This is a genomic window from Gordonia spumicola, assembly GCF_009932475.1.
In the GTDB taxonomy this organism is placed as follows: Bacteria; Actinomycetota; Actinomycetes; order Mycobacteriales; family Mycobacteriaceae; genus Gordonia; species Gordonia spumicola.
On the sequence record NZ_BJOV01000002.1, the window covers coordinates 334,508 to 449,367 of the forward strand.

Here is a 114,860-nt window from a genome sequence, read left to right on the forward strand (position 1 = left end):
GCTCTACTGCCCCAAGGGATCCACCCCCTAGTGTCCTGAACCGTTAGTCCGTTGCATAAATGACTGCATCAGCATGCTGGTTGAACCGGACCGGAGCGATAGCGAAGGGCCGTGTCGAAACCTGGTGAGGTCAGTTGGAAGTCGGCGGCAGCGTCTTGATGAAGTCGCTGTTCATGCCTGTGTCGTGGTGACGATTCGACAGTAGTCGGACTGCAGTACCAGCAAATGTCACCCGGTTTCGACACGGCCCTTCGCTATCGCTCCGACCCGGCTCAACCACCATTGGGATGCGAATACTTATGCAACGGATTGGCGGGCTCGGGCGACGAAGGCGTCGAACGCCGTCCACGTCGGAGCGTCGAGCTCGAAGCGGAGGACCTGGAAGTCGACGTGGGCTCCGCGTGCCGCGAGGATCACCTTGACCCCGGTCGACGACGGTTTCGTGGTGACGACGAGGTAGTCGAGGTCGTAGAGGAAGGTTCCCGGCGTCCACCGCGTCGACGCCACGGTGAGGAAGTCGTCGTGCCGTGTGACGTGGAGATCGGGTGCGAGCTGCAGTCGTTCGTATCGATCGGCCATGCGTCCTCACTGGAATTGGAAAAGGCCCCCGACCTGCATTGCAGATCGGGGGCCTCGAGCGGTGGCGGAGGGATTTGAACCCCCGGTGCAGGGTTACTACACACGACATTTCGAGTGTCGCACCTTCGGCCGCTCGGACACGCCACCGGGAAGAACTATACGGCAGACCTCCCGGAGCACGAAATCAGCAGGTCAGAACCTATTTCCGTGCCGTTTCCCTACGAGTCGGTCGGAGTTCCCGCCGCGCTGCCCGGCCCGCCGGACCCACCGCCTGTCAGCTTGTCCGCCAACTCTCCGACCTTGGTGACCGCGGTGTTGACGGCGCCCTGAACCTGCTCGTTGGCCGCCACTTCGTTCACCTTCTCGACCGCCGTGTTGACCGCGTTCTGCACATGCTCGTTGGCCGCGATCTCACTGACCTTGCCCATCGCGGTGTTCACCGCGTTCTGCACGTGCTCATTGGCCGCGATCTCGTCGATCTTGGTGCGGGCGGTCTCGACAGCGGCCTTGACCTGCTCGTTCTCGGCGAGATCGGCGATCTTGCCGAGGACCGACTCGACGACCTCGTTCACCTTGTCCTTCGGTGCAGACATGACGTTCCTTTCGGTGTGCTCCCGGGCCCGGTCGCCCGCACCGTCCAGTGTGCCGCAGTTTCAGCGTCGCGCCGCGAAGAAATCGGTGACGAGAGCGGCGCACTCGCGCTCGAGCACTCCCCCGAGCACTTCGGGTCGGTGGACGAGCCGCGGGTCGCGCAGCACGTCCCACAACGAACCGACGGCTCCGGTCTTCGGCTCCCACGCCCCGAACACGACGCGGGAGACGCGGGCCAGACCGATCGCGCCCGCGCACATCGTGCAGGGCTCGACGGTGACGATCAGGGTGCATCCCTCCAGTCGCCAACCGTCACCGTGGCTCCGCGCGGCCTCTCGCAGGGCGAGGACTTCGGCGTGCGCGGTCGGGTCGCCGTCGGCCTCACGACGATTGGCCGCCGAGGCGAGGACCTGTCCGTCCGGTCCGACGACCACCGCCCCGATAGGGACGTCGTCGGGCCCCGTGGCGGCGGCCACAGCCAACGCCGCGCGCATCAGCGTCTCCGCGTCGCGCTGGACTGCGCCGCGGTCCACGATCAGTGGCCGAGGTCGTCGAGGACTGCCGCGAGTTGGTCGGCGCAGCCGAGGCGAGCGGCGATCATGCCGAGTTGCTCGTCGGCGTACAGGTCGGTGTCGCCGACGATCACGCTCATCACGGCGTCGGGCAGGCCGAGGTCCGCGAGGATGGCGAGGTCGCCCTCCTCCCACGGGTCGACGTCGTCGATCTCGTCGGGATCCAGGTCGGGCACGTCGACGTTCAGCGCGTCGAGGACGTCGACGGCGATGTCGTAGTCGACGGAGGCCGTGGCGTCCGAGATCAGCAGTCGAGCGCCGGACGGCGACGGCCGGACGATGATGAAGAACTCGTCGTCCACGTCGAGGAGTCCGAACACGGCGCCGGCGGCGCGGAGCTCGCGGAGTTGCAGTTCGGCGTCGTCGAGACTGTCCAGGGCCGACGGCTTGAGCGCCGTGACCTTCCATCCGGACTCACTGAGGACGACGGCCACCGCGAAGCCGTCGACATCGGTGTAATCGCTTTCCGCGACGGGCTTCGCCATGCTCGCCACGGTAGCCGTTTTTCGGCACGCTCCCAAGTCTGATCGGTGCTGCGTATGCCACGCTTGAGGGCGTGTCTACCGCAACGTCGCGTCCCGTCTGCATTCTCGGCCTCGGACTGATCGGCGGTTCCCTGCTCCGCAGGCTCGCGTCCACCCGCGGCGACGTGTTCGGCTACAACCGGTCGCCGGTGACTGTCGACGCCGCTACGGCCGACGGGTACGACGCGTCGACGGACCTGGCCGCCACCCTGCTCCGCGCCGCCGAAGCCGATGCGGTGATCGTGCTCGCGACCCCCGTCACCGCTCTCGGCCCGATCGTCGACGCCGTCGCCCGGCACGCCCCCGACGCCCTGATGACCGACGTGGTGAGCGTCAAGGAAGAAGTGGCCCGGATCGTCGCACAGCGCCATCCGGGAGCCCGCTACGTCGGCGGGCATCCGATGGCCGGAACCGCGTACTCGGGGTGGGACGCCACCGATCCCTCGCTCTTCGAGAACGCCATGTGGATGGTGACGACGCACGACGACACGGACGCCGACGACTGGCGGGCCGTGTCGGCGATCGCCCGGGAGGCCGGGGCGTTCGTGGTCCCCGCGGCGAACGACGCGCACGACCGCGCCGCCGCGGCGATCTCGCACAACCCGCACCTGACCGCGGCGGTGACGGCCGCCGTCGGCGCCGGGGAGAGCGCGCTGTCGTTGCGTCTGGCCGCGGGGAGCTTCCGCGACGGCACCCGCGTCGCCGGCACCGCACCCGACCTGCAACGCGCGATGCTCGAGTCGAACTCCGTCGCCCTGCTCGGCACCCTCAGCGAGACGATCGACAGGCTCGTGCAAGCGCGCGACCGCCTCCGCGACCACGGCGACGTGGCGCCCCTCGTCGAGGCGGGCCACCGTGCACGACTGCGGTATCAGGAGATCGCCGGGACCGACCCGCAGCCGATCACCGACGTGCGGATCGGCGACGACGGCTGGCAGGCCGAACTCCGCAGGCAGGCGCACCAGGCCCGCGTCTGGATCTAGTGTCGTGTTTCGGAAATTCCTAGACGGTTGGTGGTGCTCCGCTGTGCGGCTGGCAAGGCGGAGGAGGGAGGGATACCCGCAGGTATCACGACCGACGACAACGCAGCCAGGCGTGCAGCGGGGCGCCGCCAACCATTAAGGAATTTTCGGAACGCGACACTAGATTCGGGTGGCGTAGCCGGGGTATTCGACGACAAGACCGTCGTCGTCGAGGGTCAGCTCGTGTGTGACGCCGCCCGTCACGACGGTGAGGCGGTCGCCGTCGACCGTGTAGTCGGCGGTCACCGGCTCGATCGTCGACGTGGGGAAGGTGAGCCGCACGACGGGAACATCCGCCGCGGTGCCGCCGCCGAGGAGCTTGAACCGGTTGACGGCGAGCGTCGTGAAGAACGGCGAGTCGAGCACGTCGAGCGTCTCGGCCCCGCCGAACTCGCTGTGGACGATGGTGTCCGGGGTCTGGACCATCCACTTGCCGTCGAGGTCGCGGCTCACTTCGAGTTGGCCGTCGCCGTCACCGCGTCGGACCCGCACCGAGAATCGGCGTGTGACGCCGATGTCGTTGGTGACGAGTTCGTACGACACCGAGTACGCCTCGACGTCGTCTGTCGCGGCCGCGATGATCCGTCCGTTGGCGCGGAGTCGGCCGCCGCTGGTTTTCAGTCGCACCTGTTCGAGTCGTCCCCCGTCGGGGCTGCGCCAGGTGAACATCGTCTTGGAGCCGGTCCCGGCCGCCGCGTCGGAGGAAGTCACGCCTACTACGTTAGCTTTCAGCCGGTCACTCGGCAGATGGCAACGCCAGACGTGTCGCCTTCGGCAGCCTCGTCGTGCGCGACGGTCCTCCCGTCGACGGAGATCGTGCACGACGCCCCCGAGTGATCGGTGGGGACCACGTTGACGCTGATCACGCCGGTCGACGCTCCGACCGTCTTCTCCCAGCGGTCGGACGTCATCCGTTCGATGCGGGCGCGCCCGTTGTCCGTGTACAGGATCATCGTCCCGGGAGAGCCTTCGACGACGAGCTGCGCCTGCAGGCCGCTGCTCGGCGCGGAGCGCGTCGACTCACCGGGCACCGTCTCGGTCGGCGTTATCGATTTCGGGAGGTACGGGTCGTCGATGTTCTGACTGGCGGGCGGATCGGCGCGGGTCGGGAGGTCGTCGTTCGTGTCATCGCCGGACATCAGCTTCAGGCCGCCGACCACGGCCAGTACCAGCACGACGACGGCGATGACGCCCATCGCGGTCCGCTGCGGCGAGTTCGACGGCGGTGGCGGTGGCGGAGCGGCGACCGGCGCGGCCTGCTGCTCCTGCGGGAACTCCGCCCCGGCCGCGGGCCGGTACCCGAACTGCGCCGCGCCGTCGGAGGCGTACCCGAGCGGCGGGTACTGCTGCCCCGCCGCCATCGGCGGCCGGTACCCGGGCCGCCCGTTCCACTGTCCCGCCTCCACGTCGCTCACCCTACTCACGGCTTCCGTACAAAGCACGACACCCTCTCCGATGTCGGAGAGGGTGTCGTGAACTTGTGCGCCCGAAGGGATTCGAACCCCTAACCTTCTGATCCGTAGTCAGATGCTCTATCCGTTGAGCTACGGGCGCGTGCCTGATCGAGCGTACTCGATCGTCTTCTTCAATTTTACCGAGGGCGTGACCTCGGTCGGCGGAGGCGAGAGGATTTGAACCTCCGGTTCCGTTTTACGCGGAACAACTCATTAGCAGTGAGTCCCATTCGGCCGCTCTGGCACGCCTCCAGCGGAGTCCGTGTCCGAACTTCCGAGGCTGAACACTACACACGCCCGTCCAGCTGTGGCAAATCGGCAGGTCGACGAGGCGCACGGACCCGCGACGGCATACATTCGACGGGTGGCACCACGCATGAGACCAGACCTGGATTCCCTGCCCGTCTACCTCCCCGGCAAGACGTTCCCCGGCGCGATCAAGCTCGCCAGCAACGAGATCACGCATCCACCGCTGCCGAGCGTCCAGGCTGCGATCGCCGACGCGGCGTCCAGCCTCAACCGCTACCCCGACAACGGGATGGTGGAGCTGACCGACGAGCTCGCGAAGTCGCTCGGCGTCACTCCCGCCGAGGTCCAGGTGGGCTGCGGGTCGGTGATCCTCTGCCAGAACCTGATCACCGCGACATCCGGCCCCGGCGACGAGGTGCTGTTCGGCTGGCGCTCGTTCGAGACGTATCCCCTGGCGACTCGCGTGGCGGGCGCCACGCCGGTGCAGGTTCCGCTGACGGGTGACGGCGTCCACGACCTCGAGGCCATGGCCGCCGCGATCACGCCGCGCACCCGCCTGATCTTCGTGTGCAACCCGAACAACCCCACCGGCACCGTCGTCGAGGCCGCCGCCCTGCGGGCGTTCTTGGAGGCCGTGCCGAGCGATGTGGTGGTCGCCCTCGACGAGGCCTACTTCGAGTACATGCGCCTGGCGGGCCCGTACGTGTACGACGCCCTGGAACTGCGGCGCGAGTTCGCGAACCTCGTCGTCCTGCGCACGTTCTCGAAGGCCTACGGCCTGGCCGGGCTGCGCATCGGCTACGCGGTGGCCGACCCGAGCGTCATCACGGCCCTCGGCAAGATCCACGTGCCGTTCAGCGTGGGGACCCTGTCGCAGGTCGCGGCCGTCGCGTCGCTGCGCGCACAGCCGGAACTGCTCGCCCGCACCAACGCCGTCGTCGCCGAACGCACACGCGTGACGACCGCCCTGCGCGACCTCGGATTCCGGGTCCCCGACTCGCAGGCCAACTTCGTGTGGCTCGACGTCCGCGACGACGCGACGGCCCTCGCCGCCGCGAGCACCGAAGCCGGCGTGATCGTCCGTCCCTTCGCGGGTGACGGCGTCCGCGTCACCGTCACCGATCGCGCCGAGGACGACGCGTTCCTCGCCTTCGCCTCGGCGTACGTCGGACGATAGGCAACGCAGAACCACCGTCCATACGGGTCGATGACACTCGTGAGAACGTCATCGACTCGTATGGACGGTGGTTTTGCGTCGCGCGGCGTCTACAGGCCGGGAGCGAGGGTCGCCCAGGCGTTGGGGAGATCCTGCTTCCAGTAGTTCCAGCTGTGCGTGCCGATCAGGCGGAAGCCCTGCGTGAACGCGACGCCGGCCGACTGCATCTGGGCCGCGAACTCCAGCGAGCAGCGGTAGGCGCCGACCTCGAGGGCGGAGCCCGCGGCCATCTGAGCGTCCTTCGGGCCGTCCGACGGGTCGTAGGTCGCGGTCAGGTCCATCGGTCCGATCGCGCCGGAGCCTGCCGAGATGTAGACCTGCTTGCCGCGCAGCGCGTCGAGGCGCAGGGACGGGTCGTGCGCCCGCCAGTAGTCGCCTCCGGGCTTGCCCCACATCTTGACCGCGTCGACGCCGCTCTTCGCCAAGGTCGACCGCACGTAGGCCTCATTCGCCGCGCCGGTGACCGGCGGGCAGCCGCTCAACGACGCGACGCCTCGATACAACTCGGGGTGCCGGACGGCCAACGCGAACGCCGACTGCCCGCCCATCGACAGCCCCATGACGGCGTTGCGGCCCGAACCGTGGAACTTCGAGTCGATCAGCGGAGGGAGTTCCTTGGTCAGGAAGGTCTCCCACTGCGGCTTGCCGAGCTTGGCGTCCGAGTACTTCCAGTTCGTGTAGAACGACGCTTCGCCGCCCGCCGGGAGCACCACGTTCACGTTGCGGCCCGCGAAGTACTGCTGCGCGCCGCCCTTGGTGATCCAGTCGCTGACGTCCTTGCCTGCGTCGGCGCCGTCGAGCATGTAGAGCGCGGGGCGCGGTGCGTCGCCGCCCGGCGTCAGGACGGTCACCTTCATCTTGCGGCCCATGGACGGCGAGTCGACGGTCAGGTCCACCCGGTTCAGAGCGACGTTCTTGGCGGCGACGATCTTCGCCGTGCGGTGTCGGTCCGGCGCTGCGTCAGCGACCGCCGCAGGTGCCAAAACTGCGACAGCTGTTGCCGCAGTGACAACAGAGGCGATTTTCGTAAACCGTGTGGACCACATGGACGCCGAGAGTACCGGACCTACCTGAGGGAATGGGTTGCGTGTGAGTAACGACGGGAAGAAGGTTCCGACGCCCGTCGTCTGTGGATCACAGCCCCGATTCGATGGCCTTCCACATGCGCGGGAGCCCCTGCTTCCAGTACTCCCACCGGTGGGTGCCGACCGACCGCAGATCGAGGGTGAAGCCGATCTGCTTCTGCCGCAGACTCGTGGCGAACTCGCGCGTGCACCGGTCGGCCCCGATCTCCACACCGGACCCGATCGCGAGCACCAGATCGCGCGGGACCTTCGGGTCGTAGTCGACCACACGGTCCGGCTCACCGCGCCGACCCGACCCGGACTCCAGGTAGATCGTCTTGCCGCGCAGCGCGTCGAGGCGGAACTGCGGATCGTGCGACCGCCAGTAGGCTCCGCCCGCCTGGCCCCACATGTTCGACGCGTCGCCGCCGTTGAGCTTGACGGTCGTGGTCACGTACGCCTCATTGGCCGAGCCGGTGATCGTCGGGCAACCGCTCAGTGATGCGACGGCGCGGTACAGATCCGGGTGCCGGGTGATGAGCGTGAACGCGGACTGACCGCCCATCGACAGGCCCATCACACCGTTGCCTCCGGTGCCGTGGAACCGCGCGTCGATCAGCGGCGGCAGTTCCTCGGTGAGGAATGTCTCCCACTGCGGGCGTCCGATCTTCTTATCCTTGTGCAGCCAGTTCGTGTAGAACGACGCCGCACCGCCCGCCGGGAGCACTGCGTTCACATTCTTGTCGGCGAAGAACTCTTCGGCTCCGCCCTTGGTGATCCAGTCGCTGACGTCCACGCCCGCGCCCGCGCCGTCGAGCATGTACAGGCTGGGACGGGGCGCGTCGCCCGACGGGGACAGGACCGTCACCTTGACGTCGCCGCCCATCGACGGCGAGCTGATCGTCAGGTCGTAGCGGCGATCGTTCACCTGCTTCTCGGCGACGATCGCCGAACCGGGGACGTCGGCCGACGAGACGCCGACCTGGGCGGGAACTGCGACGAGGGACACTGCGGCCGCTGCGGCCACCGATGCGAGGCGGACCAGCCGCGAGGAGAACATGCCTGCAGAGGGTAAAGGCGAGTCGCAGGTCACACTTCACAGAAATGGACAGTTCCGTCACAAGTCGACGAGATCGGCACGGAAGCGCTCCGCGTTGGCATGCAGTCATCTATGCAGAGGACATATCGGTGTCAGGGTTCGTAGCGCTCCGGAAGCTCCCGGATGAGACCGGGCCCGAGTTGGGAGATGTTGCCCTGCAGCACGTCGCGGTACACGCGCAGCTGCTCCTCGCCGCTGCGGACCTGCTGGGACAGTCGTCGGGTGTGGTCGGCGCCGATCTCGCGGTCGCCCGACCGCGCCAGCAGGTGATCGATCCGGGCGTCGATCGTCGACGCCCTGTCGAACTCGTTGAGCAGCCGGAGCTCGACCGCGGCCGACTCGACGGTCACGGCGATCTCACTGAACGCGTGGACGCGGTCGATCAGTTCGGACCACACCGGCCGCAGCGCGTTCTCGCGCGCCGCGATGTGCTCGGCGAACCCCGCGTCGAACCCTCCGTTGCGCTTGGCCTGGTCCAGGTCGACGCGCAGGGCCCGGAGCGCGACCACGTCCGACGCGATCTCGGCGATCTCCGCGTGCAGGTTCACCTGAACGCGCTGCATCTCGAAATGGTCCGACAGCCATGCCGGGTTGGTGCGGATGCGGTCGTAGAAGTGGCCCGCGACGAACAGGAGGGTCTCGTAGCCGTCCGCGAACGCCGCACCGCGCGCGAGTGTCCCGGTCGCGACGGCGTCGGGCCCGAACACCTTGGCGGCCATCTCCTCCATCTGGCGGCGCGGCCCGCGGCCACCGACCTGACCGACGGCCCCGACGACCTTGTCGAACATGTCCGATCCGGCCTTGCGGGCCCCGACCGGGCGGTTCGGGACGGGCGTGCACAACAGTCCGGAGAACAACTGCTCGCGCTCGTCGACCTCGAGGAAGGTGTTCTCCCGACGTTCGCGGCGGATGGCGCGCGTCCCGCTCGGGAACACGCCCTTCGCGTTGACGACGGCGCGATGAGCGTCTTCCCTGCGACGGTTGAGGCCGGACAGGCGGGAGCGGACGATCGGCACGACGAGGCCGGGGAGGACCGTGGTCCCCAGGTATCCCTCGGCGTGCAGGATGCTCCGCTGCACGCGGCGCAGTTCGCTGAATCCGTTGGCTGCGGCGGGCAGCGGAAGTCCCGCTGACGCGCGTCGGACGACGGTCGCCCGCGCGGTCGGCGTCAGGTATGCGGAGGCGATGAGCAGGCAGGCGAGGTCGGACAGCTCCGGCGGCTGACCCGGCACACGGGCGTCATTCGTCCACTGCCGCAGATCGGCGACGGTGGTTGAACGGCTCTTCTCTGACATGTGCCCATGCTACCGGCGACCGCCGACACGACGCGCGTGTGAACGGCGACACCAGCCCTCAGATCCAGCCCCGCTCACGTGCGATGTGGGCCGCCTCGGCACGGGTGGACGTCCCGGTCTTCCCGATGGCCGACGACAAGTGATTGCGGACGGTCCCCTGCGACAGGTGGACCCGCGCGGCGATCGCGGCGACAGTGGCGCCCGACAGCGCGGCGCTCAGCACCTCCGATTCGCGGGGCGTCAGCGGATTCTCACCGCTGGTCAACGATTCCGTGGCGAGCGTCGGGTCGATCACGCGGAGCCCGGCGTTGACCCGTCGGACGGCGTCCGCCAACTGTGCGGACGGAGTGTCCTTGACGACGAACCCGGACGCGCCCGCGTCGATCGCGCGTCGCAGGTATCCGGGCCTGCCGAACGTCGTGACGATAAGCGACCGCACCCCCGGCAGTTCCGCGCTGACCCGCGCGGCGGCGTCGATGCCGTCCATGCCCGGCATCTCGATGTCGAGCAGGCACACCTGCGCCCGCGACGCCCTGGCCGCGTCCACCACCTCGTCCCCTCTGCCCACCTGCGCGACTACCGTCAGATCGGGTTCCAGGTCGAGCAGTGCGGCCAGCGCTCCGCGGACGAGGGCCTGGTCGTCGGCGAGCAGCAGTCGGATCTCGGTCACCGGTTCATCCCACCACGCGGGCGCTGATCGTGGTTCCGGTGACGTCGGAGTCGACGGTCAGAGTGCCGCCCGCACCGGCCACGCGTTCGGACAGCCCGCGCAGCCCGTTCCCGTACGCGAGCAGTGGCGAACCGTCGCCGTCGTCGGCGATCGTGATGGCGTCCGGCACGACGACGACGCGGCACGTCGACGCCCCCGAGTGTCGGACGACGTTGGTGACCGCCTCCCGCAGCACCCACGCGAACAACGTCGAGTTCGGAGTCTGCACATCCGCGTCCGGCAGCTCGGCCGCGATGCCCGCGGCGGCGAGCGCACTCCCCGCCGACGCGATGACCGTCGGCAGTTCGGGTGTCCGCAGTCGCCCGACGGTCGACCGCACCTCGGCGAGCGCTTCCCTCGCCAGGGCGTTCACCTCGTCGATCTCGGCTTTGGCGCGTTCGGGATCGAGGTCGACGAGGCGTCCGGCGAGTTCGGTCTTCACCGAGATCACGGTCAGCGAATGCCCGAGGATGTCGTGGACGTCGCGTGCCACCCTCTCCCGTTCGGCGACCACCGCGAGTTCGGCGTTCAGTTCGCGCTGACGTTCCTCCGCCGACTCCCGTTCGGACTCGCGTTCGCTGATCGCGCGGATCGCGATCATCGTCGTGCCGATCGCGGCCATGATCGCGACGACGCCGAAGTCGATCGTCCACCCGAACAGCCGCGGCACCAGCCAGGCGGCCGCCACCAACGACACGATCACGACGATCTGCAGCCGACGCGGTGCGATGAACGAGATGATCGCCATCAGGAAGCCCGCGAGACCGAACGCCTGTTCGTGGATGATCGGGAACAGCGCGAGTGTCAGCGCTCCGAGGACGACAGAGAAGCCGAGTCGCACCCGGTTCGGAACCTGCCGTTGCCCCGGCCTGCCGTTCATGAAGACGACGCACGCGGCGATGTAGACGACGGCGAACGCGACGATCACCGCCACCCCGACGACGCGCAGGGCCATCGGGCGGTCGACCGTCGCGACCGCGGTGAGCGGGTACACCAGGAAGATCAGCCAGACCGCACCGAACACCCAACGCCATTGGCGGGGTGTTCGGGCGGACGACGTGTCGCCGATGCTCATGCGAGTCCTTACTGGCGGTTGCTACTGCGAGAGTAGAAGAAGGCCGCGGCGGTGGCGAAGGTCCCGGCCCAGAACACGGTGTTGATCACCATCACCCACACGCTGATCTGCGTGCCGTCGACGGTGACCCCGTTGTCGAGCGGGTACCGGGCCAGGGAGACGACGCCGAACATCGGCGTGAACTCGGCGATCCGCAGCATCGTCCCCGACAGCGGGACGAACACGTTGCCCGCGAACGCGAGGAGCGCGAGGACGCCGCCGAGAGCCTGCATGGCGCCGTCCGCCTTGAGCACGCTGCCGAGCGCCAGACCGAGTGCCGCGAACACCGACGAACCGAGCCAGCCGATCAGCAGGCAGCCGATCCACACCCCGATCGGCGCGTGCGCGCCGCTCGCCGCTCCGACCACCGTCAGCACGACGACGGGGAGGGCGCTCATCGTCAACGCGAGCGCGATCTTGGTCGCGACGTAGCCGGACGGCTTCAGCGGTGTCATCATCAGCGTCCGGGTCCACCCGGCCTGCTGTTCGATGGCGACCGACGCCGCGTTCGACGACGCGGCGAGGATCGCGCCGTACACGGCCATGCCGATGAGGACGTAGAACGCGACGTTGCCGCTCCCGACCGTCTCGGTGTGCTTCTGCGTCGCACCGAACACGAGGTACAGCAGGGCGGGCATGGCGATGGTGAAGATCATCGCGCGACGGTTGCGGAGCACGCGGCGGACGTCGTACTTGAGGTATGTGGGCGCGATTCCGGCGCCGGTCAATGCGGTCATGATCGGGTCTCTACTTTCCTGCTGCGGTGAGGGAGATGAAGGCGTCTTCGAGGTTGTGGGCGGCGATCTCCACATCGCGGGCCCTGGTGCTGGTCAACAGGTGCCGGGCGAGGGCGTCGGAGTCGGCGAGCGACAGGTAGATCCGGCCGCCGCGGCGTTCGACGATCTGCAGTCCGGGGAACACGCGCAGCAGTCCGGGGACGGCCGCCTCCTCGAGTTCCGCGGAGACGACGCGCCCGCTCGCCCTGGTCCGGATCTCGGCCGTCGAGCCGTCGGCGACCACCCTGCCGCCCGCGATCATGACGATGCGGTCGGCGAACGCGTCCGCCTCCTCCAGGTAGTGCGTCGCGAACAGGACGGTCCGACCGTGGAGGGCGTCGGCGCGCATCGCAGCCCAGAACGCGCGGCGCGACTCGACGTCCATGCCCGCGGTCGGCTCGTCGAGCACGATCAGGTCCGGATCGGGCAGGAGCGCGAGCGCGAACTTGAGACGCTGTTGTTCGCCGCCCGAGCAGCGCGACACCTTGCGCCCGGCGATGTCCGCGATATCGGCGCGCGCCATGACGGCGTCGACGTCCTTGGTCCGACCGTGCAGGGATGCGACGATCGCGACGGTCTCGGCGACGGTGAAGTCGTCCATGAGGCCGCCCGTCTGCGTGATCGCGGCGATCCGGCCGTCGCGCGCGGCCTGCCGCGGCTCCCGCCCGTAGACGCGGACCTCTCCCGAGTCCGGGGACGACAGTCCGAGGATCATGTCGAGGGTGGTCGTCTTGCCCGCGCCGTTGGGTCCGAGGAAGGCGACGACCTCCCCCGGCCGCACGGCGAGCTCGACGCCCTTCACGGCTTCCACGACGGCGCCCTTGGGGCCGGCGAAGCTCTTGGTCAACTGCGTGGCCGAGATGGCGAGTGTGGTGTTCATGCGACTAACGATTCCGCTTTCGCGTCGCCGGAACCCAGCGCAGATGTCACGTCCTTCCCATGACAGCTGTCACGGGTGGGGGTTTGGCACAATGAGCAGTGACAGAGAGCACACCGGAGGACACGATGTCGGACACGACGAGGACCACAACCAGGGTCCGTCGCGCCTACGAACAGTTCCTGTCCGGTGTGACGCCGCCCGACGGCGCGGTACGGGCCCTCGTCCGCGAGTCGTGGGCGCGCTCGATGCACAAGGGAGTCGACGCCGCCCCCGAGGCGTCCCCGGACGGGATGTCCGACTCCGAGTTCTCGGTCTACCGCGCCGAACATCGGCTGACATCGGTGCGACCGCTGATCCGGTCCCTGCTCTTGGACGACATCGTCGACGCGGGCGTCGTCGTGGCCGTCACCGATCGCGACGGGCGGCTCATGTGGGTGGACGGCGACCGGTCGACCCGAAACGCCGCAGCAGCCATCAACTTCGTCGAGGGCACCGTGTGGAGCGAGGACTCGGTCGGCACCAACGCGCCCGGCCTCGCGCTGAGCCTGGACCGCGGCGTCCAGATCATCGGACCCGAGCACTACGCGGGTCCCGTCCAGAAGTGGAACTGCACCGCCGCGCCGGTCCACGATCCGGCGACCGGCGAGGTGATCGGCGCGATCGACGTGACCGGCGGCCAGGCGGCCGCGGCTCCGTTCGCGCTGGCCGCGGTCCGATCGGTGGTCGCGGCGGTGGAACGCGAACTGCGCTCGACCGCCGTCGACCTGTCCGTCGACCGGCCGCTCACCTCACGGCTCACAGTGCTCGGCTCCGACCCCGAATGGCGTTCACCCGGACGGCAGTCGAAGGTCCTGTCCCGACGCCACGCCGAGATCCTGCTGCTGTTGCACCTGAACCCGGACGGGCTCAGCACGGACCGGCTGGCGAGCCTGCTGTCGGACGACGAACTGGGGTCGGTCACCGTGCGCGCGGAGATCTCTCGCCTGCGCCGCGACATCGGCGACGTCGTCTCATCGCGGCCGTACCGCCTCGTCGGCGACCTCTCGTCCGACGTGTCCGACCTGCGGGAGGCGATCCTGGCCGGACGTCTCACCCGTGCCGTCACGATCCTCGGACGCGGCGGGCTGCTCGCGGACTCCATCGCGCCGGGTGTCGCCGACCTGTTCGACGAGTTCCGCGAGGACCTCCGCTCGGCCGTCTTCGCGTCCGGCGACGTCCTGGCCCTGCACGCCTGGGCGTCGTCCCCGCACGGGCACGACGACGTCTTCGCGTGGACCACCCTCCGTGATCATCTTCCGTCCGGCCACCCCGACGCGGCCATCGCCGCCGGACGCGTCCGGCTGCTCAACCGCCGCTTCGGCGTCTGAGCGTTCCTGCCGGAAAGGCCCGTCAGTTCTTGTACGGCCGCATCGGACCTGGCGTCCAGAGGCCGTTGTGATCGGTCGTCGTGACGTCCAGTCGGGCGGTGACCTGGGGAACGAGCGGCTCGAAGCGTCGCAGCGTGCCCCAGTCCTTGGCCCACGCGTTCCGGAGATAGGCGGGCTTGGTCACCGACCTCAGCAGGTTCTCGGTGATGCCGAGCGGACCACCGTAGTCGCCCGCCATCCAGCGCTGAGAGTTGACGCGTTCGCCTTCGGCGTCGGGCGTGATCCGCCACTCCGGCACCTCGAGGACGCCGTTGACGGCCGCCGCGGGACGCTGGCACGGGAACGCGAGCGCCACCTCCCAGTCGAGGAGGACCGGAGCCTGCGATCCGACGAGGTCGTTCAACGTGACCAGCTTGTTGACGCGCGGCGGTGTCACCGCAAGCCACTGCGCTGGTGCACCCGACACGTCGTCCGCGACGATCCGGACGACGCTCGCGCGCGGCGGAGCCGAGGCGAGCGGGAACCGCAGGTTGCGCCACTTGGGGGTGCCGCCCGCGTCCAGCGGGACCATCGACGCGACGGTCGTCACCCGGCCGTCGTTCTCGACGCGACCGAACTCCAGGCGCACCGACTGCCCGCTGTTGAGCACCGACAGGTCGTCGAGGTACTCGATGGAACCGGCGACCGACATGGTGACGAGCGGCGCGTCGGCACTGCGCGCGGGGAGCCCGTACCACGCCGAGGTCAGGTGTCCGCGGCCGGTCGCCGACCCGTACGAGCCGAGAACCGGCACCTTTCGCTGGTCCAGGCCGAACGGGAGCTTCACCGACGAACCGTTCACGCCGAGCGTTCCGACGGTTCCGCCCTCCGTGTCGGCCGAACCCGCCTGCGAGTCCGTCGCGTCGGACGACTGCTGGGCCGCGGCGCTGGTGTCGCTGTCGGACGACTCGTCGTCGTCGCTCTCCAGATGGTTCGGGATGCCGTCGGGGCTGAAGCCGTCGGCCCTGCCCTTTCCGCCGGACAGCGCATCGGCGACGCCGAGACCCTTCTGACCTGGGATGTCGGCGGGTGCGAGGAGTCCGGCGTTCGGATCGGATTCGACGAGCACGTCCTCGGCGAGCGCGCACGACTGTCCGCGCAGCGAGTCGACGTTCGACCGCGCCCACGTCCAGGAGTCGCCGAGTGCGGCCTTACCGACGGACGCGAACGTGAACAGCAGCACGATCGCGCACACGATCGACAGCGAATACCTCGGGATCCGGCCGATCAGTCCGAGCGGAGCCTGCTCCTGCGTCTGCTCCAGCTGGTCGGAGCGGTCGTCGCGGTAGTACTGCCACAGACCGAGGCCGGTGAGCGCGACGGCGACGGCGAAGATCGGCATGTACAGCGCGAGCGGGCCGAAGTGCGGGGTGTCGTCGGCCCACGGGATGCCGTAACTTCCGACGTACCACCACTGGTTGCGGCCGGCGAACGCGACGGCCAGCGCATAGGTGGCGGCCGCGGCGAAGAACGTCCGGTTGCACCGCCGATGCAGCACTTCCGGGCGGATCATCGTCGTCGCCGCGGCGGCCAGCACACCGGTGAGACAGGCGATGGCGCCCATCTGGTGCGTGGCCTTGGTCGGCACGAACGCGAGGACGACGACGGCGCCGGCCGTGACCGCGACCAGCCGCCACAGCGGGCCGGTCGGCATCCCCGCGATCCGTCGCCTGCTCAGCAGCAACAGCACCACGAGCAGCACCGACAGGATGGTGACGAAGATGCCGATGCGGCGGGCGATGGAGCCGTCTGGCGTCGGGTTGAGGAGCACGTAGTAGCGCATGCCCTCGTTCCACCACTTGTTGGTCGGCCCGACGACGCCCTGGACGCGGACGCCCTCCATGATCGACGCGAGTGTCTGGTCGGCGAAGATCTCGTACAGGACGGCGACGCCGGACGCGAGGAGCGGCACCAGCATCGGCAGCCAGCCGTCCCTGGCGCGGCGAGCGCGCAGGCGAGTGACCAGCGGCTTCAGTCCGGCGACGAGGGCGACGGCGGCGATCGCTCCGACCGGGTGGATCGTCAGGGTGAACGCCGCGGTGATGATGGCGAGCGCCCACGGCACCAGTCGCCCGGATGCGATGGCGCGTTCGACGAGCACCCAGGTGGCGAGGACGCCGACGGTGATCGCCGGTTCCACGCGCAGGCCGTTGTTGAACGGGAGCCAGACGGCGATGAAGCCGAGGGCTGCGGCCCAGTACGCCGACGTCGACGTCCGAACGGCCCGACCCAGGCGCGGCAGCGCGAAACGGCTGATCAGGAACCATCCGGCGAGGCCGAAGAGCAGTGGCAGCAGACGCAGCCACGGCACCGACGTGCTGACCTGCATCCACAGGGACAGGTACTGGTAGTGCCAGCCGAACGGGTCCTGCGGGACGCCGAAGTAGCGGTAGTAGTTGTCCAGGTATCCGGCGCCGGGCGCGACGCGACCGACGGTCACCTGGTAGCCGTCGTCCGCGGTGTTGCCGCCGATGAACAGCCAGACGGCGAGCACGCCGGTCACGACGACGTCGGGCAGGGTCGGCCGCCACCAGAGCTTCGGCAGCATCCGGCGGAGCTTCTTGCCGTCGCGCGCGTCGAGGACGGCGAGCGCGGCGATCGACACGATGGTCGCGAGGACGCCGATGATCAGCAGTGCGCGCTTGAGCGCGGTCGGGCTGGAGATGAAGCGGGTGTCGACGGTCGAGCGGAAGCTCAGGCCCTCGGGGACCGTCGATTTCGGCAGGTCGGTGAAGACGCCGAGGACCTGCGGGCGCGAGTTGGGGTCGGGGACGTCGAACGTCGTGGTGCCGTCGCCGGTGAAACCCTGCACCGCGCCGCGTGTTCCGTCCTTGTCGGCGTGGACGACGATCGAGCAGTCCGGCGTGTGCTGGGCCGCGGCGCGCGGCACGTTGAGGACGACGGAACTGCGCTGGGTGACGAGCAGTCGGTCGGTTGTGGCGCGGATGAACAGGCCGACCTTGCCTGCCTCGGTCCCGGCGGCGGGGACCGTCGAGACGAGGACGCCGCCGTTCGCCGGGAGGTCGGCGGCCAGGCGACACGGCACCGTGATGTCCATCGACACCGGCACGTACGACACGTTGGGCGCCGCCACGTTCTGCACGACGGGCGTGGCGTCCTGGGCGATCGCCTGCGGCCAGTTCAGCTCGGTCTTGGTGTACGAGACCGGCAGGAGCGGCGAGAGCGCCGCGAGCAGCACACCGAGCAGGCCCGCGACGACGGCGACGATCTTCGCGATCCGCACGGTCCGGGCGCTCGGCCCGGTGGAGCGTTCCGATTCCACGTTGTTCACTTCACTCACTGCTCACTGGGCGAGACCGCCCGGATCGGACCCGACCGCTTCCAGCCCCAGACAGTCGTGTCGGAGGCGCTCACCCGGGCGGGCGTCGCGGCGGGAACCAGCGGCGTCAACGCCACGAGGGCGCCCCAGTCGCGGTACCAGTCGTTGTTCAGATAGGTCGAGACCGTCGACTCGGAGGCGATGCCGCCGGTGACGCCGAGGATTCCGCCGCCGGATCGGTCCTGCCACGACTTCGACTTCGAGCCCGCCGTCACCTGGTCGGGCAGGATCCGCCACTTCGGCTGGTCGAAGACGCCGTCGCGGGCGGTCATCGGCCGCTGGCAGGGGAACTGCGCGCCGACCGACAGGTCGAGCAGCACAGGCGTGTCGTGGCCGACGACGGCGTCGAGCGTCTTGAGGACGGGCGCGCGAGGCGGGGTGAACGCCAGCCACTCGTCGGGGTTGACGTTGGAGTCGTCGGCGACGATCCGCATCGCGGTGGCGCCCGCGGGCACCGCGGCCATCGGGATGCGGAGGTTGCGCCACGGCCGGTTGGAGCCCCAGTCGGGGTCGATCGGCACGTACTGTCCGACCTTCGTGAACTCCGGGCCCGTGCCGAACTCGACGATCAGCGACCGGCCGGGTCGGGCCGCCTGATCCTGGTCGACGGAGAAGATCGAGCCCGCCGCGGAGATCACCAGGAGCGGCGACGCGTCCCGCGCGGGGAGCCGGTACCAGGACGACACCAGGTGGGCGGTGCCGTCGTCGTAGCCGTAGCTGCCGAGGACAGGTGTGGTGGCCGGGTCCAGGCCGAACGGCAGCGCGGCCGTCGAACCGTTGACCGTGGTCGCACCGCGTCCGCCGAGGGTGCCCGGAGTTCCCGGAGTCACGACGAACGGCGCGGACACCTTGCGACCGGTGTGGATCGTTCCGGCTCCGAGGACGATGTTCTCGGGCGTCAGGTCGGCGGCGACACCGTCCGGCGTGAACCCGACGGACTCCCCGGCGAGCGCCTTGCTGACGTCGCGGGTGCCGATCGGAGCGAGCATGCCCGCGTTGGAGTCGGGTTCGACGAGGACGTCGTCGGCCATGCCGCACGTGTCGCCGCGCAGGGCGTGCAGGTTGGAGCTCAGCGTCGAGTAGCTGTCGGAGCGGTTCACCGCCGCGCGGGCGAACAAGGCGCCCTCGGCGAGCAGGACGGCGACGACCAGGACCAGCAGCGGCGTCGACCGCGCGATCGTCCGCCGGCGCGTGTCGTGGTCGATCTCCTCAGCCGACGGCGGACGCACATGGCACCAGATCGCCGCGAGGAACGCGACGGCGGTCAGGCCGAGGAACAGGGTCGGGACCGGGATGCCCTTGAGCGCGGGGATCTTGTCCGACCAGGAGATCCCGAAGTCGTAGCCCCAGCCCCACGCATTCGATCCGGCGGTCGCCCCGGCGCACGCGAGCATCAGCGCGGCGAGGTAGATCCACAGGTCGCGGGCCGATCGGTGGGCCTGCTGGGCCATCACCACGGTGACGACGGCGGCCAGCGCGGCTCCGAGTCCCGCGTACACGCCGAACTGGACGGTCCACTTGGTCGGTGTGAACGACAGCAGCAGAATCGTCAGCAGGGTGGACGCGACGAGACGCCACACGGGCCCGCGGGCGATGCCGGGGATGTGCTTGCGGCGCAGCAGCACGGCGAGGGTCGCGAGCAGCGACAGCACGAGCACCAGGACGGGCAGTCGGCGGGCGAGGGCCCCGTCGTCGTGCGACAGGGTGAGGAAGTAGAAGCGAAGCAGTTCCTGGTACCAGGCCGCGGTGGGTCCGAGTTCGTAGCGGACGCGGATCGACTCGGCGACGGTCGCGATCGTCTGCTGGCGGAACACCACCATCACGACCAGGGCGAACGCCGCGCCGACCGGTGCGACCAGCGGCAGCAGTCCGACGTCGCGGTGACGGGTGCGGATCACGCGGAGCATGGGTCGCGAACCCGCGATCAGGACGGCGATCGCGATGATGCCGTGCGGCGCGGTCGCGAGGGTGAGTCCGGCGAACAGTGCGGCGAGGGCGGCGGGCAGGATCCGCCGGGTGGCGACGGCGCGTTCGACCATCCACCAGGTCAGCAGGGTGCCGAGGACGATGATCGCCTCGCTGCGCATACCCGACGCGAACGGCATCCAGTAGGCGACGAACACCGCGGCCGCGGTGACGACGGCCCAGCCGGACGCACGGACCGCGACGCCGAGTCGCGGGAGCAGCACCCGGCTGAGGATGAACCACGACGCCAGGCCGGCGATCAGGGCGGGAAGTCGCATCCAGATCGCGGCGGTCGAGATCTCGGCCCAGTGGCCGAGGAAGGAGTAGTACCAGTCGAACGGGGCCTCGGGGACGTTGAACCAGCGGTAGTAGTCGCCGAGATAGCCTGCGTCGGCCGCGTTGGCACCCATCGTGAGGATGTAGCCGTCGTCCGACGACCCGGCGCCGAGGAAATGCCAGATCACCAGGGCAGCGGTCACCAGCAGGTCGACGGCGCTCGGGATCAGGATCTTCCAGCGTCCGACGGGCGAGAAGCGGTGACGATGGCCCGACTGCGCGTCGAGCTTCCACACCGCGAACAGGGCGAGCACCGCCGCGATCGCACCCGCGATCAGGACCAGCCACTTGATGATCGTCGGCGTCACGTCGAACCTGTTGTCGACGTCGATGCGCACCGCGAGCCCCGCCGTCTGCGCGGTGGCGACCTGCGCCGCGTCGAGATCCGTGAAGACGCCCGTCACCTGCGGCTTCTGTGCGTCAGGATCGGTGGCGGACGGTCCGACGCCCACGAACTGCGCGCGCATCGTCGGGCCGTCGGACCACACGTGCAGGCTGCGGCACTTCGCGAGGTCGGCCTGCGTCGCGGTCACGAGGTCGACGCCGCGGACCGTCGCCGTCACCCCGGAGTGCGACGCCGTGATCGACAGCGCGTTGTCGCGGAATCCCTCAGCTTTCGGGGGCATCGACGCGACGACGGTGACCGGCTTGTCGCCCGCCGCATCGCGGAGCACACCGCACGGGACGTTCACGTCCAGCCCGGCAGGCGTCTGTGTCACCAGCGGCGCGACGACCGATCCGTTCGCCGGATCCAGCGTCTGGCCCTGCGGCCAATTCACCGTCGCGGACCGCTCCTGAACAGGCAGGAAAGGCGTCAGCACCGCTGCCGCGATCGCGATCGATCCGGCGACGGCCGCGATGATCGCGTACGTCCGGGAGCTGGGTTCTCGGCGAGTAGACATCGAGGTGATGCTAAGGCGTCGCGCTTAGGAAAACCTGAAGGGCTCCACATGTCGCAACGTGTCTGCAATGAAACTCACGAAGATCGTCGATCGTTCCACGATCTCTGCACTGACCAATACTGTCGGAATCGCGAAGTAATCTGTATCCGTCGGAGTCGTCGAAGGAGGATCGTTGGAGCCTACCCGCAGTGCAGTCTCACGGATATCGTGCTTCCTTCACCACCGGCCGCTTCTTCGTTCGCGAAGCCGTACGGCCCGCCCGGCGATGTTCGCTTCTTTCCGACCACCACACCGCTGTCCACTCTGGCGAGGATCAATGGCTGACCTGAGCGTAGTCCCGGCATGAACACGGTGGAACGACTTGATGGTTCGGCCCATTTGTTCGATCGGATCTCTGAGCTGATCGACCAGACGCGCACAACCGTCGCGGTGCAAACGAACGCCGCACTGACCCTGACGAACTGGCAGATCGGGTACCTCATCAACACAGAGGTGCTCGCGGAGCAGCGTGCTGAGTACGCGCACGAGATCGTCGTGACGCTGTCACGACAATTGACGACTCGCTACGGCCGCGGCTTCGACCGCGCCAACCTGTATCGGATGCGACAGTTCGTCCAAGTCTTCCCCGACCGCGACCGTGTCGCGACGCTGTCGCGACACGTGAGTTGGAGTCATTTCATCACACTCATCGCAGTGGGCAGTGACACAGCACGCGACTTCTACATCCAGCAGACCCTCGATGCGCGACTCAGTGTCCGCGCCCTCCGCGAGCTGATCGGCCGACAGGGATTCGAACGACGCGAGATCGCCAACGCCCAGACGCCTGGCGGCTCCGCCGTACCCCTGGACACGTTCAGCGATCCGTACTTCCTGGACTTCCTCGGGCTTGAGGACGCTTATGCGGAACGCGACCTCGAGGACGCGCTCGTCCGCGACATGGAGGCATTCCTCTTGGAGGTCGGCAACGGCTGGACGTTCGTCGCGCGACAGAAGCGGATGACCGTCGGCAACGACGATTTCGCTCTCGACCTGCTGTTCTACTCACGCCCCCTGCACCGACTGATCGCGGTGGAACTGAAGGTCGGCAAGTTCAAGCCCGCGCACGAGGGGCAGATGAAGCTGTACCTCAAGTGGCTCGACCGCTACGAACGACGCAGTGATGAAGAGCCGCCACTCGGGCTGATTCTGTGCACCGAGACATCTCGCGAACAGATCGAATTGCTGGAGATGCACAAAGACGGCATCGTCGTGGCCGAGTACTGGACTGCCTTGCCGCCGCGTGAAGAATTGCAGCAACGAATCGCCCAGATCTACCGAGATGCGCGGGAACGGATCGCCCGACGCGCACTCAATCCTGCCGACATCGACCTCTGAAGGTCTCGCGGCAACAGATGCCGTCGTCTGCAACCCAGTTGCAACCATCACACTCCTAACGTGTGCTCCACATCACTTCACTGCTGCTCGAACGATGAAGGAGTCACACCGATGACCGTCTATGCAAAGCCCGGAACCGAAGGTTCCGTCATGAGCTTCCAGTCGCGCTACGACAACTGGATCGGGGGCCGTTGGGTGCCGCCGGTGAAGGGCCAGTACTTCGAGAACCCCTCACCGGTCGACGGTCAGACGTTCTGTGAGATCGCTCGTTCGACGGCCGAGGACATCGACCTGGCGTTGGACGCCGCGCACGCCGCCGCACCGGCCTGGGGCAAGACGTCGGTCGCCGAGCGCGCGCTGATCCTGCACCGGATCGCGGATCGCATGGAGGAGAACCTCGAGAAGATCGCCGTCGCCGAGTGCTGGGAGAACGGCAAGGCGGTCCGCGAGACGCTCGCCGCCGACATCCCCCTCGCGATCGACCACTTCCGCTACTTCGCGGGCGCGATCCGCGCCCAGGAGGGCGGCATCTCGGAGATCGACAAGGACACCGTCGCCTACCACTTCCACGAGCCGCTCGGCGTCGTCGGCCAGATCATCCCATGGAACTTCCCGATCCTGATGGCGACGTGGAAGCTGGCCCCGGCGCTCGCCGCGGGCAACGCCGTCGTCATCAAGCCCGCCGAGCAGACGCCGTCGTCGATCCTGTACCTGATGAGTCTCATCGGCGATCTCCTGCCCGACGGCGTCGTCAACATCGTCAACGGCTTCGGTGTGGAGGCGGGCAAGCCGCTCGCGTCGAGCAACCGCATCCGCAAGATCGCGTTCACCGGCGAGACCACCACCGGCCGCCTGATCATGCAGTACGCGACCGAGAACCTGATCCCGGTGACGCTGGAACTCGGCGGCAAGAGCCCCAACCTGTTCTTCGACGACGTCATGGCGGCCGACGACGGCTTCCTCGACCGTTCCCTCGAAGGCTTCTCGATGTTCGCGCTCAACCAGGGCGAGGTCTGCACCTGCCCGAGTCGCGCCCTCATCCAGGGCGGCATCTACGACGACTTCCTGGAGAAGGCCGTCGCCCGCGTCAAGGCCATCAAGCAGGGCAATCCCCTGGATACCGACACCATGATGGGCGCGCAGGCGTCGAGCGATCAGTGGGAGAAGATCAAGTCGTACCTGGCTATCGGCAAGGACGAGGGCGCGAAGGTCCTGACCGGCGGTGAGCCCGCCGACCTCGGCGGCGATCTGTCCGGCGGCTTCTACATCCAGCCGACGGTCTTCGCGGGCGACAACAAGATGCGGATCTTCCAGGAGGAGATCTTCGGCCCGGTCCTCGCGGTCGCGCCGTTCGCCGACTACGACGAGGCCATCTCCATCGCCAACGACACCCTGTACGGCCTCGGCGCGGGCGTGTGGAGCCGCAACGGAGCCGTCGCCTACCGCGCGGGCCGCGACATCCAGGCAGGTCGCGTGTGGACCAACACCTACCACGACTACCCGGCGCACGCGGCGTTCGGCGGGTACAAGCAGTCGGGTGTCGGACGCGAGAATCACCTGATGATGCTCGGCCACTACCAGCAGACGAAGAACCTTCTCGTCGGCTATGCACAGGAGGCCAAGGGCTTCTTCTGATCCCCCGCTTCTGATCCCCGCGCTCGGCCGTTCGAGCGCAGCGCTCAGCCGTTCGAGCGCAGCGCTCAGCCGTTCGAGCGCAGTCGAGAACCCTCGCCCGGGCCGGCGACCCCGGTCCGGGCGAGTCCCAACCGCCGTGTGAGAGGACGCGCTCATGACACCCGACCGAGTGATCGCAACGCAGGCAGGCGTCGACCTGCTGACCAAACTGTCCGAACTCCACGGCGGGCTCATGATCCACCAGTCGGGCGGATGCTGCGACGGATCGGCACCCATGTGCTACCCGGTCGGCGAGTTCCGAGTGGGTCAGCGGGACGTCCTCGTCGGCGAAGTGGCACTGCCCGAACCCCTTCCGAGCGTGCGGATCTGGATCGGCGGCGACCAGTTCGAAGTGTGGAAGCACACCCAGCTGATCATCGACGTGGTTCCCGGCCGGGGAGCGGGCTTCTCGCTCGAGGCGCCGGAAGGAGTCCGTTTCCTCTCCCGTGCCCGCGCCTTCAGCGATGAGGAGAACGCCCTTCTCGAGGCGTCGCCCCCGAAGGTCGGAGCGGATTTCGAGTGACGTCTCCCCGCTCGACGAGCGGGGAGCGTCAGTGCCCGGACCGGCGGGCGATCGCCGCCGGGATGAACGCGCGGAGGCGGTCCGCGGACACCCCCGTCGGATCGAGCACGTGGCGATGCAGCAGTTCGCTGCCCGCGGCGTGCAGGGCGATCGCGGTCAGTTCGGGATCGGCCAGGTCTGGGTTGGCACGGACGAGCTCATCCTGCAGGAACTTCCGGACCAGGGCCGACGAGTCGGCGAGCCGCGCGTGCAGTTCCGGCGGTGCGCCCTGCGGCGGCGACAGGAACAGCCTCCACGCCGACGGGTCGGCGTCGATCGACGCCAGCACGCCGTCGAAGACGGTGTCGAACGCGGAACGCTCGGGATGGTGCGCCACGGCGGCGACGGCGGCAGCGAATCCGGCGCCCGCGATGGCGATCTCCCGGTCGATCAGTGCGACGAACAGCCCCGCGAGGTCGCCGAACTGCTGGTAGACGAGTGATCTGTCGACACCGGCCTGCGAGGCGATGCGGCCGGGCGTCACCTCGTGGAATCCCTCGTCCAGGACGATCGCACGCGTCACGTCGAGGATCTGCTCGCGGCGCTGCGCAGCGCTCATCCGTCGTCGTCCGCTGGTCACCCTTGACATGCTAACTCACAGAGTGTGAGCATGTACTCACACTCTGTGAGAAAGGATGCGGCGTGACCACGTACTTCCCGCACCTCGCCGAGACGGTCCACAGCCAGCGCGACCGCCTCCCCGCCGTGTACGGCGATTTCGACTTCGACGCCGTCCCCGAACGCTTCACCACCGATCCCGCGGTCGAGTCCGCACTGCCCCGCCGGGTCGCGGCCCGCGAACCGTTCCTCGACGATCCCGAACTCGTCGAGTTGATGAAGACCGCGACCTTCCTCGGCGACGTCCCCGCCGACGCGTACGCGGCACTGTCGGCGTCGCACAGCATGAAACAGCTGATCGGCATGCTCACACGAGCCTGTCGGCACGGCGTCGACGCGGTCGCCGACGCCCCGGCCGAACTGACCGCGTTCATCGACGACCTCGAGGCGACGCCCGACTGGATCGACATGTCGCTGGTGGCCGACGGCGCCCGCCGGGCCCGCGTGGAGGCGGCCCTGCTGTCGCCGTTCATCACCCGCGGCGCATTCATCGCCACGTTCACCAACACCTATGCGGCGCTGCCGATGGCGCTGACCGGCGCACTGTCGGGCGCGCGTGCCGCGCACCGGGTGAACGAGACGACGAGCTTCTTCGCGCTCACCGCGATGCCCGGCGCACTCGACCGGTTCGGGCCCGGTTTCGAGGCCGCCGCGATGGTCCGCCTCATGCACTCGATGGTGCGCTTCCACGCGTTGACCAAGTCGGACAAGTGGGATGCGGCCGTGTACGGTCTCCCCGTCCCCCAGGTCGATCAGATGCCCGCCGGCCTCATCGGCATGTACCTGCAGGCCCAGCGGGTGATCCGCGACGGCCGGACGACGTTCACCAGCGGCGAGCGGGCACTCGTCGAGTTCGCCCGCTACCGTTGCTTCCTCCTCGGACTGCCCGAGGAGTTGGTCCCGTCGGAGCCGCACGACATCGTGCGCGCCTTCCACGGTCGCGCCGCCGTCCTGCGCCACGGATTCGACGACGAGACGTGTGGCCGCCTCGTGCGGTCGACGATGGCGGCATACCTGCGCCCCTCCGACTCCCGCTTCGATCGGATGGCCGACGCCGTGGAGCGCAGCTTCAGCGCACTGGCGTTCACGATCGCATTCTGCGGCGGCAATCGGACGGCGGCGGCCGGGATGGGCGTCGAACTCGGACTCTCCGACGTCGCCCGGATCGCCGCGACCGGGCCGTTCATCGTCGGCCGCTATCTCGCCGTCCGCGCGGGAAACCGCATCCCGATGCTCCGCGACCCGATCGACCGCTACCTGGTCCGACTCCTCGCCAAACGCCTCGTGACATACGGCAAGCCGGAGTTCACGAGCGACGCCGCGACCTACACTCCCTCGGTCTGACCTTCGTGCGAACCCCGGCCTCGGCCGATTCTCACGACGCGGCGACGACGCCGACCAGCGCGACCGTCGCGACCAGAACGGTGCCCGCCGCAGCGAGGATCAGGGGGCGGGGTCCCACCCGACGCATCACGTCCATCCGGATCCCCGTGCCGAGCGCGAACATCGCCGTGGTCAGGGCGATCTTCTGCAGCTCGCCCCCGACGGTGAGCGCGAGATCGGGAATCAGGCCGGACGATCGCAGGGCCACGAAGCCGAGGAAACCGAGGACGAACATCGGCACCAGCGGCGGACGCCTGCCGCCGTCGCCGACCAGCGCACGCTGCCGGTGACTGATGACGGCGAGCACCGGGGCGAGCATCATCACCCTGGCGAGCTTCACGACCACCGCCACCGCGAGCGCACCGCTGCCGATCATGCCGCCCGCGGCGACGACCTGCGCCACCTCGTGGATCGAGCCGCCCGCCCACATGCCCGCCTCGACGTCGGACAGCCCGAATGCGTCCGCCAGAAGCGGGACCGTCGGGATCATCAGCGTGCCGAACACGACGACGCAGCCGACGGCCGCGGCGACGTCCTCGTCCTTCGCGTCGATCACCCCGTCGACGGCGGCGACGGCCGCGGCGCCGCAGATCGACATGCCGCAGGCGATGAGGAGTCGTTGTGCGAACGGGACGTCGAGCAGCTTCCCGATGTAGAGGGTGCCCAGGACGCCGACTGCGACGACAACGACCACGGCGGCGATCACGCCCGCTCCGAGGCCGAGGATGTCGCCGACGACGAGTTGCAGACCGAGGAGCGCTACACCGATGCGCAGCAGGCTCTTCGAGGCGAACGCCAGGCCGGGATTCACCGACGCGGGGAGACCGAGAGTGTTGGCGCACAGCGCACCGAGCAAGATGGCGACCAGCAGGGGGCTCACCGCGGGCAGTGCGGTGTTCAGGCCGACCGCCACGGCGGCGCCGATCACGGCGACACCGAGTCCGGGGAGGACGCCTGTGGTCTGCGGCTTGTGGATCGTCATGCTTCTACGATCGGACCTCCGACCGTCCTCGGGTACCCCGCATTCGAGCATGGATTCATATCGAACTGATATGCCTCTCTCATATCAGTGGGGCATATTCGCAGGTTATGGTCGTGGAATGGATCTCCGATCACTCGACATCGGTGCACTGGAACTGCTGGTGGGCGTCGACGACCACGGCAGCCTGAGCGCCGCGGCACGCCGAGCAGGCGTCGCTCAGCCCAACGCGAGCCGGTCGATAGCCCGGCTGGAACGCCGGCTCGGCGTGCCGCTCGTCAAACGCGCGACCGCGGGATCCACCCTCACGCCGCAAGGCACTGTGCTCGTGCACTGGGCCCGGCGGATCGTCGACGGCGCGACGGAGTTGCTCGGCGTCGCCGACGGGTTGAAGACCGACCACACGGCCGAACTCACGGTCGGCGCCTCGATGACGGTCGCCGAGCACCTCCTGCCGCGGTGGCTCGGGACGTTCCGCGCCGAGTTTCCGGACGTGAACGTGCACCTGCGCGTGCAGAACTCGTCGACGGTCTTCGTCTCCCTCGCCAACGACGCCTGCGACGTCGGCTTCGTCGAATCGCCGACAGTGCCGACCACGCTGTGCGGCACGGTCGTGGCACGCGACCGACTGGTCCTCGTGGTCCCGCCCGACCATCCGTGGGCGCGGCGCCGCCGCAAGATCACGGCCGAGGAACTCGCGGCGACACCACTGCTCGTCCGCGAGCCGGGGTCGGGCACCCGCACCACACTCGACGACGCGCTCGCCGCCTTCCCCCGCGCCGAACCCCTCCTCGAGCTGGGCAGCAGCGCCGCGATCCGCACGTCCGTGGCGGCCGGTGTCGGCCCCGCCGTGCTGAGCAGCCTGGCGATCGCCGACGACGCCCGGTCGGGCGCCGTTCTCCCCGTCGACGTCGACGGCCTCGACCTCGTCCGATCGCTGCGCGCGGTGTGGCGTCCCCCGCGCGAGCTGCGAGGACCCGCCGCCGACCTCGTCCGCATCGCGCGCGGGAGCGCGTCGTGACAGGCTACGACGCGATGGCGCAGACGTACGCCGACCTGTTCGTGGACGCCTTCTCGTCGCCGCTGGAGCAGGCCGCCGTCGACGCCTTCGCCTGCCATGTCCGCGCGGGCGCCCTCGGAGGTCGGGTGGTCGACGTCGGGTGCGGCGTCGGGCACGTCGCGGCCCATCTGGTCGCGACGGGTCTCGCGGTGACGGCCGTCGACCCGAGCGACGGGATGCTCGCGCAGGCCAGGCGCGCACATCCGGAACTGAGCTTCACCAGCGACGACGCGTCGCTGCGCACCGTCGACCTCGCATCCGCGGCGGGTGTGCTGGCGCGGTTCAGTCTGATCCACGTGCCGCCCGATCGGGTGCGGGCCGTGCTCTCCGACTGGGCGTCGCGACTTCGTCCGTCGAGCGTCGTCCTGCTCGCCGGACAATCGACGGACGAGCCGGGCGTCGCGGCGTTCGACCACGCCGTCGCACCCGCCTGGCGGTGGCACCCCGACACGATCGCCGACGCACTCGCCGACGCCGGGTTCACCGAGTTGTGGCGGACCGTCAGTCGCCCGGCCGAGGGCTTCCACCGGTTCCCCGAGTTCCACGTGTGCGCCGAGCGACGCGCCTGACACAGATCAGTCGGGGCCACCGTCCCGCACCCAGCCGGTGTACTGCGGATGTCTAGTCAGCGAGATCGTCGCCGAGCCGACCCTTTGCCCGTGCCTGGAACCTTGCCCGCGGCCTGTCTGCGCGCCTGCTTCGCCGCGGCCTTCTCCTTCGCCGACCGCTTCGGTGCGGGTTCGGACCGTCCGCGCGACGATGTGGCCTTGCGACCTCGGACGATGCCGATGAACTCGGCGCACAGCTCCGACGTCGGGTCGGGCCACAGGAGTCCGACGGTGCTCGTCTGCGCGTCGACCAGCGGCCGGTAGACGAGGTCTTTGCGGTGATGCAGCCGCGCCAACGACTGCGGTACCACCAGCTGCCCGACTCCGGCGGCGACGAGTTCGATCGCGTCGGCGACGGTCTCCGGTCGGTGATCCACCGCGACGCCGGGCCGCGCGGGCAGCGCCAGCGACTCCTCGAGGGGCCACAGGAACGACTCGTCGGCGACGTCGTCGAACGTCAACTCGTCGCCCGCGGTGAGCCCGTGGTCCTTCGGCAGGACGACGACGGTCGTCTCCTCGTACAGCGAGATCGTGTGGTGCGGACCGGCGTCGCCGTGGTTCAACGCGTCGGGGAGACGAGTGATCGCGATGTCGACGACGCCCCCGGCTACGGCGGACGCGGTGGCCGCCACATCGAGCGCGACCAGGTCGATCGCGATGTCGGGAAACCGTTCCCGCCAGATCCGCACCCACTTGGCCGGCGTGGCGCCGGGGACGTACGCGAGCGTGAGGCTGCGCGGCGTTTCGGGCGAGGTCACCCGTCGAGGCTACCGCCCGATACCCTTGTTCCATGAGCTCGCAGTCGATGAAGCCCGCAACCGCCGCCAAGAAATTGGACGTCTACCTCCCGGCGACTCCGGCCGACTTCCGCGAAGGACCCATCACGCGGAGCGAGCTCGCCGCCCTGCAGGCCGATCCGCCGCAGTGGCTCCGGGACCTGCGCGCCGACGGTCCGCACCCGAAGAACCTGGTGGCGGGCAAGCTCGGCATCTCCAACTCGGGCCTGATCCGCGGCGAGATCACCGAGGCGCTGACCACCGCGCAGATCGATGCCCTCCTGGAGGAGATGCCCGAGTGGCTGGCCGCCGAGCGGAAGCTGCACGTCGAGGTCCTCCGCGAGGAGCGCCGGGTCCGTTCCCTGCACGGTGATCGCCGTCGCGCCCGCGAGCAGGCCGAAGCCGACGCACAGGCGGACACCACCGAGTGACAGCCGAGCAGACCCCGCGACCGCCGGCCCGACCTGCCGTCCGGGGTGTGCTCCTACGGCGGCCGTCGGCGCGCGGCCGGTGGGCGCCCGCGTCCCGAGCCGGGCTGTCCCTCGCGGCGCCCGCCGCGGTTCTCGCCCTGTGCGGATTCGGGACGGGATCCCTGCTCGCCGCGATGGGCGCGTTCGCCGTCCTCTACGGGGAACGCCGACCGTATCTGATCCGCTGGAAGGTGATCCTCACCGCGGGCGCACTGCTGATCGTCACCGCCGCCGTGTTCGGGTCGCTCGGGGCGACCGCCGGGCCGGACGCGTCGACGTCCGTCGACCTGGCGATCACCGCGGCCCTCGCGGCGGCGGCGGGCGTCAGCGTCTTCGTCAACGTCGCACTGCGTCTGGGCCCGCCCGGATCGTTCTTCTTCGCGCTGGTCGCGGGCGTGTCCCAGGTGGTCACCCGGCACGGTGTCGGCGTCGGCCATCTCGTGCTATTCGCATCGGCGGGAGCGGCGGCGGCGCTGATCGTCGGCATGGCTCCCGCACTGTGGAGCCCTCGCGGCCCGGAGTCCGCCGCGACCGCGGCCGCAGTGGACGCGGCCGAGTCGTACGTCGCGTCCAACTGCGCGGCCGATCCCGCCGCCCGACACGGTGTCGCGGTCTCCACGTTGAACGCGTGGTCGGTGCTGCACGACGCGGCGAGCACCGACGGCGAGATCGCGCAACGACTGTGGTCCGCGCAGCAGAAGGTGCACGGCGCGAGCATGAGCGCATTCGTCGCGCCGTTGCCCCGACCGAGCATCCGGCGTCGTCTGCGTTTCGCGGCGCGACGTGACAGTCACGCCGCGGTGGCCGCGACCCGCGCGGCGGTCACTGCTCTCGTCGCGGGCTCCGTCGCCGTGCTCTCCGGACTCGGCCGCCCCGACTGGGCGGTCCTCGGCGCGGTACTCGTCCTGCAGCTCGGACCCGACCGGGTCCACGGGTCCATCCGCGGCGTGCAACGAGTGATCGGCACGATCGCCGGCGTCGGCCTGTACGCGATCCTGCATCTCCTCGACTTGCAGGTGGGTCCGCTCATCGTGGTGCTCGCCGTGCTGAACGTGCTGATCGAACTCACGGTCGCCACCAACTACGCGGTCGCGGTCCTCTTCATCACACCGCTGGCATTGCTCATGGGCGGGCCGAGCACCCCGTTGCCCGACCAGATCCGCGAACGGATCCTCGAGACGTCACTGGGCGTGGCCGTCGCACTCGCCGTGCTCTGGCTGCTGCTGCCGCGCATCCACCGGAGCACCACGCGCAGCGCCGACATCGCCGTCCTGGCCGCGGGCACACGGGTCCTCACCGAGGGCGCCGAGCTCCCCGTCGACTCCGACGACATGCGGGTTCACCGCCGCGACCTCCAGTGGCAGCTCATCGAGGCCGAGCTTGCCGCGACCGACAGCGCATGCGACGAACCGCCGTGGGCCCGCCGATACTGGCCGGAACACACGCGGGTGCGGGACGCAGGCTACGACGTGCTGAGCGCCTGCTGGCGCACCCCGCTCGGTCAGCCGATCGGTTCGGGAGTCCGGTCCGACCTCTCGGCGCGCATCGCCCGCTGACGCGGCACCGCCCAGCACAACAGTCCCGCGAGGACGCAGAGCGCGGCCGCCGTGTAGAACGCCGGGTCGTAGCCGCCGGACGCATCGCGGATGGCGCCCGCGCCGAACGCGGCGACCGCCGCGCCGAGTTGGTGCGCCGCGAAGATCCACCCGAAGACGACAGGCGTGGCGTCGCCGAACTGGTCGCGGGCCAACGCCATCGTCGGCGGCACGGTCGCCACCCAGTCCAGGCCGTAGAACAGGATGAACACCCAGATGCTCGGCGTGGCCGAGGCGCCGAGGATCGACGGCAGCCCGGCCAGGGCGACGCCGCGTCCGAGGTAGTAGATCACCAGCAGCAGCCGGGGATCCACTCGGTCGGTGAGCCAGCCGGAAGCGATCGTCCCGACGACGTCGAACACGCCGACCAGCGCCAACAGCGACGCCGCGGTGGTCGCCGGCATACCGTGATCGCCTGCCGCGGGGATGAAATGCGTCTGCAGGAGCCCATTGGTCGTCGCCCCACAGATCGCGAAACTCGCCGCGAGCAGCCAGAACACCGGACGCCTCGCGCCGAGCGCCAGACCCGCGAGCGCGGCCCTCGCCATGCCGCGCTCCTCGCGCACGGGCGCCGCCACCTCGTCCGAACCGTACGCGGGCATGCCGAGGTCGGACGGCCACGACCGCAGGAGGAGCCCGGCGACCGGCACGACGGCCACCGCCACCGCGGTGACGACCAGTATCGCGGTGCGCCAGCCGTGCGCATCGGCCAGCGCGGCGACGATCGGCAGGAAGATCAGCTGGCCGGTGGCCGACGCCGCCGTCAACACCCCGGTGACCAGCCCTCGGCGCGCGACGAACCACCGCGTCGCGATCGTCGCGACGAAGGCCGTCGACAATGCACCGGTGCCGAGGCCGACGAGCACACCCCACAGCAGCACCAATTGCCAGCTCGCCGTCATGAACACCGCGAGTCCGGTGCCCGCCGCGATCAACGACAGCGCGCCCGTGACGACCGGCCGGATGCCCAGCCTGTCCATCAGCGCCGCGGCGAAGGGCGCCGTAAGACCATAGAGGGCCATGTTGACGCTCATCGCCGCGCCGATCGTCCCGTGCGACCAGCCGAACTCGTGATGCAGCGGGTCCATCAGGACGCCGGGGACCGACCGGAAGCCCGCGGCGCCCAGGATCGTCAGGAACGCGACGCCCGCGATCACCCAGGCGTAGTGGACGCGCAGTTCCCCGTCCTTCGAGCGCAGTCGAGAAGATTTCACGTGAACCACGATGCCGGGGACCGCGTCATCGAACCAGTGGCATGAATGCCAATATATGAAAGAATAATGCCATGCACACTGTCGCGGTCCTCTTGATCGAACCCGTCATCGGATTTGATGCGACCATCGCACCGACCTGTTTCGGCAAGGCCGACGACGCGGACGGCAATCCGCTCTATGAGGTCGTGACCTGCAGTGTCGACGGCGGTCCGGTGACATCGACCAACGGCTACTCGATCGTGCCGCAGTCGGACGCGTCGGTTCTCGCACGCGCGGACACCGTCGTCGTCCCCGGAACGAAATGTCCCCAGGCCAGGTCGGTCGGTGAGCTCCCCGACGACCTGCGGGCGGCGCTCGGGAGCATCCGCCCGGACGCACGGCTCGTCTCGATCTGCACCGGTGCGTTCATCCTCGCGGCGGCGGGCCTGCTCGACGGCAGGCCCGTGACCACGCACTGGCAGGCGGGCGCCGACCTCGCGCGCATGCATCCGAGCGTCAGCCTGGTGGAGCATGTGCTGTACGTCGACGACGGCGACGTCCTCACGTCGGCGGGCGTCGCCGCGGGAGTCGATCTGTGCCTGCACATCATCCGCACCGATCACGGGACCGCCGCCGCGGCGCGCGTGGCCCGCTACTGCGTGCTGCCGCCGGTCCGCGAGGGCACGCATCCCCAGTTCGTCGACCGCCCCATCCCGTCGCGCGGCGAGGGCAGCACGTCGGACGTGCGACGTTGGGCGGCGGAGAATCCCGCAGAGAACCTGTCGGTCGATCGCCTGGCGAGGCAGTGCGGGATGAGCGCGCGCACGTTCAACAGGCGGTTTCGCGAGGAGACCGGGCAGACGCCCGGCTCCTGGGTGCAGCGCTTGCGCCTCGACCACGCCCGCGAACTCCTCGAGCGCACCGACCTGCCGATCGAGACCGTCGCGGAACGATCCGGCCTCGGCACCGCGGCGAGTCTGCGCGTCCACCTGCGCCGGGACACCGGCATGCCGCCCGCGATGTACCGGCGGGCGTTTGCGGCCGCCGTGTAACGCCGCGCCGCGCCCGCGTCGATCAACCGAACGGGAGGACATACCGGGGGATTAATGTCGAAGAAGCCACTCGCCATACTGCTCGCCGCGCTCGCCGTCCTTGTCGTGGCATGCGGGACCACCGACGCTCCGCACGAGCTCGCGGCGCCCGCCCCGCTCGCGACGGTCTGCCCGGCGGACTCCCCGACGGCGACGACCGTTCCGACATTCGCCACCGCGATCACCCGGCGGTGGAGCGTGTCGGCCGACGCCGTGCTGCCCGGCGGCCGGTGGGACGCCGAGTGGTTCGGGCCCCGCGAGATGTGCGGGCGGGTCGTCGCGACCGCCGTTCGCGGGCTTCCGAAGTCCGACACGACGCACCGGCGCCTCGTCGACGGCGACCGGGTGATCGCCGGAATCGACGCCCGAACCGGAACCGTCGCATGGACTGCTCCCCTACTCCGCGGTGCGCGCTGCGGACCCGAACCGGTGCGGGGAACCGTCGCCTGCATCGTCGACAACGAGTCGACCAACAAGACGTACTGCGCATACGCGGACCTGACCGCGGACGACCCCGAACCGCTGGCCCCGTGCGACGCCGGACGAGCCCCCGGAGTGCAGCGGGACGACGGTGTGACGATCCAGTACGTCCGGATCGACTCCGGAACGAGCGGGGCGGAGAGTCTCGACGTCGACTCGGCCGTGGTCGACCACAATGCGATCGTCACCGCGTCCACCCCGTCCGACGACGGGCGACGAGTGGTCGTCGAACGGCGGGCGACCCCCTATGCACGCGGGTGGCGTGCCGATGTCGCCACGACACCGATCGACGCCTCCGAGCCGTGGCGCGGCGTCGTGACCAGGGTCGCCGGGCCGGCGGGCTTCCTCGGCGCGCGGCTCAACTCGAGCGACCACGGCGCGGTTCTCGATGCGGACACGGGGCGCGTCGTCGTCGATGCGCCCGGAACGGGGCCGGACGTCGCCGCGACGAGTGTGCCCGGACGCCGGCTCGTCGTGTTCTCCGACACCGACACGACAGGCCTCGACGCCACGGGCCGCGTGCTTTGGAAACGGCAGGGCAGACGCAGTCCCAGGGCGGACTACTCCACCGCCGAGCGCGCCCTGTATCGGGTGGTCGTGACGCCCTCGGGCGACACCACGCGGACCGTCGCACTCGACGCCGAGACGGGCGGTGACCTGCCGAGCGCCCCCGCCGCGATGCCCGGATACCCCGATGCGCCGCCGTCCGCGTTCGGGTCCGACGTCGGCGCCATCACCACGTTCACGAGCACGTCCGGGTACGAGACCCTCGGACTCACCTATCACTATCACGGCGCGATGGACGCACGGACCGGCCGCGTGCTGTGGTCGGCGAAGGGACGGTTCCCTCAGACGGAGGCGGCCGACGACGGCGTCGACACGATGCTGCTGCAGCAGACGTCGAGCAACGGATCCAACGAGGTCCGCGCGTTGGACCTGCGCGCCGGAACGATCCGCTGGCGGGCGACGGTCGCCCCGTTCGCGTTCTTCACCGCGGGCTTGTCCATCGGCGACGCCGCGGTCACCAGCTACACGGTTCAGTAACCGCGTCCGACGGCGAGCACCGACGCGAGTCGCTCGCCCGCGGCGAAGCGGCGGAGGTTGTCGGCGAGGTGCGGCGCCATCTCGACGGTGAGACGACCGGCGGGGTTCGCGACGTGCGGTGTGATCACCACGTTGTCGAGGTCGAAGAGCGGATCGTCGGGCGACGGCGGTTCCGGGTCGGTGACGTCCAGTCCCGCCCCGGCGATCACTCCGTCGGTGAGCGCCCGGTACAAGGCGGTCTGGTCGACGAGCGGGCCGCGCGCCACGTTGATCACCCACGAGTGCGGTTTCAGCAACGCTAGGGTGCGGTCGTTGATCAGATGTCGGGTGTCCGGCGTGTCCGGCGCGGCGAGGACCACGTGATCGGCCCTCGCGAACGCCTCATCGGTCCGCTCGGCCGACAACGTGACATCGGAGCCCGCGACCGGCGTCCCCGTTCGATTGACCGCGAGAACCGTTGCGCCGCACGCCTTCAGCATCGGAGTCAGGGCGCGCCCGATGCCACCCGCCCCGATGATGGCGACGGTGGAGCCGCGCAGTGTCCGCACCGCGGGGTCGACGGCGTCCTTGGCCCACCGGGTCCGCGTCGACGCGATCACCTGACGGGTGCCCGCGAGCAGCAACGCGAGGGCGTGCTCGGCGCACCCGTCCGCGTAGAAGCCCGACGCGTTGGTCCAGATCCGCTTGTCGTCGAGCACACCGGCGTCGACGAACCGTTCGACGCCCGCGGTGCTCAATGCCACCCACTCCACGCCGTCGGGCAGTTCCGGAAATCCTTCCGGACCACCGATCCACACCACGACCTGCGCGTTCTCGATGTCTACGAGCTGCGCGCCGACCTGCGTCACCGCCCCGACGATGTGGTCGTCCAACACCGGTGCAACGGCCACTCGCATCGAAGTCATGGGTCCATCTCTATCACCGCAGTGCGGCCGCGACAGCATCGACGGATTCGAGCCGCACGCCGATGAGCGTCAGATCGGCGAGCCGTTCCGGCGTGGTCTGCGACGTCGCGTCGGTGACGAGGACGGTCCGGTAGTCGCGTTCGGATGCGTCGAACAAGGTCGCACGCGGGCAGTTCGGCAGATTGCAGCCGGCGACGACGAGGGTGTCGACCGCGGCCGCGCGAAGCCGCTCGTCGAGTGAGGTCCGATGGAAGGCCGACCACCGCGGTTTGTACATGATCGACTCGCCGGGTCCGATTCGCTGGAACTCCCCGCGGCGCAACGCCTCCCAGTCGCACCGGACCGCCGCGCGCAGCAGGGGCCGTACGATCTCTGCTCCCTCGGTCCCCGGCTGGACCGGTGCGTCGCCCGCTTCGATCGCGGCACGGCGGACCAGGTCGACATCCGACTCGCCGGCCCGATACGACCGGACGACGTGGACGATCGGACGGCCCGCCGCGCGGTACGCCTCGGCGAGAGCGGCCAGGGCGGGCACGACGTCCGCGGTGCCGGGGATCGCAGTCGGTCCGCTGACGAAGTCTGTTTGGACGTCGATGATCGCCAGAGCCGAGGCAGCCCAGTGCGGGTCGAGATGCATACGACCATCGTGACACGGCGGCCACGTCCATTGAACGGATGAATCTTCCGGCGATGACGGCGAGCGGGACTAGGGTGAGCACCCTGACACGCCGATCCACTTCCAGACAGGGCACGGCCATGTACCCCTCGACCGCACGGAACCCGATCCCGCCGTCCGACGCGGAACTCGTCGAACGCCTCCGGAACGGCGAGATGGCGGCCCTCGAGATCGTCTACGACCGGTACAGTTCGGCGCTCGCGACCTTCGCGTACTCGATGCTGCGCAGCCGGGAGCGGGCCGACGACGCCCTGCACGACGCGTTCGTCGTCGCGACCGGCCGGATCGGACAGCTGCGCGATCCGTCGCGCCTGCGGCCGTGGCTGTACGCGATCGTCCGGTCCGAATGCCTCCGCGGCCTGCGGGGGAGCAAACGGGAGTCCGCGCTCGAAGAGTGGCATGATCCGGGGACCGACGACGCGGCGGGCGACGACCTGCACCGCGCCGAGATCGCGTCACTCGTCCGCGAGGCGATGGGCGGGCTGTCGCCGAAAGACAAGGAGATCGTCGAGCTCAGCCTCCGGCACGACCTCGACAACTCCGAGATCGCGGCGGTCCTCGGCGTCAAGGCGTCGCACGTGACGGCGTTGACGTCCCGCGCCCGCAAGTCGTTGGAGCAGAGCCTCGGGACGCTGCTCGTCGCGCGGGCGGGCGGCGAGGGCTGCACCGACCTGACCGAACTCCTCGCAGGCTGGGACGGCGAGTACACCCCGCTCTGGCGCAAGCGCATCGCCAAACACATCGACGGATGCCCCGAATGCACCGGCGAACGGAAGCGGCGCTTCAGCCCGGCCGCGATCCTCGTCGCCCTGCCGATGCTGGCGTTGCCGCTCGGCTTGCGACTGCGGACGATGAACGACGCCCAGCCGGGCCTCGTCGCCTACACACAGCCCCTCCCCGATCCGGTGACCGGCGGCGGGAAGCCGCAGTCGGACGCGGCGCGCAACCCGTCGACGTCCATCGACGGCACGCCGGCCTGGGACTATCCGCTGGCGGACAAGTCGAGCCCGCGGATGCTGTGGCTGCCCGTCGCGGCGGTTCTGCTGCTGCTCCTGATCGGCGGAACGTGGCTGGTCCTCGGCACCGACGACACGCCGACCCCGGCGCCCGTCGTCGACGTCGGGACGTCGACCGGCGCGCCCGCGACGCCCACGACGGTCGCGTCCACGCAGCAGGCCGAGTCGCGGCCGAACGGGGAGCCGCAGGTGGACGACCCGGGCCCGTCATCGGTCGAGTCGTCAGACGATTCGGCGTCCGAATCCGTCGAGTCCAGTGCACCCGAGGTCAGCGAACCGGACAGTTCGGTGCGCATCAGGATCCCGGTGGATCCGTGCCGACTCGGCGCCTGCGACCCGGTCACCCCACCGTCGCCGATCATCCACTGAAATTCGTCGACGAAGAGTTGTTGCATCCGTGAGGTCGCCCGACTCCTACCTCTGAACGACCGGAACCTCCGGTCGCCGAGGCAAGGAGCCAGCCATGACCGTCACCACCGCCCGCCGAGCACTGTTCGCCGCTGTCGCCGCCGCAGCCCTCCTGACCGCGGGCGCGGGCATCGGCGCGGCATCCGCCGAGGTCCCCGGCAACATCGTCATCGACCCCGGCGTCCGCGTGAACGACGACATCCTGAAGAATCTGCCCAACCACAAGGACGACCCGAAGAACGGCCAGACCGATCCCGACACGGGCAAGGACTCCAACCCGAGTGGCGGCGCCGAGACCGACCCGAAGACCGACCCCGACACCGCCCCGAACGCCGGAACCGACACGCAGGCCGACGACACCGTCGACCCGTCCACCGACTCGGGCGACAACGGCGAGACCACAGCCACGACGTCGGATGAGACCCGTCGATCGACGGACGGCACCCCGACCGCCGCCACATCAGCCGACGACTCGATCGTCACGTTCGCCCTGATCGGCGCAGGCGTCGCGGTGATCGCCGCCGGAGCCACCGTAGTCGTCGTGGCACGTCGCCGCTGATCGCCGGAATGCAGAGGAGAACCGTCATGAAGACCACCGTCCGCACCGTCGCCGTCGCCCTGCTCGCCGGCTTGGCCGCACTGCTCTTCCTCACCGGATGCGCCTCGGGCGGCAGCACTGCCCCCGCGCCCCCGGCCCCCGCCCGCGTCCTGTCCGGCGACACCGCCGCGAAGCCCGCCACCGTCGACGCCCCGATCGGCACCCCCGACCACATCACGATCCCCGACGTCGGGGTGGACGCGAACGTCGCGCCGATCTCCGACACCGGCTCCGAGATCGATCCGCCCAGCAACGACGACGCGTACTGGTGGACCCAGCGCGGCAAGCCCGGTTCCAACGACACCGTCTACCTGGCCGGACACACCCTCGACAACGGGACCGGCGTGTTCGCCGCCGTCCAACGCAGCAAGCCGGGCGAGAAGATCACGATCGACACGTCGGCCGGGAAGCGGACCTACCGGATCACCGCGACCGCCGCCTACGCCAAAGCCGACCTCGACAGGTACGACGACGTGTGGGCCGCCGTGCCCGGACGGTTGATCCTGGTGACCTGCCACCTCGACAACGGCGCACCGACCAACGACAACTTCCTGGTCTTCGCCACGCTCATCAGCTGAACCCCACCGCCGACAGGGCCGGGGCACCCACGGGTGCCCCGGCCCTTCTCGCCGTCCGAGGGATTCGAGAACTCGTCGAGAAAAGTTGTTGCACCCGTGCGGGCCCGCGACTCCTACATCTGAACGGCCGAACGGATCGGTCGTCGGACGGAAGGAACCAGCCATGACCACTCGCACCGCCACCCGCCGCACCCTGTTCGCCGCCATCGCAGCGGGAGCCCTCCTGACCACCGGAGCGGGCGTCGCACTCGCCGACACCGCCGCAGATCCCGGAGCCGTCAACCAATCCGACAACGCGAAGGGCGACTCCGGCTCGCAGCCTGCCGATCAGCAGGGCGGAAACGACGCGAAGGCCGACGATCAGCAGCAGCCCGCCGACGACCAGCAGCCCGGCGCGGGGAAGGACGACTCGACCGACACGGGCACTGGCGATCAGGGCACGGACGACCAGGGCACGCCGAAGGAGGACGGCTCGTCCGGTCCACTCAGCCCGGAACGGTGCCGCGTCCTCGCCGAGCGCGGCCTGCATTCGGACCGCTGCCCCGATCCGGGCACGCCGAAGCCGTGCAAGGACACGCACACCGACCCGAAGGACCAGCAGGACCCGAAGGGCGCTGAGAAGCCCGTGGATCACGTCGCCGTGGATCTCGCCAACTACACGCCGACCGACAACGGCTCGACCGATGAAGGCACCGGAACAGACGACGGTAAGGACACCGAGTGCCCGCCGCCCGGTGGCGACAAGGGCGGCGAGAAGAATCCGCCGTCAAGCTCCCGCCAGAACCCGCCGGTCACCGTCTACATCCAGCCCGGCGACGGTCGTGTCCGCTTCAACACCGGGTCGCCGCACGATGCGGCCGTGACCGCGGGCTACGGCGACATCGCGTTGGCGGGCGGGGGCGCCGCACTCGTCCTGGCGGGCGGAGCGGGCTACGCGATCCGCCGCCGCCGGAACGCGTGAACGCCACACCACAATCGATCGGGCCGGACTCCCAGACGGAGTCCGGCCCGATCGTCATGTCAACGCGGAACCGTCAGCGGTCGCCGCCGCCCAGACGGACGCCGCGAGCGATGTGGAAGTCGTAGGCCGATTCGGCGTGGAGGCCGTCGTCGACGCCGTCCGCCTCGTGCTGCGGATGCACGCGCAGCCCGATCGTGTACTTGAGGGCGAGGGCGATCAGGCTGGTCACGGCCATCGCGTAGGCGAGGACGACGAGGACCGCGACGATCTGCCGCCACAGCAGGTCGACGCCGCCGCCGTAGAACAGGCCCGCCCGACCGATCAGCGAGTCGGGGCTGCCGACCAGTCCGATCATCACGGTGCCGACGATGCCGCTGACCAGGTGGACGCCGACGACGTCGAGCGAGTCGTCGTACTTCCAGCGGTACTTGAGTTCGATGGCGTACGAGCTGACGGCGCCCGCGACGAATCCGACGATCATCGCCCCCATCGGGGTGACGGCGGCGCACGACGGTGTGATCGCCACCAGGCCCGCGACCACGCCGGACGCCGCGCCGAACGACGTCGGACGGCCGTGACGCACCCGTTCGACGATCAACCACGACACCATCGACACCGCGCCCGCGCCGAGCGTGTTGACCATGATCAGTGCCGCACCGCCGTTGGCGGCATAGGTCGACCCGGCGTTGAAACCGAGCCAGCCGAACCACAGCAGGCCCGCGCCGAGCATGACGAACGGCAGATTGTGCGGGCGCATCGGGTCCTTGGGCCAACCGAGTCGACGCCCCAGGAACAACGCCATGACCAGTGCCGACGCTCCCGAGTTGATCTCGACAACGGTTCCACCGGCGAAGTCGACGGCGCGCAGGTGCTCCACGCTCCAGCCGCCGGTCGCGGCGGTCAGACCGTCGACGGAGAACACCCAGTGCGCCACCGGGAAGTACACGAGTGTGGCCCACAGCCCGGCGAACACGAGCCACGACACGAACTTCATGCGGTCGGCGACGGCTCCCGCGATCAGGGCGACAGTGACCATCGCGAACCCCGCTTGGAAGGCCACGAACAGCAGGGCCGGGATGTGGCCGACGAGCGGCACCCCGGCGACGTCCGTCCCGTCGGAGTTGAAGGCCCCGAGCAGTCCGCGCAGACCGGCGAATGTCGTCGGGTCGCCGATCACACCGCCTCGGTCCGGTCCGAACGTCATCGAGTACCCGAACGCGATCCACAGCACCCAGACGACGGGGATCGCCGACAGGCACATCATCATCATGTTGAGCACTCCGCGGCTGCGGACCATGCCGCCGTAGAACAGTGCGAGACCGGGCGTCATGAGCAGGACGAGGGCGAAGGCGACGAGCATCCATGCGGTGTCGGCGCCGTCGACGGGCCCGATAGTCGGAAACATCAGGGCAGTCTATAGCCGCGTCCGACCCGCATCGACGCAGGTCAGGAGCATTTCCGGCAACTCAGACGTCCATCAGGTCCACGTCGCGCGTCTCCTTCATGACGAGCAGGGCGATGAGCGTCGACACGCCCGCGATCGCGAGGTACACACCGACCCATGCCACGCCGAAGTCGGCGACGAGCCAGGTCGCGATGAACGGGGCGATCGCGGCGCCGATGATGGACGCGAAGTTGTAGGCGATGCCGCTGCCCGTGTAGCGGACGTTCGTCGCGAACAGTTCGGGAAGCACGGCGCTCATCGGCCCGAAGGTGAAGCCCATCAGTGTGAGTCCGACGATCAACACCGCGAGCATCGATCCCTCGGTGACGTTCTCCGGGTTCAGGATCCACGCGAACGACAGGCCGTACACGATGATCGCCACGGTCGCGATGATCAGGATGAGCCGTCGACCGAATCGGTCCGCGAGATGGCCGGAGACGGCGACGAACACCGCGAAGAACACGACGGCGATCAGCTGCATCTGCAGGAAGTCGATGTAGGAGATCGTGAGCTTGGGGCCGTTCTTGTCGACCACCTTGCCGGTTCCGTACGACACGACCCACGTGGTGACCAGGTAGAACAGCGTGTACGTGGCGACCATGACGAACGTGCCGATGATGAGCGGACGCCACGCCGTCTTGACCACCTCACCGAGCGGGGTCTTCACCTTCTTGCCTTCTTCGACGGCCTTGGCGAACACCGGAGTCTCGGTCAGTTTGAGTCGCACGTACAGGCCGACGATCACCATCACCGCGGACAGCAGGAACGGAATGCGCCAGCCCCACGTCATGAACGCGTGGTCGGAGCCGGACGTCTTCGAGTCGTAGTCCATCACCGACATGATGATCAGGAACAGGCCGTTGGCGAGGAAGAATCCGAACGGGGCTCCGAGCTGCGGCCACATGGCGGCCCAGGCTCGTCTGCCCTTCTCCGCGGTTTCGGTGGCGAGCAGCGCCGCGCCGGACCATTCGCCGCCGAGGCCCAGACCCTGCGCGAAGCGCATCAACGCGAGCAGTGCCGGGGCGAGGTAGCCCGCCTGGTCGAATGTCGGCAGCACACCGATGAGGAACGTCGCCACGCCCATGGTCAGCAGGGATCCGACGAGCGTCGCCTTGCGGCCTACGCGGTCGCCGAAGTGGCCGAACAAGATCGAGCCGATCGGGCGGGCGGCGAACGCCAGGCCGAACGTCGCGAACGACGCGAGCAGCGCGGCCGTGTCGTCGCCCTTCGGGAAGAACAGGGTCGGGAAGACGAGCACAGCGGCCGTCGCATAGATGTAGAAGTCGAAGAACTCGATTGTCGTTCCGACCATCGAGGCGACGACGATTCGTCTGCGGTTCATTCGGATGACACTAGAAGACTCGTGTCGTCCGTTCGGGTAAGTCCGCCACTATCCGTGCCGAGGAACCGCCCCGCTGCGGATCAGTCGCAGTACCCGCAGCGGCCGGTGGCGGGAAGCGCGGTGAAACAGGTGGGGCACAGGCGCGGCGGGCGATCTTCGGGAGCGAGCGGCTTGGCCTGCTTCGCGGGCTTGGCGGCCTTCGGCTTGGCGGCGGCCTTCGGCTTCGGTTCGCCCTTGGGGGCCGCCGTCTTTCGCGGCGTGGTCGCGCGGGCGGGCTTTCGCGCCGCACGACGTTCGGCGACGCACGGTGCGAGCACGGGCTTCGCGCCCGGCGGCATCGCCGCTCCGGCGAACACATAGCAGTCGAAGCGGGCGACGGCAGCGTCGCGATCGGGGTCCTCCGGCGTCGCGCGGCCCGCCACGTCGAGGACGTGGAGGTAGGCGTCGCCGACGCTCTCGTCGAGTCGGACGCACAGCGAGGCCAGGAGCGGCTCGTCGTCCGTGCGCAGTCGGGTGACTGCGGCGAGCAGGTCGTCGATCCACAGTCGGACCGGCCGACCTGCGCGGATACCCGTCTCACTCTGGACCTTCGATGCGAGTTCCGCCTGAGTGAGGAGCGATCCGTAGACGCGCGCCGTCTCGATCAGGAAGTCGCGGGCGACGGGGGCCCACGCGTCGAGCGCGTCGGCGAACGGGATCGGGTATTCGCCGGGCTCACGGAACGCGGTGGTGCCCGCAGCGTCGTCAGAAGTCACTCGACACAAAGTAATCGCGTCGGCCGATGCTCGTCGAATCGACTGGTCAGCACGGTTGGTGATATCAATTCGTGACTCGCCGAGGGTTGTGACTGGTGATGCTGTTGTAGTTCAGTGAGGTTATTGTGACTAACTTTCTGCGAAATCAGGCCCGTGCGGCAGCCATCGGCGTCGGCACCGCGCTGGCGTTGACCGTCCCCGGAACAGCGTCCGCGCTCCCCCAGCTTCCGCAGCTGCCCGACCTGTCGTCGTTCTCGAACTCGTCGGCCGACCTCAAGGGCATCATCGACGTGCTGCCCGGCCTGCTGGAGCGGGCGCCGTCACCGACGTACGACGGCCGGACGCACTGCTCCAAGGTGCTGCTGATCGGCGACTCGACGTCGGTGATCGCCGACACCGCGTCCTCCCTGCCGAGCGCGTCGGACACCGCCACCGCCCAGTACGGCCGCGTGGGTGTCGGCTCGGTGACCGTCGACGCACTGTCGGGCCGCGCGATCGTCGGCGGCCCCGGCGTGGACGCCGAGCACGCGGTGGCCTCCCGCCTGGCCGCCGCGGGTGACGCCTGCTGGGTGATCGCGATGGGCGTCAACGACGCCGGCGCCATCGCAGACGGCAGTCCGGTGAACGCCGACGCCCGCATCGACCGGATCATGAAGCAGTTGACCGGAAAGTCCGTGCTGTGGCCGACGATCGCGTCGTCGAACCCGAAGAACCCCGCGTTCGGTTCGGCGTCCATGACGTCGTTCAACGACGCCCTGCGCCGCGCGACCACTCGCTACCCGAACCTCGCCGTCTACGACTGGGCGGCCGTCACCCGTCCGGTGATGTTCACCGACGGCATCCACTACACGGCCGCCGTCTACGCTGAACGGAATCGCCGCTTCGCCGACGCGCTCGCCACCGCCTATCCGACCGGCGGAGGCGTCGCCCCGACCACCGTGTGGATCGCCGGTTGACACGGACTCTTGCGATAGACGAGGCTGCCCGATCGTGGGCGCATGACGGTGTCCCCGCCTGACCTTGTCAGGCGGGGTACCGCACCACATCCGTTCCCGGCGGGACGGGCGGACCCGGTGGCGGGGCCGGAATCCGGCAGGACAGCCACTTCTCGACGGCCGACCCGGACTCGGTGACCCGATCCCCGAAGGTGGGGAGGATCTTCTCCGGCTGCAACGCGTGATTGACCTTCCACGGATCGTTCGAGCCGGTAGGCCGCCACCCGACCCGGCCCGTGAAGGGCCCGGACTGCAGGATGGCGGTTTCCCACCCGCCAGGCTTCGTCGAGACCGACCTATTGTGGCCGCCGCACGCCCCTCCGAGGTGGTCGATGTCGGTGAGGCCGCCGTCTTGCCAGTCGGGCATGTGATGGGCCTGGGTCTTCGACCACGGGACAGTGCAGCCCGGCGCGGTGCAGCCACGATCGCGGCCGAACAATGCGAGCCGTTGGGCCCGGGATGCCAGGCGCTTGCCGCGCCCGAGGTACAGGACCTGTGCTGAGGCGTTCGCGAACACTTCTAGCCACGGGGTGGCGTCTCCGGCGATCTCCACGAGATCCTTGACAGGCAGACGCGTGCCGGTGGCGGTGGTCGCGACACCGGTGCGCGATTCGAGATCGTCCAGTGATGCAGTGACAACCAACTGCGACGACAGCGACGTACCCTCACCGAGGCCACCGTTGGCGATCAGGAACGTCCACATCGCCTCGAGTGCGTCATGATTGCGTTGCGACTGCGAACGGGTGTCCCGTTCGGCCGCGGCCGAACGGGCCTCGGGGTCGACGTTGGCCGATGATCCGGACGGGGACTGCTCGTCGTCGGGATTGTTCATCCCCGGTGCCGCCCACAGGATCAGCAGTGCCTCAAGCTTGGCGCGGGCCGCCGGGGTCAGTTTGGCGCTGATCGCCGACATGAGCCGCCGATCCTGCGGAGCCAGAGTCACACCACGACTCCGCGCGCGGTCGGTGTCGTCGGTCAACTCCCCGTCGGGATCGAGGTGCGCCAGAATCCGCTTACCCGCGGTCCGGGTCTGCTCGGGAGTCAACGTCCGAGCTACCCCGGCCAACTCGGCTTCAGCACGGGCCTTCACATCGGCAGGAATAGCAGCCGGGATCGCGTCGATCACGTCGACGATCTCCGAGACATGATCGAGGGAGAGATCACCGTCGGCCACCGCCGCAGCGGTGGCCGGGAGTGTCGGGTCGAGCGGTTCGCCGGAGAAGGCGACCAGCGAGCTCAGGCTCAACGCCGCATCGGTGCGCTGTTTGCGAGCCCGCGCCGACAACCGGAGTCGACCTTCGAGGTATTTGCCGGGCATCTGCGATCCCAAATCGCGGTACGCGCCGCGCTGGGAGACCTCGGCGAACAGCCGTGCATCGACGCCGACTCCGCGACGGTTGGATCGCTCATTGATGTCCGAGGCGGCCAGAAGTTCGCGATTCGACAGACCGGCCAGTGACACCACCGCGAGCTTCTGCGCGACCTGATCCTGCAACCGCACGAGGTCCAGCGGATTGTCGGGGAGTTCGATGTTCGTCATGGTGTCCACCTCCTTCGTTGCCTCGATTCTATCCTAATGTGGGACAATTCACAATAGCTACGTTCATCAGTTCGATGGATGGGTGATTCCCGGTCATCGGTGGGCGAACTGCCCGGTGAGACACACGACACAATGCGTTGCGACAGTCCGCCGGTCTCGTGGTTCCTACGACCACTGATCACCGGGCATCAATCATCAGAGCGGGCAGGTGATGCCCGTGTCCTTGGTGCCGCTGACAGCCTGACGGAGGCCCTGCTCGACGGCGTCGGCGTACAGGTTCAGGCCCGGACCGAACGGGTGGACGCCGTCGGCGCCGAGGTCGTCCTGATGGGCGTCCGCGATGGAGCACCACGGGGCCAGGAAGACGTTCGGTTTCCGTTTGGCGTACCGGATCACCTGCCGAGCGGCCTCCGGGATGCCCGCGACCGGGCCGTACGGGACCAGCAGCACCACCTTGCGGTCCGGTCCGAGCATCCGCACGATGCGGTTCAACTCGCCGGGGAACGCCTGGCCGTTGGTTCCGAACCCGAGGACCACGAACTCGCGCATCTTGTTCGCATCCAGGAGAGAGGTCATCACGCCTTCACCTCCGGAGTAGTGCCGCGACACCTCCGCGTCGATGTAGATGCCGGGGAACCGCCTGGTCAAGGCCTGCGACGACGCGAGCATCACCGAGTCGCCGATGGCGGTGATCTCGGGGCCCGTCGGCAGGTCACGCGACGGTTTCGGCGGGAGGACGACGGCGGGAGCCTCGTTGGCCTGCCGTTGGATCTCGGCGAGCTCGTCGAGCTGCCGCTCCAACGCCGACTTCGACGGGCTGGTCCCGAGGGCGGAGCCCGCGAGCATCACCACGGTCAGCACGGCGGCCATCGCGGCGAGCGGCGCGAACCGCCGCGCGTGACCGCCGAGGGCCGACAGCACCCCACGGAACCCGAGGCGGCGGAACGGGGTCTCGATCCACCGGTACGACAGCTCCGACAGCACGAGGCTCGCGACCGCGGCGACCACCCCGACCATCCAGGCGGGAGCCGTGTGCGTCGCCGCGTTGCCACTGCCGTTGATCAGCTCGCGCGCGACGATGAACGCGGGCCAATGCCACAGGTACAGGCTGAACGAGCGCGCGCCGAACCAGGTCAAGGCGCGGACGCTGAGGAGTTTCGGGATCGGCCCGTCCTCGCGGACCGCATTGTGGACGAGCAGCGTCGTCAACAGGCAGGCGACCAGGATGCCGCCGCGGTATGCGGTCGCCGACGTGTCCGGAAGCAGGTAGAGCATCGCCATCAACGCGACGAACGCGATCGGGGCGAGGGTCAGACCGACCCACCGTGCGACGGCCGGGCTGCGCCGCAGCGGCCACGAGTCGGCGGCGTCGGATGCGGGCGCGGTGATCACCAGCGCCAGCGCGACGCCTGCGAGCAGCCCGAACAGGTGCGTGTCACTGCCGAAGTACACGCGGGACGGGTCGGTGTCCGGGTGGTAGAGGTACGCCATCAAACCCGCGGACGCGAGGCCGACGACCGTGGCGACACCCGCGGCCACCAGCATGCGACGCCGCGGTTCCGAGCGGCGGGTGAGCGCCATGACGGCGAGGAACGCCAGCGGCCAGACGACGTAGAACTGCTCCTCGATCGCCAGTGACCAGTAGTGCATGAAGACGCGGGGCGTCGTCTCCGCGAAGTAGCTGTCCGACTGCGCGATCTGCACCCAGTTGTTGACGAAGAAGAGGGAACCGAAGAACTGGTCCTTCAGCTTCACCGCGACGTCGCCGCCGATCAGTCCGGCGACGGCGGTGGCGACCACCAGAACCGTCACCGACGCCGGGATGATGCGTCTGGCTCGACGTGTCCAGAACCCGTCGAGCGACACCCGTCCACCCGATCCGAACTCGCGGACCAGCAGCGAGGTGATGAGGAAGCCGGACAGGACGAAGAAGATGTCGACGCCGAGATAGCCGCCGCGCAGCGCGTCGCCGAAGAGGTGGTAGACGACGACCGAGAGGACCGCGATGCCGCGGAGCCCGTCCAGGGCCGGTGCGCGCCGGATCCGTCCCGGCTCGATCGTCGGTCGGGGTGCGACCGTCCCGGCCGCGACCGGTTCGGCGGCGGGCTCGGCGGGCGGTGCGGGAGCCGGCGCGGCCGGAACGACTGCGGCCGGGATCCGCACGGTCGGCGTCTCGTCCGGCTCGGACTCATCCGCCTCGGACTCGTCCGGTTCGGCGACCCGGTGCGGTTCGGGATCCGTCGGCGCGAGGTCGACGATCTCCTCGACCACCGGTTCCGCGGACTCCACAACGGGCTCTTCCGCCGGGGCCGCGGTCGGCAGCGTCTCCTCGGCCACCGTCACGGGGGCGGGCGCACCGAGGTCGACATCCTCTTCGACGAGCCTGCGCCTGCGCGAGTTCGTGACGTTCTTCGGCCGCGCGATCGTCCCCGTCATCGGGCGGACTCCTGCCTGCGGGGTCGGCGAAGAGGGTCCGGGCGCAGCACGCGGCCCAGCATAACGGAGTGTCCGGTGTCGAATCGATCGGACGACAGCCGTCCGTCGTGCGTTCGACGGACGTTCGACGGCCCGATCTGTGCCGTCACCATCGAGAGGGTTCCCTCAGGTTCCGGCTGCTAGGCTAACCGACGGTTTCGCCATGTCTGCGTTCGATGCGGCGACCCGCGCGAGCATGAAACGGAGACGACCAATGGCTGACCAGAAGTCGGATTCTCCGTCCGGTGACGCGGTGAAGGCCGCCTACCGATCCGACCTCGACGGGCTCAGGGGAATCGCGATCGCCTTGGTCGCCTGCTTCCACGTGTGGTTCGGCCGGGTGTCCGGCGGCGTCGACGTCTTCCTGACCCTGTCGGGATACTTCTTCATCGGCTCCTTGGTCCGGCACGCTGTGCACAGCCAGTCGACGAACATCGGGTTCGGCGACACCGTGAGCCCGTGGCCGCGGTTGAAACGGCTGCTCCGCCGTCTGCTGCCCGCGCTCTACACGGTGTTGATCGTGGTGTCCGTGCTGACGACGATCGTCATCGCCCAGACCCGCTGGCTCAACATCGGCCGCGAGGTGTTCGCGAGCGCGCTGTACTACCAGAACTTCCACCTCGCGCGGAACTCCCAGGACTACCTGGCCGCGAGCTCGGCGAACAGTCCCCTGCAGCACCTGTGGTCGATGTCGATGCAGGGCCAGTTCTTCGTCGGGGCGCTTCTCGTCCTGCTGGCGATCGCCGGAGCCCTCAAACTGCTCGCCGCGCGGTTCCCCGTCGTGGCGCGCGCGACGGTGATCCGGAGCGTCTTCGCGGTCGTCATCCTCGCGGCCGCCGTCGCGTCGTTCCTGTGGGCTCAGCATCGGCTGCACATCGATCAGCCGTACAACTACTACGACACGTTCTCGCGCCTGTGGGAGCCGCTCGTCGGCGGTCTCCTCGCCATCTGGATGCCCGCGGTCCGCGTGCCGTCGTGGCTGCGCAGCGGCGTCACCGTCGCGGCTCTGCTGGTGATCGCGACGTGCGGCTGGTGGATCGACGGCGTCGCCGAGTATCCCGGACCCCTCGCGTGGGTGCCCGTCGGTTCGACGCTGCTGATCATCTGGGCCGGTCACGTCGCCGCTGGCGAACCGAGGCCGCTGGCGAATCGGCTGCTCGCGGGCAAGCGTCCCGTGTGGTTGGGCACCATGTCGTACTCGCTGTACCTGATCCACTGGCCGCTGCTGATCTTCTACCTGACCTGGAACAGCATCGACCACGCGAACGCCGTCGAGGGAACGGCGATCCTCGCGGTCTCCCTCGGACTGTCGTGGCTGATGAAGAGGTACGTCGAAGACCCGATGCGCGGCGGCGGCCGGTCGTCGATGACGCACATCCGCTGGCCGAGGCATCCGCGGATCACCTATCCGGCGATCTTGACGGTCGTGCTCGTCCTCCTGTCGGCGGGGACCGCGGGCGCGATCACCGCATGGGATCGACACGTCGCGGGCGTGCAGGTCGACACCACGAACCTCGATCCGACGCTCTATCCCGGCGCGCGCGCCCTCCTCAACGGAGCCCCGGTCCCGGCCCTCGACCCTCAGCCGACTCCACTGGCCGCCGCGTCCGACCTGCCGCAGACGTACTTCGACGGCGTCATGGTGGAGATGGACGTGACGACGCCGGCCGTCGGCGTGTACGGCGACAAGAACGGCTCCAAGACGATCGCCCTCGCGGGCGGATCGCACACCGAGATGTGGCTGAGCGCGCTCGACACCATCGCCAAACGCAATCGCATCAAGATCGTGACCTACGTGAAGCGCGGCTGCCCGATCACCACCGATGAGAACCCCGCCTACCTCGAACGGGTGCCGTACCCGGAGTGTTTCGCGTGGAACAACGAGGTGATGGCCGACCTCCTGCGCACCCGTCCGGACGCCGTCGTCACCAACTCGACCCGTCCCGCGGAGTCCGGGCCGGGCGACTTCGTCCCGCAGGGCTACATCAACGCGTTCAAGAAGCTCACCGATGCGGGCATCCCCGTCGTCGGCATCCGCGACACACCGTGGCCGGGCAACGATCAGGGCCCGATCGACACCCCGATGTGCCTGTCGGACGGTGGCAACTCGACGAGCTGCGGCACCGTCCGGGCACGCGCGCTGAACGCCGTCGACCCCGGCATCGCCTACGCCGAACGCGACCCGCTGTTCTACGCCCTCGACTTCAGCGACGGCATCTGCACGGCCACGTTCTGCCCCGCGGTGATCGGCAACATCATGGTGTACCGCGACATCCATCACCTCACCCAGACGTACGTCCGCTCCCTGACGTTCGAAGTCCAACGTCAGCTGGGCGCCGTCCTCCCCTGGACCGCCCTCGTCCCCGTCCCTCGATAGCGCGGGCGAGCGAGGGAGCCCGAAGATCGGTCGAATCATCGGGGTCCGCCGACATATCGTCATCGGACTTCGACTACGAGACCGATCTTCGGGCGCCACCGAGTCCGCGCGAAGCGAGGTACCTGGTCAGCCGAGGAGGGCGGAGAGGGTCGCCGGGATCGTGTGGTCGATGTCGTGACGAGAGCGGACGCGAGCACGCCCGCGGGCGGCGAGGTCGGCGCGCAGGGTCGGGTCGGCCACCACACGGCGGACGGCGGAGGCCAGCGCCTGCGGATCCGACGGCGCGACGAGCAGACCGCAACCGGCCGCGAGGTAATCGGCTGTGCCGCCGTGATCGGTGCCGATCACCGGGCACCCGACGGCGAGTGCTTCGAGGACGCCGAGCGGACCGGCCTCGGGCCTGATGCTCGCCGACACCGTCGCCGTCCAGCGGCGAAGACACTCACCCGCGTCCGCCCGCCCCAGGAAGCTGACGCGGCCGGCCAGCCCGGGACGCTCGGCCAGAGCGCGCAGGCGCTCGACGTGTTCCTCGTCGCCCGGAAAGCCCTCCCCCGCGATCTCCAGGCGTACATCGTCGACCTGCGCGATCGCCTCGAGCAGCGGAACGTGCCCCTTCCACTCGGTGAGCGCGGCGAGTATCCCGATCACGGGCGTGCCCGGATGCTCGAGCGGTGCGGCGTCGACGTCGACGCGGACGCCGTTGACTCGTACGACCACCGGGAAGCCGCTCGTCCGCAGGGGTTCGGCCGTGGCGTCCGACACGGCGACGGCCCGGCGGAGCGCACCGGAGCCGATCCGCACGTACAGCCGTTGCTTCCGGTCGGCGACGGTGTCGTGGACAAGCCACGTCGCAGTTCCCCGGAGTCGGCCGAAGCGAACGGCGGGCAGCGCGGGCAACGAGTTGACGACTATCCGGGTGCTGTCGTCGTCGAACGCCGCGAGAATCCGGCCGGCCCGCCGCCATTGCGACGCGAGGCGGGCGACGGCGGCTGCGCGTCCCACGCCCCGACCACCGGACAGGCCCAGCGACGGCAGTTCGACGTGCTCGACGTTCGACGGGAGCTTGTCGGCCACCGCCCCGGCCGGGCATGCGACGAGCACGCGGAGCCCCCGGTCGACCGCCTCGGCGACCAGATTCAGCATCACCGCTTCGGCCCCGGAGAACGACCGGGTGTGGGACACGAACACCACTCGGGAGACGGACACGGCTACCCCTCACTCATGGAACGACGATCGCGCAGGCGCCCGACCTGCGCTCGGATGCTGAATCCGTCGGTGCCGCCGCACAGGTGCAGGACGACCAACGTCCCCGCGCCGCCGAGAATCGCGCGCACCGGCCACGGCGAATCCTCGACTCCCGGCGTCATCATCGTGAACGTGATGACCGTCGCCGCGACGGCGGTCGCGCGCAGTGGATGGACAGCCGACAGCACCCTCTTCACCGGCAGCGAGACGGCGACCAGCACGATGACCGCCACCAGGAGGAAGGCCTCGCTGACGACCATCGCCCACGACGAGCCCAGGTAGGACGCCCGCGGGATCAGCCAGAGGTTGAGCCCGATGTTCAGGCACAACGATGTAAGGGTGAGCCACGGGTACACGCGGTGCGATCCGACCGCGACCAGGATCATGATGCCGAGGTGGGCCAACGCGCCCATCGACGCGGCGATCACGAGCAGCCGTGTCGACTGCGCCGCCACCGCGAACCGGTCGCCGTAGAGGAAACGGAGGAGATCGTCGGCCACCGGGTAGAGGGCGGCGACGCCCACCGCGCACAGTGCGCTGATGATGGCGGCCGCCCGACGTGCCGCGTGCCGGAATCCGGCGTGGTCGCCGGGCCAGGACGCCACCAGCAGCGTCGTGAACGGCGTGACGACGGCGACGCACGCCACCCCGATGAAGTCGGAGAACTTGAATCCGATCGAGTACAGGCCGACGGCGTCGAACGTGTCCATCCGCCCCAGGAGGAGGACGTCGACCTTGGCCGTCACCTCGACGAAAGCGAGGCCGATGCTCAGCGGCACCGCCTCGATCAGCATCTCGCGCCACAGCGCGCCGTCTATGCCGCCGCGCGGCGCGGGTCCGTCCGCGCCGCGCAGCAGCGCGCGTGCCTTGACGCCGAGGCTCACCAGTTCGTTCGCGATCGCGGGGATCACAAGCACCAGCAGCAGAGGGGCGAACAGAACGGCCGCGATCGTCAGCAGGAGTTGCACACCCTGCGCGGCGACCTCCCCCGCGGCGACCAGGCCGAGCCGGAGCCTGCTCTGGAAGATGACCGTGAGCGCATGGCTCGGGGTGGCGATCACGACGACCAGTCCGGCGATCGCCGTCGCGGCGATCACGTCGCCATCGTGGCCGGTCACGACCACGACCGCGAGGGCAACCGCATAGCCGATGAGGCCGAGCGCCAGGCGCAGCCAGACGAACGACGCGGCGACCCGCGCGATCTGATCCTCGTCGTCTCCGACGAGTCGAGCCAGGACCACCCGGCCCACCCCGAGGTCCGTGACGACGGCCATCATGCCGAGGACGCCGAAGACGAACGAGAACTTGCCGAAGTCGTCGGACGACAGGGAACGAGCGATCAGGATGGTGCCCAGCCAGCCCATCGCCGCGATGCCGACCCGGCTGACCAGCATCGCGATCGTGTTCGACACCGCCCGCTTCGACAGGGACGAGTCGACCGCGACCTCCGTCGGCTCCACCGTCACGCGAAACCCAACGACGCGTACACGTCGATCGTGCGCGCCGCCGTCCGGTCCCACGAGAGGCGTGCGGCGCGGACCGCGGCGGACGTGCGGAGCTCGGTCCGACGATCGGTGTCGTTCACCAGGTCGCGGAGGGCGTCGGTCCAGTCGCGGAGGCCGACGCCGGGCACCAGGACGGCGCCGTCGCCGACGACCTCGGGCAGAGCCCCCACGGCGCTGGCGAGCACCGCGGCGCCACACGACATCGCCTCCACGGGCGGCAGACCGAATCCCTCGTAGACGGACGCGTAGGCGACGACGGTGGCGGCGCCGTACAGCGCGGGCAGATCATCGGTCGGCACGTAGCCCAGACCGATCGCCGATTCCGGGGCGCGCACCGAGGTCGACCCCTGACCGGCGACGACGAAGGGAACTCCGACGGACCGCGCGGCCTCGGCGACGACGTGCGGACGCTTGCGGGGTTCGATCGTGCCCACCTGCAGGACGAAGGTCTCGGGCAGGCCGTAGCGTCGTCGGGCGTCGTCGATCTCCGCGTCCGACGCGGGCCGGGCCCAAGGTGCGGGTGCGAGATGGGTGACCGTCGCGGTACGACCGCACAGGTCGTGGACGCGTTGCGCGGTGAACTCCGAGACCGCGATCAGTTCGTCGGCACGCCGAAGAGCGTCACGTACGAGCAGTCGTTCGCCGGTGGCCCGGAAACGCGAGAACGCCCACGGGACGTCGAACACCGACAGGTCGTGAACGGTCGCGACGGTGGCATCGGGTCCGGAGACCGGCAGGTCGACGTCGAGTCCGTGGAAGAGTCCGGCTGCCCGGGTCGGAGCCTTCGCGTGGAGTGCGCGTACGACGCCGCTGTTGCGAGGCACCGCGATCGCGGCGACCGAATCCGGCAACGCCGGGATCGCCGCCTCCTGCACGGAGGCTGTCAGCATCGCGGAGGCCGGCAGGCGCCGACTCACCGCGGCGATCAGTTCGCGTTCGTACGTGCTCACCCCCGCACCGTCGACGGCGAGGGCCAATGCGCCGAATCCAATCGTCGACGATCGTCTGGACACGGTGGTCTCCATTGACATCAGGACGCCCTTCTCAACGGAATGGGAATTCATTCCGCTCATCGCCCGAAAATGGCGAATCACTGTCCGCGAAATACAAGCATCAAAGCGGCCGCATTGCCAACTGTCTTCGCTTTGCAATTCCCGAATTCTCGGCTATTGTCATTCTCGAATCGGATTTGCGGCGATGTAACTCCATCCTGATATCTCTCGATGTCCACCCTCACGGGCAGGTACGCGTTTGGCGGCGCGACCTCACCCTGACAGACGATCCAGCCGGATCGCTCCTTGAGACAGCGAGAGATTTATGGGCCACATCAGTCCGGTGATAGTGCACGAGTGGATCGAAGAGACGGGAGGAGCCGAGAAAGTTCTCGAAGCGTTCGCCGGACTCCTTCCCGACGCCGAGATCACGTGCCTCTGGAACGATGCCCAGACGCGCTTCGCCTCGTCGACGGTCCGGCAGAGTCCGCTGGCGTACACGCCGCTGCGCCGGACGAAGATGCTGTCGATGCCCTTCCAGCCGCTGATGTGGCACTGGGTGCCGGGACGCTACGACTTCGCCCTCATCAGCACGCACCTGTTCGCGCATCACGCGCGCTTCTTCGAGTCCGACCCCGAGATGGACAAGTTCATCTACGTCCACACCCCGGCGCGGTACATCTGGACTCCCGAGCTCGACCCGCGCGGCCGCGGCCTCGCGGGGGCCGCCGCCCGGCCGGTCCTGCGGCGCCTGGACCGTCTCGGCATACGCGGCAACCGCTCCGTGGTCGCGAACAGTCGGTTCGTCGCCGACCGGATCCGCGCCACCTGGGGTGAGGAGGCGCGCGTCATCCATCCCCCGGCCGACGTCACGAAGATCGTCGAGACCGACTGGACCGCATCGTTGACCACCGCCGAGGCCGAGCTCCTCGACGGGCTGCCCGCCGTGTTCGCGTTCTCCGTGGGGCGACTCGTCGGCTACAAGGGCTTCGACATCGTCGTCGACTTCGCGAGCCGCACCGGCGTCCCGGTGGTGCTCGCCGGAGCCGGACCGGCGGAGAACGCCCTGCGCGCGCAGGCGGCTCGCACCGGAGCACCGGTCACCTTCGTCGGACGCGTGAGCGACGCCCTCATGTTCGAGCTGTACGCACGCTCGACGGCGTTCCTCAACTTCAGCGTCGAAGACTTCGGCATCACCACGGTCGAAGCCCTCGCCTCGGGCACACCCGCCATCGCCCGCAACGTCGGCGGCGCCACCGAGATCATCGAGGACGGCGTGTCGGGGGTGCTCTGCGACCCGGCGACCGCCGACCTGAGCGCACTGTTCGAGCGGGCCGCGGCCCTCGATCGGACTGCCGTGGTCGACCGGGCACGACTGTTCTCCGCCGAGCGCTTCGACACCGAGATCTCGGCCTGGATCGGCCTCGACCCACCCGACTCCCGCCGCGACACCGATCCCGTACCGCTCTCCACGACAGAGGAACTCTGATGTCCACGCAACGATCGAACCCGAACGACGTCCACAAGGAATCGAACCTCCTGCGCTTCGGTCCCGACCTGCTCGGCCATTTCAGGAACCTGCTCAAGGCCCTCCCGATCGCCATAGCCGTCGCCGTCGTCGCGTTCGCGATCACGTTGACGATCACCGCGACCGCGGACGACGAGTTCGAGGTCACGACGGTCGCACAGATCGACGCGCAGATCCCGATCATGGCCGGCGACGTGTACATCTATCAGAACAACGCGCCGTATCTGTCGCTCGCGACGACGTCCGGTGTCCGGGAGGACATCGCGCACCGCATGGGATCGGCCTGGTCGGCCGCCCGCGTCGCCGACAATGTGAGCGTCACCGAGACCCGCTCCCCGCTGTTGATCGCGGTCACCGCGACGGCGCCGACCGCCGAGGAGGCCGCCAAACTCTCGGCCACCACCATCAAGGCCCTCGACAGCGCCTCGCGCAAGCAACGCGCGGGCGAACTCGATCGCGCCGCCGCCACCTTGACCGCACGCAGTCGGGACATCGGCAGCCGGATCACCGCGATGCGGTCGTCCGACAGCACCGAGCGCGACAACCTCATCGAGCAGCGCAAGTCCATCGAGAACGACATCCAGCGGATCCAATCCGGCGGAGTCAACGGTCTCGGCGCCCTGAGCACGCCGAGCAGCGACGACGCCCGCCAGACTGCGCCGCAATCGCCTGCGCTCGCCGTGTTCGTCGGCCTGCTGACCGTGTTGATCGCCGCCGAGGCCGTCGTCTTCATCCGCGCCCGGTTCAGCCGTCGAGCGACGGGCTCCGCCATTCGACGCATCGCCGACAAGCACGGCGCGACCGTCGAGGACGCCGTGAGCGGCGACCGCATCCCCGCGCTGGCCCGCACCATGCTGGGCAGACTGCCCGAGGGCGAACACGCGGTGATCCTGCGTTCGGCGGGTATCGCGGAGTGGGGAGGATTCGACGGCCCGGTGCCCGAGGACGTCGTCGTCGTCGACCTGGACGACGCGTGGATCGACCAGGTGGACGCCACCGTCGGGCTGATCGTGGTGATGGTCGTGGAGGGTGAGAGCATCCGCGCCGATCTCGACTCGACGCTGTCGGCGATCGCCGACCTCACGATTCCCGTGCACGTCGTGATGGCGCCGAGCGCCCCGCCCGCGGAGCCGGAGCCGGAACCCGAGCCGGAACCGCTCGCCGCGGCGCCGCGCCTGACGTCCACCGACTCGTCACAGCTGATCGGCTCGCTGCTCGATGAGCTGCTCCTGGCCCGGATCGCCGAGCTCAACGCATCCGGCCAGCTCACGACGCCGCAGCCGGCCCCTGCTGCGCCCGCCGCCGACCCGTCGCCAGAGGACGGCCGATGAGGATCGTCCACCTCGTCAACGACCTCGCGGACGCCGGCAACGGCATCATCAACGTGGCCGTCGACTTGGCGTGCGAACAGGCACGGACCGGCCACGACGTGACGGTCATGTCACGCGGCGGCGAGTACGTCGACCTGATCGAACGGTTCGGCGCGCGACATGTACCGCTACCGATCGGGCGTCGGCCCGCCGACGTCGCGGCCACGACGACGGCGTTGGCTGTCGGCGTCGACCGCCTCGACCCCGACGTGGTGCACTCGCACACGCTGATGCTCGCCGGGCTCGCGTACGCGGTCCGCACGCGTGCCGCCGCGACCCGCGGACGTCCGCGGTACCGCCTGGTCACCACCGTGCACAACGAGTATCAGCGCGGGGTGTCGCTGATGGGGCTGGCGCACATGACCGTCAGCGTCAGCCACGCCGTCGACACTGCGATGGCCCGACGGCGCATCCCCGTCGGACGCCGACGTGTGGTCCACAACGGCACCGTCGGCACACCTCGACGACGACCCGCCGCATCCGTCGAACCCGCCGCCGTCGACGGCCGGATGATCGTGGTCCTCGGCGCGGTATCGCACCGCAAGGGGTCGGACGTCGTCGTCGACGCGTTCACCCGCCTGGCCGACGACTATCCGGACGCATCGGTGTGGTTCGTCGGCAACCCCGACTGGACCGAGCTCGTCGATCGCGTCGCAGCGTCTCCGCTGAGCGACCGCATCCGCTTCGCAGGCCTCAACCGCGAGCCGGCGACCGTCCTGCGGGCCGCAACGATGATGGTCCTCGCGTCACGGCACGACCCGTTCCCGCTGGTGCTCCTCGAGGCCAAGGAGGCGGGGCTGCCGATCATCGGTTCGGCCGTCGACGGCGTCCCGGAGGCGCTCGACGACGGCGCGTCCGGCCTTCTGTTCCCGGCCGAGGACGTCGCCGCGTTGGAGACCGCGATGCGTCGAGTCCTCGACGATCCGGCCGTCGGCGAACGGCTCGTCGCGGCCGGAGACGAGGGCCTGGCCCGCTACTCCGCCGCCCGGATGTCGGCCGACTACGTCGACGTCTACCTCGAGCAGATCGCGTTGGGCGCCCGGTGACGATGCAGCCGTCAGCGTGTCCCCGTCGCCCGCAGGTACAGGCGATGGACGAGGGACTGCAGCACTACGAGGTCTCCGCTCACCTCGTCTCGGCGGCGGATCGGTCCCGCCGCGCCGCCGTGAACGCGGTACGCCCAGCGGTTGAAGCCCATCACGTCGCGCGCCTTGCGCCATGTGCTCGTGGAACTGGACACGTTGAACGCCGACGCCCGGCTGCCGGCAAGCGGTTCCGGGCACACGATGAGGGCGCCGCGCGCGGTGATGTCGAGCCAGGCGGCGAAGTCGAGCGTGTAAACGAACTCGTCGCGGAAGCCGCGAGTCTGCACGTAGTCGTCGCGCCGGAACAGGACGGCCGCCGTCGGAAAGAGGACGTCGGGCGTGCCGCGGACGAAGGCGCGCATGGCGTCGCACGGTTCATGTCTGCCGTCGAAGCCCGCCAGGCCGAGGTCGCGGGCCAGCACTTCGTCGTCGTCGTCGACGACGTCGTAGCGGGACGCCACCAGCGCGACCTCCGGGTCGGTCATGAGGGGTGTCTGGACGCTCAGGCAGGTCGGCGCGATCAGATCGTCGCTGCACAGCAGTTTGACGAGATCCCCATGCGCGGCGAGCACCCCTCGATGCCAGTTGTCGGCCAGACAGACACGTTCGGTGTGGCGCTCGATTCGGATCCGATCGTCGCCGAACGACTCCGCTATCTCAATAGTCGAGTCATCACTCGCGTTATCGCTGACCACAATTTCGTAATCGACGAAGTCTTGAGCCAGTACCGAATCGATGGTCGCGCGCAGAGTCCGTTCCGAGTTCATCGTGGGAATGCAGACCGAGACCGCTGGTTTCACCGATTTCTCCTGGCAGTCGACTTCACTTTCGGCGATAAGAGTTCATTCGCCGCGACGCCACTTCTACCTTTTCCCCATATGTCGCCGCAAGCCGGTGTCGAGCAGGTGATCGCATGACATTCGCCGGAGTGATCGGCTATCTGATCGTCCTTGTCGGGTTCGGCGTCACCGCCAACGCCATCTGGCGTCGGCCCGCGCGCGGGCTCCTCGTGCTCGCCGCGCTCCTCCCGTTCCACGGCCTGCTCAAAGTGCTTCCGCACGGGCTGGTCCCGTCGTTCTGGAAGGAGGGTCTGATCCTCCTGACTCTCGTGCTCGCCGTCGTCGGCGCCCGCGGACGACCGCGCGGCGACTTCCACGCACCCTGGTGGCCCGCGGTCGCCGCACTCGTCGTGTTCGGTTCGTTGTCGGCAGTCTTCACCGCGGGCACACTCGCCGCGCTCCCCGTCAAGATCACGTTCTTCTACGTCCTGCTGGTGGTGATCTGCTGGTTCGCACCGTTGACGGTGCACGACCGCGACCGCCTCGTGACCGTGTTGATGGCGATCGGCGTCGTGAACGCCGTGTACGGCGTCGTCCAGCAGATGCTGGGCACCGAACGCCTCGTCGCGATGGGCTACGAGTACGGGCAAGAGGTTCGTGAAGCCGGCGGCATGCTGCGCAGCTTCGGCACCTTCAATCAGCCGTTCCCGTATGCCCTGATGCTGATGTTGGTGATCCTCATCGGTTTGTCGGTGTCGTTGAACGACCCGTCTCGTCTGCGGAGCAAGGTGTTCTTCTGGTGCATGCCGCTGCTGCTGGTCGGACAGGCGCTGTCGGTGGTTCGGGCCAGCTTCATCGGCCTGATCACGGGGCTGGTCGTTCTCGGCGTGATCCGCTATCGGGTGGTCTTGTACGCGCTCGGCGGGCTCGCGGTGGCCGCGCTCCCGGTTCTGCTGCTCGCACCGACGTCGATCACGGGGACCATCTTCTCGACCGCCAGCTCGCAGACGCGCGCCGACGGTTGGAAGGCGACGATGGGGTCCGTCGTCGACAATCCGTTCGGCAAGGGGCTGGGCACCTCCGGCGCCGCCGCCGAGCAACTCGTCACCGACGGCCCGCACCTGCCCGAATCGCTCGCGGTCCGGATCGACGGAGCCTCGGCCTACGCGTTCGGACTTCCGTATCAGCCGGACAGCTACTACATGAAGGTCCTGGTGGAACTGGGGCCGATCGGGTTGTGGCTGTTCGTCACGTTCCTCGTCGTGAGCTTGTTGAGCGCAGTCACCGTGTCCCGCCGCGCGGTCATTCCGTACGACGGTGCATTCGCCGCCGGGGTCGCCGCTGTCATCGCGGCGTCGGCCGCGGCGTCGATCGGTGCGACCCTGTACGAGATCTTCCCGATGGACGCGTTCACCTGGCTGCTGCTGGGCGCCGTCGGATGCATTCAAGTGACCGCCGTCGGTGGCCGGAGCATGGGAGTCCGGGCATGAGCGCCGCCGTCTGGAAGGTGGCTGCGGGCATCGTGACGGTGTTGGTGGCGGCCGTGATCGTCACTGTCGCGACTACCGCCGCGGCACGACGCGAGACCACGCCGACCCCGTCGGCGGCGGCCGAACAGCGGTGCACGGCCGCACGGTCGGTCGGCTTCGCGGGCGGCGCGGAGATGATGACGAAGTCGAATGCCGCGGTCGAACGTGAATTCGCGGCGATGGCCGCGATGGGCGCCCGCTGGGTCCGCATCGGCATCGAGTGGGACGTCGTCGAGGCCGAGCGCGGAACCCTCGACTGGCGCGTGCCCGACCGCGTCATCACCCTCGCCAAGAAGCACGGCTTCCAGGTGTTGGCAGTCGTGTTCGGCACTCCCGAGTGGGCGCGACTGCCGCAGGAGGCGTCGTCGGACGCGGCGTTGCCCGGATCGGCAGCGCGATTCGGGCGCTTCGTTCGTGACGCGGCTCGGCATGAGGGCGATCGTGTCCAGGCGTGGGAGATCTGGAACGAGCCGAATCTCGTCTTCCGCTCGTTCCCCCGCCCCGACGTCGTCCGCTATCACCGATTGTTGATCGCGGCGTCGCGCGCCGTGAAGTCGGTGTCACCGTCCACGCCGGTGATCACCGGCGGACTCGCTCCCACCGGTGACGACGGCATCAACTACTCGCCGTCGACGTTCGTGAAGCAGTTGTACGCCCTCGGCGACATCGATGAATGGGACGGCGTCGGCATTCATCCCTACACATTCCCCGCTCTGCCGGAGGACACGTCGACGTCGACATGGAACACCTATCTGCGGCTCGACCTGGTCTTCGACACGATGCGTCAGGCGGGCGACGGCCGCAAGCAGGTGTGGATCACCGAGTTCGGCGCACCGACCGGGGGCGACCCCGCCAAGGCTGTGACCGAAGACGATCAGAAGACGGCGATCATGCAGATCCTCTCCCGCATGGCGGTCGACCCGCTGATCGGCCCGACGATCATCCACAGCGCCGTCGACCGCGGGGGCCGGAACCCGGACGACATCGAGAACCACTTCGGCCTCATGCACACGGACTTCACTCCCAAGCCCGCCTACACCGCCATCTCCGAGTTCACCCACTGCTGACGCACTCTCGTGTCGAGCGGGCCGCCGTCCTGAGCGAGCACGCGAGCCGAAGGAATCAAGACGTCGCACAACGCCGCGTCCCGCTGAAGACGTGGCGGTGTCCCCGCCTGACCCGTGTCAGGCGGGGTACCGCACCACATCCGTCCCTTCCGGGACGGGCGGACCCGGTGGCGGAGCCGGAATCCGGCAAGACAGGCCACTTCTCCACCGCCGACCCGGACGCGGTGACCCGATCCCCGAACGCCGGGAGGATCTTCTCCGGCTGCAACGCGTGATTGACCTTCCACGGCTCATTCGAGTCGGCGGGCCGCCACCCGACCCGGCCCCTGAACGGCCCGGACCGGAGGATGGTGGTCTCCCACCCGCCAGGCTTGGTATCCACGCTGCGATTGTGGCCTCCGCACGCACCACCCAGATGATCGATATCGGTGGGGCCGCCGTCCTGCCAGTCGGGCACGTGATGCGCCTGGGTCCGCGACCACGGCACCGTGCATCCGGGCGCAGTGCAGCCGCGATCACGACCGAACAGGGCCAATCGTTGCGCCTTAGAGGCGAGGCGTTTGCCGCGGCCGAGGTACAGGATCTGTGCTGAGGCGTTCACGAACACTTCCAGCCACGGGGTCGCGTCTCCGGCGATCTCGACGAGATCCTTGACCGGTAGACGCGTGCCGGTGGCGGTGGTCGCGACACCGGTACGAGCTTCGAGATCGTCCAGCGATGCGGTCACCACCAGCTGCGACGACAACGTACCCTCACCGAGACCACCGTTGGCGATCAGGAACGTCCACATCGCCTCCAACGCATCATGATTGCGCTGGGCTTGCGAACGAGTCTCGCGTTCAGCCGCCGCAGACAGCGCCTCGGGATCGACATTGGCCGATGATCCGGACGGCGACTGCTCGTCGTCGGGATTGTTCATCCCCGGCGCCGCCCAGGACACGAGCAGCGCTTCGAGTTTCGCCCGTGCCGCCGGAGTCAGCTTCGCGCTGATCGCCGACATGAGCCGCCGATCCTGCGGAGCCAGGGTCACACCACGACTCCGGGCCCGGTCGGTGTCGTCGGTCAACTCCCCGTCGGGGTCGAGGTGAGCGAGAATCCGCTTGCCGGCGGTCCGGGTCTGTTCGGGAGTCAACGTCCGCGCTACCCCGGCCAACTCTGCTTCGGCACGGGCCTTCACATCGGCGGGGACCGCCTACGGGATCGCGTCGATGACGTCGACGATCTCCGCAACGTGGTCGAGGGAGAGGTCACCGTCGGCCACCGCTGTGGCGGTCGCGGGGAGTATGGGTTCGAGTGGTTCGCCGGAGAAGGCGACCAGCGAGCTCAGGCTCAACGCGGCATCGGTGCGCTGTTTGCGGGCCCGTGCCGACAACCGCAACTGGCCTTCCAAGTACTTGCCCGGCATCTGCGACCCTGCCAGGCGGTACGCACCACGCTGGGAGACCTCGGCGAACAACCGGGCATCCACACCGACACCGCGACGATTGGACCGCTCATTGACCTCGGAGGCCACGAGCAGCTCCCGGTCCGACAGCCCGGCCAGCGACACCGCGGCGAGCTTCTGTGCGACCTCGTCCTGCAACCGCACGAGGTCCAGCGGATTGTCGGGGAGTTCGACGTTCGTCATGGTGTCCACCTCCTCTGCCGGGTGTCTGATTCTTTCGTTGCCCTCATTGTAGTCGAATGTATGTTCGATAGCACTAGCCTGGGATTTGATTGATGTTTTGTCCATGGTGATCAGTGGACGAACTTTCCGGTGCGGGGACAGTCCACGATCAATCACAACGATGCGATCGGTGCGCCAGTCCGCCGGTCTTGTGGCGCGGCGATCCAGAGGTACTACGGGTCAGTGGCCGGAGAGGACGAGGGAGGACGCGAAGTCGCTCAGCGGTGCGGGGCGGCCGTACAGGAATCCCTGGACCAGTTCGGCGCCGCTGTCGGCGACGGCCTTCTCCTGGGCCGCATTCTCGATCCCCTCGATCACGACGTCCACTCCGCGAGCTCCCGCCAGGGCGACCACGCACGACAGCAGTGCTTGCACGTCGCTCCGCTCCTCGACGTTGCGGACGAACTCGCACGGCGTCTTGATGCCTGTCGCCGGAAGGCCGACGAGTCTGCTCAACGACGACTGTCCGCTCCCGAAGTCGTCGAGGAACACACCGATTCCCACGGCTCGCAGCTGCCCGGCGGCAGCCGCCATCACGTCGCCGTCGACGGCGAACCCCGTCTCGGTCACCTCGATGCGCAGGCGGCGCGGGTCCATGCCGACCTCGTCGCACAGAGCAGCGAGACGAGGGGCGAGATCGGCGTCGCAGAGTTCCCTGCTGGACAGGTTGATCGACAGGAAGACGTCGTCGGCCCATACGGCCGCCGCGACCTCGCGTATCGCCGCGTCGATCACGTGCCCGCCGACCTGTTCGATGAGGTCGGACTCCTCGGCGATCGGAATGAAGTCCCCCGGCAGCATCAGACCGCGCTCCGGATCGTTCCATCGGACCAGCGCCTCGAACCCGACCACACGGCGATCGCTGAGCGCGATGATCGGCTGGTACACGACGACGAGGTGTTCCGGGGTGAACGCGAGCGTCGTCCGGAGCGCCTTCTCGATCCCGAGACGATGCTGCGCCTCTTCGCGGAACTCCTGCTGGAAGCGCAGGTACGCGGGATCGCGGCGGAACGACGCGCGGCGACGGGCGATCGAGGAGTCTCGCAGCACATCCGACGGCCGGTCGCCGCGCGACGCGACGGCCAACCCCATCCGCATGTTCAACCAGTGTTCGCTGCCCCCACTGGTCGGCACCGGTTCGGACACGACGGACCGCACTCGACCGATGAGATCGGCGGAGCCGTCCGGCTGATCGTGCACTGTTGCGGCCACGACGAACTCGTCGGCCCCCAACCGCCCGACGACGGCGCCCACGGGAACCGCCGCGCGCAGGCTGTCGGCGATCGCGGTGAGGATCTCGTCTCCGACGTCGGCGCCCATCGAGTCGTTGATGCGGGAGAAGCCGTCGAGATCGAGGGTGATCACGGCGACCCGCCGATCGCCTCGCGGGTCGAGGGCTCCGATCTGAGCGGCCAGCTTGTCGACCACCCCCGATCTGCTGTGGAGTCCCGTCAGGTCGTCTCGCTTGCGGGCGAGTGACGCCAACGTCGGATCGTCGAAGATCAGCTGGATCGCGGTGAGGTCGGGCAACACGACTTCGCTGACGGTTGCCTGAACCACGGCGGGAGCCCGACAGACGAGCTGGATCCGGACATGCGCCGACGAGGTCCGTGCACCGCGGCCGGACAGCACCGTCGACCAGAGCCGGGCGACCGAGTCGACGTCGACGACATCGGTGATGGGATGCCCGACGAGGCTGTCCGAGATCACCGGGCGCGCGGTCCGCTCCGCGGCCGGATTGGCGTAGACGATCACTCCGTCCGACCACAGGACCACCGGTCGTGACACCAGGTTCAGCAGCATTCCGTAGTTCGTGGGGACGACGCCGAGCGCGATGTCAGTCGCCGCCGGAGGATCGGCGACGACGGCGTTTCCGCCCGCCCGGAGCAGACCTCGACCCCAGCTGATCGCCATATGCCGTCCTCGTCTCTAATGCTGGTCGTCGGCCTGATCTCACCGAACGCCGACCACACTTGTAGCACCGCCGGGGAGGACCCGGAGAACACTGGCATCGCGATAGTTCTACGCGCGATAAGCGCTACGAGGAAGCCTATTCGAATGTGATGGGGGCGATCAGAGAATCAGACATCCGAGCTGGTGATACGCATGAGCGCACCGAATAATCGTGATCGATCCGGAGGGCGTCGAGGCCGCCGGGAAGATCAAACGGAATCGGGGACTTCATGGACACGAGCTGCCGACTGTGTCGCGGGGGCGACCTCCGGAGCGTGCTCGATCTGGGCGCCTCGCCGCCGTGCGAATCCTTCTTGACCGAGGACGCCCTCGACCACCCCGAACCGACGTACCCGTTGCACGTCCGACTGTGTGCTGACTGTCTGCTACTGCAGATCCCGGCGTCGATCCGACCCGAGGAGACGTTCGTCGACTACGCCTACTACTCGTCGTTCTCCGACAGTTGGGTGGAGCACGCCCGGCGCTTCGTCGCGGGCGCGCTCGACAGCGGTCGCCTGCCGCACGACGGCCTTCTCGTCGAGGTCGCCAGCAACGACGGGTATCTCCTACGGCACGCGGTGGACGCGGGCGTCACCTGTCTGGGCATCGAACCCTCCGCCAACGTCAGCGACGCCGCCCGCAAGGCAGGCGTTCCGACGCTGACCGCGTTCCTCGACGAGCCGACCGCCGACGCGGTCCGCGCCGAGCACGGACCCGCGGCCCTCGTCGTCGCGAACAACGTGTACGCGCACATCCCCGATCTCAACGGTTTCACGCGCTCGCTCCGAACGCTGGTGGCCGACGACGGTTGGGTGTCGATCGAGGTCCACCACGCTCTCAACCTCGTGGAACTCGGCCAGTTCGACACCGTCTACCACGAGCACTTCCAGTACTACACGGTGCTGTCGGCGCAGCGGGCACTCGCGGAGGGCGGGCTCGCACTCGTCGACGTCGAACTGCTCGCCTCGCACGGCGGATCGATCCGCCTGTGGGCGCGACCCGCCGCCGTCGCAGGCGAACCGGAGCCGTCGGTCGAGCGGGCGCTCGCCGCCGAGGATGCCGCGGGGCTGCACACCGTGGACGGCTACGCCGGGCTCGCCGAGCGGGCCGTCTCCGTCAAGAACGCACTGCTCGACTATCTGCTCGCTCAGCGCGCGGCGGGAGCACGAGTGGTCGGCTACGGCGCCCCGGGCAAGGGCAGCACGCTGCTGAACTACTGCGGCATCCGACCCGATCTGCTCGAGTACACGGTCGACCGGAACCCGTACAAGCACGGCCGTTTCACGCCGGGCACGCGGATTCCTATCCATCCCCCGCAGCGGCTGATCGACGACCGCCCGGACGCCGTCGTGGTGCTCCCCTGGAACCTCGACACCGAGATCATCGCGCAGCTCAGCGACACCCTCGACTATCCGGTGGACATCGTCGTCCCCCTCCCGACACTGCGCATCACGAGGATCGGCGATCCCGCCGACTCCACCACCACACGAAGGAGTTCGAGCCGATGAAGGTTGTCCTCTTCTGCGGCGGATACGGCATGCGGATGCGCAACGGCGCGGGCGACGTGGTCCCCAAACCGATGCAGATGGTCGGCCCACGACCCCTGATCTGGCACGTGATGCGGTACTACGCGCACTTCGGGCACACCGAGTTCATCCTGTGCCTCGGCTACGGCGGCAGCTACGTGAAGGACTACTTCCTGAACTACCGCGAGACCGAGTCGAACGACTTCGTCCTGCACGGCGGTGAGCCCGAGATGCTCAGCACCGACATCAAGGACTGGACGATCACGTTCGCCGACACCGGTGTCGAGACGGCGATCGGCGAACGACTGCGCCGCGTCCGACGTCATCTCGGCGACGACGAGTACTTCCTCGCCAACTACGCCGACGTGCTGACCGACGCGCCGCTCGACGCCATGATCGAGCGGGTCACGACGTCCGACGCCGCGGCGTCGATGCTGGTGGTTCCTCCCCAGTCGTCGTTCCACTGCGTGGAGACGGACGATCGGGACCGCGTGCAGAGCATCACTCCCGTGTCCGACTTCCCGATCTGGGAGAACGGCGGCTACTTCGTGCTCTCGCAGGACGTGTTCGACGTGCTCCCGGAGGACGGCGACCTGGTCGCCGACGCCTGCGAGAAGCTGGCCGCAGACGGCCGTCTCATCGGCTACCGGCACACCGGATTCTGGAAGCCCGCCGACACGTACAAGGAGCGCGCCGACCTGGAGGCAGGCTACGCGCACGGCGACCGCCCGTGGATGCTGTGGGAGCGGCAGCCCGCATGATCGGGCTGAGTCCGGATCGTCTCGACGCGATCGCCGTCGTCGGAGCGCACTGCGACGACATCGCGATAGGCATGGGCGGAACACTGCTGACCCTCGCGCGGGCGCACCCCGGTCTGAGCGTCCACGCACTGGTCCTGACCGGTGCGGGCACCCCTCGACAGGCGGAGGAGGCCGCAGCCCTCGAAGCGTTCGCACCCGGAGCCCGGCTGGAACTGACCGTCCTCGACCTGCCCGACGGCCGGACCCCGGCTCACTGGGGCGAGGTCAAGTCCGGACTGCGGGCGTTCCGCGAGACGGCGGCCGACGTCGACGCCGTCTTCGCTCCCCGCCGGGACGACGCGCATCAGGATCACCGACTGCTCGCCGAGCTGGTGCCGACGGAGTTCCGCGATCACCTGACCCTGCGGTACGAGATCCCCAAGTGGGAGACCGACACCCCGACCCCCGACGTCCTGCATCCGCTCACGGACGAGATCGCCCGCGAGAAGACGGCATTGCTGCACGCGCACTACCCGTCGCAGGAGTCCCGCGACTGGTTCGACGACGACGTGTTCCTCGGGCTCGCACGGCTGCGCGGCATGCAGTGCCGCACCCGGTACGCCGAGGGGTTCGGCGTCGACAAGATGATCCTCCGACTGCACGGGAGTGCCGAATGAAAGTGCTGCTGACCGGAAACCAGGGCTACCTCGGGACGGTGATGTCGCCGATGCTGACCGCCGCCGGACACGACGTGACGGGCCTGGACACGGGCCTGTTCGCCGACTGCGTCCTCGGCAAGCGCGACGACGACGCCCCCACGTTGCACGTGGACCTTCGCGATGTGACGGTCGACATGCTCGACGGGTTCGACGCGGTGATCCACCTCGCCGCCCTGTCGAACGATCCGCTCGGCGCGCTCGCACCCGACCTGACGCACGACATCAATCACCGGGCGTCGACGCGGCTGGCTCGGCTGGCGAAGAACGCTGGCGTGTCCCGTTTCCTGTACGCGTCGACGTGTTCGGTGTACGGCGCGGCCGGCGACGGCCTCGTCTCCGAGGACGCTCCTCTGCGGCCGTTGACGCCGTACGCGGTGTCGAAGGTCCGCGTCGAGGACGACCTCGCTGCCCTCGCATCCGGCGACTTCGTGCCCGTCTTCCTGCGCAATGCGACGGCGTTCGGGTTCTCCCCGCGTCTGCGCGCCGACATCGTGTTGAACAATCTCGTGGGCCATGCGCTGCTCACCGGCCGGATCACCGTCATGTCCGACGGCACGCCGTGGCGGCCGCTGGTGCACGCGCGGGACATCGCGGCCGCGTTCATCACCTGCCTGGAAGCGCCCGCCGACGTGGTCCGGTCGCGGGCGTACAACATCGGCACCGAACTGAACAACGTGCGCGTCTCTCAGATCGCCGACGCGGTCGCGGACGCGGTCCCGGCCGCGACCGTCGACATCACCGGCGAGACCGGCGCCGACGCCCGCTCGTACCGCGTCGACTTCAGTCGGGCCCGCGACGAGCTGTCGTTCCGCGCGAAGTGGACCGTCGCCGACGGCGCCGCCGAACTGGCCCGCGAGTACGCGGTCCGGATGTTGACCGACGCAGGCTTCGCGACGCGGTTCGTCCGCCTCGCCCGCCTCGAGTTGCTCCGCGCGGGCGGTCTCGTCGACGAGACGATGCGCCCCGTCGGCCGCCTCGCCGAGACCCGGTGACTGCCCTACTGTTACGCGAACCTGGCGACCGCGTCGGCCCACGTGCCCGCGGCGGCGTCGCGCTCCGACACCAGGGTCAACGGCGCGGGCCAGTCGATCGCCAGTTCGGGATCGGCGTGGTGGACGCTCACGTCCTCGGTCGGGTCGTGCGGCCGGTCGATGCGGTAGCAGACGTCGGCCGACTCGGTGAGCACCTGGAAACCGTGAAGCATCCCCGGCGGCACGTACAGGGTGTGGAACTGCTCGTCGTCGAGCAGGAACGCCTGCGCCCGACCGAAGGTCGGCGATGACGGCCGGATGTCGACGAGCACGTCGTGCACCGCGCCCCGCCCGCATCGGACGAGCTTCGCCTCCCCGCGGCCGGCACGACCGTGCATGCCCCTGATCACACCCCGCGCCGACCGCGACTGCGAATCCTGCACGAACGCGGCCGCCGCACCCGGAACACCCAGATGCTCGTCGAAGACGTCGGCGTCGAAAGTACGCACGAACAGTCCCCGCTCGTCGCGGTGCGGCTGCGGAACGAGGAGGACGACATCGGCGAGATCGGTCTGGACCACGAGCATGCCGTCGATGATGGCACGACGTGTCGGGGGTGCGCGCACGCCGTGCAGCGCGTCGTCGATCTGGGCGCGGTCCCGGCGGGCGACGACTTCCCCCTCGCCGCATCGTCCGCCTGCGACGACGCACGTCATCCCCTCACGGTGTCGCTGTGCTCGGCGTGCGGGCTCGTGCAGCTCGACGACGCGGGCCCGGCGCCCGAGGAGCCGAGGGGCGTGGAGCCACGTGCGCTGCGCGATCAGGCCGCGGCCGCCCTCGACCTCGCCGCCGCCGCAGGACTCCTCGCCGGCGAGACGGTGATCGAGTTCCCCAGCCCACACGGCGGGACGTGGCTCGACCTGGCCGCCGCCCGGGGACTCCGGCGCGCCGATCCCCCGGCGTCCGCGGACGTCGTCGTCGACAGTCTCGGCATCATGCACGACGCCGATCAGCGGGCGGCGTTCGCTGCCCGGGCCGCCGCGACCGCACCCGACGGAACCCTCCTGCTGCAGTTCCATTCGGTGGCGACGATCATCCGCGACCGCCAGTGGAACGCCTTCCGCCACGGTCACTTCGCGTACTACTCCCTGACCGCGGTCTGCGCGTTGCTCGACGCCGCAGGCATGCACGTGTCGCACGTGTGGGAATTCGACCTGTACGGCGGCACGGTGCTGGTCGCCGCCCGGCACGGCCGCATGTCGACACAGATCCCGCAGGTCCGGCGGATGATCGCCGCCGAGGCCGCCGTCGGCGTCACCGACCCGCGGGTGCTGCGCGGACTGTCGGAAGCGGCGACCGCCCAGACCCGAGCGTTGGCCGAATGGGCCCACCGTCTCTCCCGCGCGGGCGCCTCGGTGTACGCCTACGCGGCGTCGTCGCGCGCGGTGGCGCTGCTCGCCGGAAGCGGACTCACATCGTCGACCCTGCGCGGAGTGATCGACGCGTCCCCCGCCAAACTCGGACGCCGCATGCCCGGTACCGACATCCCGATCGTGAGTGTGGACGCACTCGCCCTCGCCGACGTCGTCTACCTGACCGTCCCCGACCTCCGCGACGAGGTGCTCGAGTCGTATCCACGGCTGGCGGGGCGACTCGTCGTCCGACCGGAGGGGCCCGCCGGGCCCGCGACGTGGCCGAAGTCCCGACACCGTTCGCTCGCCATGCAGAGCCGACTGCACCACGCCGTTCCCGGCGGCGCCCACACCTACGCGCGCGGACCCGACCAATACCCCGAGGGCATGGCGCCGATCCTGTCCCACGGGTTGCGCGCACACGTGTGGGACGTCGACGGGAACGAATACATCGAGTACGGCGTGGGCTTGCGTTCGGTGACGCTCGGTCACGCGTGTCCGCCCGTCGTCGACGCGGTGGCCCGTGAGCTGGGCCGCGGAGCCAACTTCAGCCGACCGACCGAACTCGAACTGCTCGCGGCCGAGGACTTCCTGTCCACCGTGCCGACCGCCGACATGGTCAAGTTCGCGAAGAACGGATCGGACACGACGACGGCCGCCGTTCGCCTGGCGCGCGCGGTGACCGGACGCGACATGGTCGCGATCTGCGATCAGCCCTTCTTCTCCGTCGACGACTGGTTCATCGGAGCCACCGCGATGCCTGCCGGGGTGCCACGCCCCGCCGTCGAGGCGACCGTCCGGTTCCGCTACAACAGCCTCGACTCGCTCGACGCTCAGTTCGCGGCCAACCCCGGACGCATCGCGTGCGTGTTCATGGAGGCCGCGACGGCGCAAGCCGAACCGGAACCGGGATTTCTCGAGGGCGTCCGACGCCTGTGCGACGAGAACGGCGCTCTACTCGTCTTCGACGAGATCATCACCGGTTTCCGCTGGTCGCCGCACGGCGCTCAACACACATACGGGGTGGTCCCCGATCTGTCGTGCTGGGGCAAGGCGATGGGCAACGGTCACCCGATCGCGGCGCTCGCCGGGCGGCGCGAGTTCATGGAACGCGGCGGCCTCCGCACCGACGACGATCGGGTGTTCCTGCTGTCGACCACGCACGGACCGGAGACGTCCTCGCTCGCCGCATTCCGTGCCGTGGTCGCCGAATACCGCACCGGGGACCCGGTAGCCGCGATGGAGTCCGCGGGCGCGAGGTTGATCGACGGCGTGAACCGGGTGGTCGCGGACGCCGGACTGTCCGATTTCGTCGCCGCGTCCGGCCGGTCGTCGTGCGCGGTGTTCTCCACGTTCGGCCCCGACGGACAGCCCTCGCAAGAGTTCCGCACGCTGTTCCTCCAGGAGATGATCGACCGCGGGGTGCTCGGGCAGTCGTTCGTGATCTCCGCTGCCCACACCGAGGCGGACGTGGACGCCACGGTCGACGCCGTCGCCGCCGCGCTGCCAGGCTATCGGGCCGCGATCGAGAAGGGGTCGGTGGACGGTGTGCTCCGCGGCCGCCCGGTGGCGCCTGCGATACGCGGGCGGGCTCATCCGAGGCGAGTGTGAGCCGCAGATCCGTGCCACATCTGTTCCGCGACCGGTGACGTCACATAGCAACGGTGATGACCGACTGCATTTCGCTGATGGTTTCCGGAGGATCGATCCGCTACTCGTCAGCGATCTGTGACAGCGTTGTCGCATGCCCGCCCCGAAGCCTCCCTCCCTCGATCAGCTCCGCACGTTCTTGGCCGTCTTCCGTGCGGGTTCGCTGAGCGACGCGGCCCGACAGATGGGTGTCTCACAGCCCAGCGTCACCAATCACGTTGCGGCGCTGGAGAAGTGGTTCGGCAAATAGCTGTTCATCCGGTCGAGCAACGGCGCCGAGCCGACCCTGTTCGCGCACGAGATGGAACGGACGCTCGCCGATCACCTCGATCACATCGACCGATTCTTCGTCGGCGGCGAACACGGGCATGCGGCGACCTTCCACACGCTGTCGATCGCGGGCCCTCGCGAGTTCATGGAGGGCCGGATCCTGCCCGCCCTGGCGGCGGACATCGGCAGGCTGCCACCGCTCGACATCGGCTTCGGCCGGTCGTCGGACCTGCTCGACGATCTCCAGGCCGGGCGCGTGGACATCGTCATCTCCACCGTCCGGCCCAGGCACCCCGACATCGAATCGTGGCCGATCGCCGACGAGGAGTTCTGGCTCGTCGCACCCCCGGAGCTGGACGTGCCGACCGACTCCCTGTCTCAGCTGTCCGCGGTGCCGATGGTCGCGCTGAACCGCGACCTCGCGATCATCCGCAGGTACTGGAACTCGGTCTACAACGCCGAGCCGCTCTTCGACCCCGCCGTCACTCTCCCCGACCTCGAGGGAGTGAAGACCGCTGTCCTTCAGGGCTTCGGGATGACGGTGCTGCCGAGCTACATGGTCACCGGCGAGGTCGCGTCCGGCGCACTGGTCCGGGTGGTCGGCGACAGCGAACCGCCGATCAACACCGTCTTCCTCGCCGCCCGGAAACCGACGCTGGCCGCCCGCCGATCCGTCGCCGGAATGGCGCGCCTGATCACGGGCCGTGTGAAAGAGTTCCAGGCGACGATCGACCTCTGACCTGGCGGGCACCGCGGACGCGATGCCCGCTTCACGCGAACTCGTTCGCGACTTCGACCGTCGTCTGAGGCACGACGGGCCGACTGACGAGACGGTTCCGGCCGTCGCGCTTCGCCTGGTAGAGGGCCACGTCGGCCTGCCTGATGAGTTCGCCGATCCGCTCCAGACGAGAGCCCGTCTCATCGCCGGTCCGCGTCCACGCGAAGCCCGCCGACGCACTGGCGTGTGCGCGCGGCGGACCGTCGACGCTCACGGCCGCGACACGGTCCCGGATCGTCGAACAGCGGCCGAGGACCGTATCGAGTCGGTCGCCGACGACCACGACGCCGAACTCGTCACCGCCCACGCGCGCGGCCGTCTCCTCGGACGACTCCGAATCGAGGACGGTGGACGCAACGGTGCGCAGCAGGTCGTCGCCCGCCAGGTGCCCGTGTTCGTCGTTGTACTCCTTGAATCGGTCGAGGTCGAGGAGCAGCACGCCCACGTACTTCTCCTCCAGTCCGAACGCGTCGATCAGTGCCGTGTAGAAGACCCTCCGGTTCGGGAGGTTCGTGATCGGATCCCGTCGGCCCATCTGTTCGAGTTCGCGGGTCCGACGCCACAGCAGGAGCCTCGTCGACTCGGCCCGATCGGACATCTGGGCCATCACTCCGGTCATCAGCACCGCGACGACGATGTTGATGAACCGTCGATCCTCGAACCCGAACACGATGAGCTCGACGGCCGCCAGGCCGAGCACCATGAGCCACATCGCGGGTGCGAGCAGACGGTACCGGATGTGCGTCAACGCCAGGTGCTGGACGATGACGACCGGCAGGAGGAACGGGACGACGACGGTGCCGGTCGGCACCTGCACCAAGCGCTCCCACATGAGACCGACGACGATGAGCCCGACAGCGCACAGATACACGATCTCGCCGACGCGCACGGAGCACCGTTTCGACGTGCCGACGAGTGCGAGCACCGTGGCAGGCACGACGGCCAGCAGCATCGTCATCGTGATCTGATACGCCACACCCGGCTGCGGTCGCCCGATGATCACCTGAGCGACGTATCCGACGATGAAGGCCCCGAAGATCCCCGCGATGAAGCTGCGCCGGATGGCCTGTCCTCGGCTGCGGTAGACGGCCGAGAATGCGGCGTCGCAGCCCCGTTTGTCGGCTGCCCACACCGCGTGCTCGTATCTGCTCGACAGCGCTCGAGCGTCGCGCGGCGGGGCCGGAGCTCCCGCCGCGATACCCGCCGTATCGGACCTCGTGGAGTCTCTGCCTGCGGCCTTCGCGGCGTACAGGGCACGGTCGGCGGCGTAGAGCAGCCTGCGCATCGAGTCGGAGTTCTTCTCGCGTTCGGCGAGGATCGCGAACCCGGCCGACGCGGTGCGACGGCGTACCCCGTCGTCGCCCACGGAGCCCACGGCGCCCGCGACGTCGGCACGAAGCTCCTCGGCGCGACGTCGCGCGACCGCGGGTGCGGTCTCCCGCCACACGACGGCGAACTCGTCACCCGACATGCGAGCCACGAACTCGTCGCCGCTCGACAACCGTTCGGCGACGAGTTGCAGGTACACGTCGCCCTCCACATGACCGTGCGAGTCGTTGTACGACTTGAAGCCGTCGACGTCGATGATCGCCAGGCAGACGGGGCCCGTGTCGGCCGTCGCGGCGTCGAGGACCTCCTCCAAGTGACGTCGGTTCGGCAACCCGGTGAGCACGTCGGTGCGGGCCTGCGCGTCGAGCAGCCGCATCATCCGCCACGAGCGCCGGGCGTCCCGCTCGACGATCAACGTGGCGGTCAAGACGATCACGCCGACGCTCGCACAGACGAGGACCGCGACGAGTCTCGGCGCGGAGAACGGCAGGGTGAGTTCGGCCGTCGAGAGCAGAATCGTTCCCACCACCAACGCGACGGCGGCATGCCGGAACGGCATTCTGACGACGACGAGGCTCAGCAGCACCGAGAACGGCACGAACATGACCACTCGCGCCGTCTCGTTGAGGGCGAGCCAATTGTGGACGTAGTAGATCCACGCGACGTCGATCACGGTGGCCGCGATGAACCACCCGTTGCCCGTACCGCATCGATCGGGGCGGTACGACATCCGACGCAACACGAACGTCGCCCCGACGAGGGCGATCACAATCGGGATCATCCACCGGTCGCGCGTGTGCGCGGCGTGCCCGGCGAAGGCCGCGGCGATGATCGCATCGAGCACCAGTACCCCGTACGCCAGTTCACGGCGGACCTTGTAGCCCATCTCCGCAAACGACGAACGGAACAGTCGTTCGTCTCCATTCGTACCGATCGGGCAGCCTCCTAGCCTGGTTCTTTCATCGGTGAATTCGACTCGCCGACCCTGATGCATGAAGAAAGGTGCTCTCACCTGCGATAATCGTTCTTGCGACAGTCCGATTACGTCAGAGCGAGGGAGCACCTTTCTGGTGAGTAACTCTACCGTGTTCTACCCACACATCCGCGCCACCGGCGACGGCGAGAACCTCGTGTCCCACGCCGGAACCATCCTGTTGACCCGAACAGTCGAGGTCAGCGGCCTCGCGGCCGAGTTGTCGACCGCACTCGCGCCGTGGCGCACGCCCTCCGCAGTCCATGATCCGGGCAAGATCATCGCCGACCTCGCCGTCGCACTGGTCGCCGGCGGCGACTGCCTCGCCGACATCGCCACCATCCGCGAACAACCCGACACGTTCGGCCACGTCGCCTCCGACCCGACCGTCTCCCGCCTGATCTCAACGCTGGCCGCCTCGCCGGTCCAGGCGTTGTCGGCGATCGCTGCGGCTCGAGCAGCGACCCGGGCACGGGTGTGGGCGTTGGCCGGTCCTGCTGCTCCGAACCACGGGATTTCGGCGAAGAACCCACTGGTCATCGACCTCGACGCAACCCTGGTCACCGCACACTCGGACAAGCAGTCAGCGGCGGGAAACTACAAGGGCGGCTACGGTTTTCATCCGATGACCGCGTTCATCGACCACGGGCCCGGCGCGACCGGAGAAGCCGGAACGATCCTGCTACGACCAGGCAATGCCGGATCGAACACCGCCACCGACCACATCACCACCACCCAGCAGTCGTTGGCGCAGATCCCCGACCTACCACCGCGTCCCGGCCGCAAGATCCTGATCCGTACCGACTCGGCCGGCGCCACTCACGACTTCCTCGACTACCTGCACAAACAGCGAGTCTCGTACTCGGTCGGATTCGGTCTCGATGCCCGGTTGGGTGAGATCATCGACCGACTCCCGAAGAAGGCATGGACTCCGGCCTACAACAGCGACCGCGAGCAGCGAGACGGCGCCGACGTCGCCGAGTTGACCGGAGTGATCGACCTGTCGGGGTGGCCGCCGGGGATGCGGGTGATCGTGCGGCGGGAGAAACCCCATCCCGGTGCACAGCTGCGGATCACTGACCGCAACGGGTGGCGATTGACCGCGTTCGCCACGAATACCACGCGCGGGCAGCTGGCTGATCTGGAACTACGGCACCGCCGACGCGCCCGGTGCGAGGATCGGATCCGGCAGGGCAAAGACTGCGGGCTGTTGAACCTTCCGTTGTTCTCGTTCGCGCAGAACCAGGTGTGGACCTCGATCGTAGCGTTGGCGATCGATCTGAACGCGTGGATGCAGATGCTGGCGTTGACCAGCACTGATGCCCGCACGTGGGAGTTGAAGACATTGCGTCTTCGGTTGTTCGCGATCGCGGCTCGGATCGCTCGGCACGCCCGTCAGCGACGGCTGCGGTTCGATGCCCGTGCCAAGTACACCGGTCTGCTGATCGCCGGGCTCGATCGTCTCGACGGCTACCCGAACAGCACGTGACCAGCGTGTCCTGACGTATCCGAACGACCTGAAAGACACCCTCCGGGCCCGTGAAACCCGGCCGTGATCCGGCGGCAACCGGCCAGCCTGTCGTACCCGAACCGCAAAATCAGCCCTGCCGCAATCAATCCGAACCGCTCAGGCAGGGATAGGCACCGGATGAAAGATCGAGGCTAGTGCAGTCAACCCCGATCGTCCGCGCCTCGCATCCCGGTGGCCGCGATCGGCGAGAACGACAATCCGGACTCGACGGACCGGACACGGGTCAAAGCCCCACCGATACCTTCTCGCAATTCCCGGGCAACCGTCCAGCCCAAGCTCGCAAGGCGGCTCGCATCAAGCCGAACGTGGCACGACTCGTCGGCCCGAGACGGGTCCCAGGCCGTGCGGCCGGCGAACTCGACGCCCATCGACACCATCGTCGCTATCTCGGCCGTCGTGTACGACCGGCCGGACCCGATGTTGACGGGTTGACCGCCGTCGTAGTGGAACAGCAGAAACACCAGCGCATCAGCGAGGTCGTCGACGTGCAGGAGGTCGTGGGCGAGAGTTCCTGCGCCGGGGTTGACGACCCTGTCGAGCCCGTCGCGGGCGGCCTCGAGGTAGCGACGGGTGAGGGTGAAGACCAGGTCGTCCGCCCAGACGCCGTCGTCGGTCGATCCGTACACCTCGGACGGCACGGCCGCCGTCCAGTCGAGGCCATGCTGTTCGCGGACTGCCTGGACTGCGGTGAGTCCGGCGGCCGAGCACACCGCGGGCACTTCGTCGCCGATGGCCGGCGGACCGCAGAGGAGGTCGGACTCCTTCGCCGGCTGCGCCACGTACCGCGGGTAGCTCGCCGAGCTGCCGAGGTAGACGAGGCGTCGGACGCCGTGTTCGACGGCCGCGTCGAACACGTTGGCCTGACGTCGTAGGCAGTCCGAGAGCACAGCGGACCGGTCGGCGTCGTCGACGGCAGTCGACGACAGCGGCGCGAGGATCACGGCGGCGGGCCGGTGTTCGGCGAAGACGCGCCGCACCGCGTCCCGATCGCACAGGTCGATGCCGAGGCCGACCTGGTCGATCGTGTCCCAGCCCTCTCGCTCCAGCCGCCGCGCGACGGCCAGCCCGACGGCGGTGGTCCGGTTCGGGACCACCGCGACAGTGGACGTCGGACTCGGATGTGGGCGGCCGGTCATAGTCGAGTCTCCTTGAGGCGAATGGACGGGGGGTCAGTAGGCGCCGTCGGCGCGCGCCACGGCGCGGACCGTCCGGAAGAGGATCCCGAGGTCGCCCGCGAGCGACCAGTTCTCCACGTACGTGAGGTCCAGGTGCACCGATCGGCTCCAGCTGAGGTCGCTGCGCCCCGACACCTGCCACAGACCGGTCATCCCGGGGAGCACCAGCATCCGCTTGGTGACGAGGTCGTCGTACTCGGCGACTTCGGCGGGCAGCGGCGGGCGCGGACCGACCAGGCTCATGGAGCCGCCGACGACGTTGAAGAGCTGTGGCAGCTCGTCGAGGCTGAACCGCCGCATGAGACGTCCGACCCTGGTGACGCGCGGATCGTCCTCGATCTTGAAGAGCACGCCGTTGCCGGTCTGCTGGTCGGCGAGGGCGTCGCGCATGCGATCGGCGTCGACGATCATCGAGCGGAACTTCCACATCTTGAACCGTCGGTTGTCCAGGCCCACACGCTCGGCACGGTAGAAGACCGGTCCGCCGTCGCCGAGCTTCACCGCGAGTGCGCAGCCGATCAGGACCGGCGAGATGAGGGCGACGATGAGGATCGACAGGACGACGTCGAACACCCGCTTGGCCGACGAGCGGGCCCTCCCGTACCTCGGGTGGTCGAGGTGGAGCATCGGCAGCCCCGCGTGTTCACGCATCGAGACTCGCGTCCCGAAGTCGGCGAGCTGACCCGCCGCGATCATGACGAGGATGTTCATGGATGCGAAACGCCAGCTCAGCTCGCGCATCGCGGCGTGGTCGTACATGTCGACCGAGGTGAGGACCACGGCGTCGGGCTGCATGGTCTCGACGGCCGACGTGCCCGAGCGCAGATCGCCGCAGACGGGGATCTCGTGGTCGCCGACGATTAGCGGGCCGTGTTCGAGGGTGGTTCCGGGCAGACATGCGCCGACCACCCGGTACCCGAGTCCGGGGTTGTCGTTGACGAACTCGATCAACGTCACGACCGACGACGCCTCGCCCGCCACGAGGATGCTGGTGGCTCGGCGACCCGATCTGCGGCCGATCTCGTCGACCAGGTTGGCCGCCCACCTGGCGCCGAGGGTCAGGACCAGCCCGACGCCCGCGAGCACCATCCAGAAGTACTTCATGTGACTGATCTCGAAGAGCATGTCGCACATGCCGACCACGGCCAGCACGGATGCGAGGGCTCCGGTCACGCGGACGTACTCGCGGCGACCCGATCCGAGGATCTCCAGGTGGTCCGACCGGGTGGCGCGCAGCGCGAGCTTCCACGCGATCGCGATGAACGCGAGGGCCCCGACGAGTGCGGACAGCCGTCCGCCGACGACCGGAGGAAACGGCGCGATCAGCTGGGTCAGGGCGATCGACACGACGACGACCGTCCAGTCGCCCCACCGGACGCGTGCCTGATGCCTGCGCTGCCACGGGGTGCTCGACTCGGTGAACCCGCCGACGACGGGCGACGACACGGCGCGTTTGCCGACGTCCGCGCGTCCGCTTCGGTCCGTGTCCCGGAGTACTCGCACCACCGCACAGCTCCCTTGGTCTCGAGTCGAGATGTTTCGACACCAAGGAGTATTAGCCCACCGATTGCAAACCGGAAACGCGGCTGAACAGAAACACATGGACCCCATAACGTTTCGATGCGTAACGCATTCGTACGCCGTAACGCGCGGCGTCACATCTCGCATCGCGCATCCCGGACGGGGCCGTGATCGCCGCCCATCGTCCATCGGGCCGACCGAGATTGGCCGATCGAGTCCGGTGAGCGGGGGCGGACGATGACTATGTCCGCGGGCCTGGTCGTCGACACGCTCACCTCCAGTTCCTGGGATTGAGCCGTTGACATGCTCGGATCCGCAGACCACCGATCATGACGTGAACTCCCACATCGAGTCCTCGCGAAAGAACGGTGATGGGAATCGCCCAGTCGTGCCTCACGAGGAACGACGCGTCCGGCCCGATCCGAGGAAAAGCCGGTGCATGACCCGATCGACCAACCGCTCGTTCCCCGGCTCCGTCACGGTTCACCTCGCATGGACGCTCGCTCGCCGTCGATGCCTCCTCCACCGAGCAGAATCGCAGCCGAAGCAACAGGGTTCTGAGCGGTCATTTATCGCCATTTCGACACACGCTTGCTCGCGACCTGCGGGCGGCGAACGCCGTCAAGTTCCACGCCACGATCATGGAGTGGCGCAACGACCACATCGCGCATCGGTTGCCGACCACGTTCGAGGCTGTGCGCGTGTTCGCCGATCAATTGGACGACGAACCCGCAACGGTGGACTCGATTCACGCCGACGTCACCACGTCACTGGCCGCCCTGTGCATTCACCGCTTGAGGCGGAGTTCCGCGAGCACGTCTCGACCCTTCGCAACGCCCCGTGGGATAGTACCTCGCGCCGATCGGTACCCACATCGTGAAGCTGCTGCCACCTGCCGGACCGATACGAGAGCCATGGCTCGCTGACAAACGTCCATCCGAGGCCGTGGGTGTGGGACCGGCCAGCCTCGTCGGGCTCGAGGCGGATCTCCTCGTCCTCGTCCGCCCGGTGCAACACCGCGACGTTGCCGCTCCAGGTCACCGTCTCCTCAGCCGTGGGCCAGCACGGCCTCAAGCGTCTCCCGGTCCACGATCGGCGTATCCCAGCCGTTCCAGGCACGTAGAAATCCCCGCAGCGGTACTCGACGTCGGGCGCCCAGTCGCCGCGGAACGTGAACGGCGGCACGCCGGCCGAAATCACCCGCTGCAGCTCGAACCCCGCCTCGAGGAGGTACAGGCCCTCGGTATCGACGGGCTACCGCTCATCGTTGACGATCGCAACGGCGCCGTCCCAGGCGAACGTCGCTCCAGCGGCTTCCGCGACCTCAGCGAGGACCTCAGCGGTGACGATGGGGATCGCCCAGCCGTCCCACGGATCGGAGAACCGAACGGCGATGTAAGGTCCGGCCGGAGCCGACGAGGGTGAACTGAAGGGTCATGCCGACCAGCGTAGGCGGCGGGTCCGTCACTGATCGGCACCGCAGTCGGTACGGTGCTCATGTGGCGAATGTGCTGGACCTTGAGACCTGGCTGCGCGAGCAGTGCGCTGAGTACCGATTCGAAGTCGGCGGCGTCTATCAGGTTGACGGAACCCACTCCTACCCGCTCGTCGCGGACAGCGCCGAGGACCTTCGTGCGCAGCTCGACGCCGGCGGCCACCTGCTTCCACTCCCCAAGGAGTCGGCCGCGCTAGCGAACGTCCTCGAGGTCAGTATCGTCGAGTTCCTGCAGCACCGGATCAAGAACCTCGGCGACCGTGCGGGCGAAAATCAGGGAACGGAACGCGGCTACCCCGACCTGGAGATCTTCGGTGAGGTCTTCGGCGGCGGGTTCCATGCCGTGGACATCAAGGCCGCTCGACGCGCGATGAGCACCAAGGGCCACGCGCTCAACTCCACGCAGAGCGCCATCACGCTCTACACCGGGAACACCTACTTCAGGCACTCCAACCTCAAATACCCAGGCACCTTGCGTCCGTTCGAGGAGTACAAGTCCCACCTCGACATCCTCCTGATCTACACACTCGACCTCGACAGCCGAGAGCGCGTCCGCGATCTCGAGCTGATCGTTCAGCAGCCATGGAAGATCGCGAGCCGGCAACGATCGTCGACGACACGCGAGTACATCGGCGCGGTGAAGAACATCGACGCCCTCCGAAGCGGGAACGGTGCGTTCGAGACCGAGGAAGAGTTCTACAAGTACTGGCGGGCGTTCAAGTTCAACATCGCGCCGATCACCGTCAAGCTGCTCGAGAAGGGCGCGAAGGCGGACTGACCTGCGCAGTCCGTTCAATCGTCAGTGGCTCGTGCCATGCTTACACCATGGCAAGTACGGACGGTGTCGCAATCTCTCTGTTCTCCGGCGCGGGTGGTCTCGACCTCGGTGCTGAGGCTGCTGGGTTCAAGGTGCGAGCGGCGGTCGAGCGCGACCGTGACGCCTCACTGACCATGGAGAAGAACTTCGACACCCTCGCGTCACCGGTGATCCAGAAGGACATTCTGGACACACCCACGAGCGAGATCCTGAAGGCAGCCGGGCTCCGCTCCGGCCAGCGACCGGATCTCCTCATCGGGGGCCCGCCGTGCACCCCGTTCTCCAAGAGCGGCTTCTGGCTTGAGTGGAAACGTCAGGGCCTCGACCCTGACGCGTCGCTTCTGCAGGCGTACACCCGGGTCCTCAAGGATGCACAACCCCGCGCCTTCGTCCTCGAGAACGTGTACGCGCTGACGTACAACAACAAGGCTTCGCGGCCCGCGCTGACGCGTCTCCTCAAGGAGATCGACGAGGCTGGCTACAACTTCAACATGAAAGTCCTCAACGCAGCCGACTACGGAGTCCCGCAGGCTCGGCCTCGGCTGTTCATCATCGGAGCACCGAAGGGCAAGCCGACGCCCGTGCACCCCGACGCCACCCACGGCGGCAAGTGGGAACGCCGAGCGACAGGTCTCATCGAGGGCCGTCCGCATGTCACAGCGGGCGAGGCGCTCGAAGGTCTCATCACCGATCCTGAGCGCGAGGAGAAGATCGGAGGCAAGTACGGCCACCTCCTCCCTGGGATCCCGCCGGGTGACAACTACCTCCACTACACCGAGCGGCGCGAGCATCCGGACCCGCAGTTCGAGTGGCGGAGCCGGTACTGGTCGTTCCTGCTCAAGCTCGACCCGAATAGGCCGTCGCCGACGATCCAGGCGCAGCCAGGACCGAACATCGGGCCGTTCCACTGGGAGAACCGCCGCCTGCGTACCGCCGAGGTCAAGCGCCTGTTCACGTTCCCCGACGAGTTCGAGCTGGTCGGCACCCGAGGGAGCGTTCAGGCGCAGTTGGGCAACTCGGTCCCACCGCTGCTCGGGCAGAAGGTGCTTGAGAACGTCCGCATCGCTCTCGGGGGCGCACGCTGACCCCACCCGACCCCGACCCACCCCGCCGACGCCGAGGCCGCCTTCGTCGCGAGCCGCGCCTACTGGGCCACGCTCCGCGATGGCGACGCCCTCACCCCGGAGGCTGAGGCAATCCAGGCGGAGGGTGCGACGGTATGGGAGCCTGTAGGGTCCAGCTCAGATCAAGAGGACGGCACCACGTGAAGCTGTGGCATGAAGCGCTGCAGGAGCAGGTCTCCGACCCAGCGTAGATTCCACTGCTCTCCGTATCTCGGCCCATTCTGTGATCTGATCGGTGCGTGGCAAGCAACAACCCGAAATGGTCGTGGTGGCATCAGTACGAAGGGCCGGACCAATACAGACGACGTGAGAACCTACGTGCGATCTGGGATCTCCACTCCAACTACGGCGATGACGTTCCGTGGCTATGGCGCGGACAGGCCAATGCAACCTACGACCTGACTCCGGGGATGCACACCCGGATCGCGCGTGCCGGAACTCTGACTGACGACGCGGTCGTAGCGGAGACCGAGCGCCTCCTCCAAGTCGCGCGTCACGCCTGTCTGGACATACATGAGGGCGTTCGGTTGCCCGACATGGCACTCCTCGCTCGCCTGCAGCATCATTTTGCAGCGACACCGCTGCTCGATGTCTCGCTCGATCCACTTGTGGGCCTGTATATGTCGACCGTCGATCGGGATGGTGTTCACTCAGACCAAGACGGCGCAGTGTTCGCGATCAAGAAGCCGTCCCACGCGATCTCAGACTTTGATAGTCGCAGCTTCCGCGATGTGTATGAGTCGCTGCCGTCGGCTGGGGGGATCGCGATGTACTCCGCGCCCGACGTGAGTGACCGGCTTCGGATTCAGCGAGGTCACTTCCTGCTCGGGCGGGTGGATGACACGGATGACCGGGTCACAATCCCCCTCAGTATTGATAGAGGTAAGGTGCAAGATTCTTGGATCTGGGCCCGCCTGGGTGCGCGCGGTAAGAAGGGGCCGGTGCCGCCCGCGTCGACGGATATTGCTGTGTTCCGAACTGTAGGTAAATTCAAGCCCGACCTTGAGACATGGCTCGAGAATCGGTCCGGCCTCACACGCGACTTTGTGTACCCAACAGCATGGAATCAGCCGCACCTGGATCGATTTGCTCAAGCGCACTCACGGACCGCACCGGCCACGACCAGCGTTCAGCGCCCTGATTCAGCGGAGGCCTGATTCGTAACCCTCTCGCACCCGTCACCCCGCCCAGCTACCCTACGGACATTCCCCTCCTCTCAGACTCCCAACGCTGGCCCGCAGCCATCCCCGGCTGCGGGCGCCCGCGTTGAAGCCGAGGAGGCATCGCTGTGATCAAACCCGAGTGAGCGCTCCCACTTCCTGGCCGACCGGCTCGACACCGAAGTGGTCGCGGTGCAGGTCCACGCGACGTTAGACGCGGTCGAGGTGGCCGACGACGAAGCCGCTGCGATGCACCTTGCGTGGCAGTTGGAGGAGGCCGGCGCGCGAGCGAACCAGGTGCGGGAACGAATCCGCCGCAGGTAAGTCACCGCTCGAGGTAGCTGATGCGCTCGATGTGTGTCACGTGCCCGCAGGTCTGCACTCGTAGGTTCGGCACAGCGCGGACGAGCCTTGCGCCGCATCGCTCGCGCTGCTCCGGGGCAATCTCTACGCTGACCAGGAAGCGGAAGCTAACGCTGGGAGCTGACGTGCACGGAGCCGTCACCTCGGGGTGAGGTCGCGGGCTCCTTGTCGTCGCGGCCAACGGCAGGCTTCGGTCGCCGGCGCGACGACCTCCTCCATCCGCATCCGCGCCCACGCGACGAGACGAGGTCGACATTGCTGCGAGCGAGCGCGACGCTTCGCACGCCGCGCGCACGGTCAGATCTAAGGACGCGATGTGCAGGCGCGGCAGTCAACTCCGATTGAGGGGGGGAGAGTCAGCCGATGGCCGCGACACGCCCATGGGTCATTCCAAGACGAATCGGTCAATCTGCGTCGTCGGGCGGTTCCCGGGAACATTCCCGCGTTCCTAGAAACCACCCCTGACCTGCTGCGGAAGCGGAGGGATTTGAACCCCCGGTGGTTTTACCCACGCTCGCTTTCAAGGCGAGTGCATACAGGGTTTTACCAGGTCATGAGTTTTCTAAAGAGTAATGGTCAGACAAGGTTTCTGCAGGTTTGAGCAGGGGCGACAGGGAATGTGTCAACTCTGTGTCAACTAGCCCGCCAGGGTGCCGGCCGATGGCAGGCGCCCGCGATCACCAGCGGCACAGCCGCCGACAGGCCCACCTCGAACATCATCACCGAGGAGGACCCCATGCTGCCCACCGCCACCGTCGCCCTGACCATCCGCGTCGACAATGACTACGCTCACGGCCCGACCTTCCACCACATCCTCCACGTCGACGTGCCCGTCCCCGCCGACGACGCCGACCTGACCGAGTGGGCAATGGACACGCTGTTCCCCTACACGGGCGAGGGGCCTGACTATGCCCATATGGACGCGATCTATTCCGTCCAGATCATCAGTGCCCCAGCCGAATTCGACAGAATCCTCGGCCTATCCATCTCCGCGATGGGGTAAGCACCCGGGCGGCACAGCCGCCGACGAGATCCACCTTGAACACCCACATTTCAAGGGAGGACATCCACCATGACCGCCACCATCTGCGACCCGTGGATCGAACGACTCATCACCAGTGGCCAGCTTGCCCCCGGCGCCCGCGGCCTGTCCCGTGAGCAAGCCGCCGAGCAGTACAACGGCGCAAACGCGCTCACCGAGTCTGACCACGACTTCCTCTACACGCCCGGCCAGGCCGCAGGCGCAGCCCGGGACGCGCTGGCCGTCATCGGCCTCGAGGTCCCCGCCGACGCCCGCATCCTGCTCACCGACGGTGCCAGCGGCCCGAGGTGCTGGAGCTACCTGGTCGAGCCGGGTCAGATCGAGTACGCCTGCGAGCAACACCGGCTGACGACTGGCGAAACCATCAACCCGACACCGATCTTGGAGGCACTCCCATGGTTCTGACACCGTCCGTCCCCGTCACGATGCCTGACGCCCCACGGGCGTGGTTCGGCTGCCTTCACTGCTACAACTCGGGCCGACTGGTCGGCCACTGGTTCGACGCCACCGACGCGGCCGATGTCGATCTCGCCGCCGTCCACACCGGTTCCGGTGTCGCCTGGGGCCGGGCCGGCTGCGAGGAGATTCTCGCACTTGATCTCGATGGCGAATGGCCGATCCGCGCCGAGATCGACACCGTGACCGCGGCGAAGTGGGCCGAGGTGCACGACGAGGTGACGCCGACCCTCTGGCCGGCCTTCTGCACCCTGGCCCGGTCCGAGCACATCACCGACCCCGAGGACGTCGACGTGCGGGCGTTCATCGACCGCTACCGCGGCGAGTGGGAATCATGGCGGGACTACGTCGAGAACCTTGTCGACGACCTGTCGCTCTTCGACGCGTTGCCCGAGGACCTGCGTTCCTACGTCGACCTCGACAAGTACGGCCGCGACTTGGCGCACGGCTACACCGTCGAGCCAACCGGTGACGGCGGGGTCTACGCATTCGAGGACTCGTGATGATCGACACCGACTACGTCGCCTGAGCCCGCTGCACCTTGAAGACCCCGGCGCTGACCGCGCCGGGGTCTCATCATTCAGCCAGTCGACCTTACAGTGATGTGCATCATACCTATTGACATCGTGTGATAGGATATGCGGCAGGTTATATCAAGTAAGGTGCCGCATCTCCGGACCGCCTCGAATCGCCTTCTCTCACAGCACTTCTCGCTGTCACATATCCCTGTTAGAAACAGTCCGACACCACTCATCGGGCCCATTCGTGCACGTCACGGGCCGCTCGGACTTTCGCAGGAGGTAACCACTTTTCCCAATCCGCCTCGGCGTCGGTCGCTTGACCGACCAGTCGTCGCAGTATTGGATGATCCATGATCTGATTGTGTCGCTAGAGACACACCACTGATCACCACCACACCATCGAGGAAGACATGCAGGGAAGCACGACCGCGCTCGTGGGACGATGTGAGGGTGCCCGCACCCGACGATCGCCTCACGCCGCAGCAGCGGCGGGAGCGCGTCGTGCGTAGAGCGGCGCTGGCCAAGGCGCTCATCGCGGCCCGCGAGCAGGCTGGACTGAACCAGAGTCAGCTCGCACAGGCATCGGGACTATCCCGATCGGCGATCGTCCGGCTCGAGCGGGGCGACGCGAGCATCAGCTCCGATCGGCTCTGGGATCTCGCCCGCGCACTCGGCACGACGCCGAGCCAGCTTTACGCCGCCGCCGAAGCGGACGAGGCCGCAGCTCAGACGCTCGAGTAGTGCTCCTACCTGCATGTCTCCTCACACAGAGGGGACACCATGCCACACATCGACCTATATCAGATCTACGGCCTCGACCGGCGACAACCGTCCGAGACTCTCGCCGCCCAACTGACCGCACAACTCAACTCCACCGATCCGCAGGACTCGCTAACGCGCAGTCGCATCGACACAGCCCGAGCCATCCTGTCCGACCCGCAGCGCCGCGCCCGCTACGACGCGCAACTCGGAGATCCAGCCGCCCCCACCCTCGATGAGGCATCCCTCGCCACCATTGCCGGGCGCCCGGTACCTACCGGGCCCCGCACCGGCCTCGCCGGCGTGTTCGCCGAGACGAAGGCTCGTATCCTCGCTGCCGTAGTCGGTGTCCTGGCCCTGATCCTCGTCGTCGCGGTGACCGCCGTCGCGTGCAGCGGCTCCGACGGAGGGTCGTCGACCGCGACTGACGGCGCACAGAAGTCAAGCTCACAGCAGCGCAGCTCGGCACAGTCGTCGAACGGAGAGTGCGAGCTACAGCCGTCCACCGGCGCGGTCCTGACTCGCTGGCGCGGCTCACGCCCCACCAACCTGATCAAGATCCACAAGCAGGTCCCGCTGCCTGCCGAGATCGGTGACCGACTGGCGGCTGGCCCCGGCGACGGACTCATCTACGAATCGACCACCTACATCCGGCAGTACCAGGACAAGACGATCAGCGTCGCCATTTTCGACGACGACGTCACCACTATGGCGTTCTACCGGACAGACGGCACGTTGGTCCAGACGCGCAAGTTCGCCAAGGACGAGACCCTGCCTCCCACGTTCGACCTGTCGGAGGAGCCTTTCACCGGCTACGCACGAGTGCAGGCAGACGGCGTGACCCTCCCGTCCGAGGCCGCGGGCAAGGAGCCGCAGCAGCAGTACGCACTCACCGTGCGACCCGACGCGTTCGACCGCGACGTCGTCTGGGTCCTGCTGCGCGGAGGCAAGGACCTCTACATCGGCACTGTCTACAGGAAACTCACCGACGGCGACTGCTGACCGGTCACACCCACCAGATAGAAGGAGAACACCCATCATGTCCATCACTCTCAAGCGAGCCGTCGCAGGCGCAGCCCTGGCCGCCGCCGGACTCGCCGGCACCCTCGGTGTCGGGGCCCTGACAGCCGCGCCCGCAGAGGCCAAGGTCGAGTCCGGCCGGTACACGATGACCACCGACACCTTCGGCATGAAGTCCTCCGGGCGGGCCGTCGTCCGGGGCAACAAGCTGTTCGTCTCCGGCGCCACCTTGCACCTGCATCAGACCCGCAACGGCGCCTACGCCGACTTCGGGGTAAACCGGTACATCTTCGTCAAGAAGGGCGAGAACTACGTCGGCAAGGTCGTGATGGGCCCGGTCACCATCAGTGGCGTCAAGCTCATCAAGCGCTGATCACGATGACCGAACGATGGGAGTACCAATCGGTACGCGTCGTGCTCGTAGATCGAGGTCAAGGATTGCAGTGGTGTCGACAAGTCGGCAGTCAAGTGACCCCGTTCTACAGGGCATTGGCCGAGTACGGGCAACAGGGCTGGGAGTTGGTCAGCAACAACCCCACCGACTTCGTTCACAGTGGCCGTGATACCGACAAGCGCGGCATTCAGATGCTCGACTATCCGTACAACACCACGATGGCGACCGAGATGCTGGCAATCTTCAAACGTCGAGCCGACTAGCCCCAACCCCTCGAGATCCCCGGCACTTCGGTGCCGGGGATCTCCTTTTCTGCACCGTCCGTAAGCCGGTCGTTGACCGGACAGTGGCATGGTCAGTCCTCCACCAGGGCCGTCCAGCGTCCGTAAGAGCTGTACGAAACGATCGTTCGGTGAGGTGCCCCCAAATGCCTTTCGTCCGTTCCGACGGAGCGCTAAATCCTCGCAGCCACATCCGAATCACCGGTCACCGGAGCTGCGTTCGGCGTCAACCAATCACTGTCTGGACGCGCTACGAGCCGTGCATTGGTGTAGGCCATCTCCAGTGTGAGAACGGTGTGACCTCTGTAGGCCCGCTCACCGACGGCGGACACCACTAGTGCCAGGTCTGCGCTTCCATCGCCTGTGAGATCCAGCGGCATCAGGAATTGCGCCCCGACTTCCCCGAACTTCGGATACCACTGCGGGATGACCAGTTTGTGGTTGCGACGCACCCGTCGCAGCGTCAGGTTCACCGCCGAATCGAGTGCTTGCTTTGCCCGCAGGGGCTGTGCCGCAAGATCCGCAGGGAAGCGATCTAGGTTGTCATTGATGATGTGGTCGTAGGCGAGTTTCAACTCCCGCCTCCAGTCGTAGATCAGCTCAGATGCCGAGGTCACGTACTCAGCCATCTGCGGCGGATCAGGGAAATGCCTGAGGAGATCGCGGTCTGATTCGCTGGCCCACCGCAAAAAGAACCAGTGCTGCGCGTTCTCGTGGCGGTTCCGCTGAAAAAGCCCGAAGACCTCCTCCGCGTGCGGCGTAAGTAGACCTGTGTTCCACGCCGCCCACTCCCCATCGGGGGTGACAACGATCTTGTCCTCCATGACCAGCCGTTTATGTGTATACCGCAAGAAGCTGTCCAGAATCGGTAGAGGCCGCCCCGTATCGTCTGGACCAGCCCAGTCCTCGTGCTCAGCCATTGACGCCAGCGACTCCAAGGCATCCGCCCACGCCAGCCGTCCGAGTTCGGGCCCCTCGGCCTCCTCCGTACCACGATATGAAAAGAAGGCGAACGACCTCAAGCGATCATCGTGCCCTGCGGTCACCGGTCCAATACCACTGCCTGCACTGTGAAGCTGGGCCACATCCCCTGGGGTTGGAACTGTGCTCATCAACCGACACTAGCCGACGACGCGAGCCTGATCCGGGGAAATCGGAAGCGTTCATCAGTACGGGTTTCAAACACCCGTTCGATCATCTGGGGTACTCCCAAATGGACACTTCCCAAGTGCCGCATATTGCGTCAATTTAGGGTGGGGTTTCGATCGTTATTGACATCTGTCAACACATGTTATAGACTTACATTGACAGATATCGAGTGCCGCGACAGACGCGGGCGATGACGGGAGACCTGATGGCAACGCTGAACGAACTCATTGCTGAAGTGGTTGACGAAGCCGAGGCCCAAGCCCGAGCGACTTGGGCTCCCGTCGATGATCGGTCCCTCGATGAGTCCATCGCATGGGCCCGCAACGAGGCGGCTTACGGCTGTTTCGCATCGGCCGGGTACGGGCTCGCTGAGCTGACCTGGGTCGACCCCGACCAGCGCGACTACTGGGACAACACCCCCTCGCCGGCAGAGCTGCGCAAACTTCGCCGCGAGGCCACCGTTGCCGCGAAAGCGCATGCGCGGGAACTGCTGACCGAGCCCGTGGTCGACGAATTCGACAGCTTCTTTCGCTTCATGGAGGGCTACCAGGCATTCGAGGAGGAGCGCGGTCCCGCGCCCAAGGCGCTCACCGCAGAGGTCGAGCGGCTGATCGCGGCGTGGTTGGAAGCGGCATGACCGGCGAGCGCGTCGGCTACGTCCGGGTCAGCACGGCCGAGCAGAACGAGAGCAGGCAGCTCGACGGTGTCGAACTGGACGAGGTCTTCGTAGACAAGGCCAGCGGCCGCAACCGTGACCGGCCCAAGCTCGACGCCCTCATCAAGTACGTCCGCAAGGGCGACACTGTGCTCGTACACAGCCTCGACCGCCTGGCACGCAACGTCACCGACCTGCAAGCCATCATCGCCGAGTTGAACAGCAAGGGCGTGCGCGTCGAGGTCACTACGCAGGGCCTGGTGTTCACCGGTGACGACAACCCGATGACGAAGCTGCTACTCCAGATGCTCGGTGCCGTCGCCGAGTTCGAGCTGGCCGCCATCCGCGAACGACAAGCCGAGGGCATTGCCAAGGCCAAGGCCGCGGGCAAGTATGCGGGGCGCAAGGTCGCGCTGACGCCCGAGCAGGTCGCCGAGATAGCCCGACGCCATGCCGGAGGTGCCGGGGAGGGCATCACGTCGCTGGCCAAGGAATTCGGCGTCAGTCGGCAGACGGTCTACAAGTACCTCGCTGAGGAGTCGACAGTTAAGGATCAGCAATGACCGCCACCCCATGCGCCATCGACGGGTGCGCTGCTCCCGCGGCGTTCCGCGCCTATAAACGCCCTGCCTGGTGCCAGCCCCACATCTCCGAGATCCTGCGCACAGCAGACCTCGAACCGCTCGAACCGGTAGCCAAGCGGGACTCGTGGACGCTGATGCGCTGTCTTTCCTGTGGCTGCGAGCAGCACCTGCGCCTGCAGTACGTCCTCGACAAGCTCCCGATGAAGTCCGACGAGCCGATCTGCCAGGCCTGTCACTGGCGAGAGTGGGCCAAGTGGGCACGCTCGATGTCCGGCGAAGGGTTGACCCCTGTCGACCTGGACGAGGTACGCGCCATCGCCGAGGCCAACCATTTCGACTACCTGGGCCCGCTCACCGACCCATCCCTGCCCGACGACCCCCATCGGACCCGCTGCCGCGACTGCGGCAAGATCAGCGCTGAGCGCGTCGGCGACATGGGATGGGGCTGCACCTGCCGACGCAATCGCAAGCGCCAGAGCACACCAGCCAAGTCGCCGACAGCGAACCTGCTGCGCACCTCCGACAACGAGGCACTGTCGTGGTGGGACCACGACGCCAATACCGAGTCCCTTTGGGAGACTGCGAAGCTCAAGTCACCGAAAGCGGCTGCCTGGAAGTGTCCGGAGTGCGGTCACCGCTTCACCGCCGTCATCCGCGACATGACCAAACAGCCGACTTGTCCGCCCTGCGCCGAACGTCGCCAGCACGAATACCACGAGTGGCTCGCCTCGTTCGAGGGCAAGACCGTCGCCGACGTTCCTGAACTCCTCGAAGCCTGGGATGACGAAATGCACCCACGGTTCGCCCTGGTCCTCGACGGCACGTTCACGACGAACGGCTGGGGCCCGTACTCCCGCGGTTTCCAACCACGGGCGATCTATCGCTTCAAGTGCCCGAACGGGCACCACCCGCGGATCTCACCGACCTCCTTCCTGGAACGAGGCTGCCCGGCGTGCCGCGGCAACGCGACCCGCGACCGGAACAACACGGGCAACGAGCCCCGCTTGAGCCCCGAGATCGCCTCCCAGTGGCATCCAGACCGCAACGGCGCCTGGACCGCCGCGCAGGCCAGCCCCGATTCACGACGCCTGGCCTGGTGGCGAGACCCGGTGTGCGGCCACGAGTGGCAGCAGACCCCGCGTGAGCGCGACAAGTACACGCGTCGACGGTGTCCTGACTGCGACACCATTCTCGACAGCCTCGCCTGGCACTACCCGGAGATCGCCGCCGGGTGGGCACCAGAGAATCCGATCACGCCGTGGCAGGTCCGTCCCACCGACACTGAGCACGTCGTTCACTGGATCTGCGACACTGACGCCGCTCACCATTGGACAGGAACCCCCGCGTCACTGGTCAACGGCACCGGCTGCCCGGAGTGCCGGACGTCCGGCAAGTCTCGCGTCGAGCTGGACCACCTCAACGCCGCCCGAGACTTGTTCGGTTCCGCGGCCTCCGGCATCCGGGTCCACAGCGACGCATTCGTACGACGCGCATCGTGGACCGTCGACATCCTGATCACGCTCTCCGGGGACCGGAGGGTGGCCGTCGAGTACGACGGGTCGTACTGGCACGCCGACAAGGTCGAGTTGGACACCGAGAAGTCCCTTGACCTGCTCGCCGAGGGCATCGACGTCGTCCGACTTCGTGAGGCCCCGCTCGCGACGTTGGCGATCGACGACCCCAGATACCACGAGATCGCCGTCTACAGTTCCGCACCTGACCCCGTCAGTGTCATGAAAAAGGCCCGCGATCTGATTCGCTGACATCTCACCAGTGCGAGGACGAACCCCAGAAGGCGCGGCCAAGGTGGCTGCCCTCTAGCCGCCAGTGACCTTATCGTCCTTGACCCGCATGACATCGACCAGTTCGACGACTTCCCGAACGAACTCGTCTCGGAGGTATCGCTGAAAGCCCCTCGCGAGCTGCTCAGGTGTCTCAGAACGGCCGACGACCTCCACCACGGCCACCTCGTCCGAATCGCCAGCCGTCACATGGGACCAACGTGAGAACGGGCTCACGCGCCGAAGGTACTTCCCGATCCAATCGTCGATCCTCTCGACACGAGCCTTGTCGATCGCGCTTGGTCCGCGCTCCGGCTCATAGAACTCGATGTTCTCCAGCTCACCGACGAGGCCACGGTCCTCATCAACTTCAGCGATACCGAGCACTACCGACACCCACGGGGTGAACAGACGCACAGACTCCGGCCTTGTCAGCTCCGAGTCAGGCGCGTCGAGCTTCTGGCGCAATTCGTTCGCGGCTTCGAAGGACGGCGCGAATGCCCGTGCCGTCTGCACCTGTTGGAAATCCACTACATCCTCGTGAACCGGTTCCGCATGCAAAGACTCACGGACGTCAATAGTGATTGTCCAATCGATCTCGACTAGACGCTGCAACATGTCCTTGGTGAACCGGGTCTCGCCCGACGACACGGTCTCAGCGAGGACCGTACGACCGACGCGGTGCAGCTCATCTGTGGCCATCGAGATGCGCTTAAGCATCGCAGCACGTTCATTCACTGCGGAAAAGCGTGCCGCGTCGTGATCATCAAGCGGCAGGAGTCTCTCTAAGACCTGCATCCGCGTGTCGAACGCTTCGGCGTGGCGTTCCAGTGCTCGGGACTGCAGCGGGGCCACGGGCCCGATAACGAGATCGTCGGTGGCCATCGCCAACGCCGACATGTCCTGCAGAAGATGCTCGATCTGGTTGTAGCGGAGGTCTCTTTCTGCAGTGTCGTTGCCCGATCGCGCCACCTTGATCGCGTCTCGGCCAAGCCAGGTCGCCAGCACCACCGCGACAACAGCGCTGACCGCAGTGACGATGTCCGCAACATCTACGAAATGCTCCCAGCTCACGGACAGACAATAACGCTGCGCGTGGTTGTGGCGGGATTCCAACAGGCATCAGCGGACAAGAACACCGAGGCCTGACCCCTCCCCAACAGCAAAGACCCCGTCACCGGATCGGTGACGGGGGTCTTGGTTCTACTGGCTCTAGCGGCGCAACTCTCCGATGGAATAGTCGCCCTTCATCGCGAGGATCGGGTCGGCGGCGTCGATCCGACCGTTGCCGTCCCAATCGATCCGCTCGGCCGTCACTCCGGGCAACGCCCGGCCACCGACGATGACCGCGCCGTCGCGAACCGTCGCCACGTCGACACCGGTGGGCAGCGGCGAGGCCACGGAGACGTGGATCAGCAAGTACTGCCCGTCGGGGGCGACCGACGGCGCGGTCTCGGCGCTCGCGAGGCCGGCTCCGAGGAGCAGGCCCGCTCCGGCCAGAGCGGTGGCGATGGTGGTCTTGATGATGTTCTTGGACATGAGATTTCCTTCTTTCGTATGTACTTCGGAACTGGTGTGCAACCGGACGACCCCGCGGACTACTTCGACGGCTTGCTGCTACTCGACGCCGCATCACCTCCCTCCGCTGGTGCCTCGACGAGGCGAACCAGCGTGATCGAGTTGCCCATGATCGCCACCGCAGTATCGGGCCGACCCGCGACGCCCTGGATGGCATCTACGCTCGCGGTCCCATCGACCAGCCCGGCCGCATCGGCCGGGACGTTGCCCGACGCTGCATAGACGCCGGGTTCTGCGGGCTCGCACGAACCCGCGCCGCCGGTGTCCCCGCCCGCCCACGCCCGATCGCCGGTCACGGCGAGTTTGTCGCCAGAGACCGCGATGTCGGCCTTCCAGAAGCCGGGGCGCGAGACGTCGTTCTTCTTCTCCGCCTTGGTCAGCGGGACCGTGACATAGACGCCCCAGCCGGTCTTCGCCAGCTGGAGCACGCTCGGTGTGCCCTCGACGCCGTCAGCATTGGTCCGGGCCTTGATGAACGCGCCGGGCAGCGGGGAGGCGCTGATGACGTCGAGCTTGAGCTTCGGCGTCTCGCTGCCGTCAGACATCGCATCGCCGAGACCGCCGGGACCGCTGAGTTTTCCGACCCGGCAGGCGTCGATGGCCACCGCCGCAGCTTCCCCACGGACCTCGCTGCTCTTCGAGACAACGGCCTCGCTGGCCTGCGAGGCCTTGCCGCGCCCGTAGTCCGCGACGTCCGCCGCCGTGTTCTCGTTGCCCAGGGCCGACAAACCGAATGCCAGCCCGCCGACGACGACAGCCACCGCCGCAGCTGCACTGACCAGGACGAGCTTTCCCTTGCCGTTCAGCGAGATCCCGGGGGTCTCCTCCGGCTCAACGGGCGCCGTCGCCACCGGCTCAGACTCAGAGGTCTTGACCAATGACGGAGCCGCGGTAGCGGGCTCATCGATCTCGATGATCTCGACAACCTCTTCTGACTGATCGTCATCGACGACTGCCGGAGCAGGCGACGGCTGGCCACCGTCGAGGTCGAGGTCGGGGACTTCATCGTCCTCAAGCAGCAGATCGGCGAGGTAGTCGACCTCATCGGGCTCGTCGGACTCGACCTCGTCGACGACCTCGTACTCGCCGTCTTCGAGCTGGGCGGGATCGATCGGATTGCCGCCTTCATCGACAAATTCGTACTCAGACATGGTCACTGCTCCTTCTTCACGACTCGGCGGACGATCTTTTTGGGTGCGGGCGCGACAGGGGCGTCCTGCTGCACCGGTGCCACTGGGACCTGCGGCGCAGGAGCAGGAGCGGGCACCTGTTGCGCGGGTGCGGCCTGCACCGTGTTCGGATCGGTCGTCACGACGCCCTTGCGCTTGAGCGACGACAGGATCGACGGCAGCAGACTCGGGAAAACGACGATCGCGCCCACCATCGCTGCGAAGCCGCCCGCCACGTACAAGTTCGAGAAGACGCCCAGAGCTGCAGAAACAGCGGCTCGCAGGAGCAGGAAGGCGATCGCGTATCCGATCGAAATGAGCGCCAGGGCGGGCATGCTGGTTCCGGCCAGCCATTTCTTGTACTCGCCTGTGATCTGCGAGATGGCGGACTTGGTCGCCGTGAAGTCATCCCCGCCGCTACCAGCGGGAATGCGCACCATGCCCCGGGCGTACATCAACCTGGCCATCATCACGATCATCATCGTCATGCCGCTCGCCGCGAGTTCGGCGTGAGCACCCTGCGCCACTGACCAAGCCACCGCGCCAGCGCCGCCGAACAGCAAGACGGTTGCGACGATCCGCAGCACCTCGCCGGTGCCGCTCTGCACATTCACATGGATGTTCGGCTGGTTCGTTGTCATTTCTTCTTCTCCTCTGTCATGTAGTTCTTGATGCGCGACCACGTGGTCACGTCGTCCTCGGGATCGAGCGCGACCTTCGCGTGGTCCGGTGTCTCTCGGAACGAGCCGTCCTTGCGCCTCGGGTCCTTGATCGCCGCGTTCTTCGGCACCCCGGCCCAACCCCATGCCCGGATCATCACGGCCACAGTGGCCAACGCGATTACGAGCTGCCACCCCGCCCACGACCACCACGGGCCGATCTGCACGAAGTCGAGTGGGAAGTGCCTGGTGAGCTGGACGCTGACGCCCAGCGGCACGTCCAGCGCCAGCAGGCTCACTGCACCGATTCCCGCCGCCGCAGCCCACAGCCACGCCCACAGCCGGCCGATCTTCGGCGACACCTGCCACATGGCCCTGTAGACGCCGTAGCCGGCCGCAGTACCCACGCCGCCGACGATCCCGCCGACGACGACCGCTCCCGCGTAGGTGATCGCCTTGATGGGCGACCGGCCCTCGCCAAGAGCGACCCGGCGCCACAGGGGCGCGGTGACCTCGTCCTGTGCGACCGCAGCGGTCAAACCGTGCGCATCGCGCTGTCCACGCCGGTCGGCACGAGCGAGAAGCTCGGCACGGCGACGTGCGCTGGTGCCCGCACGCGAGTGCGCCAGCACCCACGCCGACCGCTCGCGCTCCCAACGTCCGGCCATTGCTACTCGTCACCGTCCAGGCAGTAGGCGAGCTGCGCGGCACTGGCGATCGGCAGGCACGACTCGATCTGCTGACGCTGATCATCAGCTTTCGTGCCACCGAGTTCAATTCCGATGACTACGCCGATCGCGATGAAAACAATCGCCACGAACACCATTCCTACAGTGCGAGCGCTAATGATCCCGCGCCCTTTGTCTCGTGCCATGTATATCGGTCTCCTGGTCCATTCCGTGCCCCACCGGGGCATCGCTTCGATTGACTCGACAATACCCCTGGGGGGTATGGTAGTCAACAAGGAAACCAGGCTTGACCTGCAACTATGTAAGGATGGATACCAAATGCAAAAACTCGACGCACGCCAGATTGTGCCGCTGACCAGCGAGGAACTGAATCAGCTGAGAAAAGATTCCAATACCCAAGAAATTACGCCGGGACTCTATTCCCGCGCCCTATTGCTGCACGCGATCGACAATATGACTGCCGATGAAATCACCGACGCGGTCGCGGTCGCCAAGACCGAAGCCGCCGACCGACTGTCCGCCGGTGCCCGCGAGGCCGTCAGCCACCGATGGGAGAAGTGAGCATGTCCAAGACGACAGCCGTGAAACGCCGCGTGATCGACTCTCCGTATGCCGGAGTGTTAGGGAAAACTCCGTTCGACCACGGGCAGCCACACACGCTGATCAGCGGAAGAACGGGCTCAGGAAAATCAAGAACCACAATTTGCCCAGCGATTCTGCGGTGGAATCGCCGCAGCGTCGTCGCCGTGAGCTGTAAAAGCGACGTTGCCGAACTCACCGCGGCGATCAGGGCGCAGCACGGCAAGGTCTATCTGATGGACCTGAGCGGCAAAGTCCCCGACGACTCGAAGATCGGCGTACCGACGATCCGGGTCTCGTCCGATCCCACGCTAGGCATCGTCTCCGACGACACCGCACTCGACGTGGCCAGTCTGCTGATGGACGTCGGCGACCTCGGCACCGGTGACGGCAGCTCCGGCGGCAACGACAAGACCTGGAAGACCCTGGCCCGCAGGCCTTTGGCTGCGATCCTGCGTGCCGCTGCCTCCTACAAGGACCCCGAGACCGGCGCGACCGTGCCGGGCGGCGGCATCGACTGGGCGCTGGATGCCGGCGATGTCATGGGGAAGCCGTCCGAGGACGGCGATCCCGAGTACCACGCACCGTCGTGGGTCACCGCCGCCAATCGGTGCGCCGTGACCGGCTCGCGTCACGGCCAGATGCTGATGAACGCTCTCGACATGGACCCTGGCCAGCGCGACTCGATCCGCCTGAACATCTACAACGCGCTTTCCACATGGGCCCGCGACGAGGTCTCCCGCCCAGCCGGTGACACCGTGCCCTTCCACCCGTCCATGCTCGAGGAGCCGGGCGCGACGCTGTACATCATCAGCCCGGACAGTGGCGACGCGGCACCTGCGGCCACGGCCGCTCTCACCGCCATCGTCGAGCACTGGCGGCGGCACGAGCTGCCGCACTTGCTCGCAGTGATCGACGAGCTCCCGAGCACCTGCCCACTGCCCAAATTGGCCAACTGGGTCGGAACCCTCCGAGGTGAAGGTGTGCGCATCGTGGCCGCCGTTCAGGCAACCAGCCAATTCGCTCCCCGATGGGGACGCGAAGGCTTGCAGATCCTGCGCGATCTGTTCCCGGCCGTGCTCATCCTGCCCGGCGCACCGGAGCCCGAGTTGCTGGACCAGGCCATCTGGATGACGCCGTCGTCCGAGCGTGTGACGGCCAGCATCGATGCCTCGGGCAACGTCTCCCACTCCCGTGACAGCGCCGCAACGGTGACCAAGGCCGATCTGGTGCCGCCGCCCGGATACGGACGCCTTCTCATCCTCGGCCAGATGGGCCGCTTGGTGCGCCTGCCCGACATCACCGCCACCGACTTGCTCGATCGCAAACCCGCGGCACCGGCACAGACGCCGCCCCGGCCGGCCGAACAGCATGGCAGGCCGGAACCGACCCTCGGCTCCCGGATCAAGACCTGGATGACCGAGTAGCCCCAACAACAAGAAACACCCCGCAGGTTCGCCCTACGGGGTGTTTCTCTGTCTCGACCAGATGACGGATACTCACATTCGCTGACCCGCTTTCTGCGACCGCTCGGCGCGCTCACGGGCCGACTGCGCGGCCCTACGATTCATGTCCTTGACCTCCTGGACGCGCTTCTCCATCGTGGCCGAGCGGGCCTGATCGGCCCGAGCTGCCTGCTGCTGGCGCCGGTCGGCACCGGTGGCCGGACGGTGGCCAGCCTGAGCAGTAGAGCTGCCCGCCTGAGCGCCCGTCTGGGCCTTCTTCTGCTCGCGCTGGGCCTGCTCGGCCTTGATCTGCTCGGCACGCTTCTGGCGCCCCTCACGGGCCGCACGGCGTACCTGCACCCGGCGGCGCGCTTCCTTGGCCTCGGCGGTGCCCGCGCCACCGGCCCGCTGCACGGCCTGCTCGTCACCGGCGGCCATCGCAGCTTCCAGACGCCGCGTACGGCGCTGGTCGAGGTGCTTCTGTCGTTCCTCTTCGGTCATCTGATCTCACTTTCCTAGTTCCCATTCCAACTCTGCGGCCTGTCGCCGCAGCCGGAGCGCCTTGCGCTCCAGGTCATCTGCCTCGGCCTCGGTCAGCATTTGCCGATAGCTCCCCGCGGTCCGCAGGGGCGGGTGCCGGTCTGCCACCGCCTGGCGCTCCAGTTCGAGCGCCTGCTCGCGCAACGCGTCGATCTGATCGAAGCGCGCCTGCATGGCCCGCTCGCTCGGCGACGGGCCTACGCCACCACCGGTCATCAGCTCACCCAGTCCCATCACATCACCTCCTCCGGTCACTGCCGTTGGCCTTGCGAGGACCGCTGAGCGGGTTGCTGACCCTGCGTGGGCATGGCGCTCTTGACCTTCTCCGATGCGGCGGCCTTGCGTTCCTTTGCCTGGCCGCGAGTGACCGTCAGGACCGCAGGGTCCACTTCCGGCCCGAACTTCTTGATGGCCTTGTTCTTCGCGCCCTCGTCAGCGATCTCAGCTAGAGTCCGCTCGCCGCCCTTGGTCCTGAACCGTGTCTCTTCCATGTACTCCTCACGGAGATGCGGCAGATCGTCCTTGACGATCGGGACCTGCTCGATCGCCCTCTCCCACCGCTCCCGCGCATCGAAAGCCCGCTGACGATGGTCCTCGGCCTCAAGGATGATCTCCTGCGTCTGCTGCTGCCACGTCGTCACCATCTCGGTGCGGTCGTCCACCGACCGGCGAGCAACAGCGACGGCGGCTGCCTCCTCATCGACTTCACTCATGCGCTCGATGTACTCGTCATCCCGCCGACGACGTTCACGCTCGGCGAGTTCGAGAATCATGTCGGCCTCATCCCGAGTCCGCTCAGCGGCCCGCTCGGCCGCACTCTTGATCTCCTCGCCCTCACGGCGACCCGCGGCCCGGCCTTCGGAACGTCCCTTGCTCATGCCCCGCCTGTAGCCGCGTTCCTCAGCACCCGCAGCGAGCAGATCGGCTTCTAGCTCCGTGCGCTCCGCGGTGGCGATGGCGGACAACGCGATCTCATCGACGACCAGCGTGCGCTGAGCGACCTGCTCGCGGTCGACCTCGATCTCAACCGTCTCCTGTTCAAGGATGAGCATCTCGTTCGCCCAGTCCTTGAAGTCCTCGTGTTCGAGCTTCCTGTCGTGACGCAGCTCGTCTCGTTCCAGCTCCACCTGGTGACCGCTCTCGACCATGAACGATTTGAATTCGCGGTGATAGCGAGAGAACTTCCGCTTGTTGCCCTCGCGGACCATCTTCTGGGTGCCGTCCGCATTGAAGATCGCCTTGCCCTCGTCCGTGGCCGCCGGCACCAGCCGATCGCTGCGGTGGCTCCCGAACGCCCGGCTGTAGCCGTTCTCCATCTTCTCGGCGTCCTTCTTCGTCGGAGCCCCGTAGTACGCGTCCATGAGCACCTGCAAGTGGGGCCGGTGCTCGTCGAACTGGATGCTGTATCCGTGGATGCCCTTCTGCCCGTCGGGCAGGAGCGCGGCGTCGAACTCCAGGCAGTCCTCGAAGTACCTCCGCGCTTCGTCCTCCATGCCCGGGATCACCCTGTATCGCGGCAGCATCACGGGCAGCCCGGCCGCATCCACACGGGGCGTCCCGTCACGGTGCCGCGGCTGATAGAACGTGCCGTCTTCCTCGACATAGGACCACGGCAGGTGGTGCACCTGCGTGACCGCGAAGCGCTCCCCGGTCTTGATGTTCTTGCGCACGCGCTCCTCGCGGGCGTCGCCGTAGGCGACCACCTCGGCGATCGACCCGGTTTCGCGGAACCCGCCATCACCATCGTTCACGCGGTCGACGTTCAAATACGTCCTCTCGATATTCACCGCCGGATTCTGCGCGGCGTACCACGCCACCGCTTCCGGCCCAGCGGTCTTGCGCTGAGCCTCGGTCGAGATGTTCTTGCGCGAGCGCGAATGCCCCCGACGGGTGCCGTCCGCCGACCGGTGACCGTCGATGTCCATCGACGCACGGCCCTTGCGCGTCGCACCGGTGCTCGCTTCGCTCACGACTCGCCCTCCTTCGTCGGCCGATTGAAATGAAGATCCCCGCCTGCGGCGGGACCCGCTCCCCGTCGCCGTGGGGCCCTGGCCGGGCTCGCTGGCGCTCACCGGCCCGCCCACACCGCCGTGAAGCGGGACGGGCCACTTGGATCGAGGTCGATACGGGTGCAGGGCCATTCTCGTCGGGGCCCCTGTCCCCACCGATAATACCCCTACCCGGTACCCGTATCAAGCCTCGGTCCAAGTGTCCAAGGCGCCATTGGACACCCGGTCGGTCGGGCTTCGCCCTCCCTCCCTGCTCGCTGCGCTCGGGTGTCCCTGTCGTCCTGCCGGAGGCATGCCAAGAAATACAAACACCCCAGGTCAACGGCTCGCCGTCGACCTGATCACCGCCTGCGGCCCAATGCTCGCTCGCTCGCATCGGACCTACGGCGGTGCCGGACCGGTGATCGGGCACGCGGCGTTCACCCAAATACACGCCACAAACTCCGCGACCTGCCGAGAGCCGGTCGTGAACGCCCAGGTCAGCGCGAGCGCGTATACGCACTCCAACTCTCTGACCTGCGACGACCGGAAGTGTCCACCCCCAGGCGTACACCCCCGGCAAAAGCCCAGGTCGCCGCGTATACGCCCTACCCATCCTCAGTACCCCCGCCGATACCCCCTCGGGGCACTGCCGATCGCTCCCGGGCGGTCGGGAGCGATCCCGGGTGGTGGCCAGGAGTGCGAATCAGGGGGTGGATCGGGGTCATCGCTAGCCCCGGGCATGCCCGCCCGCAAGCGGGCGAACCTGCCCCTCGGCTGCACCGCCGCCTCCGGCGTCGGCTGGCCTCGTGGGCCAGCGCTGTGGTGTTCCGGGGAGCCGATCGCAGTTGATCCACCCGGTGCGCCTGCACAAGATCCGCGGACCGGCAGGCCCCGCTGACGCAGGAGCCGGCCAGCCGCGGCGAGAGGATAGACCCGGTACCGGACCGTGGTCCGATACCGGTCCAGAGCGTGGGTCCCGGCGGTCCTCGGCGGACCCGTCTGGACGGGGATCTGATCGAGGGAGCGGGACGACGCCAGAAGAGAAGTCGGTGGGGGAAACCATTACCCCACAACGAAACCCGTGGTCCTAGTGCCGCAACGGAGTGGCTTTATAGCCCTCCACTGGCGTCCATGCTGAGGCTCTATGGACGCTACGAAGCGTCTTCCACGCCTCCCGCTGGAGGCCGTGTCACCAAGATGAGGCACTGACGCCCCATACCAGCGGCCACAGTGCCTCGACAACGCCTTTACAACGACTCCAACTTGCGTCATAGGCCATGCGATCCCGAGCCGTGAGGCGTCTATGACGCCATGCGGGGGCGCTGTGAAGGCCACAGCGCCGCAACGAAATCCGCGACTGGCGTCATAGATCGCACAGGGACGCAAGCAGAAGGCTATGACGCCCACCGAAGGGCCGAGCGTAGCCCCCAGGAGGCCGCTACCTTGCGCCCGCGAGCAGTCTCAGCCTTCCACTGAGGGCTTCAACGCCTCTGGGTAGGGCGCGAAATCGTCTGTCGGACAGCAGAAAACACCCCCGCACACGCTGTGCGGGGGTGTTCTACTGGAGCGACTAGTGGTTCATCGGCGCCTCAGCGCCTCGATTCCGTCCGGGTGGTCGACGGCCGCGGCCACATCCCACTCCGTGCTCTGGTCGCGCCAGAAGGCAGCCACGACCGGATCGGCGTCCGGGTCGCCACGGACAACCCGGCGCAGCTCACGCTCGAACTGTGCCGGACCCATCGGCCCGCGTCCGCGCTGCGCTGCTCGTCGGTCTTTGCGGTTCATTCCCTCACCTCCGCCCAGACGGGGGCAGGGGCGGGTGGCACACCGGCCGGCACACCGCGATTGGCCCAGGTCGCAATCTCGGCGATCTCAGCCGCGGTAAGCGGGGCGAGATCCGGGACGTCGTCGGTGATCTCCGCGGAGGGATCGGCCAAAGGCGAGGAGACCTCCGCCGGTACGTGGTCGAGCAACTGCGGCGCGACCTGAAGATCACGCACGAGGCACGACGCCCGCCGCGGCAGCGCCAGAGACTTCTGCGAGCGGAGCGTGCCGATGGGCAGCCCTTCCAGATCGCGTCCCCACCGCGCCACTCGCTCGTCACCCGACACCAACTCGTGGGTGGCACCATCCGGCCGCAGATCAGCCCACGAACGACCCAGATCCTGAATGATCGGGGCGACCTGGCCAGCGCAGGTATCGGCCCAAGATGCGAGCGACTTCTGCACGCGATCCCGAGCATTGCGCTCCTCGCGCCATACACCACCCCGTGCGGCTTCCTCGACCAGTCGGTCGGAGAAGTTCCTGATCGACTCGACACCTGCGCTGGTGCCCCGTCGGGCACGGGATTCGGCCTTGTAGAGGTCGTACAACATCTCCAGCGGAAGATGGCCGAGATCAGTCACAGCGAACTGAGGCTCGTATCGCCGCCAGAAGTCGACAATGGGATCATTGGCCTCGCGGAACTCCTCGAGGACCTCGGCCACCGACGGCGGCGTGCTCATCTCGGTGATCGGGCCGATCACCTTGAGTGCTTGCCAGACGAACCATTCCCTCACCTCAGGGCGCTTGAGGTAGTCACTCTTGATCCGGGGATTCCGCTTGATGTCAGTCGTTCCGTCGCTCATGAATCGCTGACCGAAAGGGATGATATAGAGCCGACGGTCGATCGCCTGACTCTTGTCCTTCATCTTCGGCAGCTTGTTGATCGAGAAAACCATCGTCACGAAGAGTTTCGTGGTGACCGCATCCCGGTTCTTCCGATTGATCAGAACCGGGTCATGCGAGCCGATCGCCTTGAGCATCGCCGACGACTTCATGAATCCGTCGGGGTCGGACTCATCGGAGAGATTGACGGCGGCATTCAGTAGCGACGTGAGAATGAAATCCCGGGCGTCGCCGCCGAAGTTCTCCAGGCCGATCGAGGCGCACCGCAGGCCTCTTTCACCGCCGACCATGCACCGCTGCATCTCCAAGACGGTGCCCTTGCCGTTCGATCCAGACTCGGAATAGAGCATGATGACCTTGTCATCGCCAAACGCCCGCGGCCGCAAGATCCGGTTGTTCACCTCGTGGATCTGGCGCGCCAGCTCCGGTGTCCCCATCGTCTCCAGCAACCAGCTCGCCGGGTCCCACCACGTGCCATCCGGATTCTCAATACGCGGCAGCTCCGGCTCGACTTCGGGCAGCTTTGTCCGCGCCTTCGCCATGAAGACCAGATCGGGCGTGTACGGCAGCCTCTCGCCCGTCGACATCTTGTAGACGCAGTCGTCGAGCGCCACCAGATCGGGGTCGGTGCACTGATACCGCAACGGCGCCAGGTCGCGAATGGCCGAGAGCGTTTCGCCGATCCAGCGGTCATTCGCATCGTATGCAAGGCGCCTCAAGAAGACCGTGATCTGGTTCGTCCGACCCGAGCACTGCTCGTAGAGCCCGTCATCGGCGTTGTACACCGCTAGGAGCGCGACGTCGCGATCCGGCTCGGTCTCCACGGCCGGGATCAGCGCGACCGGCAAGTACAGCATCGTCAGCTCAGCGGCCTGACGGTGCGTGATCCCCTTCGGAGGAGCGGCACCAGCGGCACCCTTCGCCTTCTTGCCCTCCTTGCTCTCGTCGTCCTTCTTCTTCCAGCCCTCGTACACGGCCGCAGTCCACTCGCACACCGTCCTAGCCGCCTTCGCCGGGGCCGGCAACGGCCCCTCCGCAGTGCGGCCACCGCCCGAACAGTGGCCAGCTCCAGCACTTCGTCCTCGGTCAAAGCCGGGTCGACAGTTTGCTCCGGAGGCGCGGGAGGTGGGGTGAACCCCAGCTCGTCGCGATCGAACGAGAACTCGACACGATCGATCGAATCGTCGTAAGATGTCATCAGTAAAACCTTTCTGTGGTGGTTAGGTTCCGAGCGTCGCTCCTTTGCAGAGGTGCGGCGCTCATCTTTTTGTCAGGCGACGGACGCCGGAACTGGAATCCGAATCTCGCCGTGTTCGACGACCTGCTCCGCGCCGGGAATCAGACCCTGCTTGATATGCCGGTAGATCGTCCATTTGCTCCGACGCTTCAGCGCGGCGTACTCCTCGACGGTCAACCATGTCGATTCAGCCATTTCCACTCCTTTCCTATGCGTTCTCGTGCCTACAGATTCCACGAAATGCCAACAGGCCGCAAGTATCAGGAACGGCTAAATGCGCAGGTCAAGCGGTCAAACTATCCTTGATGGGTAATGGTATTCCGCTACACTCAAACGTCCGATCGAGCTGCCACCAGCACCTTTCCTGACAGCTGAATATTCACGAGAGAATGCCTAAATACAGGCTCAACACGAGCAAAAATGTTTGACCTCATCGGGATGTCGGGACCCTGTAGGGATGTCGGGACCCGATCAGATCCCTACAGGCCTCCCTACAGGCCGTTTCCCCTGCTCAGAAGACCAATCGACCGCCCCGTGTAGGGATGTCGGGACGAATCGAGAAAAGAGTTCTTCCATGCCTATACAGCGAGCGAAGGTCGATTCTTCCCCCGCGTAAAGTTCTGAAAAGATCCCTACATCCCTACATGAACAGGTAAAAACACACCTTGGCCTGCGGTTTTACCGTGTAGGGAGGCCTGTAGGGACGACTTTCGATCCCTACATCCCTACACGGTTCGAACGGCTCCTCGGGCGGGTGTCTCGGACATCTCTACCGACAACTGGTCGGGCAGTGGTTAGAAGTCGGGTGAAGGAACATGTGACACGGTCTCGAAGTTCTGCTCGACCAGCTGTACGGACAACCGCTCGAACAACCGATCACGAACCCACCTACCGGTTCACCCCCGACTTCTACCCGCGGGTCGATCAGCTGGTCGTGGTCGTGGTTAGAAGTCGGGTGAAGGAACACGGGTACCTCTGACGAGCTTCACTAGCAACCCCTCGACCAGCTGATCACGTTTCACCCCCGACTTCCGTACAGCTGGTCGTACAGCTCCTCGACCCGCGCTTCGAAGGGTTGTTCGGGCAGTGGTTAGAAGTCGGGTGAAGGAACACGGGTACCTCTGACGAGCTTCACGAGCAACCCCTCGACCAGCTGGTCGAAGTGCAGATCGAGCAGCTCCTCGAACAACCGACCGACCAGTGGTGAGAAGCCCGGGCGAAGGAATGCGGGGCCACGAGCAACCGCTCGGACCACGCGTCTCGGACGGCTGCTCGAACAGTGGCCAGGCCTACGGCAGGTCCCACTCACCCGTCTCCGGGTCCCGCACCATCCCCAGCTTATCGGCAGCGTGTGCTGGCAGTTCCTGATCGACCACATGCACAGGTCCTCGATCCGCCGGAACCACCCGCTCACGGCTGTAATCGAGCGCTGACGCCAGTGACCGCAGGTCATCCTCGTGGACGTGTGCATACGTCCGCAGCACCAGTTCGCCGCCATCTGCGTGGCCCAGCCACTTCGCCACCTCTGCGGGAGAGGCACCCATCGAGATCAGTCGTGACGCCGCAGTGTGGCGCGACGCGTGCAACCGTCGATGCGATACACCCGCCGACTCCAACGCATCGTTCCACCAGAAATTGAGCGTCCGCGGGCTCGTCGGACGACCGTTCTGCTGTATCAGCACGTAAGGATCGGACCCACCACGCCACCGCTCCCCGTACCGCGCCTGCTCGGCCTCCTGACGCGACTTCGCCGCCCGTAGCACCGCGAGAGTCGGATCTGGCAGCGGCAGCCATCGACCAGCAGACTCGGTCTTGCCGACGTTCTGTTCGATCACCTTGCCCCGCACCGCAATCCGTGTGGACGTCGCGACTTTCATCGTCCCGGTGTCGAGGTCGATCGACGACCACCGAAGTCCGGACATTTCGCCCCGGCGCAGACCGAGCAGGCCGAGCGCGATCATCGGGGCACGCATCGCGGCGAGGTACGGAGCCGAACGCATGTGAGCGTCGGCCGGTGGTGTCGGCGGGTGAGCAGCTTCCAGCCGCGCCACCTCGGCGTCGGTCAGCCGGTCCGAAAGATCAAGCACACCTTTGTTTTTCGATGCCACAGGGTCGTCACGCTTGCGCAACGGCTTCACCAGCTCGACAGGGTTTCGAGAGACTTTCCCTTGCTCGACGAGGTCCTCCCACACCGACTGCCATCGAGCACGCATCGGGTTGATGCTCGTTCGCGCCCATTTCCGACCACCCGGACCCGTACCCTCGCGCAGGTCCTTGACGAGCGCCACCACGTCCTTCTTCTCGATGGTCTGGACCCTGCGCTTCCCGTACTTCTCGACTACGGGTGCCAGCGCAGCCGAGTACGCGGCCCGCGTGCTGGGCGAGATCTCCTGCGCCTCCAGCCACGCCTCGACCGCGACCTTGACCGTCAGCGCCGTCGTGGGCACCGCTTTACCGGCCACCGCGGCGGCGATGGTCTTCTTGCGGTAGTCAGTCGCCTCGGCCACCGTCTTGAACCGGCGCCGGAACTGCCGACGCTCACCGTCCACTTCCGCGTCCACCCGCGCCTCGTAGCGCACAGTTCCGGACTTGTACTCGATCTTCTCGACACCAATCGGGAGCTTTGCCACGGAGTAATTCTACGAGTAATGGCAGGTGGGTTGTGTCAACTGGTGTGTCAACTTTTCCGAACCCGCCAGGCATAGAACAAGGGCCAGGTCGAGAGTATCTCTCTGACCTGGCCCTTCTCTGCGGAAGCGGAGGGATTTGAACCCCCGGTGGTTTCACCCACGCTCGCTTTCAAGGCGAGTGCATTCGGCCGCTCTGCCACGCTTCCCTGGTGGATCAGGTTAGCGCACCGGATCGGAGGTGATCTCACACGCCCGGAGCGCTGATCGGTGGAACACTGGGGACATGCGCGCGATTGTCGGCTCCGGCCTCCTCGACGTCACCGACCTGCCCGATCCGGTGCCCGCTCCCGGGGAGGTGATCGTCGACGTCGCCGCGGCGGGCGTCAACCGGGCCGACATACTGCAGGCCGCGGGCAAGTATCCGCCGCCGCCCGGAGCGTCGGACGTTCTCGGCCTCGAAGTGTCGGGGACCGTCTCGGCGATCGGCGACGGCGTGTCCGGATGGTCGATCGGCGACGAGGTGTGCGCGCTGCTCGCGGGCGGCGGGTACGCGGAGAGGGTGGCCGTCCCCGCGCCCCAGCTGATGCCCGTCCCGCGCGGCGTCGACGTGGCCTCGGCGGCCGCACTCCCCGAGGTCGCGTGCACGGTCATGTCGAACGTCGTCCTCACCGCGCACCTTGGCCCCGGCGAACTGTTCCTCGTCCACGGCGGCAGCAGCGGCATCGGCACCCACGCGGTCCAACTCGCCCACGCGCTCGGAGCGCGCGTCGCCGTCACCGCCCGCAACCAGGCCAAACTCGACACGTGCCGCGAGCTCGGCGCCGACATCGGCATCGATTACACCGCCGAGCGGTTCGACGACGTGATCGCCGCGGAGGGCGGCGCCGACGTCATTCTCGACATCATCGGCGCCAAGTACCTGCAGCAGAACGTCCGGGCGCTCAACACCGGCGGCCGCCTCGTCATCATCGGCATGCAAGGCGGGATCAAAGCCGAACTGAACATCGCCGCGCTCATGTCCAAACGCGCCGCGGTCATCGGGACGACACTCCGCGCTCGACCGGTCACCGGCCCCGGGTCGAAGGCGATGATCGTCGCCGAGACGGTGGCGCGCACCTGGCCGCTCATCGAGAGCGGACACGTCCGACCGATCATCGACTCCGTCTTCGACCTCGCCGACGCGTCGGCCGCACACGCCCGCCTGGACTCCGGCGACGCCGTCGGGAAAGTGCTGCTCACCGTGTCGTGAGCAGGGGTCAGAGACCCTCGCGGGTGATGCGGTCGCCGATCTTGCCGAAGGTCTGGCAGAACACGGCGAACTCCTCGTCGGTGAGCGACTCGATGACGAGCCTGCGGACCACACGGTCGCGTTCGGCGAGGATCGGCGCGACGACGGCCTTTCCCGCGGCCGTGATGCGCACCCACTTCTGGCGGCCGTCGACGTCGCCGCCGTCGACCCTGTCGACGTAGCCCTTGTCGATGAACCGTCCCACCTGGCGGGAGACGGTGCTCAGCGGGATCTGCGTCGCATCCGCGAGGTCGCTGATCCGGAGCTCCCTGGTGGCGGCCAGCACTTCGAGCCCGCGCCAGTCGGCGCTCGGAAGCGACGACGACGAATCGATCTGCTTGAACAGTGACCGGTACAGCACCCAGCCGCCGGTCACGAACTGACTCCACAGGTCACGTTCGCGATCGTCGAGCATCTGTTCACTGTCGGACACGCCTGCCGCCTCCACCGGAAAATGTTTGCATCGCCAACTACTTCGATGACAACCATACGATTGCTGATCGACTGCCGGGCAACCGGTCAGCCAAACGAGCCGAGCACCCGGATCAGCTGATCCACCTCGTACGGAGTCGAGTACACGCCGAGGCCCACCGAGACCGCACCACCGGCGTCCCGCACTCCGATCGCGTCCAACGCGCGGCTCGGGACGTCGTACAGGGCACTGATCCCGTTGTCGTTCAAGCGTTTCGCCACCTTCTCCGCGGTCACCCCGCGCACGAGGAAACTCACCAGCGGCACCCGGTGCGTGTCGACGCCGATCACGTGGACGTGCCCGAGACTGTCGAGCGACGACACCAGGTAGAACGCCAACCGCTGCAGGTATTCGTAGGTGCTGTCCATCGACATCATCAGCCGACGACGCCGCGACCCCGCTTCCGGCTCCAGTCCGGCGAGCAGGTCGACCGAGGCGACGACTCCGCTGAGCAGCGCGGCCGGAGCGGCCGCCACCTCCAGGCGCGACGGCCCGACGGCGCGCGGATTCAACGACACGTTCGTCAACGAGTCCATGCACGCGCGGTCCGCGAACACCATCGCCGCCATCCGCGGCCCGCCCCACCGTTCCGCGCTGACGATGACGACGTCGGCGCCCAGCTCGCTCATCGTCAGCGGGACGAACGGGGCCGCGTTGGTGGCGTCCACCACCAGAAGCGCCCCGGCGGCGTGCGCGTGGCCCGCGATCTGCCCGATGTCGGTGATCGCACCCGTCGTCGACGACGCCAATGTCACGGCCACGACGGTCGTCCGCTCGGTCACCAGGTGCGAGTACTGCCACGGAGGCAACGTGCCCTGCTCGACGTCCACCTCGGCCCATCGGACCGAGGAACCGTGACGGGCCGCGCCGCGCAGCCAGGGGACGATGTTCTCCTCGTCGTCCAACCTCGACAGGACGATCCCGTCACCCATCCATCGGGTGACGGGCAACGCGTCGACGAGCGCCGAGACGACGGCCGCGCGCGACGGCCCGAAGGCGACGCAGTCGGCGTCGGCGTCGAGCAGGTCGGCGACGGCCTGCCTGGCCTGCGTCGTGACGGCGGCGGCCGCGACCGCCTGACGGGACAGTCCGCCCGCGGGGACGGGGAATGATCGGATGCCGCGCGACACCGCCGACGCGACCGCGTCCGGGATCTGCGAACCGTTCTGCGAATCGAGGTGGATCCAGCCGTCGCCCATCGAGGGGAACAGTCCCCGAACGGAGGCTACGTCGAACGGCATGGCACCACGATAGACAATGCGCGCGGTGACGATCGCCGTAGGACGTCGCCCCAACCCAGGCACAATGGGGGACATGCTTCCCGAGATGTTCGGCACCGCGACCCCCGGCAATCCACTGGCTTCCGACCCGTCCACGCCGGACGGCGAACCAGTCGTCGAGTTCCCGACCGCGGCCGGAGCCGTCACCGCGGGCGTCGACCCGGTGACCGCGATGGTCGAGCAGCCGGCGAAGGTCATGCGCATCGGCACGATGATCAAACAACTCCTCGAAGAGGTCCGCGCGGCTCCCCTCGACGACGCCAGCCGCAACCGGCTCGCCGACATCCATCGGACGTCCATCGCCGAGCTGCAGGACGGTCTCGCCCCCGAGCTCCGCGACGAACTCGACCGTCTCGCGCTGCCGTTCTCCGACGACCAGACACCGTCCGACGCGGAGCTCCGCATCGCACAGGCCCAGCTCGTCGGCTGGCTCGAAGGAGTGTTCCACGGGATCCAGACGGCGCTGTTCGCCCAGCAGATGGCGGCGCGCGGGCAGCTCGAACAGATGCGTCAGGGCATACTTCCGCCCGGCGCCGGTGACACGTCCGACAACCACAGCACAGGTCAGTACTTGTGACCCGCCGGTATGCTGTGACGTTGTGTCAGCCGTAGCCAATGACGGCGGAGCCCCCGGCCGGATCATTCCGCCGGCTCCGCCCACCTCGGATTCGCGAACGTTCGCGCGAGGCGTCCAAGACCTCATCGAGGGTCTCCGCACCTCCGAACTGTGGCTGCATCTGGGCTGGACGGACATCAAGCAGCGCTACAAGCGCTCGGTGCTCGGCCCCCTGTGGATCACCATCGCGACCGGTGTCACCGCCGTCGCCATGGGCATCCTGTACGGCGAACTGTTCCACCAGGACATCAAGACGTTCCTGCCGTACGTCCTGCTCGGCTTCATCTTCTGGGGCTTCATCGAGACGTCGATCCTCGACGGCTCCGTCGTGTTCTCCACCAACGAGGGCCTGATCAAACAGCTGCCCGCGCCGATAAGCATCCACGTGTACCGCGTGGTGTGGCGCAGCCTGATCATCTTCGCGCACAACATCGTCATCTACGCGATCGTGTTCGCCGTCTTCCGCCCACCGGTCGGCTGGTCGGGGTTCCTGGTGGTCCCGGCGATCATCCTGTTCGCGCTCAACGCCACCTGGGCCACGATCGTCTTCGGCATCCTGTCGACGCGGTTCCGCGACATCGGGCAGTTGCTGACGACCGCCGTCCGCCTCGTCTTCTTCATGACGCCCATCATCTGGTCGGCGAAGACGCTGAACGCCGCGGGCGACTCCGGCTCAAGCAAGCTGAGGTACGTCGAACTCAACCCGATGTACCACTACTTGGAGATCGCCCGCGGGCCGCTCCTCGGCGACCACGTCGCGTTCTATCACTGGGGAGTCGTCCTCGCCTGCACCGCCGTCGGCTGGATCGCCGCACTGCTGGTGATGCGCAACTTCCGCGCCCGCGTGGCGTACTGGGTTTAGGAGTCCTGCAATGGCCGGCAACACCGACATCCGCGTCGACACGTGGGACGCCTGCGTCGACTTCCCGATCTTCGACGCCAAGACCCGTTCCCTGAAGAAGGCCGTCGTCGGCGCCGCGGGCGGCATCATCGGATCGAACGGCTCGAAGACCGTCGTCGTCGAAGCCCTCCGTG

The 114,860-nt window shown here is 67.8% G+C and carries 103 protein-coding genes, 4 tRNA genes and 2 pseudogenes (2 of these 109 running past the window's edge); 53 read left to right on the forward strand and 56 right to left on the reverse strand.

Annotation, left to right across the window (positions count from 1 at the left end; genetic code table 11):
• Positions 1-31: the 3' portion of a hypothetical protein gene (locus GYB83_RS03705; protein ID WP_161894212.1), read on the forward strand. Its footprint begins 413 nt before the window's first position; the window shows 31 of its 444 coding nt (coding positions 414-444); the start codon falls outside the window, past its left edge; the stop codon is at positions 29-31.
• Positions 32-297: 266 nt separating this feature from the next.
• Here GYB83_RS03705 and GYB83_RS03710 read toward each other — a convergent pair whose 3' ends face one another.
• From GYB83_RS03710 to GYB83_RS03730, 5 genes are all read right to left on the reverse strand, one after another.
• Positions 298-579 carry a hypothetical protein gene (locus GYB83_RS03710; RefSeq protein ID WP_161894213.1) on the reverse strand — a complete coding sequence of 94 codons (282 nt, stop codon included), beginning with the start codon at positions 577-579 and terminating at the stop codon, positions 298-300.
• Positions 580-638: 59 nt separating this feature from the next.
• Positions 639-726, reverse strand: a tRNA-Ser gene (locus tag GYB83_RS03715).
• A 71-nt stretch (positions 727-797) separates the two neighbouring features.
• A complete protein-coding gene (locus GYB83_RS03720) occupies positions 798-1,172 on the reverse strand; it encodes a mannosyltransferase (protein ID WP_161894214.1) in 375 nt (124 codons plus the stop codon).
• 60 nt (positions 1,173-1,232) lie between these two features.
• Positions 1,233-1,709 (reverse strand): nucleoside deaminase, encoded by a 477-nt coding sequence (locus GYB83_RS03725; protein WP_267130315.1) that lies wholly within the window; start codon positions 1,707-1,709, stop codon positions 1,233-1,235.
• Positions 1,706-2,227, reverse strand: coding sequence for a tRNA adenosine deaminase-associated protein (locus tag GYB83_RS03730; protein WP_161894215.1), 522 nt, complete (start codon positions 2,225-2,227; stop codon positions 1,706-1,708). Before GYB83_RS03730 ends, GYB83_RS03725 begins: the two co-directional genes overlap by 4 nt.
• Before the next feature lie 71 nt (positions 2,228-2,298).
• On the opposite strand from GYB83_RS03730, the gene GYB83_RS03735 reads away from it, so the two are divergent.
• Entirely contained in the window at positions 2,299-3,249 is a 951-nt protein-coding gene (locus tag GYB83_RS03735; protein WP_161894216.1) for a prephenate dehydrogenase, read from the forward strand.
• 159 nt (positions 3,250-3,408) lie between these two features.
• On the opposite strand, the gene GYB83_RS03740 is transcribed toward GYB83_RS03735, so the two are convergent.
• The 4 genes from GYB83_RS03740 to GYB83_RS03755 form a co-directional block, all read right to left on the reverse strand.
• Positions 3,409-3,999, reverse strand: a complete 591-nt coding sequence (locus GYB83_RS03740; RefSeq protein WP_161894217.1) for a putative glycolipid-binding domain-containing protein — start codon at positions 3,997-3,999, stop codon at positions 3,409-3,411.
• A 17-nt stretch (positions 4,000-4,016) separates the two neighbouring features.
• Entirely contained in the window at positions 4,017-4,712 is a 696-nt protein-coding gene (locus GYB83_RS03745; protein WP_161894218.1) for a hypothetical protein, read from the reverse strand.
• A gap of 57 nt (positions 4,713-4,769) precedes the next feature.
• A tRNA-Arg gene (locus GYB83_RS03750) sits at positions 4,770-4,842 on the reverse strand.
• Between the two features lie 62 nt (positions 4,843-4,904).
• Positions 4,905-4,994, reverse strand: a tRNA-Ser gene (locus GYB83_RS03755).
• A 112-nt stretch (positions 4,995-5,106) separates the two neighbouring features.
• Here GYB83_RS03755 and hisC point away from each other — a divergent pair.
• The gene (gene hisC / locus GYB83_RS03760) at positions 5,107-6,168 is read left to right on the forward strand and encodes a histidinol-phosphate transaminase (protein ID WP_161894219.1); all 1,062 of its coding nucleotides are present in this window, start codon (positions 5,107-5,109) and stop codon (positions 6,166-6,168) included.
• A gap of 89 nt (positions 6,169-6,257) precedes the next feature.
• On the opposite strand, the gene GYB83_RS03765 is transcribed toward hisC, so the two are convergent.
• From GYB83_RS03765 to GYB83_RS03795, 7 genes are all read right to left on the reverse strand, one after another.
• Positions 6,258-7,253, reverse strand: a complete 996-nt coding sequence (locus GYB83_RS03765) for an alpha/beta hydrolase (protein ID WP_161894220.1) — start codon at positions 7,251-7,253, stop codon at positions 6,258-6,260.
• Between the two features lie 88 nt (positions 7,254-7,341).
• Positions 7,342-8,331 carry an alpha/beta hydrolase gene (locus GYB83_RS03770; protein WP_161894221.1) on the reverse strand — a complete coding sequence of 330 codons (990 nt, stop codon included), beginning with the start codon at positions 8,329-8,331 and terminating at the stop codon, positions 7,342-7,344.
• 131 nt (positions 8,332-8,462) lie between these two features.
• Positions 8,463-9,665 carry a hypothetical protein gene (locus GYB83_RS03775; RefSeq protein ID WP_161894222.1) on the reverse strand — a complete coding sequence of 401 codons (1,203 nt, stop codon included), beginning with the start codon at positions 9,663-9,665 and terminating at the stop codon, positions 8,463-8,465.
• 58 nt (positions 9,666-9,723) lie between these two features.
• A complete protein-coding gene (locus GYB83_RS03780) occupies positions 9,724-10,335 on the reverse strand; it encodes a response regulator transcription factor (RefSeq protein ID WP_161894223.1) in 612 nt (203 codons plus the stop codon).
• Positions 10,336-10,339: 4 nt separating this feature from the next.
• On the reverse strand, positions 10,340-11,449 hold the full coding sequence (locus GYB83_RS03785) for a histidine kinase (RefSeq protein ID WP_161894224.1): 1,110 nt from the start codon (positions 11,447-11,449) through the stop codon (positions 10,340-10,342).
• A gap of 8 nt (positions 11,450-11,457) precedes the next feature.
• Positions 11,458-12,225 carry an ABC transporter permease gene (locus tag GYB83_RS03790; RefSeq protein WP_186349704.1) on the reverse strand — a complete coding sequence of 256 codons (768 nt, stop codon included), beginning with the start codon at positions 12,223-12,225 and terminating at the stop codon, positions 11,458-11,460.
• 10 nt (positions 12,226-12,235) lie between these two features.
• Entirely contained in the window at positions 12,236-13,144 is a 909-nt protein-coding gene (locus GYB83_RS03795) for an ABC transporter ATP-binding protein (RefSeq protein ID WP_161894226.1), read from the reverse strand.
• Positions 13,145-13,269: 125 nt separating this feature from the next.
• On the opposite strand from GYB83_RS03795, the gene GYB83_RS03800 reads away from it, so the two are divergent.
• Positions 13,270-14,511, forward strand: a complete 1,242-nt coding sequence (locus GYB83_RS03800; RefSeq protein ID WP_161894639.1) for a helix-turn-helix domain-containing protein — start codon at positions 13,270-13,272, stop codon at positions 14,509-14,511.
• Between the two features lie 22 nt (positions 14,512-14,533).
• Here GYB83_RS03800 and GYB83_RS03805 read toward each other — a convergent pair whose 3' ends face one another.
• Positions 14,534-17,851: an arabinosyltransferase domain-containing protein gene (locus GYB83_RS03805; RefSeq protein ID WP_161894227.1), complete on the reverse strand. Its 3,318-nt coding sequence runs from the start codon at positions 17,849-17,851 to the stop codon at positions 14,534-14,536.
• Positions 17,848-21,093: an arabinosyltransferase domain-containing protein gene (locus GYB83_RS03810; protein WP_161894228.1), complete on the reverse strand. Its 3,246-nt coding sequence runs from the start codon at positions 21,091-21,093 to the stop codon at positions 17,848-17,850. The genes GYB83_RS03805 and GYB83_RS03810 overlap by 4 nt, the downstream gene beginning before the upstream one ends.
• 342 nt (positions 21,094-21,435) lie before the next feature.
• Here GYB83_RS03810 and GYB83_RS03815 point away from each other — a divergent pair, with 342 nt between their 5' ends.
• The 3 genes from GYB83_RS03815 (at position 21,436) to GYB83_RS03825 (ending at position 24,664) form a co-directional block, all read left to right on the forward strand.
• Positions 21,436-22,467 (forward strand): PDDEXK nuclease domain-containing protein, encoded by a 1,032-nt coding sequence (locus tag GYB83_RS03815; protein WP_161894229.1) that lies wholly within the window; start codon positions 21,436-21,438, stop codon positions 22,465-22,467.
• A gap of 111 nt (positions 22,468-22,578) precedes the next feature.
• On the forward strand, positions 22,579-24,102 hold the full coding sequence (gene exaC, locus GYB83_RS03820) for an acetaldehyde dehydrogenase ExaC (RefSeq protein WP_161894230.1): 1,524 nt from the start codon (positions 22,579-22,581) through the stop codon (positions 24,100-24,102).
• A gap of 154 nt (positions 24,103-24,256) precedes the next feature.
• On the forward strand, positions 24,257-24,664 hold the full coding sequence (locus GYB83_RS03825) for a DUF779 domain-containing protein (RefSeq protein WP_161894231.1): 408 nt from the start codon (positions 24,257-24,259) through the stop codon (positions 24,662-24,664).
• Between the two features lie 28 nt (positions 24,665-24,692).
• Here the strand turns inward: GYB83_RS03825 and GYB83_RS03830 are convergent, their stop codons facing one another.
• A complete protein-coding gene (locus tag GYB83_RS03830; protein ID WP_228461156.1) occupies positions 24,693-25,292 on the reverse strand; it encodes a TetR/AcrR family transcriptional regulator in 600 nt (199 codons plus the stop codon).
• 53 nt (positions 25,293-25,345) lie between these two features.
• Between GYB83_RS03830 and GYB83_RS03835 the strand changes: the two genes are divergently transcribed.
• Positions 25,346-26,665: an oxygenase MpaB family protein gene (locus GYB83_RS03835; RefSeq protein WP_161894232.1), complete on the forward strand. Its 1,320-nt coding sequence runs from the start codon at positions 25,346-25,348 to the stop codon at positions 26,663-26,665.
• 31 nt (positions 26,666-26,696) lie between these two features.
• On the opposite strand, the gene GYB83_RS03840 is transcribed toward GYB83_RS03835, so the two are convergent.
• The gene (locus GYB83_RS03840; protein WP_228461157.1) at positions 26,697-27,686 is read right to left on the reverse strand and encodes a YeiH family protein; all 990 of its coding nucleotides are present in this window, start codon (positions 27,684-27,686) and stop codon (positions 26,697-26,699) included.
• Between the two features lie 118 nt (positions 27,687-27,804).
• Here GYB83_RS03840 and GYB83_RS03845 point away from each other — a divergent pair, with 118 nt between their 5' ends.
• Positions 27,805-28,704: a LysR family transcriptional regulator gene (locus tag GYB83_RS03845; protein ID WP_161894234.1), complete on the forward strand. Its 900-nt coding sequence runs from the start codon at positions 27,805-27,807 to the stop codon at positions 28,702-28,704.
• Between the two features lie 14 nt (positions 28,705-28,718).
• Positions 28,719-29,312, forward strand: coding sequence for a class I SAM-dependent methyltransferase (locus GYB83_RS03850; RefSeq protein ID WP_161894641.1), 594 nt, complete (start codon positions 28,719-28,721; stop codon positions 29,310-29,312).
• 56 nt (positions 29,313-29,368) lie between these two features.
• Here GYB83_RS03850 and GYB83_RS03855 read toward each other — a convergent pair whose 3' ends face one another.
• Complete coding sequence (locus GYB83_RS03855; protein WP_161894235.1) at positions 29,369-30,109, reverse strand: LysR family substrate-binding domain-containing protein; 741 nt, start codon at positions 30,107-30,109, stop codon at positions 29,369-29,371.
• A 47-nt stretch (positions 30,110-30,156) separates the two neighbouring features.
• On the opposite strand from GYB83_RS03855, the gene GYB83_RS03860 reads away from it, so the two are divergent.
• Together GYB83_RS03860 and GYB83_RS03865 are read left to right on the forward strand one after the other, a co-directional pair.
• On the forward strand, positions 30,157-30,558 hold the full coding sequence (locus tag GYB83_RS03860) for a DUF5997 family protein (protein WP_161894642.1): 402 nt from the start codon (positions 30,157-30,159) through the stop codon (positions 30,556-30,558).
• A complete protein-coding gene (locus GYB83_RS03865) occupies positions 30,555-32,153 on the forward strand; it encodes an FUSC family protein (RefSeq protein ID WP_161894236.1) in 1,599 nt (532 codons plus the stop codon). The genes GYB83_RS03860 and GYB83_RS03865 overlap by 4 nt, the downstream gene beginning before the upstream one ends.
• On the opposite strand, the gene GYB83_RS03870 is transcribed toward GYB83_RS03865, so the two are convergent.
• On the reverse strand, positions 32,099-33,406 hold the full coding sequence (locus GYB83_RS03870; protein WP_228461158.1) for an MFS transporter: 1,308 nt from the start codon (positions 33,404-33,406) through the stop codon (positions 32,099-32,101). The two genes, GYB83_RS03865 and GYB83_RS03870, sit on opposite strands and share 55 nt — an antisense overlap.
• Before the next feature lie 71 nt (positions 33,407-33,477).
• Here GYB83_RS03870 and GYB83_RS03875 point away from each other — a divergent pair, with 71 nt between their 5' ends.
• Positions 33,478-34,437, forward strand: coding sequence for a GlxA family transcriptional regulator (locus GYB83_RS03875; protein ID WP_161894237.1), 960 nt, complete (start codon positions 33,478-33,480; stop codon positions 34,435-34,437).
• A gap of 54 nt (positions 34,438-34,491) precedes the next feature.
• Entirely contained in the window at positions 34,492-36,000 is a 1,509-nt protein-coding gene (locus GYB83_RS03880; protein WP_161894238.1) for an outer membrane protein assembly factor BamB family protein, read from the forward strand.
• Here the strand turns inward: GYB83_RS03880 and GYB83_RS03885 are convergent.
• Positions 35,994-36,905 carry an NAD(P)-dependent oxidoreductase gene (locus GYB83_RS03885; RefSeq protein WP_161894239.1) on the reverse strand — a complete coding sequence of 304 codons (912 nt, stop codon included), beginning with the start codon at positions 36,903-36,905 and terminating at the stop codon, positions 35,994-35,996. The genes GYB83_RS03880 and GYB83_RS03885 overlap by 7 nt on opposite strands.
• 13 nt (positions 36,906-36,918) lie before the next feature.
• Complete coding sequence (locus tag GYB83_RS03890) at positions 36,919-37,542, reverse strand: cysteine hydrolase family protein (RefSeq protein ID WP_161894240.1); 624 nt, start codon at positions 37,540-37,542, stop codon at positions 36,919-36,921.
• Positions 37,543-37,661: 119 nt separating this feature from the next.
• On the opposite strand from GYB83_RS03890, the gene GYB83_RS03895 reads away from it, so the two are divergent.
• The 4 genes from GYB83_RS03895 (at position 37,662) to GYB83_RS03910 (ending at position 41,142) form a co-directional block, all read left to right on the forward strand.
• The gene (locus tag GYB83_RS03895; RefSeq protein ID WP_161894241.1) at positions 37,662-38,966 is read left to right on the forward strand and encodes a sigma-70 family RNA polymerase sigma factor; all 1,305 of its coding nucleotides are present in this window, start codon (positions 37,662-37,664) and stop codon (positions 38,964-38,966) included.
• Between the two features lie 94 nt (positions 38,967-39,060).
• The gene (locus GYB83_RS03900; protein ID WP_161894242.1) at positions 39,061-39,564 is read left to right on the forward strand and encodes a hypothetical protein; all 504 of its coding nucleotides are present in this window, start codon (positions 39,061-39,063) and stop codon (positions 39,562-39,564) included.
• Positions 39,565-39,590: 26 nt separating this feature from the next.
• The gene (locus tag GYB83_RS03905; protein WP_161894243.1) at positions 39,591-40,181 is read left to right on the forward strand and encodes a class F sortase; all 591 of its coding nucleotides are present in this window, start codon (positions 39,591-39,593) and stop codon (positions 40,179-40,181) included.
• Positions 40,182-40,344: 163 nt separating this feature from the next.
• Positions 40,345-41,142 (forward strand): hypothetical protein, encoded by a 798-nt coding sequence (locus tag GYB83_RS03910; protein WP_161894244.1) that lies wholly within the window; start codon positions 40,345-40,347, stop codon positions 41,140-41,142.
• Between the two features lie 73 nt (positions 41,143-41,215).
• Here GYB83_RS03910 and GYB83_RS03915 read toward each other — a convergent pair whose 3' ends face one another.
• The 3 genes from GYB83_RS03915 to GYB83_RS03925 all read right to left on the reverse strand — a co-directional run bounded on the left by GYB83_RS03915 (position 41,216) and on the right by GYB83_RS03925 (position 44,683).
• Positions 41,216-42,547 carry an ammonium transporter gene (locus GYB83_RS03915; protein WP_161894245.1) on the reverse strand — a complete coding sequence of 444 codons (1,332 nt, stop codon included), beginning with the start codon at positions 42,545-42,547 and terminating at the stop codon, positions 41,216-41,218.
• A gap of 61 nt (positions 42,548-42,608) precedes the next feature.
• Positions 42,609-43,928 (reverse strand): MFS transporter, encoded by a 1,320-nt coding sequence (locus tag GYB83_RS03920; protein WP_161894246.1) that lies wholly within the window; start codon positions 43,926-43,928, stop codon positions 42,609-42,611.
• Positions 43,929-44,008: 80 nt separating this feature from the next.
• Positions 44,009-44,683 carry a hypothetical protein gene (locus tag GYB83_RS03925; RefSeq protein WP_161894247.1) on the reverse strand — a complete coding sequence of 225 codons (675 nt, stop codon included), beginning with the start codon at positions 44,681-44,683 and terminating at the stop codon, positions 44,009-44,011.
• A gap of 125 nt (positions 44,684-44,808) precedes the next feature.
• Between GYB83_RS03925 and GYB83_RS03930 the strand changes: the two genes are divergently transcribed.
• Entirely contained in the window at positions 44,809-45,639 is an 831-nt protein-coding gene (locus tag GYB83_RS03930) for an SGNH/GDSL hydrolase family protein (RefSeq protein ID WP_161894248.1), read from the forward strand.
• A 67-nt stretch (positions 45,640-45,706) separates the two neighbouring features.
• Here the strand turns inward: GYB83_RS03930 and GYB83_RS03935 are convergent, their stop codons facing one another.
• Positions 45,707-47,218 (reverse strand): HNH endonuclease signature motif containing protein, encoded by a 1,512-nt coding sequence (locus GYB83_RS03935; RefSeq protein ID WP_161894249.1) that lies wholly within the window; start codon positions 47,216-47,218, stop codon positions 45,707-45,709.
• Positions 47,219-47,413: 195 nt separating this feature from the next.
• Complete coding sequence (locus tag GYB83_RS03940; protein WP_161894250.1) at positions 47,414-49,654, reverse strand: acyltransferase family protein; 2,241 nt, start codon at positions 49,652-49,654, stop codon at positions 47,414-47,416.
• Positions 49,655-49,907: 253 nt separating this feature from the next.
• Between GYB83_RS03940 and GYB83_RS03945 the strand changes: the two genes are divergently transcribed.
• A complete protein-coding gene (locus tag GYB83_RS03945) occupies positions 49,908-52,070 on the forward strand; it encodes an acyltransferase family protein (RefSeq protein ID WP_161894251.1) in 2,163 nt (720 codons plus the stop codon).
• 126 nt (positions 52,071-52,196) lie between these two features.
• Here the strand turns inward: GYB83_RS03945 and GYB83_RS03950 are convergent, their stop codons facing one another.
• From GYB83_RS03950 to GYB83_RS03960, 3 genes are read right to left on the reverse strand one after another with little or no spacing between them, the layout of a single operon-like run.
• Positions 52,197-53,276 (reverse strand): glycosyltransferase family 4 protein, encoded by a 1,080-nt coding sequence (locus tag GYB83_RS03950; protein WP_228461159.1) that lies wholly within the window; start codon positions 53,274-53,276, stop codon positions 52,197-52,199.
• Positions 53,277-53,278: 2 nt separating this feature from the next.
• A complete protein-coding gene (locus tag GYB83_RS03955) occupies positions 53,279-54,781 on the reverse strand; it encodes an oligosaccharide flippase family protein (protein WP_161894252.1) in 1,503 nt (500 codons plus the stop codon).
• Positions 54,778-55,845 (reverse strand): glycosyltransferase family 4 protein, encoded by a 1,068-nt coding sequence (locus GYB83_RS03960; RefSeq protein ID WP_161894645.1) that lies wholly within the window; start codon positions 55,843-55,845, stop codon positions 54,778-54,780. The genes GYB83_RS03955 and GYB83_RS03960 overlap by 4 nt, the downstream gene beginning before the upstream one ends.
• Before the next feature lie 292 nt (positions 55,846-56,137).
• On the opposite strand from GYB83_RS03960, the gene GYB83_RS03965 reads away from it, so the two are divergent.
• The 3 genes from GYB83_RS03965 to GYB83_RS03975 are packed head-to-tail and all read left to right on the forward strand — an operon-like array spanning position 56,138 to position 59,756.
• Positions 56,138-57,301: a glycosyltransferase gene (locus GYB83_RS03965; RefSeq protein ID WP_161894253.1), complete on the forward strand. Its 1,164-nt coding sequence runs from the start codon at positions 56,138-56,140 to the stop codon at positions 57,299-57,301.
• Positions 57,301-58,671 (forward strand): hypothetical protein, encoded by a 1,371-nt coding sequence (locus tag GYB83_RS03970; protein ID WP_161894254.1) that lies wholly within the window; start codon positions 57,301-57,303, stop codon positions 58,669-58,671. The genes GYB83_RS03965 and GYB83_RS03970 overlap by 1 nt, the downstream gene beginning before the upstream one ends.
• Complete coding sequence (locus GYB83_RS03975; RefSeq protein WP_161894255.1) at positions 58,668-59,756, forward strand: glycosyltransferase family 4 protein; 1,089 nt, start codon at positions 58,668-58,670, stop codon at positions 59,754-59,756. Before GYB83_RS03970 ends, GYB83_RS03975 begins: the two co-directional genes overlap by 4 nt.
• An 11-nt stretch (positions 59,757-59,767) precedes the next feature.
• Here GYB83_RS03975 and GYB83_RS03980 read toward each other — a convergent pair whose 3' ends face one another.
• Positions 59,768-60,562 carry a glycosyltransferase family 2 protein gene (locus GYB83_RS03980; RefSeq protein ID WP_267130316.1) on the reverse strand — a complete coding sequence of 265 codons (795 nt, stop codon included), beginning with the start codon at positions 60,560-60,562 and terminating at the stop codon, positions 59,768-59,770.
• A gap of 146 nt (positions 60,563-60,708) precedes the next feature.
• Between GYB83_RS03980 and GYB83_RS03985 the strand changes: the two genes are divergently transcribed.
• Together GYB83_RS03985 and GYB83_RS03990 are read left to right on the forward strand one after the other, a co-directional pair.
• On the forward strand, positions 60,709-62,064 hold the full coding sequence (locus GYB83_RS03985) for an O-antigen ligase family protein (RefSeq protein WP_161894257.1): 1,356 nt from the start codon (positions 60,709-60,711) through the stop codon (positions 62,062-62,064).
• Positions 62,061-63,170 (forward strand): glycoside hydrolase 5 family protein, encoded by a 1,110-nt coding sequence (locus GYB83_RS03990; protein ID WP_161894258.1) that lies wholly within the window; start codon positions 62,061-62,063, stop codon positions 63,168-63,170. Before GYB83_RS03985 ends, GYB83_RS03990 begins: the two co-directional genes overlap by 4 nt.
• A gap of 55 nt (positions 63,171-63,225) precedes the next feature.
• Here the strand turns inward: GYB83_RS03990 and GYB83_RS03995 are convergent.
• Positions 63,226-64,902: pseudogene (locus GYB83_RS03995) on the reverse strand (HNH endonuclease signature motif containing protein).
• 114 nt (positions 64,903-65,016) lie between these two features.
• On the reverse strand, positions 65,017-66,750 hold the full coding sequence (locus GYB83_RS04000; protein WP_161894259.1) for a putative bifunctional diguanylate cyclase/phosphodiesterase: 1,734 nt from the start codon (positions 66,748-66,750) through the stop codon (positions 65,017-65,019).
• A gap of 269 nt (positions 66,751-67,019) precedes the next feature.
• On the opposite strand from GYB83_RS04000, the gene GYB83_RS04005 reads away from it, so the two are divergent.
• From GYB83_RS04005 to GYB83_RS04020, 4 genes are read left to right on the forward strand one after another with little or no spacing between them, the layout of a single operon-like run.
• Complete coding sequence (locus GYB83_RS04005; RefSeq protein ID WP_161894260.1) at positions 67,020-68,297, forward strand: class I SAM-dependent methyltransferase; 1,278 nt, start codon at positions 67,020-67,022, stop codon at positions 68,295-68,297.
• Positions 68,294-69,076, forward strand: a complete 783-nt coding sequence (locus tag GYB83_RS04010; protein ID WP_161894261.1) for a sugar phosphate nucleotidyltransferase — start codon at positions 68,294-68,296, stop codon at positions 69,074-69,076. The genes GYB83_RS04005 and GYB83_RS04010 overlap by 4 nt, the downstream gene beginning before the upstream one ends.
• Positions 69,073-69,732, forward strand: coding sequence for a PIG-L deacetylase family protein (locus tag GYB83_RS04015; protein WP_161894262.1), 660 nt, complete (start codon positions 69,073-69,075; stop codon positions 69,730-69,732). Before GYB83_RS04010 ends, GYB83_RS04015 begins: the two co-directional genes overlap by 4 nt.
• On the forward strand, positions 69,729-70,766 hold the full coding sequence (locus GYB83_RS04020; protein ID WP_161894263.1) for an NAD-dependent epimerase/dehydratase family protein: 1,038 nt from the start codon (positions 69,729-69,731) through the stop codon (positions 70,764-70,766). Before GYB83_RS04015 ends, GYB83_RS04020 begins: the two co-directional genes overlap by 4 nt.
• 11 nt (positions 70,767-70,777) lie before the next feature.
• Here the strand turns inward: GYB83_RS04020 and GYB83_RS04025 are convergent, their stop codons facing one another.
• A complete protein-coding gene (locus tag GYB83_RS04025) occupies positions 70,778-71,332 on the reverse strand; it encodes a dTDP-4-dehydrorhamnose 3,5-epimerase family protein (RefSeq protein WP_161894264.1) in 555 nt (184 codons plus the stop codon).
• Between GYB83_RS04025 and GYB83_RS23520 the strand changes: the two are divergent.
• From GYB83_RS23520 to GYB83_RS04040, 4 genes and pseudogenes are all read left to right on the forward strand, one after another.
• A pseudogene (locus GYB83_RS23520) lies at positions 71,219-72,367 on the forward strand (hypothetical protein); the annotation flags it as partial. The gene GYB83_RS04025 and the pseudogene GYB83_RS23520 sit on opposite strands and share 114 nt — an antisense overlap.
• Positions 72,368-72,385: 18 nt before the next feature.
• Positions 72,386-73,768: a glutamate-1-semialdehyde 2,1-aminomutase gene (locus GYB83_RS23525; protein WP_267130317.1), complete on the forward strand. Its 1,383-nt coding sequence runs from the start codon at positions 72,386-72,388 to the stop codon at positions 73,766-73,768.
• Positions 73,769-73,901: 133 nt separating this feature from the next.
• Positions 73,902-74,057 carry a helix-turn-helix domain-containing protein gene (locus GYB83_RS04035; RefSeq protein WP_161894265.1) on the forward strand — a complete coding sequence of 52 codons (156 nt, stop codon included), beginning with the start codon at positions 73,902-73,904 and terminating at the stop codon, positions 74,055-74,057.
• 51 nt (positions 74,058-74,108) lie between these two features.
• Complete coding sequence (locus GYB83_RS04040; protein WP_161894266.1) at positions 74,109-74,816, forward strand: substrate-binding domain-containing protein; 708 nt, start codon at positions 74,109-74,111, stop codon at positions 74,814-74,816.
• 31 nt (positions 74,817-74,847) lie between these two features.
• Here the strand turns inward: GYB83_RS04040 and GYB83_RS04045 are convergent, their stop codons facing one another.
• Complete coding sequence (locus GYB83_RS04045) at positions 74,848-77,070, reverse strand: GGDEF domain-containing protein (protein ID WP_161894267.1); 2,223 nt, start codon at positions 77,068-77,070, stop codon at positions 74,848-74,850.
• 184 nt (positions 77,071-77,254) lie between these two features.
• On the opposite strand from GYB83_RS04045, the gene GYB83_RS04050 reads away from it, so the two are divergent.
• Entirely contained in the window at positions 77,255-78,646 is a 1,392-nt protein-coding gene (locus tag GYB83_RS04050) for an IS1380 family transposase (RefSeq protein ID WP_040520992.1), read from the forward strand.
• Positions 78,647-78,828: 182 nt separating this feature from the next.
• Here the strand turns inward: GYB83_RS04050 and GYB83_RS04055 are convergent, their stop codons facing one another.
• Together GYB83_RS04055 and GYB83_RS04060 are read right to left on the reverse strand one after the other, a co-directional pair.
• On the reverse strand, positions 78,829-79,824 hold the full coding sequence (locus GYB83_RS04055; protein ID WP_161894268.1) for an NAD-dependent epimerase/dehydratase family protein: 996 nt from the start codon (positions 79,822-79,824) through the stop codon (positions 78,829-78,831).
• A 33-nt stretch (positions 79,825-79,857) separates the two neighbouring features.
• Entirely contained in the window at positions 79,858-81,369 is a 1,512-nt protein-coding gene (locus GYB83_RS04060; protein WP_161894269.1) for a sugar transferase, read from the reverse strand.
• A 1,514-nt stretch (positions 81,370-82,883) separates the two neighbouring features.
• Between GYB83_RS04060 and GYB83_RS04065 the strand changes: the two genes are divergently transcribed.
• From GYB83_RS04065 to GYB83_RS04110, 10 genes are all read left to right on the forward strand, one after another.
• Positions 82,884-83,657 carry a type II restriction endonuclease gene (locus GYB83_RS04065; RefSeq protein ID WP_161894270.1) on the forward strand — a complete coding sequence of 258 codons (774 nt, stop codon included), beginning with the start codon at positions 82,884-82,886 and terminating at the stop codon, positions 83,655-83,657.
• A 47-nt stretch (positions 83,658-83,704) separates the two neighbouring features.
• Positions 83,705-84,781, forward strand: a complete 1,077-nt coding sequence (locus GYB83_RS04070; RefSeq protein WP_161894271.1) for a DNA cytosine methyltransferase — start codon at positions 83,705-83,707, stop codon at positions 84,779-84,781.
• A gap of 278 nt (positions 84,782-85,059) precedes the next feature.
• On the forward strand, positions 85,060-85,977 hold the full coding sequence (locus GYB83_RS04075) for an FRG domain-containing protein (RefSeq protein ID WP_161894272.1): 918 nt from the start codon (positions 85,060-85,062) through the stop codon (positions 85,975-85,977).
• Positions 85,978-87,079: 1,102 nt separating this feature from the next.
• Complete coding sequence (locus tag GYB83_RS04080; protein WP_161894273.1) at positions 87,080-87,346, forward strand: hypothetical protein; 267 nt, start codon at positions 87,080-87,082, stop codon at positions 87,344-87,346.
• Positions 87,347-87,415: 69 nt separating this feature from the next.
• Positions 87,416-87,790: a hypothetical protein gene (locus GYB83_RS04085; RefSeq protein ID WP_161894274.1), complete on the forward strand. Its 375-nt coding sequence runs from the start codon at positions 87,416-87,418 to the stop codon at positions 87,788-87,790.
• On the forward strand, positions 87,781-88,344 hold the full coding sequence (locus GYB83_RS04090; protein ID WP_161894275.1) for an antirestriction protein ArdA: 564 nt from the start codon (positions 87,781-87,783) through the stop codon (positions 88,342-88,344). The genes GYB83_RS04085 and GYB83_RS04090 overlap by 10 nt, the downstream gene beginning before the upstream one ends.
• Positions 88,345-88,812: 468 nt before the next feature.
• Positions 88,813-89,103 (forward strand): helix-turn-helix domain-containing protein, encoded by a 291-nt coding sequence (locus tag GYB83_RS04095; protein ID WP_161894276.1) that lies wholly within the window; start codon positions 88,813-88,815, stop codon positions 89,101-89,103.
• Between the two features lie 39 nt (positions 89,104-89,142).
• Positions 89,143-90,123 (forward strand): hypothetical protein, encoded by a 981-nt coding sequence (locus GYB83_RS04100; protein ID WP_161894277.1) that lies wholly within the window; start codon positions 89,143-89,145, stop codon positions 90,121-90,123.
• A 37-nt stretch (positions 90,124-90,160) separates the two neighbouring features.
• Positions 90,161-90,514: a hypothetical protein gene (locus tag GYB83_RS04105; RefSeq protein WP_161894278.1), complete on the forward strand. Its 354-nt coding sequence runs from the start codon at positions 90,161-90,163 to the stop codon at positions 90,512-90,514.
• Positions 90,515-90,609: 95 nt separating this feature from the next.
• A complete protein-coding gene (locus tag GYB83_RS04110; RefSeq protein ID WP_161894279.1) occupies positions 90,610-90,798 on the forward strand; it encodes a DUF4177 domain-containing protein in 189 nt (62 codons plus the stop codon).
• A 191-nt stretch (positions 90,799-90,989) separates the two neighbouring features.
• On the opposite strand, the gene GYB83_RS04115 is transcribed toward GYB83_RS04110, so the two are convergent.
• Positions 90,990-91,838: a DUF3825 domain-containing protein gene (locus GYB83_RS04115; protein ID WP_161894280.1), complete on the reverse strand. Its 849-nt coding sequence runs from the start codon at positions 91,836-91,838 to the stop codon at positions 90,990-90,992.
• A 332-nt stretch (positions 91,839-92,170) separates the two neighbouring features.
• On the opposite strand from GYB83_RS04115, the gene GYB83_RS04120 reads away from it, so the two are divergent.
• Genes GYB83_RS04120 through GYB83_RS04130 form a run of 3 tightly spaced genes read left to right on the forward strand, consistent with a single transcriptional unit; the run spans position 92,171 to position 94,967 of the window.
• Entirely contained in the window at positions 92,171-92,602 is a 432-nt protein-coding gene (locus GYB83_RS04120; protein WP_161894281.1) for a hypothetical protein, read from the forward strand.
• Positions 92,599-93,183 (forward strand): recombinase family protein, encoded by a 585-nt coding sequence (locus tag GYB83_RS04125; protein WP_161894282.1) that lies wholly within the window; start codon positions 92,599-92,601, stop codon positions 93,181-93,183. The genes GYB83_RS04120 and GYB83_RS04125 overlap by 4 nt, the downstream gene beginning before the upstream one ends.
• Positions 93,180-94,967, forward strand: coding sequence for a zinc-ribbon domain-containing protein (locus tag GYB83_RS04130; protein ID WP_161894283.1), 1,788 nt, complete (start codon positions 93,180-93,182; stop codon positions 94,965-94,967). The genes GYB83_RS04125 and GYB83_RS04130 overlap by 4 nt, the downstream gene beginning before the upstream one ends.
• Before the next feature lie 54 nt (positions 94,968-95,021).
• Here the strand turns inward: GYB83_RS04130 and GYB83_RS04135 are convergent, their stop codons facing one another.
• The 6 genes from GYB83_RS04135 to GYB83_RS04160 all read right to left on the reverse strand — a co-directional run bounded on the left by GYB83_RS04135 (position 95,022) and on the right by GYB83_RS04160 (position 99,265).
• Positions 95,022-96,059: a hypothetical protein gene (locus GYB83_RS04135; RefSeq protein WP_161894284.1), complete on the reverse strand. Its 1,038-nt coding sequence runs from the start codon at positions 96,057-96,059 to the stop codon at positions 95,022-95,024.
• Between the two features lie 138 nt (positions 96,060-96,197).
• Positions 96,198-96,524, reverse strand: coding sequence for a hypothetical protein (locus GYB83_RS04140; RefSeq protein ID WP_161894285.1), 327 nt, complete (start codon positions 96,522-96,524; stop codon positions 96,198-96,200).
• A 59-nt stretch (positions 96,525-96,583) separates the two neighbouring features.
• Complete coding sequence (locus tag GYB83_RS04145; RefSeq protein ID WP_161894286.1) at positions 96,584-97,714, reverse strand: hypothetical protein; 1,131 nt, start codon at positions 97,712-97,714, stop codon at positions 96,584-96,586.
• Between the two features lie 2 nt (positions 97,715-97,716).
• Positions 97,717-98,373 (reverse strand): hypothetical protein, encoded by a 657-nt coding sequence (locus GYB83_RS04150; protein WP_161894287.1) that lies wholly within the window; start codon positions 98,371-98,373, stop codon positions 97,717-97,719.
• Positions 98,370-99,059 (reverse strand): hypothetical protein, encoded by a 690-nt coding sequence (locus GYB83_RS04155; RefSeq protein WP_161894288.1) that lies wholly within the window; start codon positions 99,057-99,059, stop codon positions 98,370-98,372. The genes GYB83_RS04150 and GYB83_RS04155 overlap by 4 nt, the downstream gene beginning before the upstream one ends.
• A gap of 2 nt (positions 99,060-99,061) precedes the next feature.
• On the reverse strand, positions 99,062-99,265 hold the full coding sequence (locus tag GYB83_RS04160; RefSeq protein ID WP_161894289.1) for a hypothetical protein: 204 nt from the start codon (positions 99,263-99,265) through the stop codon (positions 99,062-99,064).
• A gap of 133 nt (positions 99,266-99,398) precedes the next feature.
• Here GYB83_RS04160 and GYB83_RS04165 point away from each other — a divergent pair, with 133 nt between their 5' ends.
• Both GYB83_RS04165 and GYB83_RS04170 read left to right on the forward strand, forming a co-directional pair.
• Positions 99,399-99,641, forward strand: a complete 243-nt coding sequence (locus tag GYB83_RS04165) for a hypothetical protein (RefSeq protein ID WP_161894290.1) — start codon at positions 99,399-99,401, stop codon at positions 99,639-99,641.
• Positions 99,642-99,643: 2 nt separating this feature from the next.
• Positions 99,644-101,086, forward strand: a complete 1,443-nt coding sequence (locus tag GYB83_RS04170) for a type IV secretory system conjugative DNA transfer family protein (RefSeq protein WP_161894291.1) — start codon at positions 99,644-99,646, stop codon at positions 101,084-101,086.
• 72 nt (positions 101,087-101,158) lie between these two features.
• Here the strand turns inward: GYB83_RS04170 and GYB83_RS04175 are convergent, their stop codons facing one another.
• From GYB83_RS04175 to GYB83_RS04210, 8 genes are all read right to left on the reverse strand, one after another.
• On the reverse strand, positions 101,159-101,605 hold the full coding sequence (locus GYB83_RS04175; RefSeq protein ID WP_161894292.1) for a hypothetical protein: 447 nt from the start codon (positions 101,603-101,605) through the stop codon (positions 101,159-101,161).
• 6 nt (positions 101,606-101,611) lie between these two features.
• Positions 101,612-101,878: a hypothetical protein gene (locus tag GYB83_RS04180; protein ID WP_161894293.1), complete on the reverse strand. Its 267-nt coding sequence runs from the start codon at positions 101,876-101,878 to the stop codon at positions 101,612-101,614.
• A 17-nt stretch (positions 101,879-101,895) separates the two neighbouring features.
• Positions 101,896-103,614: a FliH/SctL family protein gene (locus GYB83_RS04185; RefSeq protein WP_161894294.1), complete on the reverse strand. Its 1,719-nt coding sequence runs from the start codon at positions 103,612-103,614 to the stop codon at positions 101,896-101,898.
• A gap of 1,599 nt (positions 103,615-105,213) precedes the next feature.
• A complete protein-coding gene (locus tag GYB83_RS04190) occupies positions 105,214-105,420 on the reverse strand; it encodes a hypothetical protein (RefSeq protein ID WP_161894295.1) in 207 nt (68 codons plus the stop codon).
• A complete protein-coding gene (locus tag GYB83_RS04195) occupies positions 105,417-107,276 on the reverse strand; it encodes a DUF5906 domain-containing protein (RefSeq protein WP_161894296.1) in 1,860 nt (619 codons plus the stop codon). Before GYB83_RS04195 ends, GYB83_RS04190 begins: the two co-directional genes overlap by 4 nt.
• A gap of 296 nt (positions 107,277-107,572) precedes the next feature.
• The gene (locus GYB83_RS04200) at positions 107,573-107,734 is read right to left on the reverse strand and encodes a helix-turn-helix domain-containing protein (protein WP_156515371.1); all 162 of its coding nucleotides are present in this window, start codon (positions 107,732-107,734) and stop codon (positions 107,573-107,575) included.
• Between the two features lie 1,094 nt (positions 107,735-108,828).
• Positions 108,829-110,169, reverse strand: a complete 1,341-nt coding sequence (locus tag GYB83_RS04205; RefSeq protein WP_161894297.1) for a tyrosine-type recombinase/integrase — start codon at positions 110,167-110,169, stop codon at positions 108,829-108,831.
• 121 nt (positions 110,170-110,290) lie between these two features.
• Positions 110,291-110,375 (reverse strand) — tRNA-Ser (locus GYB83_RS04210).
• A 77-nt stretch (positions 110,376-110,452) separates the two neighbouring features.
• Between GYB83_RS04210 and GYB83_RS04215 the strand changes: the two genes are divergently transcribed.
• Entirely contained in the window at positions 110,453-111,418 is a 966-nt protein-coding gene (locus tag GYB83_RS04215) for an NAD(P)H-quinone oxidoreductase (RefSeq protein ID WP_161894298.1), read from the forward strand.
• Between the two features lie 7 nt (positions 111,419-111,425).
• Here the strand turns inward: GYB83_RS04215 and GYB83_RS04220 are convergent, their stop codons facing one another.
• Positions 111,426-111,890: a MarR family winged helix-turn-helix transcriptional regulator gene (locus GYB83_RS04220; protein WP_228461160.1), complete on the reverse strand. Its 465-nt coding sequence runs from the start codon at positions 111,888-111,890 to the stop codon at positions 111,426-111,428.
• 86 nt (positions 111,891-111,976) lie between these two features.
• Positions 111,977-113,170, reverse strand: a complete 1,194-nt coding sequence (locus tag GYB83_RS04225) for an aminotransferase class V-fold PLP-dependent enzyme (RefSeq protein WP_161894299.1) — start codon at positions 113,168-113,170, stop codon at positions 111,977-111,979.
• Positions 113,171-113,243: 73 nt separating this feature from the next.
• Here GYB83_RS04225 and GYB83_RS04230 point away from each other — a divergent pair, with 73 nt between their 5' ends.
• The 3 genes in view from GYB83_RS04230 to wzt are tightly spaced (at most 22 nt apart) and all read left to right on the forward strand, a layout consistent with a single transcriptional unit that may run on beyond the window.
• The gene (locus tag GYB83_RS04230) at positions 113,244-113,786 is read left to right on the forward strand and encodes a bacterial proteasome activator family protein (protein WP_161894300.1); all 543 of its coding nucleotides are present in this window, start codon (positions 113,244-113,246) and stop codon (positions 113,784-113,786) included.
• A 22-nt stretch (positions 113,787-113,808) separates the two neighbouring features.
• The gene (gene wzm, locus GYB83_RS04235) at positions 113,809-114,687 is read left to right on the forward strand and encodes a galactan export ABC transporter permease subunit Wzm/RfbD (RefSeq protein ID WP_371864995.1); all 879 of its coding nucleotides are present in this window, start codon (positions 113,809-113,811) and stop codon (positions 114,685-114,687) included.
• 10 nt (positions 114,688-114,697) lie between these two features.
• Positions 114,698-114,860, forward strand: the start of a protein-coding gene (wzt, locus tag GYB83_RS04240; protein WP_161894301.1) for a galactan export ABC transporter ATP-binding subunit Wzt/RfbE. 650 nt of this gene lie beyond the right edge of the window; 163 of the gene's 813 nt are visible here — the first part of the coding sequence; it begins with the start codon at positions 114,698-114,700; the stop codon falls past the right edge of the window.

What these genes read in the sequence shown, in the direction of transcription:
- GYB83_RS03710 (WP_161894213.1), bottom strand. Translation starts at nt 579, where the DNA reads ATGGCCGATCGATACGAACGACTGCAGCTCGCACCCGATCTCCACGTC.
- GYB83_RS03720 (WP_161894214.1), bottom strand. Translation starts at nt 1,172, where the DNA reads ATGTCTGCACCGAAGGACAAGGTGAACGAGGTCGTCGAGTCGGTCCTC.
- GYB83_RS03730 (WP_161894215.1), bottom strand. Translation starts at nt 2,227, where the DNA reads ATGGCGAAGCCCGTCGCGGAAAGCGATTACACCGATGTCGACGGCTTC.
- GYB83_RS03765 (WP_161894220.1), bottom strand. Translation starts at nt 7,253, where the DNA reads ATGTGGTCCACACGGTTTACGAAAATCGCCTCTGTTGTCACTGCGGCA.
- GYB83_RS03770 (WP_161894221.1), bottom strand. Translation starts at nt 8,331, where the DNA reads ATGTTCTCCTCGCGGCTGGTCCGCCTCGCATCGGTGGCCGCAGCGGCC.
- GYB83_RS03775 (WP_161894222.1), bottom strand. Translation starts at nt 9,665, where the DNA reads ATGTCAGAGAAGAGCCGTTCAACCACCGTCGCCGATCTGCGGCAGTGG.
- GYB83_RS03785 (WP_161894224.1), bottom strand. Translation starts at nt 11,449, where the DNA reads ATGAGCATCGGCGACACGTCGTCCGCCCGAACACCCCGCCAATGGCGT.
- GYB83_RS03790 (WP_186349704.1), bottom strand. Translation starts at nt 12,225, where the DNA reads ATGACCGCATTGACCGGCGCCGGAATCGCGCCCACATACCTCAAGTAC.
- GYB83_RS03795 (WP_161894226.1), bottom strand. Translation starts at nt 13,144, where the DNA reads ATGAACACCACACTCGCCATCTCGGCCACGCAGTTGACCAAGAGCTTC.
- GYB83_RS03800 (WP_161894639.1), top strand. Translation starts at nt 13,270, where the DNA reads ATGTCGGACACGACGAGGACCACAACCAGGGTCCGTCGCGCCTACGAA.
- GYB83_RS03810 (WP_161894228.1), bottom strand. Translation starts at nt 21,093, where the DNA reads ATGTCTACTCGCCGAGAACCCAGCTCCCGGACGTACGCGATCATCGCG.
- GYB83_RS03815 (WP_161894229.1), top strand. Translation starts at nt 21,436, where the DNA reads ATGAACACGGTGGAACGACTTGATGGTTCGGCCCATTTGTTCGATCGG.
- exaC (WP_161894230.1), top strand. Translation starts at nt 22,579, where the DNA reads ATGACCGTCTATGCAAAGCCCGGAACCGAAGGTTCCGTCATGAGCTTC.
- GYB83_RS03825 (WP_161894231.1), top strand. Translation starts at nt 24,257, where the DNA reads ATGACACCCGACCGAGTGATCGCAACGCAGGCAGGCGTCGACCTGCTG.
- GYB83_RS03830 (WP_228461156.1), bottom strand. Translation starts at nt 25,292, where the DNA reads ATGTCAAGGGTGACCAGCGGACGACGACGGATGAGCGCTGCGCAGCGC.
- GYB83_RS03840 (WP_228461157.1), bottom strand. Translation starts at nt 27,686, where the DNA reads ATGACGATCCACAAGCCGCAGACCACAGGCGTCCTCCCCGGACTCGGT.
- GYB83_RS03845 (WP_161894234.1), top strand. Translation starts at nt 27,805, where the DNA reads ATGGATCTCCGATCACTCGACATCGGTGCACTGGAACTGCTGGTGGGC.
- GYB83_RS03850 (WP_161894641.1), top strand. Translation starts at nt 28,719, where the DNA reads ATGGCGCAGACGTACGCCGACCTGTTCGTGGACGCCTTCTCGTCGCCG.
- GYB83_RS03860 (WP_161894642.1), top strand. Translation starts at nt 30,157, where the DNA reads ATGAAGCCCGCAACCGCCGCCAAGAAATTGGACGTCTACCTCCCGGCG.
- GYB83_RS03875 (WP_161894237.1), top strand. Translation starts at nt 33,478, where the DNA reads ATGCACACTGTCGCGGTCCTCTTGATCGAACCCGTCATCGGATTTGAT.
- GYB83_RS03880 (WP_161894238.1), top strand. Translation starts at nt 34,492, where the DNA reads ATGTCGAAGAAGCCACTCGCCATACTGCTCGCCGCGCTCGCCGTCCTT.
- GYB83_RS03885 (WP_161894239.1), bottom strand. Translation starts at nt 36,905, where the DNA reads ATGACTTCGATGCGAGTGGCCGTTGCACCGGTGTTGGACGACCACATC.
- GYB83_RS03890 (WP_161894240.1), bottom strand. Translation starts at nt 37,542, where the DNA reads ATGCATCTCGACCCGCACTGGGCTGCCTCGGCTCTGGCGATCATCGAC.
- GYB83_RS03895 (WP_161894241.1), top strand. Translation starts at nt 37,662, where the DNA reads ATGTACCCCTCGACCGCACGGAACCCGATCCCGCCGTCCGACGCGGAA.
- GYB83_RS03900 (WP_161894242.1), top strand. Translation starts at nt 39,061, where the DNA reads ATGACCGTCACCACCGCCCGCCGAGCACTGTTCGCCGCTGTCGCCGCC.
- GYB83_RS03905 (WP_161894243.1), top strand. Translation starts at nt 39,591, where the DNA reads ATGAAGACCACCGTCCGCACCGTCGCCGTCGCCCTGCTCGCCGGCTTG.
- GYB83_RS03910 (WP_161894244.1), top strand. Translation starts at nt 40,345, where the DNA reads ATGACCACTCGCACCGCCACCCGCCGCACCCTGTTCGCCGCCATCGCA.
- GYB83_RS03915 (WP_161894245.1), bottom strand. Translation starts at nt 42,547, where the DNA reads ATGTTTCCGACTATCGGGCCCGTCGACGGCGCCGACACCGCATGGATG.
- GYB83_RS03920 (WP_161894246.1), bottom strand. Translation starts at nt 43,928, where the DNA reads ATGAACCGCAGACGAATCGTCGTCGCCTCGATGGTCGGAACGACAATC.
- GYB83_RS03935 (WP_161894249.1), bottom strand. Translation starts at nt 47,218, where the DNA reads ATGACGAACATCGAACTCCCCGACAATCCGCTGGACCTCGTGCGGTTG.
- GYB83_RS03940 (WP_161894250.1), bottom strand. Translation starts at nt 49,654, where the DNA reads ATGACGGGGACGATCGCGCGGCCGAAGAACGTCACGAACTCGCGCAGG.
- GYB83_RS03945 (WP_161894251.1), top strand. Translation starts at nt 49,908, where the DNA reads ATGGCTGACCAGAAGTCGGATTCTCCGTCCGGTGACGCGGTGAAGGCC.
- GYB83_RS03960 (WP_161894645.1), bottom strand. Translation starts at nt 55,845, where the DNA reads ATGGAGACCACCGTGTCCAGACGATCGTCGACGATTGGATTCGGCGCA.
- GYB83_RS03965 (WP_161894253.1), top strand. Translation starts at nt 56,138, where the DNA reads ATGGGCCACATCAGTCCGGTGATAGTGCACGAGTGGATCGAAGAGACG.
- GYB83_RS03970 (WP_161894254.1), top strand. Translation starts at nt 57,301, where the DNA reads ATGTCCACGCAACGATCGAACCCGAACGACGTCCACAAGGAATCGAAC.
- GYB83_RS03975 (WP_161894255.1), top strand. Translation starts at nt 58,668, where the DNA reads ATGAGGATCGTCCACCTCGTCAACGACCTCGCGGACGCCGGCAACGGC.
- GYB83_RS03980 (WP_267130316.1), bottom strand. Translation starts at nt 60,562, where the DNA reads ATGAACTCGGAACGGACTCTGCGCGCGACCATCGATTCGGTACTGGCT.
- GYB83_RS03985 (WP_161894257.1), top strand. Translation starts at nt 60,709, where the DNA reads ATGACATTCGCCGGAGTGATCGGCTATCTGATCGTCCTTGTCGGGTTC.
- GYB83_RS03990 (WP_161894258.1), top strand. Translation starts at nt 62,061, where the DNA reads ATGAGCGCCGCCGTCTGGAAGGTGGCTGCGGGCATCGTGACGGTGTTG.
- GYB83_RS04000 (WP_161894259.1), bottom strand. Translation starts at nt 66,750, where the DNA reads ATGGCGATCAGCTGGGGTCGAGGTCTGCTCCGGGCGGGCGGAAACGCC.
- GYB83_RS04005 (WP_161894260.1), top strand. Translation starts at nt 67,020, where the DNA reads ATGGACACGAGCTGCCGACTGTGTCGCGGGGGCGACCTCCGGAGCGTG.
- GYB83_RS04010 (WP_161894261.1), top strand. Translation starts at nt 68,294, where the DNA reads ATGAAGGTTGTCCTCTTCTGCGGCGGATACGGCATGCGGATGCGCAAC.
- GYB83_RS04015 (WP_161894262.1), top strand. Translation starts at nt 69,073, where the DNA reads ATGATCGGGCTGAGTCCGGATCGTCTCGACGCGATCGCCGTCGTCGGA.
- GYB83_RS04020 (WP_161894263.1), top strand. Translation starts at nt 69,729, where the DNA reads ATGAAAGTGCTGCTGACCGGAAACCAGGGCTACCTCGGGACGGTGATG.
- GYB83_RS04025 (WP_161894264.1), bottom strand. Translation starts at nt 71,332, where the DNA reads ATGCTCGTGGTCCAGACCGATCTCGCCGATGTCGTCCTCCTCGTTCCG.
- GYB83_RS04035 (WP_161894265.1), top strand. Translation starts at nt 73,902, where the DNA reads ATGCCCGCCCCGAAGCCTCCCTCCCTCGATCAGCTCCGCACGTTCTTG.
- GYB83_RS04040 (WP_161894266.1), top strand. Translation starts at nt 74,109, where the DNA reads ATGGAACGGACGCTCGCCGATCACCTCGATCACATCGACCGATTCTTC.
- GYB83_RS04045 (WP_161894267.1), bottom strand. Translation starts at nt 77,070, where the DNA reads ATGGGCTACAAGGTCCGCCGTGAACTGGCGTACGGGGTACTGGTGCTC.
- GYB83_RS04055 (WP_161894268.1), bottom strand. Translation starts at nt 79,824, where the DNA reads ATGACCGGCCGCCCACATCCGAGTCCGACGTCCACTGTCGCGGTGGTC.
- GYB83_RS04070 (WP_161894271.1), top strand. Translation starts at nt 83,705, where the DNA reads ATGGCAAGTACGGACGGTGTCGCAATCTCTCTGTTCTCCGGCGCGGGT.
- GYB83_RS04080 (WP_161894273.1), top strand. Translation starts at nt 87,080, where the DNA reads ATGCTGCCCACCGCCACCGTCGCCCTGACCATCCGCGTCGACAATGAC.
- GYB83_RS04085 (WP_161894274.1), top strand. Translation starts at nt 87,416, where the DNA reads ATGACCGCCACCATCTGCGACCCGTGGATCGAACGACTCATCACCAGT.
- GYB83_RS04090 (WP_161894275.1), top strand. Translation starts at nt 87,781, where the DNA reads ATGGTTCTGACACCGTCCGTCCCCGTCACGATGCCTGACGCCCCACGG.
- GYB83_RS04100 (WP_161894277.1), top strand. Translation starts at nt 89,143, where the DNA reads ATGCCACACATCGACCTATATCAGATCTACGGCCTCGACCGGCGACAA.
- GYB83_RS04105 (WP_161894278.1), top strand. Translation starts at nt 90,161, where the DNA reads ATGTCCATCACTCTCAAGCGAGCCGTCGCAGGCGCAGCCCTGGCCGCC.
- GYB83_RS04120 (WP_161894281.1), top strand. Translation starts at nt 92,171, where the DNA reads ATGGCAACGCTGAACGAACTCATTGCTGAAGTGGTTGACGAAGCCGAG.
- GYB83_RS04125 (WP_161894282.1), top strand. Translation starts at nt 92,599, where the DNA reads ATGACCGGCGAGCGCGTCGGCTACGTCCGGGTCAGCACGGCCGAGCAG.
- GYB83_RS04130 (WP_161894283.1), top strand. Translation starts at nt 93,180, where the DNA reads ATGACCGCCACCCCATGCGCCATCGACGGGTGCGCTGCTCCCGCGGCG.
- GYB83_RS04140 (WP_161894285.1), bottom strand. Translation starts at nt 96,524, where the DNA reads ATGTCCAAGAACATCATCAAGACCACCATCGCCACCGCTCTGGCCGGA.
- GYB83_RS04145 (WP_161894286.1), bottom strand. Translation starts at nt 97,714, where the DNA reads ATGTCTGAGTACGAATTTGTCGATGAAGGCGGCAATCCGATCGATCCC.
- GYB83_RS04150 (WP_161894287.1), bottom strand. Translation starts at nt 98,373, where the DNA reads ATGACAACGAACCAGCCGAACATCCATGTGAATGTGCAGAGCGGCACC.
- GYB83_RS04155 (WP_161894288.1), bottom strand. Translation starts at nt 99,059, where the DNA reads ATGGCCGGACGTTGGGAGCGCGAGCGGTCGGCGTGGGTGCTGGCGCAC.
- GYB83_RS04160 (WP_161894289.1), bottom strand. Translation starts at nt 99,265, where the DNA reads ATGGCACGAGACAAAGGGCGCGGGATCATTAGCGCTCGCACTGTAGGA.
- GYB83_RS04165 (WP_161894290.1), top strand. Translation starts at nt 99,399, where the DNA reads ATGCAAAAACTCGACGCACGCCAGATTGTGCCGCTGACCAGCGAGGAA.
- GYB83_RS04170 (WP_161894291.1), top strand. Translation starts at nt 99,644, where the DNA reads ATGTCCAAGACGACAGCCGTGAAACGCCGCGTGATCGACTCTCCGTAT.
- GYB83_RS04175 (WP_161894292.1), bottom strand. Translation starts at nt 101,605, where the DNA reads ATGACCGAAGAGGAACGACAGAAGCACCTCGACCAGCGCCGTACGCGG.
- GYB83_RS04180 (WP_161894293.1), bottom strand. Translation starts at nt 101,878, where the DNA reads ATGGGACTGGGTGAGCTGATGACCGGTGGTGGCGTAGGCCCGTCGCCG.
- GYB83_RS04190 (WP_161894295.1), bottom strand. Translation starts at nt 105,420, where the DNA reads ATGAACCGCAAAGACCGACGAGCAGCGCAGCGCGGACGCGGGCCGATG.
- GYB83_RS04200 (WP_156515371.1), bottom strand. Translation starts at nt 107,734, where the DNA reads ATGGCTGAATCGACATGGTTGACCGTCGAGGAGTACGCCGCGCTGAAG.
- GYB83_RS04215 (WP_161894298.1), top strand. Translation starts at nt 110,453, where the DNA reads ATGCGCGCGATTGTCGGCTCCGGCCTCCTCGACGTCACCGACCTGCCC.
- GYB83_RS04225 (WP_161894299.1), bottom strand. Translation starts at nt 113,170, where the DNA reads ATGCCGTTCGACGTAGCCTCCGTTCGGGGACTGTTCCCCTCGATGGGC.
- GYB83_RS04230 (WP_161894300.1), top strand. Translation starts at nt 113,244, where the DNA reads ATGCTTCCCGAGATGTTCGGCACCGCGACCCCCGGCAATCCACTGGCT.